This window comes from Streptomyces albiaxialis, from assembly GCF_039530985.1.
Taxonomy (GTDB): domain Bacteria; phylum Actinomycetota; class Actinomycetes; order Streptomycetales; family Streptomycetaceae; genus Streptomyces; species Streptomyces albiaxialis.
Map to the genome: position 1 here is coordinate 1 of NZ_BAAAPE010000001.1, position 113,226 is coordinate 113,226.

Here is a 113,226-nt window from a genome sequence, read left to right on the forward strand (position 1 = left end):
ACTTTTGGCACGCTGTTGAGTTCTCAAGGAACGGACGCTTCCTTCGAAACCGTTTCACCGGTTTCTCCGGGCGCTTCCCTTCGGTGTGTCTCCGACTCTATCAGATTCAATCCGGTAGAAGTTCGGGGTGCTTCTTTTCGGAATTCCAGGAATGGAATTCTTCGCTTCGAAGCGGAGAAGATACTAACCGTCGCGATCGAGTTCGTCCAACTCGGGGCAACTGTTCGAATCTACTGCCCAGCCTACTCCGTGTCAACGAAGTTCTGGGGCGGAGGAGACAGTAGCAGCTCGGCGGGGGTGTCCGCACATCACGCGGCGGTGGGGACGGTTGTCGGGCGGTCCGCCTCGGATATGTCCCCGGTTTCGCCCGCTTCGGCCGCTCGGCGGCCGACGACGTAGACGTACGCGAGGAACGCGAGCTCGGCGACGACGCCTATGAGGATGCGGGCCCAGGTGGGCAGGCCGGAGGGGGTGACGAAGCCTTCGATGACGCCGGAGACGAAGAGGACGGCCGCGAGGCCGATGGCCATGCCCAGGGCGGAGCGGCCCTCTTCCGCCAGGGCCTCTCGTCGGGTGCGGGGGCCCGGGTCGATGACGGTCCAGCCGAGGCGCAGGCCTGTTCCCGCGGCGACGAAGACGGCGGTCAGCTCCAGGAGGCCGTGCGGGAGGAGGAGACCGAGGAAGGTGTCGAGGCGTCCCGCCGAGTCCATGAGGCCGATGCCGATGCCCAGGTTGAGCACGTTCTGGAAGAGCACCCAGAGGACGGGGATGCCCAGGAGGACGCCGAAGACGAGGCAGACGGCGGCGGCCTGGGCGTTGTTCGTCCATACCTGGGCGGCGAAGGATGTCGCCGGATTGCTGGAGTAGTAGCTCTCGTACTGGCCGCCGGGGCGCGTCATCTCGCGGAGCTCGTCGGGGGCGGCTATGGAGGCGCGTACTTCCGGATGGGTGCCGACCCACCAGGCGATGAGGGCCGTCGCGGCGACCGACAGGAGGGCCGTGGGGACCCACCAGTGGCGGGCGCGGTAGACGGCGGCGGGGAATCCGGCGGTGAAGAACCGGGCGGCGTCCTTCCAGGAGGCGGTGCGTGCGCCGGTGACGGCGCTTCGGGCACGGGCGACCAGGTTGGTGAGATGGGCCGTCAAGGTCGGGTCGGGGGCGCTCGACTGGACCTGGGAGAGGTGGGTGGCGGCCCGTTGGTAGAGGGTCACCAGTTCGTCCGCCTCGGTGCCGGTGAGGCGGCGCCTACGGCGGAGCAGCTCTTCGAGGCGGTCCCATTCGGGTTGGTGGGCCGCGATGAAGACATCCAGGTCCATGGGGAGAGCTTGGCAGACAGGCGCGGGTGGAAGGCAGGCTGTGAGACGGTCCGCAGGGGCGGAACGTGGGTCCAGGGAGGGTGGGTGCGCTGGTGAACGAGCTGGTCACAGGGGATGCGGTCGTCCTCGGGCTGCGTCCTGCCCGGCTGCCGAGCCGGGCGCTGGCCGTCGCCATCGATCTGGCCCTGGCCTGGGCCGTCTATCTGATCGTGACCATGGCGCTGCTGGTGGCCACGGCTTCTCTGGACGATGCCGCGCTCGCGGCCGTTCAGGTGGGTCTGTTCCTGCTGGTGCTCGTGGGGGTGCCCATCGCGGTGGAGACGCTCAGCGGCGGCCGTTCGCTGGGGAAGCTGGTGGCGGGGCTCCGGGTCGTACGGGACGACGGGGGGCCGATCCGGTTCCGGCACGCCTTGGTGCGCGGGGCGGTGGGGGTGATCGAGATCCAGCTCTCCTTCGGTGTCATCGCGTGCATCGCCTCGCTGGTCTCCTCGCGCGGGCGACGGCTCGGGGACGTCTTCTCGGGCGCGCTGGTCGTACGGGAGCGGGTGCCGACGGCGCGGGGGTCCGTGGTGCCGCCGCCTCCGGCGGGGGTGGCGGGACTTTTCGAGGGGCTGGACCTGTCGCGTGTGCCGGACGGGCTGTGGCTGGCCGTACGGCAGTACCTGATGCGGGCCGGGCAGTTGGACGAGGCCGTGGGGCGGTCGATGGCGGAGCGGCTCGGCGACGACATGGTGGCGTGGACGGGCGTTCCGGCGCCGGAGGGGATGCCCGCCGCGGTCTATCTGGCGGGGGTCGTCGCGGAGCGGCAGGCGCGGGACGCGCGGCGCGTGCTGCCGGAGGAACCGGGGGACGCCCCGGACGTCGCCCCGGATGTCGTCCCGGACGTCTCCGGGAGCGGGCTCCCGGCGGGAGAGGGCCGGACGGGATACGTGGCGCCCGTACGGGCCGATGGCGCGCGCCAGGAGGCCCCCGCGGCGGAGGGGGCGCCGGGCGGGGAGCCGTCGCGGCGGACGGGGTTCGTGCCGCCCTCGTAGCGCGTCAGGTGAAGGTCGACGGCGGGGATTCGAGGTCTTCGAGCTCGATGCCGGGGGCGGCGAGGACCACGTCGCCGGTGAGGTGGATCTGGTGCTGGTCGCCGGTCTCCAGGTCGTTGACCTGGTAGTTCTCCACGGTCAGGGGGCCACTGTCAGTGGCGTGTGATTCGCTGTCGACCATCGCCCAGGACTGGTCGAGGGTCCGGGGCGCGAGGACGGGGGGTGTGAAGGCGACGAGGCGTACGCGGGTGGCCGGGCTTCCGGGTTCCGGGCGCAGCAGACGGGCCGTCGCGACGAGGAAAGCGGGGGACGCGCCGGTGAAGGCGTGAGCGGCGGCATTGCCCTCCTGGGCGTGCTCGCCGGTGGGGTCGGTACGGACCCAGGTGACGCCGTCCAGCGCCGCGCCACGGACCTGCCATCGGGCGGCGCGGAGCTCAAGTCTGAGGGGGCGGCCCCTGTGGTCGAGGGTCAGGTCGACGGAGCCCGCGTGATCGCCGGAGGGGGTGGTGATCTGGGAGACGTAGCGCCAGCCGGAGGGGCCGGGGGCGCACTGGAAGTGCTCTTCGCCGAGGGGGGTGTGGTCGTGGGGATCGTGGAGCGAATATCGGCCGCGGGGCATGGTCGTCTTCGGAGTCCGGGATTCGTGCGGTGGTGAGGGCTGCGGGCTGAGGACCGCGTGCCCGCACCGCGGGCGCGGGGCCCACAAGGTGCGGGGCCAGGATGCTACGGGCAGGCCCCCGCCGGAGCGGGGGCCTGGGACCTGCTGCTGACCGTCAGGTGATCAGTAGCGGTAGTGGTCCGGCTTGTAGGGACCCTCGACCGGGACGCCGATGTAGTCGGCCTGCTCCGGGCGGAGCGTGGTCAGCTTGGCGCCGAGGGCGTCGAGGTGGAGGCGCGCGACCTTCTCGTCGAGGTGCTTCGGGAGCACGTAGACGTCGGTCGGGTACGACTCCGGCTTGGTGAACAGCTCGATCTGGGCGATCGTCTGGTCCGCGAAGCTGTTGGACATCACGAAGGACGGGTGTCCGGTCGCGTTGCCCAGGTTCAGCAGGCGGCCCTCGGACAGCACGATGATCGTCTTGCCGTCCGGGAAGGTCCAGGTGTGGACCTGGGGCTTGACCTCGTCCTTGACGATGCCCGGGATGGCGGCGAGGCCGGCCATGTCGATCTCGTTGTCGAAGTGGCCGATGTTGCCGACGATCGCTTGGTGCTTCATCTTGGCCATGTCCGAGGCCATGATGATGTCCTTGTTGCCGGTCGTGGTGACGAAGATGTCGACCTGGTCGACGACGTCGTCCAGGGTCACGACCTGGTAGCCGTCCATGGCCGCCTGGAGCGCGCAGATCGGGTCGATCTCGGTGATCAGCACGCGGGCGCCCTGGCCGCGCAGGGACTCGGCGCAGCCCTTGCCGACGTCGCCGTAGCCGCAGATGAGAGCGGTCTTGCCGCCGATGAGCACGTCGGTGGCGCGGTTGATGCCGTCGACGAGGGAGTGGCGGCAGCCGTACTTGTTGTCGAACTTCGACTTGGTGACGGCGTCGTTCACGTTCATCGCCGGGAAGAGCAGCGAGCCCGCCTGCTGCATCTCGTAGAGCCGGTGGACGCCGGTGGTGGTCTCCTCGGTGACGCCGCGGATCTCGGAGGCGAGCTGCGTCCACTTCTGGGCGTTCTCGCCGAGGGTGCGGTTGAGGAGCTGGAGGATGACGCGGTGCTCGTCGTTCTCGGCGGTGTCGACCGAGGGGGCCTTGCCGGCCTTCTCGTACTCGACGCCCTTGTGGACGAGGAGGGTGGCGTCACCACCGTCGTCGAGGATCATGTTCGGGCCGCCGGTGGGGGTGTTCGGCCAGGTCAGCGCCTGCTCCGTGCACCACCAGTACTCCTCCAGGGTCTCGCCCTTCCAGGCGAAGACCGGGATTCCCTTCGGGTTCTCCGGGGTGCCGTCGGGGCCGACGGCGATGGCCGCGGCGGCGTGGTCCTGGGTGGAGAAGATGTTGCAGGAGGCCCAGCGGACCTCGGCGCCCAGGGCGACGAGGGTCTCGATGAGCACGGCCGTCTGCACCGTCATGTGCAGGGAGCCGGTCACACGGGCACCCGCCAGGGGCTGTTCCTTGGCGTACTCCTCGCGGATCGCCATCAGGCCGGGCATCTCATGCTCGGCGAGCTTGATCTCCTTGCGGCCGAAGGCCGCCAGAGAGAGGTCCGCGACCTTGAAGTCCTGGCCGGTCGTGGAGGTCGTCATACGAGCTGCTCCTCGATGTCGAGGTATATGGCTGGCTTGGTCCGTGCTGCGGCGCGAGGAGCGGGTGCGGCCGGGAGGGGGCCTTACGCGCAGCAGGCCGTACGCACAGCGCGTTCAGCGTCTCCGGACACACTCGTCCCTTGTTGCTCGCAGCTCAGTCCGTCGGAGGCCCTCTCTCCCTCGGTGGCCCGCGGAGCGGACCGCCCGACCGCCATCAGCAGCGACGTCTGGCTCTACGAATCTACACCGCCCGTCCAGTCGAGCGGATTGCTTCGTCTCGCCGCAAGGGCGAGACTGGGGCAGTTTTCGGCCGCTTGCGTGCCAGCTCGCGCGGCCGGATCCGCAGGACCGAACGACACTCGCAGAGCATGCGAACACCCCCACACGCACCACACACCCCCCAATGAAGCTGGCCGAGCAAGGAGAACCACGTGACCAGTTCCGCCGAACCCCGCGACGGGGCGGGAGGGGCGGCCGAGCCGGGCCTGAGGCTGCTCGCCGTGACGGCGTGCCCCACGGGCATCGCGCACACCTACATGGCCGCCGAGAAGCTCACCCAGGCCGCCGAGGCACGCGGCATCGCGATGAAGGTGGAGACCCAAGGTTCGATCGGGGCCGAAAACGTCTTCTCTGACAACGATGTCGAAGCCGCCGACGGAGTGATCATCGCCGCCGACAAGGACGTCGACCGCAGTCGGTTCGAGGGCAAGCGGCTCCTGGCCGTCGGCGTCTCCGAGGGCATCAGCGACCCCGACGGGCTGATCGACAGGGTGCGGGAGGCGCCCGTGCACCAGGGCGGCGCCGCGGCGCCCGCGCGGGCCGGGGCCGGCCGCCCGGGAGGCGGCGGCGGTGGCGGCGGCGAGGGCCCGGGCGGGCCCGCCGGGGCCAAGGGCAAGGGCAAGGAGCGGAGCATCGGCTACAAGGCGCTGATGAACGGCGTCTCGTACATGATCCCGTTCGTGGTCGTCGGCGGTCTGCTGATCGCCGTCTCGCTCGCGCTGGGCGGCGATCCGCAGGCCGACGGCGGCCTGGTGATCCCCGACGGCAGCTTCTGGAAGCACGTCAACGACATCGGGACCATCGGCTTCACGCTCATGGTGCCGATCCTCTCCGGCTATATCGCCTACGCGATCGGCGACCGGCCCGCGCTCGTGCCCGGCATGATCGGCGGCTGGATAGCCAACACCGGTGAGCTGTACGACTCGAAGTCGGGCGCCGGGTTCATCGGGGCGATCGTCACGGGCTTCCTCGCGGGCTATCTGGTCCAGTGGATCAAGAAGGTCAAGGTCCCCACGTTCGTCCGGCCGATCATGCCGATCATCGTGATCCCGATCGTGTCGACATCGGCGCTGGGGCTCTTCTTCATCTACGTCATCGGCCGCCCGATCTCCTGGGTGTTCGAGAACCTGACCGATTTCCTGGGCGGCATGACGGGCGCCAGCGCGGCCCTCCTCGGGATCGTCCTCGGGCTGATGGTCGCCTTCGACATGGGCGGCCCGGTCAACAAGACCGCGTTCCTCTTCGGCGCCGGTCTCGTCTCGAAGAACCCCGAGGTCATGGGCATGGTCGCGGCGGCCATCCCGGTGCCGCCGCTCGGACAGGGGCTGGCCACGCTGCTGCGCCGCCGCCTCTTCGACGCACAGGAGCGCGAGACCGGGTACGCCGCCCTGTTCATGGGCTTCTTCGGCATCACGGAGGGCGCCATCCCCTTCGCGGCGGCCCGGCCCGCCCGGGTCATCCCCGCGAACATGCTGGGCGGCGCCGTGGCCGGTGCCGTCGCGGGCATCGCGTCGGTGGGCGACAACGTGCCGCACGGCGGCCCGATCGTCGCGGTGCTGGGCGCGGTCGACGGGGTCGCGATGTTCTTCGTCGCGATCGTCATCGGTACGGCCGTGACCGGCCTGGCCACCGTCGCGCTGATGTCGCTCGGCAAGGGCGCGCCGAAGGACGCGGAGACCGCGCCCCCATCCCCGTCCCCCGCTCCGGATGCCGCTCCCGCTCCCGTCCGCGAGCCCGTGCTCGCCACGGCGGGCGGCGGCTCCGCGGACGCGGGCACGGGAGCTTCCCTCTCCAAGGCCGAGGACACTTCTCCCGCCGAGGACGCCTCCCCCACCGGTACGGCCGTCCCCGAGGTCCTCTCCGGCTATCTCACCGAGAACACCGTCAAGGAACGGCTCTCCGCCGGGGACAAGGACGCGGCCGTACGGGAAATGGCCGAACTTCTCGCCCGTACCGGCAAGGTCACCGACACCGAAGCGCTCGTACGGGCCGCGCTCGCGCGGGAGGAACAGGGCACGACCGGGCTGGGCGAGGAGATCGCCATCCCGCACGCCAAGACGGACGCGGTCAGCGCCCCCGTCGTCGGCTTCGCACGTGCGCCCGAGGGCATCGAGTGGGGCGCCCTGGACGGGACGAAGGCCAGGCTGGTGTTCATGATCTCCGTGCCGGAGGCCGCCGCCGGGGACGAGCATCTGCGGATCCTCGCCCTGCTGTCCAGGAAGCTGATGGACGCGGGTTTCCGGCAGCGCCTGCTGGACGCTCCGGACAGGAGCGCCGTGATGGAGGTCCTGGGAGAGATCCAGTAGCCGGATTCGCCGACGGGTCTGTCAACCGAAGTTGAACGGCCGTGCCTCGCTCCATTGTGAAATGGTGCGACGCACGGCCGTTCGGGTTCTGTGCTCCTCAGGAGCGGGTCTCACGCAGTATGTCCGGCTCCAGGTAGATGGCCCGGGCGATCGGTACGGCCGCGCGGATGCGCTCTTCCGCCGCGTCGATGGCCGCGGCGATCTCCGTGGCCGTGCCGTCGTGAGCCACGGCCACCTTCGCCGCGACCAGCAGCTCCTCCGGACCGAGGTGGAGGGTGCGCATGTGGATGACGCTCGTGACGGTCCGGCCGTCGACGAGGGCCGCGTGGATCTTCTCGCGTTCCGCCGGGTCGGCGGACTCGCCCAGGAGCAGCGACTTGGTCTCCGCCGCGAGGACGATCGCGATGGCCACCAGCAGCACGCCGATGCACATCGTGCCGATGCCGTCCCAGACGCCGTCGCCCGTGAGCAGCGCGAGCCCCACGCCGCCGAGGGCCAGCACGAGGCCCACGAGCGCGCCCAGGTCCTCCAGCAGGACGACGGGCAGCTCCGGGGCCTTGGCCCGGCGCACGAACTGGCCCCAGCTCAGCGAGCCGCGGACCTCGTTGGACTCCCTGATGGCCGTACGGAACGAGAAGGTCTCCGCGATGATGGCGAAGACCAGCACGCCCACGGGCCAGTACCAGTGCTCCACCTCGTGCGGGTGCTTGATCTTCTCGTAGCCCTCGTACAGCGCGAAGACGCCGCCGATGGTGAAGAGAACGATGGAGACGAGGAAGCCGTAGATGTACCGCTCACGGCCGTAGCCGAAGGGGTGCTCCTCGCTCGCCTCCTTCTTGGCCTTCTTGCCGCCGAGCAACAGCAGACCCTGATTGCCGGAGTCGGCGAGCGAGTGGACGCCCTCCGCCAGCATCGAGGCCGAGCCGCTGAACCCCGCGGCGACGAACTTGGCAACCGCGATGGCCAGGTTCGCACCCAGCGCGGCGACGATCGCCTTCGTTCCGCCTGATGCACTCACGAGTCGCGCGTCCCTTTCTCCGGTGGGGCGGCCGTTCCGTCAGACGGCCACTGTGGCGCGAAAGAGCGTACCGTCACCGGAGACGTGGACCCGCTCGCCCGCCGGAACGAAGGCCGACCCGCCCCGATCGAGCGTGAGTTCGGCGCCGTTGTCCGTATCGCGCAGTACGGCCTGTCCCGCCGTGCACAGCAGGATCTGGGGCGCGCCCGCGTCCAGGGGATGCGATCCGGCCCCCGGCGCGAGCACGTAGCGGGAGAGCCGGAACTCGTCGACGGGGGTCTCGTACAGCTCCTCCTCGTCGGAGTCCGCCTCCGGGCGCAGGATCGCCGGTTCGGTGGGCTCGAAGCGGACGATACGGAGCAGTTCGGGAACGTCGACGTGCTTGGGGGTGAGCCCGCAGCGCAGCACGTTGTCGGAGTTGGCCATGATCTCGACGCCGAGGCCGTCGAGGTAGGCGTGCGGAACGCCCGCGCCGAGGAAGAGCGCCTCTCCCGGGCGCAGGTGCACGTGGTTGAGCAGCATGGCGGCGATGACGCCCGGGTCGCCGGGGTAGTGCCGGGCGATGCCCGCGTAGACGGCGTACTCCGCGATGCGTCCGGCCGTGAGAGTCCCGGAGGGCTCCTCCTCCGCGAGCCGTTCGGCCGCCGCCGTGGCCTGGGCGACCGTTTCCGCCATCTCGTCCTTGTCGGCGGTCAGTACGGCGGACAGGACCTCGCGCAGGGCGTCGCTCTCCGGGCGCGCGTGCAGGATGTCGACGTACGGCTTGAGGCCGCCCACGTCCAGCCCGTCCAGCAGCGCCGCCGCGTCGTCGGCCGCGCGGAAGCCGCACAGGCCGTCGAACGGGGTGAGCGCGCAGATGAGTTCGGGCTTGTGGTTGGTGTCCTTGTAGTTGCGGTGCGGCGCGTCCAGGGGGACGCCGCGCTCCTCCTCGTCCGCGTACCCCTCGGCGGCCTGCGCGAGGTCGGGGTGCACCTGGAGCGAGAGCGGGGACGCGGCGGCGAGGAGCTTCAGCAGGAAGGGCAGCCGGGGCCCGAAGGCGCGTACGGTCCGCTCCCCCAGTTCGCCCTCCGGGTCGGCCGAGACGGCGTCCAGGAGGGAGACGGTGCCCGTGGCGCGTTCCACGCGGGACGGGGCGCCGGGGTGGGCGCCCATCCACAGCTCCGCCTGCGGCTCACCCGTGGGCGGGGTGCCGAGCAGTTCGGGCAGTGCGGTGGTGGAACCCCAGGCGTAGGGCCGGACGGTGTTCTCCAGGCGGTCCATGGTGGTGTGCTTTTCCTGTCGTCCTGTGGTGACGGGGCGTCCCGCGGTGGCGGGCCGGTGCGGACGTGCGGTTCATACGGTGCGGTTCGTACGGCCCGGGCGGCCGTACGGTACGCGCCGTACGGTCACGCCCAAGGGGAGTCGCTGTCGGCGAGCGTGAGGTAAACGGCCGCGAAATCGGCGGTGGCGATCAGCTCGGCCGCGGCCTCCAGGGGGCTGCTGCCCTCGGAGGGCTCCAGCTCGCTGAGCGGGGTGTCGTTCGCGTACGCCATGTCGCGCGCGGCGACCATGGCGGAGTCCCCGGCGGGGGCGGCCTCGCGGAGGAGGACCACGCGGGCGTGCAGGGCCTCGGGCTCCTCCACGCGGTCGCGGAAGAAGTCGTCCGGGTCGGAGGCGGCGGCGAAGCCGCCCGCGAGCAGCGCCCCGTGGGCCGTCATGGCCTCCGGCAGTCCGGCGGTGAGCGCGGGCTTGCCGGGCAGCGCGGCGAAGGCGGCGGCCCAGTGGCGCGCGGCGACGTCGGCGACGGGGCCCTCGCTCCACAGGAGCGGCAGGGCGCCCGCCAGCTCGGCGGCGAGGGTCTTGCCCGGGTTGCTGTACGGCGCGATGGCGGGGCCGCACCGCTCGGCGACCTCGTCGAGGCGGTCGGCGAGGGACTCCAGGGCCGGGGCGTCGGCCTGGACGAGCCCGAGCCGGTCGAGGAGCAGCAGGAGGGGCGTGAGCAGCGCCCAGAGCGTCCCAGGCGCCACGGGAGGCTGCCCGGCGGGGATCGGGGGCCCGGGGGCCTCCCCGGCCGTCTCCGACGCCGTCAGAGGCGCGACGGGCACCGCCGTGGGCGCGGGCGGCTCGGGGGCCTCCGGCGTCTCGTAGCGCTCGTACGGCCCGGGCGCGAGGGGGACGGCGAGGCCGCGCGTCTCGCCGATCGCGTCGGCGAGCGGGGCCGTGCCGGGGGTGACGGCGACGACTGTGCAGCCGCGCCGGTACGCCTGGTCGACCAGGGCGGCGAGGCCGGGCTCGGCGCCGTCGTGCGTGACCAGCAGCACGAGGTCGAGGGGGCCCGCCCAGCCCGGGAGGGTCCAGCGGAGGGCGCCGGGGGCCGAGAGGCGGCCGGTGGGGCGGAGCAGGGTGACCGGCACGGAGCCGTTGCTCAGGGCCGCGAGCGTCTCCGAGACGCAGGCCGTGGTGGGCCCGGGGCCGGCCACGAGCACGCCGCGCGGGCGGCCGTCCGGCTGGAGACGGGTGAGCCCGGCCTCCATGGCGAGCCGGAGCCCCGCACGGACGCGTGCCCCCGCCTCCGCCGCTCCGCGGAGCAGTCCGTGCACGTCGGCGCGTGCCAGCTCCTCCGGGGCGTCGAGGAGTGACTCGTCGAGCATCTTCCGTGGCCTCCGTTCGGCCGCCGGCCGCCGGGCGGTGGCGGTGGGCGGCGCCGGTGGGTCGGGCGTCGGACGTGCCGGGCGCCGGGCGGTCCGGCGTCAGGCGGGTCGGCGGGCCTCGTCCACGAGCAGGACCGGAATGCCGTCACGCACCGGATAGACGAGACCGCACGCGTCGCCGGTGCAGATCAGCTCCTCGGCCTCCTCGCGCAGCGGCGCGTGGCACGCCGGGCAGGCGAGGATCTCCAGGAGACCGGCTTCGAGCGGCATGTGTTCCCTCCAGGGGCGAGGTGCTGCTGACTGTGCGGTCAGGGTACCGCTGGGCCTGCCCGGACGTACGCGCGGACGGCGCACGCCCGGACAGGCCCGGTACGGACCGTTCCGGCAGACCCTGGGGCACGGCGGGACCGGGCCCGAGCGCGGTGGGATCAGGCCCGGACGAGGCCGAGCACCTCGTCGCGGAGCCGCGCGACGGTGCCGGCGTCGCGCGCCTCGATGTTCAGGCGCAGCAGGGGCTCGGTGTTGGACGGGCGCAGGTTGAACCACCAGTCGGCGCCGGTGACGGTGAGGCCGTCCAGCTCGTCCAGCTCGGCGTCGTCGCGGTCCGCGTAGGCGGCCCGGACGGCGGCGAGGCGGCCGGTCTGGTCGTCGACGGTGCTGTTGATCTCGCCGGAGGCGGCATAGCGGTCGTAACGGGCGACCAGCTCGGACAGCGTCCCGTCCTGTCCGCCGAGCGCGGCCAGCACGTGGAGGGCGGCGAGCATGCCCGTGTCGGCGTTCCAGAAGTCGCGGAAGTAGTAGTGCGCGGAGTGCTCGCCGCCGAAGATCGCGCCCGTCTTCGCCATCTCCTCCTTGATGAAGGAGTGGCCCACGCGCGTACGGACGGGGGTTCCGCCGTTCTCCTTGACGACCTCCGGGACGGACCAGGAGGTGATCAGGTTGTGGATGACGGAGGAGCCGGGCTCCTTGGCCAGCTCGCGGGAGGCGACCAGCGCGGTGATCGCCGACGGGGAGACGGGGTCGCCCTTCTCGTCGACGACGAAGCAGCGGTCCGCGTCACCGTCGAAGGCCAGGCCGATGTCGGCGCCCGTCTCGCGCACCCGGCTCTGGAGGTCGACGATGTTCTTCGGGTCGAGCGGGTTGGCCTCGTGGTTGGGGAACGTGCCGTCCAGTTCGAAGTAGAGCGCGTCCAGTTCGAGGGGCAGCCCCTCGAAGACGGTCGGGACGGTGTGGCCGCCCATCCCGTTGCCCGCGTCCACGACGACCTTCAGCGGCCGGATGGCGGCCAGGTCGACGAGGGAGCGCAGATACGCCGCGTAGTCGGCGAGCATGTCCCGCTGGGCGAGGGTCCCTTCGGGCTTGTCCGTACGGGGCGCGCCGCCCTCCTCGGACCACCGCTCGACCAGGGCGCGGATCTCGCTCAGGCCGGTGTCCTGGCCGACCGGGGCGGCGCCCGCGCGGCACATCTTGATGCCGTTGTAGCGCGCGGGGTTGTGGCTGGCCGTGAACATGGCACCGGGCAGGTCCAGTTCGCCGCTGGCGAAGTAGAGCTGGTCGGTCGAGCAGAGCCCGATCTCCGTCACGTCGGCGCCCTGGCCGGTGGCCCCGCGTCCGAAGGCGCGCGCGAGCCCGGGAGACGAGGGGCGCATGTCATGCCCGACGACGATGGCGTCGGCGCCGGTCACCTGGACGAAGGCGGCACCGAACAGCTCGGCGAGCGCCTCGTCCCACTGGTCCGGCACCACACCGCGCACGTCGTACGCCTTCACGAGCTCCGACAGATCAGCCACGGTCAGCCCTCTCCTGGGGGTCCTCAACGGATGAGGTGGTCAACAGGCGACCAAATCTACCCGGGCGGGTGAGAGGGGGTGAGATCGGGCGGAACGGCGGGTCCGGCGCGCGGGGCCGCCGGAGGCGGTGCCCGGGGGTGAACTCCTAGGGGGTGTCTGACACATGAGCGCGGGAGAAGGAGCGGTGTCTGGTGCGTGCGATCGCAAGGCGCCGGAGCGCCCTCGTAGCGGAGCTACTAGGGCGTTTCGGCAACGCCGCGAGCGTGCGTGCCAGACACCGCGACGCCGCGGGCATTTGTCAGACACCCCCTAGGACTCCGGCGAGCGCAGCACCCGCAGATGGCCGCGCCGGGCGACCTCCATCGGGTCGGCGTCACGCCCGTCCGGGCCGCCGAGCGCGTCGGAATGGGAGGGCGCGGAGGGCTCCTGCCGGGGCGTACGGGCCGCCTCCCGGACCGCGTTGGCGAGGGCTTCGAGATCGTCGCCGCTGGGGCGGGCCGAGGCCGCGTCGATGGCGAGCCGGACGACCTCCCAGCCGCGCGGCGCCGTCAGCCGCTCCGAGTGCTCGGCACACAGGTCGTAACAGTGCGGCTCGGCGTAGGTCGCGAGGGGGCCGAGAACGGCCGTCGAGTCCGCATAGACGTACGTCAGCGTCGCGACGGCGGGACGACCGCAAGCGGTGCGCGAACAGCGACGTACAGGGCTCACGACGTTGGACCGTACCGCACTCTTGAGCGGGCTGCGACGACTCACCCCCGCGTCACCCGGCCGTGTCGTCCCGGTTCGCCGGTTACGCCTGATCTGCTGGAAGACGCGGAGGACCGGCCGAGGGGCCCGGATTCCGCCGCGCGCGGGGCCCATGGGGGCCGCGTGAGCACCGTACGGAGCGTCCGGAGGGCTACGCTCGGACGTGATGAACAGCCCCGTACCGCCGCACCGGTCCGACCCGCGGCCGCGCAGCCGAGACCGGCACGGCCGCGGCATGCGCGGTCCCGTGGCGCCGCCCCAAGTCCCCTTGGCCGTCAGCAGGGCGGAGGCGTTCGACGATCTCGTGCGTGACTCCGTGAACCGGCTGGAGCGGCACTGGCCGCAGCTCGCGAGCGTCGAGTTCGCGGTGCAGGAGGTGCCCCGCACGGACAACGGCGAGCTCACGGAGGGCGACGACGCCGTTCCGCTCGGACGGGTCGCCGAGGGGACCGGCGACCGGCCGGACCGCGTGATCGTCTACCGCCGTCCGGTCGAGATCCGTACCCGCACCCGCGACGAGCGTGCCCTGCTGGTGCACGAGGTCGTGGTCGAGCAGGTGGCCGAACTCCTGGGACTCGCACCCGAGTCGGTCGATCCGCGGTACGGCCAGGACTGACACCACCGGCCGGGCCCCGGCCGGTGCGGATCTCGCCCGGTAAGGGCCTCACCCGGTAAGGGCCTCAGTCCTCCGTCAGTACGGAGAGGTCCTCCGCCGCGTCCGGGACCGCGACCGTGCTGCGGTCGTCGGGCAGGGTCTGCACGGTGAACGCCGGGATGCCGTCCTGCTCGCGGGTGAGCGTGCGGGAGGCGTGCACGGGGCCACCGGAGATCCGTTCGACGGTCACCGCGAAGCTGCCCTTGCCGCCCTGGGGGCGGGGCGGGGCGAGGGACTTGGTGGTGTGCGCCTTGACCGTGACGGTGGTGGACCGAGGACTGCCGCCGCCACTGCCCGCCGACGATGTCACCTTGACCTTCGCGTCCTTGTCCGTCGCGGTCAGGGCCAGTTCCGAGCCGCGCGCGGAGTTGTCGGCCGCCGTCGCCCTCTTCTCGACCGCCGGGGACGACGGGATGAACGCCGTCTCCTGGCGGGCGCCCTTGCCACGGGTGACGCGCACCGCCGCGACGAGGGGTGGGGCGTCGGCCTTGTCCTCGGCCGGGGAGAGGACGAGCGATCCGGGGTCGCCCTTGGTCAGTTCCTTCAGGTCGACCGCTGAGGTCATGCCCGCCTTCACATGGAGCGTCTCGTAGCCCGCGGGGCTGATCTCGCCGGACGGGCCCGCCAGCCGGACCTTCAGGTCGGCGTCCTTGCCGCCGGGCGCGAACGCGACGAGCCGTACGGACGTCGCGTCGCCCGGGATGCCGGGCATGACCGCGCGGGGCGTGGCGTCGGCGGCGGAGGCGATCCAGTCGCCGCCCAGTTTCTCGTCGGCCGCGTTCACCTGGGCGCCGACCCGCCCGTTACGGGCGATGACGTGCAGGGTCGCATTGGTGACGGGTTTCGCCGTCAGGGTCGAGAGCAGCACGGGAACGGTCGAACGGGGCGGCACCGTGATGCCCTCCCCCGCGCCCGAAGGGGCCTTCTCCTTGCCGCCCTTGCCGTACATCTCCAGGTCGACGACCGCGCTGGCGGAGTCCGGGTTGGTCAGATGGACGTAGTCCTGGCGCCCGTCGGCCGTACTGACCGCGGGGAACCAGAAGGTGGTGTCCGGGGTCACGCAGGACGCGCCCTGGAGCCCCCTGCCCGCTCCGGCGCTCACCACGGTCGTCTGCTGAACGGTCCAGCCGGGGGCGAAACGGCCGTCCGCCGAGCCCGTCAGCGCGGGCGCCTCCGAACTGTCCGTCGTGGACGTCACCGGGGTGCCCGGCGTGCTCAGAGGGACGACGGGTTTGCCGTCGCCCTTGGAGCCGCGTTCTTCGGTACGCCCCTTGCCGCGCTTTTCGCCCTTGCCCCCCTTGCCGTCCTTATTCCCCTTACCGCCCTTGCCGTTCTCGTCGCCCGTACCGCCCGTACCGCCGTCCGGGTCGGCCAGTTCGGCGGGACGCAGTTCGGCACTGCCCTTCTTGCCGGGTGCGCCCTTGGGGGCGAAGGCGGTGTACGTGGTCTCCGCCACGTCCGAGACGGACGGCCGGGCGCACACCAGGGTCGAGCGTTCGACCGGCTTGCGCTGGGCCGCCGGGGCGGAGGCCGCGTCCTTCGCGCCGTCGTCCCCCGGGGCGGCGACGGCGGCCACTCCTGTCACCGCGGCGAGCGCGACGACGGCACCGGCGAAGCCGTAGATGGTGCGGTTCACTGCTGGCTCCCGTCACTGCCGTAGGTCGTGCCGCCGTACCCGTACGGATCCGCGTACTGCTGCTGGTTCTGCCAGTCGTCGTACTGAGACGGCTGCTGCTGCGGAGGGACATACGGCTGCTGGCCGTACGGCTGCGCGGCGTACGGGTCCTCGTACGGCTGCGCGTATCCGGGATCGTACGGCTGCTGTTCCGGCGCCTGCGCGGGAGGCGCCGGAGGAGCCGGTGGCGCGGGAGGAGGCGGCGGGCCCTGCGGTGGCGCCGGGGGCGCCGGGGGCTCCGGCGCCTGTTCCGGCATCTGCTCCGGTGCGTACTGCTCCGGAACGGGCGCTCCCTCGGCCGCCGCGGCGGCACGCAGCCTGCGGGCCCTGCGGCCGTCGCCCGAGGCGGGCTGCTCCGGAACGGGGGGCGGGCTGTCCGGCAGGTCGTCGTCGACGTCCCGGCGGCGCCCGGGCAGGGCGAGGACGAGGACGACCAGGGCGAGGAAACCCTGCCCCCATGTCCACAGGGTGTGCGTGAGCGGCGTCTCGTGGGCGAGGTCCAGACGGCCGCCCCCGGTGGGCAGTTCGAAACCCTGCGCCCATCCGTCGACGGTCACGCTCTTGAGGGGCTCGCCGTCGAGCGTGGCCCGCCAGCCGCTGTCCGCCGAGTCGGCGACGCGGAGCACCCGTCCGGACGGGCCGGACGGCACCTCGGTGTGGGCCTCGACGGGACCGGCGGCGACGGCGACAGGCGCCGTGACGGCACCGGCGGCGCCCTTCTCCTGGCCGCCCGGCACGATCGAGACCCGGGAGACCTGCCGGTCGACGCGCCACAGGGCACTGCCGTCCTCCTGGCTGAGCCGGGTGAGGCCCGGGGTCGCGTCCAGGACCCGGCGCATCTCGCGCGGGGCACCGTCCCGTACGAGCACGTAGCGCACCGCGTAGCCGCCGAGCTGGCTGGTCTGGTCGGCGCCCGAGCCCGCGACGAGATTCGCCACGACGTTCCCGAGCCGCTCGTCGGCCCCGCCGGCCGAGGCGAGGTCGGCGTCGCCCATGCGGGCGCCCGAACCGCGTACGAGCGTGTACGAGACGCCGTCGGCACCGCCGCCGTCCCCGGCGAGGACGAGGGTGCGGGCCTGGTCCCGGGTGCCGCTCTCCTCGGCGACGAAGGCGGGTACCTGTACGGGGTCGCGGCGCGAGAGGGGCCCGTCGGCGCCGCCCACCATCCAGCCGACGGCGGCGACGAGGGGCGCGGCGACGGCCGCGGCGGCGACGAGCGCGGCGACGGGCTGCTTCCAGCCGAAGCTCTGCGCGGCAACCCGGTCCTTGGCGCCGTCGGCGCCGAGGGCCGCGGCGCTGAGCAGCGCGAGCCCGTAGACGAGGGTGGCGGGACCTGCCCAGGTGGAGCCGTTGGAGACCGCGGCGAACAGCAGCGCGACCAGCGCGGCCGTCCAGGACGCGAGGATCGCGAGCCGCCGCTCGGCGCGCAGCAGCGCGGCCAGCCCGGCGAGCACCAGTCCGGTCAGCAGCAGCCCGCCGGGGGTGCCGGGGCCGCCCGGCGAGAGGGTGACGAGGTCGAGCGCGGAGGCGGACCCGGTGCCGTAGGAGAGCCCGGCCTCCTTGAGGAAGTCCTTCGGCGAGGTCAGCAGCGTGACCGACCAGGGCGCCAGCAGCACCATGGGCGTCGCCAGCGCGATCAGGGAGCGCGCGGCGGCCCCTCCGTAGGACTGGCCGGTGAACGGGCACAGCGCGACCAGCACGACGGCGAGCACCAGCGCGACCGGCCAGACGACCGGCGTGAAGGCGGTGGCCAGGGTCAGCAGCAGCGCGTACGCCCAGGCGGCGCGCCAGCTCGTACGCCCGCGCAGTCCGCCCGCCGCGACGGCCGCGCGGGCGAGGAACGGGAGCAGGACCGCGAGGACGGCGGTGCCGATGCGCCCGCCCGCGAGGGCGCCCGTGGCAGGGGGCAGGAAGGCGTACGCGACGCTCGCCCAGGCGCGCACCAGGCGAGACTCGACGAGCGGCCTGGAGGCGAAGTAGGCGGTGAGCCCGGCGAGGGGCACGGAGCACACGAGCAGCAGGGTGAGCGCGAGTCCGGTGCTGCCGAACAGGAGGGTCGCGAAGGCGGCGACGACCGCGAGGTACGGGGGCGCCGACTGGGTGCCGCCCGTGCCGACGGTGTGCCAGCCGTCCACGTAGCGCGCCCACAGGTCGGAGACGTCGGCGGGCGCGGGCAGCAGCGCGCCGCCCGCCAGGGAGCCGCCGCCGACGAGTTCGCGGCAGGCGACGAGGGAGACGAGGAGGAGGACCGCGAAGAGGATGGGGCCCGGCTTGCGGGCGAGCCTCTTGAGCCGCGCGAACTGCTCGACCTCCAGGAAGTCCGCGTCCTCGTCGCCGGGACCGGACTCGACGGCTCCGTGCCGCCCTCCGGAGGAGAGTTCGGGCTCGGAACGGCCGCCGAAATTGCTGGCGACCTGTTCGGCGGTGGCGCGCAGGGTCGCGCCGGGCGGCGGGAAGAGGGGCCGCAGGTCGCCGTGGGTGACGACGGGCCTGCCGCGCCGCCGCCGGGCCCCGGCGATCTGTCCGGCGCGCAGCAGCGTCCCGGTCAGGCCGGTGAGTTCGTCGAGGGCCTGCCGGGGGACCTTGCCGACCAGATAGGCGAGGGCGCGCAGCAGGGTGCCGAGGACGAGCCGCAGCAGCACCCAGGGGAGCTTGGCGGCGGGCGCGTTGGCGAGCAGCGTGTAGACGGCGCCCGCCTTGTCGACGCGGTGCGGGCTGGCGCCGCCGCGGGCGCGGCCGACGCAGTCGACGGGACGGCGCTCGCGGGAGGAGGCCTCCGCGTGCCGCATCACCGCGTCGGGGACGACGAAGACCCGGTGGCCCGCCGCCTGGGCGCGCCAGCACAGGTCGACGTCGTCGCGCATGAGGGGCAGCCGCCGGTCGAATCCGCCGAGCTGTTCGAAGACGTCGCGGCGGATGAGCATGCCGGCGGAGGAGACGGAGAGGACGGGGCGCACCTGGTCGTGCTGGCCCTGGTCCTGCTCGCGCCGTTCGACGCCGGTCCAGCGGCGGCCGCTGTTGGCGATGGAGACGCCCGCTTCGAGGAGCTGCCTGCGGTCGTACCAGCTTCGGAGCTTGGGGCCCGCGACGGTGACGGAGGGGTCGGCGTCCACGACGCGCAGCAGGTGCGTGAGGGCGTCGGCCTCGGGCGCGCAGTCGTCGTGCAGCAGCCAGAGCCACTGCACGGGCTCGCCGTGCGGCAGTTCGGGCATGTCGTAGGCGTCGTCGCGCCAGGTGCGGCTGACGGGGTCCCAGCCGCTGGGCCGCTTGAGATAGGGGAGGTCGTCGGGGGTGAGGACGGGCGCCGTACGGGCCGCCTCCTCGACGGCCGTGCCGAAGCCGGTACGGCGGGCGAGGTGGAGCACGCGTTCGGGGCCGAGGGACTCGGTGACGAGCCGGGCGGAGTCGTCGGCGCTGCCGGTGTCGGCCGCGACGACGTTCTGCACGGGGCGGTCCTGGCCGAGCAGTCCGGCGAGCGCTTCGGGGAGCCAGCGGGCGCCGTCGTGGGAGACGAGCACGGCGGTGACCACGTGCCGTGGGAACTCGGGGGCGGCGGCCGACCCGTAGGTGGACGCCACAGGGCTGTGCACGGACATCGAGGTAGGGGCCCTCCCCGGCTGCGGGGGCCCAGCGGCGAGGCCGCACGAGGCTGCAAGCCCCCGGAGAGCCCTCGTAAGAAGCTGTATCGGACTGCGTCGGACTGCGGTGCGCGCACGCCCCGATCGGGGTCCCGCGCTTTTGACCGGCCCCACACTAACGGCTCGTTGCCGCCCGTCCGCCGCCTCCGTACAACTGTCCCCGCTGGTCCGGGCAAGGACCCCGTGGCCGCGATGTCACGCCGCTACGTCACACAGCGGCCTTCTTCAGGCGGCGACGTTCACGCTCGGACAGACCGCCCCAAATACCGAAACGTTCGTCGTTCGCCAGGGCGTATTCGAGGCATTCCGACCGGACTTCGCAGGCGAGGCAGACCTTTTTCGCCTCCCGGGTGGAACCACCCTTCTCAGGGAAGAACGACTCGGGATCGGTCTGCGCGCACAGGGCGCGCTCCTGCCAGCCGAGCTCTTCGTCCGCCTCTTCGACCAGCAGTTGTTGGAACAGCTCGGTCATGTGCGCGCCCCTCGTCCGTCTTTACGTCCCCGTGATGCCGTCGTTATCGAACTCACTTGAACGACACGGGTGAAATTACAAGTGCGCCGATCCGGGCCAGTCAAGCCGAGATCTGCTATTGAGCCCGTTATTCACTCGGCGGAACCAAACCTTCGCAGTAAGTGTTCAAATCACCACAAACCACGACAGCCGCGCACGGACAGCGACCGCTCCGTCTCGCTCCGGAGGGAGCCCCGGTGACCTGCGGCGTCGTCGCGCCTCTCGGGCGGAGGCGACCTGGATCACGGTCCGATCACAGAAGCACAACGACGTTTACGTGCGCCACTGCTGCGCCATTTCTCCCGTGAGCGCCAGCACAAACCTTTCGCCGCCACCGGCAACCGGATGCGGTGAAACATTACGCTCAAACCAGACATCTGGTTGACAGCGGGGCCCCCGGCCCGTTCTGCTTGTTCGTATGCCAGTGACCTCTGAGACTCGTACGGCCCGCCGCGGGCTCTCCCGCGCGCGCCTCTTCTCAGCCGTCACGGAGCACGAGCGCTGTTGCCGCTGCTGTAGCTGTCGCTGCTGTTGAGTCGTTGAGCGGTTCGTCTCCGTCTCCTCATCCAGCGCCACCACCACAGGCAGTCCGCCCGTTCCTCTCCCGGAAGCGCTCCGTACGTGAACAGCGACGTTGAAATCGCCGGCGACCCGCTCGCCGTCCCGCATCTCCTCCCGGCCCCCGCCGCGCACCCCTCCACGGTCGCGGGCTTCGCCGGGCTCATCCGTTCGATCGCCGCCGACCGCGCGAGCTGGGAACCGCTCGTGCGCTACGACCCGACGGTGCGCTGGTACCACCGGCTGCGCACCGGGCCCGGGTACGAGGTCTGGCTGCTGAGCTGGCTGCCGGGACAGGGCAGCGGCGTCCATGACCACGGCCCCTCCTCCGGCGTCTTCGCCGTGCTCGACGGCGAGCTGACCGAGCGTTCGCGGGACGCGCGGCGCACGCTCCCCACCGGCACCACACGGGTGTTCGCACCCGGATACGTGCACGAAGTGGTCAACGACGGTCTGGAACCGGCCGTGAGCGTGCACGTCTACTTCCCCGGCCTGACCGAGATGCCGATGCACTGCTCGGCGGGCCCGGCCGCCGCGCGGGACGCCGGTGTCGATCCCGTGGCCAGGTGACGGCGCGGGGTCCCCGGCTGCGAGACTGTCCGTCATGCAGCGCATTGTGGTTCTGGCCGGGGGCATCGGCGGTGCCCGCTTCATCCGCGGGCTCAAGTCCGCCGCGCCCGACGCGGAGATCACCGTCATCGGGAACACGGGCGACGACATCCACCTGTTCGGGCTGAAGGTCTGCCCCGATCTCGACACCCTCATGTACACGCTGGGGGGCGGTATCCACGAGGAGCAGGGTTGGGGCCGGGCCGACGAGACCTTCGTGGTGAAGGAGGAGTTGGCGGCGTACGGCGTGGGGCCCGAGTGGTTCGGGCTCGGGGACCGCGACTTCGCGACCCACATCGTCCGTACGCAGATGATCGCCGCGGGCTATCCGCTCAGCGCGGTCACCGAGGCGCTGTGCGCCCGCTGGCAGCCGGGCGTGCGGATCCTGCCGATGACGGACGACCGCGTCGAGACGCACGTCCTCATCGACACCGCTGATCTCGGCGACTCCGTCGCGGGCGACGCGGCCGAGGGGCGCAAGGCCGTGCACTTCCAGGAGTACTGGGTGCGGCTGCGCGCCTCCGTCGACGCGCACGCCGTCGTCCCCGTCGGCGCGGACGCCGCCAAGCCCGGGCCCGGCGTGCTGGAGGCCATCGCCGAGGCCGACGTCATCCTCTTCCCGCCGTCCAACCCGGTCGTGAGCGTCGGCACCATCCTCGCCGTGCCCGGCATACGGGAGGCCATCGCGGACGCGGGCGTGCCCGTCGTCGGCCTCTCCCCCGTCGTCGGGGACGCGCCGGTGCGCGGCATGGCCGACAAGGTGCTCGCCGCCGTCGGCGTCGAGACCACGGCCGCCGCCGTCGCCCGGCATTACGGCTCGGGGCTGCTCGACGGCTGGCTCGTGGACACGGTCGACGCGGACTCCGTGCCCTCCGTCGAGGAGGCGGGGATCCGCTGCCGCGCCGTGCCGCTGATGATGACCGGCACCGAGGCGACCGCCCGGATGGCGCGGCAGGCGCTGGAGCTGGCCGAGGAGGTACGGGCGTGAGCGCGGCCCCCGGCCCCGAGTCCCCCGCGTACCGCGTCTGGGCCCTGCCCGGCATGCCCGAGGTGCGCCCCGGCGACGACCTGGTGAAGCTCGTCGTGGACGCGGCGGGGGCGCCGGACCTGCCCGGCCTCGCCGACGGCGACGTGCTGATCGTGACCTCGAAGATCGTGAGCAAGGCCGAGGGCCGCGTCGTCCAGGCCGAGGACCGCGAGGGCGCGATCGACGCCGAGACCGTGCGCGTGGTGGCCCGGCGCGGGCCCGCGCGGATCGTGGAGTCCCGGCACGGTTTCGTGATGGCGGCGGCGGGCGTCGACGCCTCGAACACCCCCGCGGGCACGATTCTGCTGCTGCCCGAGGACCCGGACCTGTCGGCGCGGCGGATCCGCGAGGGCCTCGCGGACACGCTCGGCGTGGACGTCGGCGTCGTCGTCACGGACACGTTCGGGCGTCCCTGGCGCACGGGGCAGACCGATGTCGCCATCGGCGCGGCCGGGGTGCGCGTGCTGGAGGACCTGCGCGGCGGCGTGGACTCGTTCGGCAATCAGCTCGGCGTGACCGTCACGGCCGTCGGGGACGAACTGGCCGCCGCCGGTGAGCTGGTGAAGGGCAAGGCCGCCGGACTGCCCGTCGCGGTCGTGCGCGGGCTGGGCCGCCATCTCGACGACGGGCCCGAGGTCTCCGCCCGTGCGCTGGTGCGGGACGCGGCCAGCGACATGTTCCGCCTCGGCACCTCGGAGGCCGTACGGGAAGCGGTGGCGCTGCGCCGGACCGTACGGGAGTTCACGGACGACCCGGTCGACGGGGACGCGGTGCGGCGGGCCGTGGCCTCGGCCGTGACGGCGCCCGCGCCGCACCACACGACCCCCTGGCGCTTCGTGCTGCTGGAGACCGAGGAGTCGCGGACGCGGCTGCTCGACGCGATGCGGGAGCAGTGGATCGCGGACCTGCGGCGGGACGGCAAGAGCGAGCAGAGCATCGCCAAGCGGGTGCGCCGCGGGGACGTGCTGCGGAACGCGCCGTACCTCGTCGTCCCGTGCCTCGTCATGGACGGTTCGCACGCATATCCGGACGCGCGGCGGGCCGGTGCCGAGCGGGAGATGTTCGTCGTCGCCAACGGCGCCGGGATCCAGAACTTCCTCGTCGCCCTCGCCGGTGAGCGGCTGGGCTCGGCCTGGGTGTCCTCGACGATGTTCTGCCGGGACGTCGTACGGGACGTGCTGGAGCTGCCCGGCGACTGGGACCCGATGGGCGCCGTCGCCGTCGGGCACGCGGCGGGCGCGCCGAGGGCGAGGCCGCCGCGCGACGCCTCCGCGTTCGTCGTCACCCGCTGAAGGGCTCGCGGAGGGGCCCGGTGAGGGGCTCGCGGAGGGGCCCGCCGAGGACTCTCAGAGCGGGGCGATGTTCCCGATCGGGCGCTTGGGCTCGCGGCGCGGCGGGACGCGTCCCGCGAGGCTGATCAGCCGCGAGGCGCGGTGCCGCTGGCCCTCGTAGGGGGCGAGCAGCTCCAGCATCCGGGCGTCGTCCCCGTTCCGCTCGCCCGTGAGCGTGTAGGTGACGATGCGCGGCAGGTGGAGGTCGCCGACCGTGACGGCGTCCGGGGCGCCGTTGCTGCGCTGGAGGGTCTCGGCCGCCGTCCAGGGGCCGATGCCGGGGATCGCCTGGAGCCGGGCCAGCGCGGCGTCCGGTGTCATGTGCGCGGCCTCCTCCATGCGGCTCGCGCGCTGGACGGCGCGGAGGACCGCCGAGGAGCGCTTCTGGTCGACGCCCGCGCGGTGCCACTCCCAGGAGGGGACGCGGACCCAGTCCCGGGGCGCGGGCATCACCCACAGGTCGGGGTGCGGGCCCGGCGCGCGCTCACCGAAGCGGCGCACGAGACGGCGCCACGCGCGGTACGCCTCCTCGGTGGTGATCTTCTGCTCCAGCACCGAGGGGATCAGCGACTCCAGGACGCGGCCCGTACGGATCAGCCGCAGCCCGGGGTGGCGGCGCCGGGCCTCGCGGACCAGGCCGTGGTGCGCGGTGAACGCCTCCGGCTCGTCGTCGGCGCCGAGCAGCGCGGGCAGCCGGTCGAGCGCCCATCCGGCGCCGGGGCCCCACGCCTCGCCCCGCACCGCTCCCGCGCCGGGCTCCGCGCGCAGCCGCAGCGCCGCCGGTCCGTCCGGGGTGCGGGTGCCGCGCCAGACCTCGCCGCCCTCCCGGCGGTACGTCGGGTCGTACGGGCCGCGCTGCAGCACGCGCAGATTGCCGCCGAGGTCGTACGGGCCCGGTGGGGTCCAGGTGCGGGTGAGGGACACCCGCGCAAGACTAGGCCCCCGGACCGACAGCGGTCCGGGGGCCTCTTCCTTCGCCCTCCGTCACTGGTCGGAGGAGAAGCGGACGGCGCCGGCCGGGATGCGGGCGTCGCACCAGACGCGTATGCCGCCGCGGAGTTCGTTGCCCTCGCCGATCACCGCGCCGTCGCCGATGACCGCGCCGTCGAGCACCGTGTGGGCGCCGATGCGGGCGCCCGCGCCGATCAGCGAGTCGCGGATACGGGCGCCGGGCGCGATGACGGCGCCGTCCAGCAGCGCGCTGCCGTCGATACGGGCGCCGGAGCCGACCGCGGCGCGCGCGCCCGCGACCGAGCCGCCCGTCAGCTTGGCGTCGTCGGCGACCTCGGCCGACTCCAGGATCAGCCGCTCCCCGCATCTGCCGGGCACGGCGGGCGAGGGGGCGCGGCCCAGGACGAGGTCGGCGGAGCCGCGGACGAAGGACTGCGGGGTGCCGAGGTCGAGCCAGTACGTGGAGTCGACCATGCCGTGCAGATGGGCCCCGGCGGCGAGCAGCCCGGGGAACGTCTCGCGCTCGACGGAGACGGGGCGGCCCGCGGGGATCGTGTCGATCACGGAGCGGTTGAAGACGTACGCGCCCGCGTTGATCTGGTCGGTGACGATCTCCTCGGGCGTCTGCGGCTTCTCCAGGAACGCCGTGACCCGGCCCGCGCCGTCCGTGGGGACCAGCCCGAAGGCGCGCGGATCGGTGACCCGCGTCAGATGGAGGGAGACGTCCGCGCCCGCCGCCTCGTGCTCGGAGACGAGGGCCCGGATGTCGAGGCCCGAGAGGATGTCCCCGTTGAAGATCAGGACGGGCTCGTCGGGGCGCGAGTGGAGGCGGGAGGCGACGTTCCGGATGGCGCCGCCCGTGCCGAGGGGCTCCTCCTCCGTCACGTACTCCAGATGCAGGCCGAGCTGGGAGCCGTCGCCGAAGTAGGGCTCGAAGACCTCGGCGAGATACGAGGTCGCCATCACCACGTGGTCGACCCCGGCGGCACGGGCCCGTGCCAACTGGTGGGTGAGGAAGGGCACACCGGCCGCGGGGACCATGGGCTTGGGGGTGTTCACTGTCAGTGGACGGAGCCGGGTGCCCTTGCCCCCGACCAGAAGGATCGCTTCTGTCACCTGTCGTCTCTGCTTCCTGCCGGGGTCCACCAGCCAGCCCGTCGGGATGGCGGCGGCCAGTGTATGCAGACGTCCATCGCCGTCCACCCACGCCCCGATCGGCCTCGCCGACGGGCCCCGTACGGAGCCGGCAGGTCTCCGCGGGGCCCTTCCGCGCGGTGCGGGGCGGGCCCGCCCGGCACCGCGCGGGCGCGCTCAGCGCCCCTGCAACCGGGCCGCGGCCGAACGCACCGTACCGAGCTTGCGGTAGAGCTTGGCTCCGGGGCACGCGGTGTTGAAGCCGTCGCGGTGGCCGGAGATGGTGTGGAGCTTGACCCTCGTTCCCTTCTTGTAGGTGCCGCCGCCGGACTTCAGCGTGACCTTGCCGCGCGCGTTCACCCCGTACAGGCCGAGCTTCCAGGCGGAGAGCCGGGAGAGGGCGTTCACGACCGGGGCGGGCGGGCGGGTGCTGCCGAACGAACCGATGACGGCGATGCCCGTGCTGTTGCTGTTGAAACCGTAAGTGTGGGCTCCCATGACCGCCTTGGCCACACCTCCGGCGCGGCCTTCGTAGATCGTTCCGCACTTGTCGACGAGGAAGTTGTAGCCGATGTCCCGCCACTTGCTGCTCTTGACGTGGTAGCGGTAGATGCTCCGGATGATCGAGGGAGCCTGCGAGCAGCGGTACTTGTTGCTCATCGCCGTGTGGTGGACGAAGGCCGCCTTCACGGTGCGGGTGTAGGAGAAGCCGGACTCGCGCAGCCGCTCGTCGGCGCCCCATCCCTTGCGCGTGACGATCCGGGGACGCGCACTCGCGTGCGGACGCGCCCCGGCCACCTCGCGCTCCGAGGTCCGCGGGGGCGCCGAGGACGCGGGGGAGGCGGGGGACGCCGGGGAGGCGGCGGACGTGGGCGGGGCCGACCACGCCGGGGTCTCGGCCGGAGCGGGGGTCGCCGGGGTCGCGGGGGTCGCGGGCGGTGTGGAGGGTGCCGAGGGCAGCAGCAGCTCACCGGCCGACGCGCTGTACGGGCTCCCGGCCACGCTGGTGACGGGCGAGGCGGGGATGCCGGTGTCGGCGTCGGACCCGGCCCCCGTGCCCGGGGTGCCCGGAGTCGCCTGCGTGCCCGGACCGCCCGGACCACCGGGCGTGCCCGGAGTGCCCGGCATGCCCTGCTCGGACCCCGTGCCCGGGTCCGGGCCCGGGTCGACCAGCTCCAGGCGCATGCCCTCCGGCAGCTTCCCGTCCGTGCCCGGGACGACGCGGGCCTGTACGGCGTCGGAGTCGCCGACCCACAACGGGGCCGTCGCGCCGCGCTCCCGCTCCCCGTCCGGGCCGCCGTTCGGCTCCCCGGGTGCGTCGCCCGGGTGGGACTCCAGCTCGCGCCACCCGGTCCACTCGCCGCTCCGGGCATCGCGCGTACGCACCTGGACGCGCCCGTGCAGCTCGGCGTCCGCGCGTTCCCACACGACACCGAGCAGCGCGTACGGGCGTACCTCCCGCGCCGCCACCGCGAGGCCGCGTTCCGCCCGGCCGCCCGCGTGGCCGCGGGAGCCGGTCTCCGGCGCGAGGAAGGGCAGCGACTGGGTGCTGCCCGCGAGTTGGGTGTCACCGGCACCGGCACCGGCGGGGCGGGCCGAGGCGGCGGTGCCGCCGGGGGCCGACGACGCGCGCGCCGCGCCGCGCGCCGGCTCCGGGGGCGCGCCGTCGCCCGCCGGGCCTCCGGCGAGGCCGTCCACGTGAGGAACGAGGGGCAGCAGCAGGGCCGCCGCGCCTACGACTCCGAGCGAGGTTGCAAGGTGTGCACGCATGTCATGATCGTGCGCATATAGGACGATTCCTGTCTATTCAGGATTTTCCGGTACGGGGTCTCACGCCCCCTCAGCCCCCTCCCCCGCCCCGGCGCTGACGCCCCGCCACGCGGGGTGCGGCGTACGCTTGCGCGGATGAACGCCACCGACCGCACCCCCGCCGACCTGCTGCGTACGGCGCTGGCCGCCGACCCCGCGCGCCCGCTGGTGACCTATTACGACGACGCGACGGGAGAGCGCGTCGAACTCTCCGTCGCCACCTTCGCCAATTGGGTGGCGAAGACCGCGAATCTGCTCCAGGACGAGCTGTCCGCCGAGCCGGGCGACCGGCTCGTGCTGCTGCTCCCCGCGCACTGGCAGACGGCTGTCTGGCTGCTGGCCTGCGCGTCGACGGGGGTCGTCGCCGACGTCCAGGGCGATCCCGCGGGAGCCGACCTCGTCGTCAGCGGCCCGGACACCCTGGAGGCGGCCCGCGCCTGCCGGGGCGAGCGGATCGCGCTGAGCCTGCGGCCGATGGGGGCGCGCTTCCCGCAGCCGCCCGAGGGATTCATGGACTACGCGGTCGAGGTCCCCGGACAGGGCGACCAGTTCACGCCGTACGCGCCCGTGGACCCGGAGGCGCTCGCGCTCGCGGCGGACGGGCCGGCGGGCCCTCCCGGCGCCAACGGCCGTGAGGAGCTGACGGGATCGCAGGTCGTCGAGCGGGCGCGGGCCGAGGCCGGGGAGCTGGGGCTGACGCCGGGCTCGCGGGTGCTCTCGGCGCTGCCGTACGACACCTGGGAGGGGCTCGGCCCGGGTCTGCTGGCCCCGCTGGCGGCCGGTGCCTCGGTCGTCCTCGCGCCCCGGCTCGGGCAGCTCGACGCCGCGTCCCTCGACAAGCGCAAGGAGAGCGAGCGCATCACCCACACCGCCGACTGACGGTGGCCGGGCCCCGGGCCCGACCTCATGATCGGCAGTGCGTACAACCTTGCGCGCGATTCGGACGTCTGTCTACGTGACCGGCGCACCCGCACGCCTGTACGCCTAGCCGCCGTCGAGTTCGTGAGGGATGACGCAGCCGTGACCGACCCGGGCACCACCGACGATTCCGGTACCGACCCCTCAGCCGCCCCGCGCCGCCGCCGGCGCTGGCTGCGCTGGGCGGCGCTGGGGGTCTCGGTGCTGGTCCTGGCCGCCGCCGGGGTCGGGTGGTCGCTCTTCCAGAAGCTCGACGGCAACATCCGTACGGACGAGGACACGGCGGACGAGCTGGCCCGGTACGAGGACGAGCGCCCCGTCCCGATAGAGGGCACGGCCCAGAACATCCTGATCCTCGGCTCCGACAACCGGGGCGACGGCAACGGCAAGTACGGGCGCGACGAGGGCACCGAGCGCGCGGACACCGCGATCCTGCTGCACATCGCGGCCGACCGGCAGAGCGCGACCGGGGTCTCCCTGCCGCGCGACCTGATGGCGGACATCCCGCGCTGCACCACGAAGGACGGGAAGCGCACGCGCGAGCAGTTCGCGCAGTTCAACTGGGCGTACCAGTTCGGCGGCACCGCGTGCACGATCCGGACCGTCGAGAAGATGACCGACATCCGGATAGACCACCACCTCGTCGTGGACTTCCGCGGCTTCAAGAAGCTGGTGGACGCGGTCGACGGCGTCGAGGTGTGCCTGCCGGAGTCCGTGCGCGACCGCGACGCGAAGCTCGACCTCCCGGCAGGGCGGCAGACCCTGCACGGCGAGGACGCGCTCGGCTACGTCAGGGCACGGCACGGCATCGGCGACGGCAGCGACACCGACCGTATCGACCGGCAGCAGCAATTCATGGGTTCGCTCGTGAAGAAGGTGCGCGGGAACGGTGTACTGCTGAATCCGACCAAGGTCTATCCGGTCCTCGACGCGGCGACCTCGGCACTCACCGCCGATTCCGGGCTGGATTCCCTCAAGGAGCTTTACGAACTCGTGCGGGCCGTGCGCGATATCCCCGAAGAGAAGGTGCGCTTTCTTACGGTGCCCAGACAGTCGTACGAACTGGACAGAAACCGCGACCAGCTCGTGCAGCCGGAGGCGGACCAGTTGTTCACCCGGCTGCGGCACGACCGTCCGGTGCGCGTCGGGTCCGGTGACGACCGTGCCGCGGACGCGGAGTCGGCGCGGGACGACGCGAAGAAACCGGGGGACGGGGACGGCGGGAAGAGGGACTCGGGCCCCTCCTACCGGGGGACCACTGCGGCACGAGACATCTGCGCCGCGAACGAGGCTGAGAATGCGGCGAATTGACCGTTTCTGGCCGCGTGGAATTTGTCACCGACGTCGCTACTCGCCGAACCTGCCGGATAGTGTGAGCGCTCCGGTCGGCCCCGGGGCGGCGGCAGCGGGTTTCCGGGATTCCGCCTCGCGAGGCCGGGTCTGGCCTCCCTGGTCGGCCACGGGCCCCGGGAATGACGCAGCATGGGAGGACTTACGCAATCGTGGACGCGCAAGGCCGTGGGCACGCGGGAGATGTCGATCCCGCGGATCAGTGGGTGTTCGACCCGAACACCGGCAGCTACGAGCTGCGACTGAACCCCGTCGCCGACGACTCCCCGAAGTCGTACGGCACCCGCCGACCCGCAGCGCCGCGCCAGAGACGATCGCGTACGGAGGGCCGGGAGGACCACGGCTCCCGCGGCGAGAGCCGGGGCGAGGCCCGGCTCCCCTCGCAGCGCGGCTCCGGGGGCTCCGGAGGCCGCGGCCGCGGCCACGGGCACGGGCGGCGGAAGGCCAAGCCGCGGCTGTCCGGGAAGCAGAAGGCGCTGCGCTGGGGCGGCGGCACGGTGTGCGTGCTGCTGATCGCGGGCTGCGCGACCGGCTACTTCCTGTACCAGCACTTCAACGGGAACATCAACAAGGTCGACGTCGGCATGAACAACTCCGCCGTCACCGACGGGCCGGTGAACATCCTGGTGATCGGCACCGACGCCCGCGAGGGCAAGGGCAACACCGGCTACGGGGACAACGGCAGCGTCGGCCACGCGGACACGACGTTCCTCTTCCATGTCTCCGAGGACCGGACGAACGCGACGGCGCTCTCCATCCCGCGCGACATGATCACGGACATCCCGAACTGCCCGACCAAGCAGGAGGACGGTTCGACCAAGACGATCCGCGGCGAGACCAACGCGCGCTTCAACACCAGCCTCGGCCAGAACGAGCGCGACCCGGGGTGCACCTGGCGCACGGTCGAGAAGCTGATGGGCATCAAGATCAACCACTTCATGATGGCGGACTTCAACGCCGTCAAGGAGCTGTCCAGCGCGGTCGGCGGCGTCGAGGTCTGCACGGCCAAGGACATCAACGACCCCAAGTCGCACCTCAAGCTCAAGGCCGGGAAGCACACGATCGCGGGCGAGAAGGCCCTCGCGTTCGTCCGTACGCGGCACTCGGTGGGCTTCGGCAGCGACCTGAGCCGGATCAAGCTCCAGCAGCAGTTCCTCAGCTCCATGATCCGGAAGATGAAGTCCGGGGACACGCTCAGCAATCCGTCGAAGCTGTTCAAGCTCGGCAACGCGGCGACGAAGGCCCTCACCGTCGACACCGGCATCGGGAGCGTCAAGAAGCTCACCGACATGGCGCAGGACCTGAAGCGGGTGAACATCGAGAACATCACCTTCGCGACGGTGCCCGTGCTGGACAACCCGAACGATCCCGCGACGGTCGTCCTCGACAAGAGGAAGGCCGCTCCCCTCTTCAAGATGGTCAGGGACGACAAGTCGATGACCAAGGTGAAGCAGGAGCAGAAGAAGCGGAAGGTGGCCGCCAGCAAGGCCAAGAAGGCCCCGGCGTCCGAGGTCCGCGTCCAGGTCTGGAACGGCGGAGGCCTCGCGGGAGCGGCCCGCGAGACCGCCCTGTGGCTCCAGAACGACAAGGGCGTCGGCGAGGCGGCCATCAAGGGCAACGCCGCCCAACTCCCCAAGACCCGCCTGGAGTACGTGCCCTCGCAGGTCGGGCAGGCCGCGCGGCTGGCGGACATCATGGGGCTGCCGCCCTCGGCGCTGAAGAAGTCGGCGGACGGCTCGGGCGCGGGCACCGCCATGACGCTGACGCTGGGCAGGGACTACACCGGAGCGGGCGAGCCCGTCGGCGCACCGGACAAGGCTCCGGAAGGAGTGCAGAAAGTCAACGCGGACGACAAAAATGTGTGTGCAAAGTGACTCCGACCCCTCATGACCGTCCCGCCAGGCGATCATGGGGAAGCATCGCCTGATCAGAACGGGGAGGTCCCGTGCGGCAGAACAACACCCGTGGCCGACGGGCGCGCAGGGGCGCGCCCTCGGCCGCCGACCGCGGCTGGGACGACAGCCTGTACGAGGACCGGCCGACCCGTCAGCTCCGCCAGGCCCGTCCGGGCGCCGGCCCCGGCGGGCCCCGCGACCACGACGCGGTGGACGAGGAGGTACGCCCCCGGCGCAAGCGACGAGTCCTGCGCTGGTTCGCGATATTCCTCGCGGTGCTGATACTCGGCACCGCGGCGGCGGGCTACCTCTACTACCAGCACCTCAACGGGAACCTCGGCAAGGACGCGCTCAACCTCGGCGACAACAAGCTCGACAAGTCGGACCCCAACGCGGCCGGGCAGACGCCCCTCAACATCCTGCTGCTGGGCTCCGACTCCCGCGCGTCGAAGGAGAACGTCCGGCTCGGCGGCTCGAAGGGCGACGCGACCCGCAAGCCCCTCGCCGACGTCCAGATGCTGCTCCACGTCTCGGCCGACCGCAGCAACATGTCGGTCATCTCCGTGCCCCGGGACACCAAGACGACGATCCCCAAGTGCACGGACTCGGACGACGGCAAGGTCTACGCGAAGACCTCAGACAAGATCAACACCAGCCTCCAGCACGGCGGTCCCGGCTGCACCGTCGCGACGTGGGAGGAGATGACCGGCGTCCCGATCGACCACTTCATGATGATCGACTTCTCGGGCGTGGTCTCCATGGCCGACGCGGTCGGCGGCGTCCCGGTCTGCGTCAACCAGAACGTGAGCGACCCCAAATCGCACCTGAAGCTCAAGAAGGGCGAGTCGACCATCAAGGGCGAGATGGCCCTGAGCTGGCTGCGCACCCGGCACGGCTTCGGCGACGGTACGGACATCGGCCGCGCCAAGGCGCAGCACATGTACATGAACTCGATGGTGCGCCAGCTCAAGGCGGGCACGAAGCTGACCGACCCCGGCAAGATGAAGGACCTCGCCGAGGCCGCCACCGAGGCGCTCACGGTCGACGACGGCCTCGGCTCGGTCAAGAAGCTCTACGACCTGGGCAACGACCTCAAGCGCGTCCCCACCAAGCGCATCACCATGGCCACCATGCCCTGGGAGTACTCCGGCGACTACGTGGTGCCCAAGAAGGGCGACGCGGACAAGATCTTCTCGCTCGTACGGAACGACATCGCGCTGGACGGCAAGGACAAGAAGAAGGCCGAGGCCAGTAAGAAGGCCCAGCCGACCGAGCCCTCACAGCCCAAGGGCGAGATCCCCGTACGCGTGATGAACGGCACCGGCACCGCGCTCCAGCCGCCCGTCTCCGGCCGGGCCAGCGTCATCGCCAACGCGCTCGCGCAGAAGGGCTACGAGCAGGCGACGGCCGACCAGACGCCCAAGTCCCAGGCGGACACGACGATCAGCTACCCGAGCGAGAAGCAGCGCGGCGACGCGCTGGCCGTCGCCAAGGCGCTGGGCGTCCCCGAGCGGCTGGTCAAGCACTCCTCGGCGGCCCAGGAGGTCACCCTGGTGGTCGGCGCCGACTGGCGCGAGAGCGACGGCTACCCGAAGAACGCCGGAGGTCACGGCAAGGGCGGCAAGGACGACAACAAGGCACCGGACAGCGCGGACGCCCTCAACGGCGAGAACAAGAAGGCGTGCATGAAGGTGAACCCGAACTACACCTGGTGACCACGCCGCGCCGCCGATTCATGGTCACCCTCTGCTCAGGGCTGGGCAGAGGGTGCCCCCTCCTGCTCGTCGCAGGCTGCGGCGCACGGACAGGGGCAGCCCCTGTTCAGCCCGAGGTGAGGGCAACCGGGATGCGCCGGGAAGGGGCTAGCTCTGGTGGACGGGCTCCCGTCGGCTGGCGATGACCTTCTTCGCCAGCTTCCGGGGGCTCGTCAGGAAGCCCCAGCCCCACGTCATGTGCATGGTCGCCAGCGCGACCGGGATCTGGGCCCGCGCCTTGAGCGGCAGCCCCTTGCCCGCGGGCAGCGAGCCGGCGACGATCGCCGCCAGATAGCCGCCCGGCACGACGAAGCCCCAGGGCGTCACCGCGGCGCCGACCACCACGCCCGCGGCGATCGCGCAGACGGCGGTCGGGGGCGCGAGATAGCGCAGGTTGATCGAGCCGGAGTGGTAGCGCGCGACGACGTGCCGCCAGCGCCCGTAGTTCCGGTACTGCTTGGCGAGCGCGCGGACGCTGGGCCGCGGCCGGTACGAGACCCGCAGCTCGGGCGAGAACCAGACGAGGCCGCCCGCGCCGCGGATGCGGAAGTTCAGCTCCCAGTCCTGGGCGCGGATGAACTCCTCGTTGTACCCGCCCTGCTGCTCCAGGACGTCGCGGCGGAAGACCCCGAGGTAGACGGTCTCGGCCTCGCCGGCCTCGCCGCCGGTGTGGAAGGCCGCGTTGCCGACGCCGATCTTCGACGTCATGGCGGCGGCGACCGCGTCCTCCCAGGCGTTCTCCCCCTCGGCGAACATGAGGCCGCCCACGTTCGCCGCGCCCGTCTCCTCCAGCAGCCGGACGGCGGTCGCGATGTAGTCGGGCGAGAGCATGCCGTGGCCGTCGACGCGGACGACGACGGGGTGCCGGGACGCCTTGATCGCCGCGTTCAGCCCGGCGGGGGTGCGGCCCGTCGGGTTGGGCACGGTGTGCACCCTCGGGTCCTCCGCCACCAGCTCGGCCGCGATCTCGTCCGTACGGTCGTCGGAGGGGCCGAGGGCGATCACGACCTCCATCTCCCCGCCGTACTCCTGTTCCAGGATGTGCTGGACAGAGCTGCGCAAATGCCGCTCCTCGTTGAGGACAGGCATGATCACGGAAACGGCGGGAAGTGAGGCGTCCTGAGTCACGCGCTCACGTTACCGCGAACGGGGGAACGGCCCGCACCGGCCGAGTGCCCGCCGAACGCGCGGCGGCGTGGGGCCGCGATCCGGAGATCGTACGGACCTACCGTGCGAAGACCGTGCCCCCAGGTGGCCGGACGGAACGGTCCGCCACCCCTCTTCCGTGAAGGTGTCGTCCCTTGCCCGTCAGCGCACAGTCCCCCCGCCCCTCCGGAGCCGCGCCCCGCACCGGGCGCCGACGAGGCGGCGCGGGCAGCGGAAGACCGCCCGCGCGGCGGCCCCGCTGGGGGCTGCGGATCGCGACGGGCACCTCGGCGCTGCTGCTGACCGCGAGCGGCGTCGGGCACGCCATGGTCACCGGCCTGAACGCGGACGTGCGCCGCGTGGACCCCTTCCACGGGCTCACCGACCGGCCCGAGGGCGGGGACGGCGCGAACATCCTCGTCGTCGGCACCGACCGGCGCGACCAGCTCTCCGAGAAGATGAAGGACAAGTACAACCTGGGCGGCTCGGCCTGCGACTGCACGGACACGATGATGCTGGTGCACCTCTCGTCCGACCGGAAGCGCGCCAGCGTCGTGAGCCTGCCCCGCGACACGTACACGAAGCTGCCCGCGCACAAGGACCGGACCACCGGCAAGCGCCGCGGGCCGCGGGCCGCCAAGCTCAACTCGGCCTACACCCTGGGCGGCCCGGGACTGACCGTACGGGCCGTGGAGAAGCTGACACAGGTGCGGGTCGACCACTATCTGGAGGTCGACTTCACCAGCTTCATGAGCACCGTCGACGTGCTGGGCGGGGTCGAGGTGTGCACCCGCAAGCCGCTCAAGGACAGCTACTCGGGCCTCGACCTGCCCAAGGGCACCTCGCGGCTGAACGGCGGTGAGGCCCTCCAGTACGTGCGGGCCCGCCATCTCGACGGGGACTCGGACCTGGGCCGGATGAAGCGGCAGCAGCGCTTCCTGGCCTCCGTGATCTCCAGGGCGACGGACAGCGGGGTCCTGATGAACCCGGTGAAGTTCAACCGGGTCGCCTCGACCCTGCTGGGCTCCGTACGCGCCGACCACGGCTTCGGCAGCGATCAGATGATGGCGCTCGGCCAGGCGATGCGGGGCTTCACCCCGGCCTCCTCGGAGTTCGCCTCGGTCCCGGTCGGCGACCCGGGCCACCAGGTGCCGGGGCTGGGCTCGACGGTGAAGTGGGACCGCGAGAAGGCGGACAAGCTCTTCACGGCCCTGCGCGAGGACCGCCCCCTGGCCGTACGGAAGCCGAAGGGCAAGGGCCCGGCCCGGGTCGAGGTCGCCCCGCGCGACATCCGCGTCAAGATCGAGAACGGCACCGACGAGAAGGGGCTCGGCAGCCGCCTCGACAAGGAGCTGCACAAGACGGGCTTCGCCACGGACGGGGCCCCCGGCAACGCGGACAAGGCCCGCCCGGGCCGTACGACGATCACGTACGACCCGGAGTGGGACCGCTCGGCACGCTCCCTGGCCGCCGCGCTCCCCGGCGCGGACCTGGTGAAGGAGGAGGGCCAGGGCCCCCAGATGCACGTCACGGTCGCCGACCCGGACCAGCAGGTCCGCCCCGTGCGCGTGAACGCCCTCGCGGGCAAGGAGGGGTCCCCGGTGACGGGGGACAAGGTGGGCTGCGGCTGACAGGGCGCCGCCGGGGTCGCGCCCGAAGGAGCGCGGGCCTGTGCCTGTGATGCGGCTCCGTCGCGTGGGCACACCCGGCCACGGCACGGCTTCGGGCCGCGACGCACCGCGAGGGGCACCCGCTGCAGCGGCACGGATGCCGGGCACGGGACCGCGCCGGAAGGGCGAGGGGGCGGCGCCGGGAGGTCAGCGCTGGGCGCGGAGTTCCTTGATCGCGCGGCGGCGGGCCAGGCGGTGGGTGCGGCGGATCTGGGCCTCCTGGTAGCGGCGGCGGTCCTGCTCCGTCTCCGGGACGACCGGCGGGACGGTGCGGGGCTTGCCGTTCTCGTCGATCGCGGCGAAGACGAGATAGGCGGAGCCGACCTGGGTCGCGGGCGTCGACTCGTTCCACCGCTCGGCCATGACGCGGACGCCGACCTCCATGGAGGTGCGGCCCGTCCAGTTGACCTGCGCCTTCACATGGACGAGGTCGCCCACGCGGACCGGCTCCAGGAAGGCCATCTCGTCCATGGAGGCCGTCACGGCCGGGCCCTCGGAGTGGCGGCCCGCGACGGCGCCCGCGGCGTCGTCGGCCAGTTTCATGATCACGCCGCCGTGCACGGTGCCGAGCAGGTTGGTGTCGTTGACCGTCATGATGTGCGACAGGGTCGTGCGCGATGCGGCGGTCGGCTTGCCCGGAAGGGTGTCGTCCGCCGTAGTGGCCTGGTGCGTCATGTCCACCACCATATGCGGCGAGATCGTCCGACTCGGACCCGAGTATTTGCATCAGAACTGCTACAGCCTCTGCCCGAAGTGGTACCCGCCCTGTATGGGGGTGGCGCGGGAGAGGCAGACTTCCCCCATGAATCAGTGGCCCGACGGTTGGACCGACCACCCCCAGGGCCGGCAAGGACGCGGCAGCGGAGCGTCCAACCCGGACCCCACGCGTGTCATGCCCCATACACAAAATCCCGGAGTCCCCCAGCAGTCCAGAGGCCCCGGACAGCAGGGCTACGGCCAGGACGGCTACGGCCAGGGGTACAACGAGCAGGGCGGCTACGACTCGGGCTACAACACCGGCCAGGTCTACGGCGGCGGACGCGGCGGTGACGACGACGGGTACGACGGCTACGACGACCGCCCCCGCCCGAACTGGCGGCGCCGCATCAAGTGGGGCGTGATCACGCTCGTCGTGGTCGTGCTGGCCTGGTCGATCGGCACGTACTTCTGGGCCGACTCCAAGCTGCGCCGCGAGGTCGATCTCAGCATCGTCGAGAACCGCCCCGACGGCGGCGACGGCACGAACTACCTGATCGTCGGCTCCGACAGCCGCGAGGGCATGTCCAAGGAGGAGCGGAACAAGCTCCACACGGGCGGGCCCACCGACGAGGGCCGCACCGACTCGATCATGATCCTGCACGTGGGCGACAGCGGGAACACGATGGTCTCGCTGCCCCGGGACTCGGACGTGGTCCTGCCCTCCTTCACCGGCTCCGAGTCCGGCAAGAAGTACCCGGCGACCGGCAAGCACATCAAGATCAACGCCGCCTACTCGCAGGACGGCCCCGAGCTGCTCGTCCGTACCGTCGAGGCCAACACCGGGCTGCGCATCGACCACTACGCGGAGATCGGCTTCGGCGGCTTCGCGAAGATCGTCGACTCGGTCGGCGGCGTCGAGATGGACATCCCGCAGGACATCAAGGACGAGAAGTCCGGCGCGGACCTCAAGAAGGGCAAGCAGACCCTCGACGGCAAGGACGCGCTGGCGTTCGTACGGACGCGGTACGCGCTCAAGGGCAGCGACCTGGACCGGACGAAGAACCAGCAGAAGTTCCTCTCCGCGCTGGCCAACCAGGTGGCCACGCCCTGGACCGTCCTCAACCCCTTCCGGCTCTACCCGACGATGGGCGCGGGCCTGGACACGCTCAAGGTCGACAAGGACATGAGCCTCTGGAACGTCGCGCGGATGTTCTGGGCGATGAAGGGCGTCTCCGGCGGCGACGGCAAGTCCATGAACATGCCGATCGCGGGCCCGGCCCCGGGCGGCAACCTGGCCTGGGACAAGCCCAAGGTCAAGAAGCTCGTCGAGCAGATGAACAACGGCGAGAAGGTGACCGTCACCTCGGACCGCTGATTCCCGCCGAGGGCCACCGACCAGGGCCACCGACGAGGGCGCCCGCACACACCGTGTGCGGGCGCCCTCTCGCGTGCTCGGCTCACTTCGCGCAGAGGCAGAAGGGGTGGCCCGCCGGGTCGAGGTAGACGCGGAAGTCGCGCTTGCCCTCGTCGCTCTGGACGAGCCGCGCGCCCGCGTCCGTGACCTCGCGCTCGGCCTCGTCCCAGCGGTCCACGGGCACGTCGAAGTCGAGGTGGAGCTGCTGCGCGTGCTCCAGGCTCGGCCACTCCGGCGGGATGTAGCCGGGCGACTCCTGGAAGGCGAGGCGCCGGGCGCCCGTGGGGTCGCCGACCTCCACCCACGCGCTGTCCGAACGGTCGTCGAGGATCCGCCAGCCGAGCACGCCCGCGTAGAACTCGGCGAGCCGGCGGGGATCGGGGCAGTCCAGCACGGTGACGCCCATGGTGACGAGGGCCATGGTGCTCCTTCCGTCTGCGGCACGGGACAAGCGCGGGCCCCGGGTTGCCGGAGCCCGGCCCCTCAAACGCTACGCGGCCCCACGCCGTCGGCAGCTACGCCGTCGGGCGCCCCAGCGCGCGGAAGGTCCAGCCCGCCTTGCGCCAGACCTCGGGGTCCAGGGTGTTGCGCCCGTCCAGGACGTGGCGGCGGGTGACGGCCTCGCCGAGGGCCGCGGGGTCCAGCTCCTTGAACTCCCGCCACTCCGTCAGGTGCAGCACGATGTCGGCGCCCCGGACGGCCTCCAGCGCGCTGTCGGCGTATCCCAGGGTCGGGAAGATCGCGCGGGCGTTCGCCATGCCCTTCGGGTCGTAGACCGTGACCTGGGCGCCCTGGAGGTGGAGCTGGCCCGCGACGTTGAGCGCCGGGGAGTCGCGGACGTCGTCGGAGTCGGGCTTGAAGGTCGCGCCGAGGACCCCGACGCGCTTGCCCAGCAGGGTGCCGCCGACCGCGTCCCGGGTCAGCTCGACCATCTGGGCCCGGCGCCGCATGTTGATCGAGTCGACCTCGCGCAGGAACGTCAGCGCCTCGGAGGCGCCCAGCTCGCCCGCGCGGGCCATGAAGGCGCGGATGTCCTTGGGCAGGCAGCCGCCGCCGAAGCCGATGCCGGCGCGCAGGAACTTCTTGCCGATCCGGTCGTCGTACCCGATGGCCTCGGCGAGCTTCACGACGTCGCCGCCCGCGGCCTCGCAGACCTCGGCCATCGCGTTGATGAAGGAGATCTTGGTGGCGAGGAAGGAGTTCGCGGAGGTCTTGACCAGCTCGGACGTCGGGAAGTCGGTGACGACGAAGGGCGTGCCCTCCGCGAGCGGCCGGGCGTAGACCTCGCGCAGCAGCAGCTCGGCGCGCTCGCTGCGGACGCCCGCGACCAGCCGGTCGGGGTGCAGCGTGTCCTGGACGGCGAAGCCCTCGCGCAGGAACTCCGGGTTCCACGCCAGCTCGGCGTCCGCGCCCGCGGGCGCCAGCTCCGCGATACGGGCCGCGAGCCGCTCGGCGCTGCCGACCGGGACCGTGGACTTGCCGACGACGAGCGCGGGGCGCGTCAGGTGCGGGGCGAGGGAGTCCATGGCGGAGTCGACGTAGCTCATGTCGCAGGCGTACTCGCCGTGCTTCTGCGGGGTGTTCACGCAGACGAAGTGGACGTCGCCGAAGTCGCCGATCTCTGCCCAGGAGTCCGTGAAGCGGAGCCGTCCGCTGGAGCCCTCGACGCCCGCGACATGGGCGCCGAGCAGGTCGTCCAGGCCCGGTTCGTACATGGGCGCGCGGCCCTGCTCCAGCAGGCGGATCTTCTCCGGGACCACATCCAGGCCGAGCACCTCGAAGCCCAGCTCCGCCATCGCGGCGGCGTGCGTGGCGCCGAGGTATCCGAGGCCGATCACGGTGATCTTCGGCGAGGCCGAGCTGGCCATGCTGATGCTCCTTGCTCCAGGCAGAACGCTGCCCGCGAGCATAACGGGGCCTCCCCTGTCGTGAACCTCACGTATCCCGATGCGCTTCCGGCCCACTAAAATCGAGTTACTTAACGGTAATTAGCGAGCCCCCGCTCACAGAGGAGTGAGACACCTTGGCGTCTGATTTCGACCTCTACCGGCCGTCCGAGGAGCACGACATGCTCCGCGACTCGGTGCGTGCGCTCGCCGAGGCGAAGATCGCTCCGTACGCCGCCGAGGTGGACGAGGAGGGCCGCTTCCCGCAGGAGGCCCTCGACGCGCTCACCGCGAACGACCTGCACGCCGTGCACGTCCCCGAGGAGTACGGGGGCGCGGGCGCCGACGCGCTCGCCACCGTGATCGTCATCGAGGAGGTCGCCCGGGTCTGCGGCTCGTCCTCGCTGATCCCCGCGGTGAACAAGCTGGGCTCGCTCCCGGTGATCCTCTCGGCCTCCGACGACCTGAAGAAGAAGTACCTCACGCCGCTCGCCAAGGGCGACGGCATGTTCTCGTACTGCCTCAGCGAGCCCGACGCCGGTTCGGACGCGGGCGGCATGAAGACCAAGGCCGTACGGGAGGGCGACTCGTACGTCCTCAACGGCGTCAAGCGCTGGATCACCAACGCGGGCGTCTCGGACTACTACACGGTGATGGCCGTCACCGACCCCGAGAAGCGCACCAAGGGCATCTCCGCCTTCGTGGTCGAGAAGGGCGACGAGGGCGTCTCCTTCGGCGCCCCCGAGAAGAAGCTCGGCATCAAGGGCTCCCCCACCCGCGAGGTCTACCTCGACAACGTGCGGATCCCGGCCGAGCGCATGATCGGCGCCGAGGGCACCGGCTTCGCGACCGCGATGAAGACCCTGGACCACACCCGTATCACCATCGCCGCCCAGGCCCTCGGCATCGCCCAGGGCGCGCTGGACTACGCGAAGGGGTACGTCCAGGAGCGCAAACAGTTCGGCAAGCCCATCGGCGACTTCCAGGGCGTGCAGTTCATGCTGGCCGACATGGCGATGAAGGTCTCCGCGGCCCGCGCGCTGACCTACCAGGCCGCCGCCGCCTCCGAGCGTGTCGACGCCGACCTCACCTACCAGGGCGCCGCAGCGAAGTGCTTCGCCTCGGACATCGCGATGGAGGTCACCACGGACGCCGTCCAGCTCCTCGGCGGGTACGGCTACACGCGTGACTACCCGGTCGAGCGGATGATGCGTGACGCGAAGATCACCCAGATCTACGAGGGCACGAACCAGGTCCAGCGGATCGTCATGGCGAGGAACTTGCCGTAACGCGAGATTGCCGCTGGCCTCTGTCCGGGGCTGGGCTGCCCCTGCCCCTGCCCGTGCGTCGCCGACCGCGCGTGCGTCGTGGCCGGTCGCGCGGTTCCCCGCGCCCCTTCGGGGCGCACCCCGGCTCCGTACGAGGGGGCGGGTCACCGGAAAACCCGGTGACCCGCCCCCTTCTCGCTCCCTACACTCACCACGCGTCACACCGCGATCAGATCAAGGAGAGGAGGACGGCATGCGTGAGCACACCGCTGCCGTCCGCTCCCTGTCGCGGTTCGAGGTGATCCTCGTGTCTTCCCGCGCCCGGCTCCGGCTGCGCGCCCGGGGCTGGTCGTTCCCTGCGAGCTTCGCGATCCTCTGAGGCTCGCCAGGGCCATCGCGCTGCCCTGTTCAGCGAACACATGGATCACCGAAAGGTCCAGGCATGCGTGCCGTACGTACCAACGCCCTGTCCCTCGTCCGCAATCTCGGCATCCTCGCCCACGTCGACGCGGGCAAGACCACCGTCACCGAGCGGATCCTGCACCTGACCGGCGCCACCCACCGGCGCGGCGAGGTCCACGACGGCACGACCGTCACCGACTTCGACGCGCAGGAGCGCGAGCGCGGAATCACGATCTTCGCGGCGGCGGTGAGCTGCGCGTGGGACGGCCACTGGATCAACGTCATCGACACCCCCGGGCACGTCGACTTCGCCGACGAGGTCGAGCGTTCGCTGCGCGTCCTCGACGGGGCCGTCGCCGTGTTCGACGCCGTCGCCGGGGTGGAGCCGCAGAGCGAGTCGGTCTGGCGGCAGGCCGACCGGCACGGGGTGCCCCGGATCGCCTTCGTCAACAAGCTCGACCGGGCGGGGGCCGACCTCGACGCCGCCGTGGACTCGATCCGCGAACGGCTGGGCACCGTACCGCTGGTCGTCCAGATGCCGGTCGGGCGCGAGGACGGCTTCACCGGCGTCGTGGACCTGGTGCGGATGCGGGCGCTGCTGTGGCCCGCCGGAGACGGCGAGCTGACGGAGGGGCCCGTTCCTCAGGAGCTGCGCGACGAGGCGCTGCGGCGCCGCCGGGTGCTGGAGGAGACGGTGGCCGGGCTGCATCCGGCGGCGCTGGAGGAGTTCTGCGACGGGCCGGAGATCTCGGCGGCCACGCTGACGGCCGCGCTGCGCGACGTGACGCGCACCGGTGAGGGCGTCGTGGTGCTGTGCGGCTCCGCGTACCGCAACCGGGGCGTCGAACCGCTGCTCGACGCGGCGGTGGCGTATCTGCCCTCGCCGCTGGATGTGCCCGCCGTGCGCGGCGACGTGCCCGGCGGCGGTACGGCGGAGCGCGCGGCCGACCCCGAAGCGCCGTTCACCGCGCTGGTGTTCAAGGTGCACGCGGCGCCGACGGGCAGGCTGACGTTCCTGCGCGTGTACGCGGGCACGGTCGGCAAGGGCACGGCGGTGCTCGACGCGGGCAGCGGGCGTACGGAACGGATCGCGCGGATCCTGCGCGTCCAGGCCGACCGGCACCGGGAGGTCGAACGGGCCGTCGCCGGGGACATCGTCGCGGTCGTCGGGGTGAAGGCGGCGCGCGCCGGGGCCACGCTCTGCGCGCCCGGCGCGCCGCTCGTCCTCGAACCGGCCACGTCCGCGGCGCCGGTCGTCTCCGTCGCCGTGGAGGCCGTCCGGAGCACCGACACCGGCCGACTGGCCACAGCGCTGGCCCGGCTGGCCGAGGAGGACCCCTCGCTGACCGTCCGGACGGACGGCGAGACGGGCCAGACGGTGCTCTCCGGGATGGGCGAACTCCATCTGGAGGTCGCGGCGGAGCAGTTGCGGCGCGACCACGGGCTGGAGGTCTCGGTCGGCCGCCCGCGCGTGGCCTACCGCGAGACGGTCGTACGCGGCGTGACCGGGCATGTGCACCGGCACGTCAAACAGGACGGCGGCGCGGGGCAGTTCGCGCACGTCGTGCTCGATGTCGGGCCGCTGGGGGACGGCGCCGGGAAGGACGGCGGCGGCGAGGCCGGCGGCGGGGAGGAGGGCTTCGCGTTCACGTCCGCCGTCGTCGGCGGGCGCGTACCGGCCGAGTACGCGCGGGCCGTCGCCGCCGGGTGCCGGGACGCGCTGGCGGAGGGCCCGCTGGGCGGCCACCCCGTCACCGGCGTGCGCGTCACGCTGACCGACGGGGCGACCCACTCCAAGGACTCCTCGGAGATGGCCTTCCGCACGGCGGGCAGGAACGCGCTCCGCGAGGCGCTGCGGGCCTGCGCGATGACGGTGCTGGAGCCGGTGGCCGAGGTGACGGTCACGGTGCCGGAGGACGCCGTGGGCGCCGTCCTCGGCGACCTCGCGGCCCGGCGCGGCCGGGTCTCGGGCTCGTCCGTCCGGGGCGGCACGAGCGTGGTCACCGCGACCGTGCCGCTGGCCGAGCTGTTCGGCTACGCGTCCCGGCTGCGCGGCCGTACGCGCGGCCGGGGCACGTTCACCAGCCGCCCGGCCGGTTACGCGCCGGTCCCGGCGGGGGTCCCGGTCCGGTGACGCGCGGCCCCGCGCCCCGGGTCACCGCCCGCGCACGGCCACCCGGCCGTCGTGGGCGGTGGCGTGGACGCGGCGCGGGGCCTTCGCGTCGCGCGGCACGGTGACCTTCGCGGAGCCGTCGGCGGTCTTCGTCGTCACCCGGTACGCGCTCTTCTTCGGGACGGTCACCGTCGTACGGCCGTCCCGGACGTCCGTACGGACGGAGGAGGGGGCCTCGGCGAAGGAGAGGAGCTGGTAGCCGTCGCGGCCCGTGGCGGTGACCGAGGCCGAACGGAGGCGCTCGGCCCGTACGTTGCCGTCCCCCGTCCGCAGCGTGAGCGGGGCCGTCACATCACTGACGTTGACGTTCCCGTCGTGGGTGCGGATGGACAGCGGCGTGCGGAAGCCGCTCGCGACGACGTGGCCGTCCCCGCCCCGCACGGTGACGGCCACGTCTTCGGGGACCTCCACCTTGTGGCGGGTGCTGCAGTCGACGATGAAGCCGGTGCACTTGGTCGTGAGCCGGAGCGTGTTGCCGCCCTCCATCGACCACGAGGCCTTCGCCTCGCCCTTCACCTTCGACGCCTTGAACCAGCGCGTGACGTCGACGGACCGCCCCGTGCCGTCCGCCTTGACGGGCACGAGTTCGAGCTTGGAGTCGTCCGAGACGACGGTCAGGTTCTTGCCCTGGAGCGCGAACTCCCTGTGCTCCGCCTTCCCGTCGCTGACCTCCTCGGCGGAACACGCGGACAGGGCGACGACGCCGAACAGGGAAACGGCCAGTGCACTCGCTGCGACGGTCTTCTTCATGCCGCCCACGCTAGAAAGAGCCCCAGGTCACCCGATATCCGGCAACCTGGCGGACCGGAGGTGGGGTTAACCCGAGGGCGGGCCGTTCCCCTCACGCCAGCAGGACGCCGATCACCAAGCCCACGACGGTGGCCAGCACGAAACTCCCACCGACCACCGCGCCCGGTCCGAACGTCCGCCCGCCCACGGTGAAGCGGCGCGCCGACATCGGCGGCCCGGGGTCGCCGCCGTGCTTGAGGTACCGCTGATAGCGCCACTCCGGCACGACGAAGCCGAAGATCACGCTGTAGCTCAACAGGAGCCCCGAGAACCAGCGGCCCATCACGACCTGGGAGAGGGCCAGGAAGGCGATGACCGCGGACATCACCGGCATGCAGCCGCGCCAGTAGCGCGTCTCCCGCACATCGTCACGGGCCACCCCGGCCTGGCCGTCCCGCGACCCGCGGCCCAGCATGCGGTCCGGCACCAGCGCGCCCAGCGCGGCCCCGAGCCCGGCCCCCGCCCCGGCACCCACGAGGGTGGGCAGCAGGCCGGACTCCGCCAGGGCGCCGCCGCCCAGCCCCAGGATGCCGCCCGCGAGGAGCGCGGCCTTGACCCGCCGCAGCCAACCCGTCGCCCCGCGTCCGGCGTTCACGCCCCGCTCCCGTCGCGGGACGGACGGGGCAGGAGGAGGAACACGGCGGCGGCCACGACCATGAAGGCGCCGAGAATCCAGCGGCCGGTCTGTACGTTCCCCACCGCCAGGACCACGTACAGCACGACGAGCAGGGGCCGGAAGACGCGCCAGCGAAAGGTCTTCCGTACGTCCTCGCGCCGGGACCAGGCCCCGCCCAGCGCGAGGCGCGGGGCGAGGAGGCCGAACAGCACTCCCGCGCCCGCGCCCAGCGCGGTGCCCGAGGCGAGGGAGAGCCCAGGGTCGCTCTCGGCCATCGCCGCCCCGCCGAGCCCCATGAAGCCGCCCTGCACAAGGGCCGCCCGCACGCGCCGTGGCCCCGGCACCGTTCCTGAAGCGTTCGACACCTCATCCCTCCCCTACGTCCCGCACGTAACGACCTACGGGGCGCAGGGGAGGTTGTACGGGGAGTACGGCCGGGCTCAGGCGTCCAGTTGGGCGAGCGTCGCGATCGAGGGGCCGCGGTCCTTCTGGAGGCGGCGGGCGACGGACTCGGCGTCGCGGAGGACGCGGACCGCGTTGTGCCAGGTGAGCTTCGCGAGGTCGGACTCGGACCAATGGCGGTCGAGGAGTTCGGCGACCAGGTTGGGGTAGCCGGAGACGTCCGCCAGGTCGTCGGGGCCGAACGGCATGCCGTCGTAGTCGCCGCCGACGCCCAGGTGGTCGATGCCCGCGACCTCGCGCATGTGGTCGAGGTGGTCGGCGACGTCGGACGCGGTCACGCGGGGCGCGGGGTGCTCCTCCGTGTACGCCTCACGTACCCGCACCGCCTCCTCCGTGGAGTCGAACAGCTCGAAGCCGTGCTTCTCCATGTGCGCGGAGGCGCCCTCCCACCACTCGGCCGCCTCGATGCGGACGAACTTGGGGACGAAGGTCGCCATCGCCACGCCGCCGTTGCCCGGCAGGGCCGCCAGCACGTCGTCGGGGATGTTGCGCGGGTGGGCGCACACGGCGCGGGCCGAGGAGTGCGAGAAGAGGACGGGGGCCTCGGTGACGCGGAGCGCGTCCCGCATCGTCGTCGCGGCGACGTGCGAGAGGTCGACGAGCATGCCGAGCCGGTTCATCTCGCGGACGACCTCCTCGCCGAAGCGGGAGAGGCCGTCGGCGCGCGGGTCGTCGGTCGCGGAGTCGGCCCAGGCGAGCGAGTCGTTGTGGGTGAGCGTCATGTACCGCACGCCGAGCCGGTGCAGGGCGCGCAGCGTGGCCAGCGACTCGTCGATCGCGTGTCCGCCCTCGGCGCCCATGAGCGAGGCGATACGGCCCTGGGACCGCGCCTTCTCCATGTCGTCGGCGGTGAAGGCGAGCTGGATGTCGTCGGGGTAGCGGGCCGCCAGCGCGCGTACGGCGTCGATCTGTTCGAGGCAGGCGCTGACCGCCGAGTCCCCGGTGAGGCTGCACGGCACGTAGACGGACCAGAACTGGGCGCCCACGAGGCCCGCGCGCAGCCGGGGCAGGTCGGTGTGGAGGTGGGCCGCCTGGTCGTGCGCGATGTCCCGCCGGTCGAGGTCGTAGCGCACCTGCTCGCGCAGGGCCCAGGGGAGGTCGTTGTGCCCGTCGACGACGGGGTGCTCGGCGAGGAGCGCGCGGGCGCGGTCGAGGGAGCTGACGGGGGCGCTCATCACTTGCCCCCGAATCCGAAGGAGGCGTCGCCGGAGGTCTTCGCGCGCAGCCGCTTGCCCTTCTCGGCCGCCTGCTCGTTCAGCTCGTGCTGGAAGTCGCGCATGCGTCCGCGCAGCGCGTCGTCGTGCGCCGCGAGCATCCGGACGGCCAGCAGGCCCGCGTTGCGGGCGCCGCCGACGGAGACGGTCGCGACGGGGACGCCCGCGGGCATCTGCACGATCGACAGCAGGGAGTCCATGCCGTCCAGGTACTTGAGCGGCACGGGGACGCCGATGACGGGGAGCGTCGTGACGCTCGCGAGCATGCCGGGCAGGTGGGCTGCGCCGCCCGCGCCCGCGATGATCGCCTTGAGGCCGCGCTCCGCGGCCTCCTCGCCGTACGCGATCATCTCGCGGGGCATGCGGTGCGCGGAGACGACATCGACCTCGTAGGCCACCTCGAACTCGTCCAGGGCCTTGGCCGCGGCCTCCATGACGGGCCAGTCCGAGTCGGAGCCCATGACGATACCGACGGTGGGTGGTGCGGTGCTCATGTGTCCCCTTTGTCTCCGTGAGAGGTGTGGTGCGGTCACTCCGTGATCGTGCCGCGCAGGTACCCCGCCGCGTGTGCCGCGCGCTCCCGTACGTCCGCGAGGTCGTCCCCGTGGACGTTGACGTGGCCGACCTTGCGGCCCGGCTTCACGTCCTTGCCGTACATGTGGATCTTGAGCTGGGGGTCGCGGGCCATGCAGTGCAGATACGCCCCGTACATGTCGGGGTAGTCGCCGCCCAGCACGTTCGCCATCACCGTCCAGCGCGCGCGGGGGCGCGGGTCGCCGAGGGGGAGGTCGAGGACGGCCCGGACATGGTTGGCGAACTGGGAGGTGACCGCTCCGTCCTGCGTCCAGTGCCCGGAGTTGTGGGGGCGCATCGCCAGCTCGTTCACGAGGATCCGGCCGTCGCGGGTCTCGAACAGCTCGACCGCGAGGTGGCCGACGACGCCCAGCTCGCGGGCGATGGTGAGCGCCAGCTCCTGCGCGCGGACCGCCTCGTCCTCGGGCAGCTCGGGCGCGGGGGCGATCACGGTGTCGCAGACGCCGTCGACCTGGATGGACTCCACGACGGGGTAGGCGACGGCCTGGCCGTGCGGCGAGCGCACGACGTTCGCCGCCAGCTCGCGCGCGAAGTCGACCTTCTCCTCGGCCAGCACGGGCACGCCCGCGCGGAAGGGCTCGCTCGCGGCCTCGTCGCCCGGGCCGCGCACGACCCAGACGCCCTTGCCGTCGTACCCGCCGCGGACGGTCTTGAGGACGACGGGGAAACCGTCGCCCCCGTCGGCGCCCTCCGCCGCGAAGGCCGCCACGTCCGCCGCGTCCTTCACCAGGCGGTGGCGCGGCGAGGGGATGCCGAGGGCGTCGAGCCGGGCCCGCATCACCCCCTTGTCCTGCGCGTGCACGAGCGCGTCGGGCCCCGGGCGTACGGGAATGCCGTCCGCCTCCAGGACCTGGAGCAGCTCGGTCGGCACGTGCTCGTGATCGAAGGTGATCACGTCGCAGCCCTGCGCGAAGGCGCGCAGGGTGTGGATGTCGCGGTAGTCGCCGACCACCACGTCACCGACCACCTGCGCCGCCGAGTCCTGCGGGGTGTCCGAGAGGAGCTTGAACTTGATGCCGAGGGGGATGCCCGCCTCGTGGGTCATGCGCGCGAGCTGGCCGCCACCGACCATGCCGACTACCGGAAACGTCACGGCACCCAGGGTACGGGGCGCTGCGGAAGCGGTTCTCCCATGCCCCGGCGCGAGGTTTCCCGGCGTGGTTAGCATGGCTCAGGACCGAACACCGACCGAAACGGGGCTCAGCATCACTATGAGTGAAGGGCACTCACTGCGCGCGCGAGCCGAGCGGCTGGTGCGCGAAGTGGCGAAGTTCGGCGCCGTGGGGGCGGTCGGTTTCCTCGTCAATGTGGCGATATACAACCTCTGCACACTCTCCTTCGGACTGGCGCCGGTCAGGTCGGGCGTCATCTCGCAGACCGTTGCCATCGCCACCAACTATCTGGGCAATCGCTACTGGACCTACCGGCACATCGACAAGAGCCGCATCCAGCGCGAGACCACGCTCTTCTTCCTCTTCAGCGGCATCGCCCTGGTCCTGGAGAACGGCATCCTGGCCCTCTCCCACTACGGCTTCGGCTTCGAGTCCCACCTCGCCGACAACATCGCCAAGAACGTGGTCGGCCTCGGCATCGGCACCGTCTTCCGCTTCTGGTCGTACCGGACCTGGGTCTTCAAGGTCGCGGCCCACGAGGAGCACGAGGAGGAGCAGGACAGCTCAGGCTCAGGCGGACTGGACGTCGGCGGCCTCGCGGCTGAGGAACAGCGCGAAGACCGGCGGCAACTGCTGAAGTAGCTCAAGACGCCCGCCGTCCGCCTCGGCCCAGTCCCGGGCCACGGCGAGCCCGAGCCCCGTCGAGTTGTGGCCGCTGACCGTGCGCTCGAAGACGCGCGAGCCCAGCTCGGGATCGACGCCGGGACCCTCGTCCGTGACCTCCACGACCACCTGGTTGCCGGTGACCCTCGTACGGAGCGCGACCGTGCCGTCGCCGTGCATCAGCGCGTTCTCGATCAGCGTCGCGAGGACCTGGGCCACGGCGCCCGGGGTGCCCACCGCGCGCAGGCCCGTCTTGCCGGAGCGGACGAGGGCGCGGCCCGCGCTGCGGTAGGCGGGCTTCCACTCCTCGATCTGCTGCTTGACGACCTCGTCGAGGTCGAAGCTGACGGCGGAGCCCGAGCGCGGGTCCCGGGAGTTGGTCAGCAGCCGCTCGACGACGTCGGTGAGCCGCTCGACCTGGGCGAGCCCGATGGTCGCCTCCTCCTTGACCGTCGCGCGGTCCTGCGGGTCGTCGGTGTCGGCCGTCGCGATGATCTCCTCCAGCCGCATGGAGAGCGCGGTGAGCGGCGTGCGGAGCTGGTGGGAGGCGTCGGCGGCGAGCCGCCGTTCGGCGGTGAGCATCCGCCCGATCCGGTCGGCGCTGGCGTCCAGCACGTCCGCGACCCGGTCCAGCTCGGGCACCCCGTACCGCCGGTGCCGGGGGCGGGGGTCGCCGGAGCCGAGGCGCTCGGCGGTCTCGGCGAGGTCGGTGAGCGGGGCCGCGACGCGGTGCGCCTGGCGTACGGCCAGGATCGCGGCGGCGATGATCGCGAGCACCGCCACCGCGAGGATGATCAGCAGGTTGCGGCCGACCTCGGCGCGGACGGTCGAGCGGGCCTCCTGCACGATGACGCGCTCGCCCGTCGCCCCGGTCTGCCGGGCCTCGACGACATCGCCCTCCAGCCGGTCGCCGACCTCGATGGGCTTGCGGTCCGGCAGCTCGACACGGATGTAGCGGTGCGGCGTGGAGGCGATGCCGATGCTCTCGGGCGTCACCTTCTCCTTGGCGACCACCCGGCTCTCGACGGTGGAGACGAGGCGTGCGGCCTCGGACCGTACGTTCTCCTTGGTGCTGTTCTCGATGGTGCGGGACTCGACGATGACCAGGGAGATGCCGAAGACGGCGACCACGACGAGCACGACCGCGAGGGTGGAGAGGATGAGCCGACGGCGCACGCCCGGGGACCGGTCCTAACTCTTCTCGAAGCGGAAGCCGACCCCGCGCACCGTGGCGATGTAGCGCGGGTTCGCGGCGTCGTCGCCGAGCTTCTTGCGGAGCCAGGAGATGTGCATGTCCAGCGTCTTGGTCGAGGACCACCAGGTGGTGTCCCAGACCTCGCGCATGAGCTGGTCGCGGGTGACGACCCGGCCCGCGTCGCGCACCAGCACCCGCAGCAGGTCGAACTCCTTGGCGGTGAGCTGCAGCTCCTCGTCGCCCATCCAGGCGCGGTGCGACTCGACGTCGATACGGACGCCGTGCGTGGCCGGCGGATGGGCGGGCTCGGCGGCGGTGCCGCGCCGGAGCAGGGCCCGGACCCGGGCGAGCAGCTCGGCGAGTCTGAAGGGCTTGGTCACATAGTCGTCGGCGCCCGCGTCCAGGCCCACGACCGTGTCGACCTCGTCGGCCCGGGCGGTGAGGACGAGCACGGGGAAGGCGTGCCCCTCGTTCCGCAGCCGCCGGCAGACCTCCAGGCCGTCCATGCCGGGCAGCCCGAGGTCGAGCACGACCAGGTCGATTCCCTCCCGCAGTCCCGCGTCCAGCGCGGTGGGGCCGTCCTCGCGCACCTCGACCTCGTACCCCTCCCGGCGCAGGGCACGGGCCAGGGGTTCCGAGATCGATGCGTCATCCTCGGCGAGCAGTACTCGGGTCATGGACCGATGGTAGTCCGCGTGGCCGAGCGTAAGGGGGGTCCCCGGGGGCTCGCGATGATCTTCGGCGATTTGACGGTGAGATGGACACGTCACCATCGAATGCGCCGGAAAGTTTCCCGATCGACCTGTGATCTATGCCGCAAGCCCTTCCGTCGGACGCCGGAGAGTGACATATGGTGAGTGCACTTATGTAGTGAACGTCAAGGACTCTTGGCCCACAGCACCATGGCCCGGGGTCCTTTTTCGTGAAGGCCGTAGGGCCCGGGCCACCACTCTCCGCCCGGCCGATGGCCGCTCCCCCACACCGGGCACGCACTGCTTCCCCGTACACGGGCGTACGGGCAGGCGTGTCCCGACGCGCAAGGCAAGGAACACGCATATGGCGTCCAGCGTGACGAAGGACGCCCCCGGCACCACCGGCGGGCCCACCTTCTTCGGCCACCCCCGCGGCCTGGCCACCCTCTTCATGACCGAGATGTGGGAGCGCTTCAGCTTCTACGGTCTGCGCGCACTCCTCGTCGTCTACCTCGTCGCCGGCGGGCCGGACGCGGGCGAGGGCGGCGCGGGCCACCAGGGCGGCGGCCTGGCCATGAACCTGGCCACGGCGACCGCGATCTACTCGGTCTACAACGCCATGGTCTACCTGCTGACGATGCCGGGCGGCTGGCTGGCCGACCGCGTCTGGGGACCGCGCAAGACGGTCACCGTCGGCTCCGTGATCATCATGGTCGGGCACCTCACGCTCGCGCTGCCGGGCGAGCCGACGCTCTACGTCGGCCTGGCGTTCGTCGCCATCGGCTCCGGCCTGCTGAAGGCCAACATCTCCAAGATGGTCGGCGACCTCTACAACGGCCCGCAGGACCCGCGCCGCGACGGCGGCTTCACCATCTTCTACATCGGCATCAACACCGGCTCGTTCCTCGCGCCGCTGGTGATCGGCAGCATCGGCCAGACCGTCAACTGGCACCTGGGCTTCGGCCTCGCCGCGGTCGGCATGGCCCTCGGCCTGCTCCAGTTCCTGATCGGCTCCCGCCACCTGGACGCCGGCAGCAGCCACGTCCCCGCGCCGCTCAGCGCCGAGGAGCGCGCCTCCTGGCTGCGCAAGGGCCTGCTGTGGCTCCTGGCCGCCGTCGTCTTCTACGGCGTCGTCGTCGCCACCGGCACCTTCACCCTGAACTGGGCGATGGTCCCGCTGACCCTGCTCGGCCTGATCATCCCGATCGCCGTGCTGGTGCGCATCAAGCGCGACAGGGAGCTGACCCCGGCCGACCAGGGCCGGATGACCGGCTACATCTGGTTCTTCGTGGCCGCGGCCGTCTTCTGGATGATCTACGACCAGGGCGCGTCCACCGTGCAGGCGTTCGGCGACGCGAAGACCTCGACGTCGATCTTCGGCTGGCACTTCCCCTCGACCTGGTTCCAGTCGATCAACCCGCTCTTCATCATCCTGATCGCCCCGGTCTTCGCCTCCCTGTGGCTGGCGCTGAACCGGCGGAGCAAGGAGCCGACGACCACGGCGAAGTTCGCCTTCGGTCTGGTCATGACCGGGCTCTCGTTCTTCGTCTTCGTGATCCCGATGGGCATGGCGTCCGACGGCACCAAGGTCAGCCCGCTCTGGCTGGTGCTGATCTTCCTGATGCACACCATCGCCGAGCTGTGCATCTCGCCGGTCGGCCTCTCGGTGACGACGAAGCTGGCCCCCGCGAAGTACGCCAGCCAGCTCATGGGCGTCTGGTTCCTCGCCGTCACCGCGGGCGACAGCGTCACCGGCCTGCTCTCGATCGGCGGCGCCGACCTGAGCACCACGGGCATGGTCGCCCTGGAGGCCTCGCTCGCCGTCCTCGCGGGCTTCGCGGTCTACATGTACCGCAAGCAGATCACCTCCACGATGAGCGAGGTGCGGTGACCGCAGCCGTGCCCGCTTCCGCGTGACACACGCCTCATCGGACGTACCCCCGGCCTGAGCTGGGGGTACGTCCGTTTCGGGACTTTGGTCCCGGAACGGGCGAGTCCTCGGGCCCTGCCCGCTCCTCTCCTCGCTCCCGACCCTGGACAGGCACATTCCGCCCGCTCAGCAGCGAGGAACCCCCTTATGGCGTCCACCCTGACGTCCGCCCCGACCAAGGACGCGCCGGAACACGGCACCGGCAAGACCTTCTTCGGCCACCCCCGCGGCCTGGCCACCCTCTTCATGACGGAGATGTGGGAGCGCTTCAGCTTCTACGGCATGCGCGCGCTTCTCGTGCTCTACCTGACGGCCGCCGCCTCGCAGGGCGGCATGGGCATGGCCGCCGCCACGGCCGTCGCGCTCTACTCCGTCTACAACGCCACCGTCTACCTGATGTCGATGCCGGGCGGCTGGCTCGGCGACCGCGTCTGGGGCCCGCGCCGTACGGTCGCGATCTCGGCGTCCGTCATCATGGTCGGCCACCTCCTGCTGGCCACCGGCGTCTCCGCGCTGTTCTTCGCCGGGCTGGTCCTCATCGGCGTCGGCTCCGGCCTGCTCAAGGCCAACATCTCCACGATGGTCGGCCACCTCTACGACGGGCCCGACGACCCGCGCCGCGACGGCGGTTTCACCGTCTTCTACATGGGCATCAACATCGGCGGCTTCGCGGCGCCGCTGCTCATCGGCTGGGCGGGCCAGCAGATCAGTTGGCACCTGGGCTTCGGGCTCGCCGCCCTCGGCATGGCGCTCGGCCTGCTCCAGTTCCTGATCGGCACCCGGCATCTCGCGCCGCGCTCCGGCGTCGTCCCCAACCCCCTGACCCGCGCCGAACGCGCCCGCGCCCTGCGCGTGAGCCTCGGGGGCGCCGCCGTGCTGGGCGTCTTCTACGCCGCCGTCGTGCTCGCCGACGCCTTCACCATCGACTGGGTGCTGTGGCCGGTCAGCGTCGCGGGCCTGGTGCTGCCGACGTACTACTTCGCGCGGATGCGCCGCGACAAGGACGTCACGCCCGAGGAGAAGCGGAAGCTCGGCGGCTTCATCTGGTTCTTCGTCGCCGCCGCGATCTTCTTCATGATCTTCGACCAGGCGGGCTCCACGCTGAACCTCTTCGCCGAGAAGAGCACCTCCACCGACCTGCTCGGGACCACCTTCCCCACGAGCTGGTTCCAGTCCGTCAACCCGCTCTGGGTGATGCTGCTGGCGCCCGTCCTCGCGACGCTCTGGGTCGCGCTGGGGCGGCGGGGCCGCAACCCGTCGACGACCACCAAGTTCTCCATGGGCCTGATCGGCGTCGGCGTCTCCTTCGGCGTGATGGCCCTGGCCCTGGTCGCGGCCTCCGGCGGCGACAGGGTGAGCCCGCTGTGGCTGATCGTCATCTACCTGATCCAGACCCTCGCCGAGCTGTGCCTCTCCCCCGTCGGCCTCTCGGTGACGACGAAGCTGGCGCCCGCGAAGTACGCCAGCCAGCTCATGGGCGTCTGGTTCCTCGCCGTCACCGCGGGCGACTGCGTCTTCGCGCTGCTGCAGCTCGCCATCGGCGACGCGGCGAGCGGCACCGCGGGGTTTGCTCTGCAGGGCGGTGCCGCCGTACTGGCGGGCCTGGTCTTCCTGGGCGCCCGGCGCCGGGTGAACGCGCTGCTGGGCGCCGTGCGGTAGTTGGTGCTGAGCAGGGGGTGCCCCTTGCCGTCGCGTCGCAGGCCGCGCCCGCGTCGTGGCTTGGCGCGCAGTTCCCCGCGCCCCTGACGGGGCGCTCCGAGGAGCGCCCTCAAGGGGCGCGGGGAACTGCGCGGCCAGCCACCACGCACCCGCAGTCTGCGATGCGCAGGCGGGGCACCCCGGCCCCAGCCCCACCATTCGGCCCACCCCACAGTGCGGAGCCGTAAAGGCACGGCGACGATCAGGACGTGCGCCGAATAGTGACCGTCATGGCCGTCTGCACGGTGCTCCTGCTGTGCACGTCCTTCGACGGCGGAAGAGCCGAGGTCCGCGAGGACGAGGGCGCCGCCGCGTTCACCCCGTTCTCGTACGGCCCGCACCCGCGCCAGCGGCTCCTCGCGCTCTCGCCCGAGCGGGGCACCACCCCGCGCCCGGCGCTCGTCGTCCTGCACGGCGGCTACTGGACCGACGACCGCTCCCCGCACTGGAACACCTGGTCGGCGCGGTTCGCCGAGGCGGGGTACGAGGTCTTCGACATCGACTACCGCCGTAACGTCGACGCCCCCTGGCCGGCCCAGCGCGACGACGTGGTCGCCGCCCTGCGCTGGGTGCGGGGCCACTCCGCGCGGTTCGGCGTGGACCCCCGGCGGCTCTATCTGCTCGGCTCCTCGGCGGGCGGCCACCTCGCGCTCAACGCGGCCACGTACGAGGGCGCGCGGGCCACCGGGGTACGCGGCGTCGTCGGCCTCTCCCCCGTCACCGACCCGCTGCGCGCCTGGCGCGACGGGCGCGAGGGCAACGCCCGCGAGCGCCGCGTACGGACCAACGCCGAACTGCTCGCCGGCTGCGACCCCGAACGCGACGAGTCGGCCCGCTGCGCGCGGGTCTGGCGCGACATGAGCGTCGCCACCCATCTGACGCCCGACGACCCGGCGATGCTGCTGCTGCACTCGCGCTGGGACTTCGTCCCGGACGTCCACTCGCGGACGCTCGCGCGGATCGGCGGCAGCGCGGTCTCCGTCAACACGCTCCAGGGCAGCGCCCACGGCGGCCCGCTGATGGACCTCCCGGGCGTGATGGACATGATCCGCTCCTGGCTGAAGGCCCGCTGAGGCCCGGCCCTAGGGGCCCTCCTGTTTCGGCACCGGCGGGTGCGTGTCCGGGGTGAACCAGGGCAGGCCGTTGTCCCCGGCCGCCGGGGACGGCTCGGGCGCGGGACCGGGCGTACGGCCGGGTCTCGGCCTCACGTGTCTGCCCGCGCCGATCTGCCGGACCGAGGCGAGCGCGGCATGTGCCCGCGCCGGGGCCGGAGAAGGGGACCGGGACGAAGACGGGGGCGGGGACGGCGCCGCGCCCGTGCGCTGCCGGGGGCGTACGCGGTCGACGGCCACCATGCCCAGCCGGAAGACGGCCGCGGGCACGACGACGAACACCAGTACCCAGAAGAGCGTCACGCCCCAGGGGCGGCCGACGTCCCACGGCTGCTCGGTCAGCACCTTCGCGCCGTGCTTGGCCGCGACGGTGTACTCGCCGTGGGCGCCGGAAGACAGCTCCACCGGCAGCTCGATCCGCTCCTTCCTGCCCGGATCGACCGTGCCGCGCCACTGCTGCCGCTCCCACTTCGGCGCGAACACCCCGTGCGAGGTGCCGACCTCGAAGACCGGGTCCTTGGCCCGCTCCGAGCCGAGGTTCCCCACGGTCAGCACGAGCTTGCGCTGCTCGGGGGCGCCGAACCAGTTGAGGATCCCGCTGTCGCCGTCGAGCCGCGCGGCCAGCACGGTGAGGCGCCCGCCCGTCTCGTCGCGCGGCAGCGGCTTCACCGGATGCCCGGCGACCTTGATCGCCGCGTCCGCCGAGGCGTGCGCGCCGGTGACGGTCGTCGCCCGCACGACACAGGGGCAGGGCTTCGGCGGCTCCGTCACCGGGATCCGCTTGCGGAACGTGCCGTCCTTGCCGGTCGTCACGGCGCGCCCCTCGTCGTTGGAGCAGGTGTTCGTGCCGCCGATCGCGTTCTGCCCGCAGACGAGGAGGGTCAGCAGCGTCTTCGGCCGCCAGCCCTTCCCCCGTACGGTGACGGACGCGCCCGCGCCCGCCTCCTGCCGGGAGAGCGAGACCTCGGGCTTGCCGGGTCTCTCCCGCTCCGCGTGCGCGGGGCCCGTGGCCGCCAGGGGGCCGAGGGCGAGGAGGAGGACGAGTACGAGGCGCGCCGTCGTCCGAGTCCGCGTGCTCACTTCACCGCTCCCGTCAACTCGCGGGGTTCACCGTGCCGTTCGCCTGCGCCGCCTTCTCCGGAGCCGGAGCCGGAACCGGATCCGGCCGATCCGTCCGGGACTCCGTCGCCGCCCCGCCGGTTCCGCCGTGTCCTGTGTACGTACCAGACGGCGCCCGCGACGCCCAGCGCCGGCAGCGCCCCGATTCCGGCGACGCCGCCCCACGGGACGGCCGTGTACGTGGCCGACGCCGTGTCCTCGGCGCCGCCCGCCGCCGTGACCCGCAGCCGGACCGTCGCCCGGTCGGCGCCCGGCGGGTCCGTCCAGCGCTCGTGGCGCGTGACGCGCTCGCCCGGCGGGACCTCGACGGGCAGCGTGCGGGCCGCGCGCAGCGGCAGCGCGCCGAACAGCCCCTCGGCGCGCACCGCGAGGCGCGGGCGCAGCGTGGTGTTGCCCCGGTTCACGAGGGTGTACGCGATCTCCGCGCCGCCGTCGCCCGCGTCCCGTACGGACACGTCCTCGACGCTCAGCGCGGCCAGCGTCGGCCCGCTCACGCGCAGGTGCAGCCGCACCGCGCGCTTGCCCCGCTCCCCGGACTCCCGCACCACGAGGGCGGACGGATGGTCGCCGGGCACGGCCACGGACGGGACGGTGACGCTGAACGGCACCTCCGCGCGCGTACGCGGCGGCACCGTGATCCGCTCGCGCGCGGGCACGATCCACGCCGCCTCGCCCTCGCCGCGCACGGTGAACGTACGGGGCCCGTCGCCCTCGTTCGTGAGCGCGAGGGTGTCCTTGAGGACGGTGCCCGGGGAACCCTCCAGGTAGAAGAACGAGCGGGCGCCCTCGGCCCCGGAGCCGCCCGACGGCGGTGCGGGCGCCGCCGACCACGCGCCGCCCCCGGCGTCCTCCCGGTCGGCGGAGGCGGCCGTCGCGCCGCCTCCGCCGAGGAGGACGAGCAGCAGGGACGAGAGGGCGACGACCAGGGAACGGCCGTTCACGGCCTACTGCCGGACGGCGGCCCTGCGCCGCGTCACCCACAGCGCTCCGGCCACCCCGGCGAGGAGAACGGTTCCGCCGAGCGTGCCGAGCGCGACGGCCGAGTCGGCGGGGCCGGTCTTGGGCAGTTCGCCGCCGCCCCCTCCGCCGCCGGTCGCGGCGGCGGCCGCGTCGCCGCTGCCGGTGCCGGTGTCCCCGGCGCCGGAGCCGGTGTCGCCGGAACCGGTGTCGCCGCCTCCGCCCCCTCCGCCGCCGGAAGCCTTCACATCGAGCGTGAGGGAGGGCTTGGGATTGTTCTTCGGGGTGCAGGTGGTGGTCGTCCCCATCGCCTTGATGGTGAGGACGCTCGCGGTGAACGTGACCTTGCCGCTCTTCTTCGGGGTGTACGTGCCCGACAAGTCAGGGATCTTGATGGGGGTGTTGGGCGGGATGGCCTTGTCGTTCGGCCCGCCGGTCACCTCGACGTTCCCGCTCTCCGCGCCGCCGAGCTTGATCTGGGCGCTGGGCTTCATCGCGCCCTTGCCCAGCTCGACGGGGCTGGACGAGACGCCCTTCTCGAACGACATCGTGAGCTTGTAGCCGCTCCCGCTCTTGGTGCCCTTGATGTCGATCGGGGAGACGGCTCCCTTGTTGCCGATGGGCGTCTTGCACTGGTAGTCGACGTCGACCGTGGCGGCGCCGGCCGCGGGTGCCGACAGCAGCACCGCGGATCCGGCGGCGACCGCCGTGGCCAACGCCATCGCGGCGCTTCGACTGTGGTGCGTCTTGCTGTGGGACACCGGGTTTCCCCCTTCATCCTTGCTCGCAAGTTACTGACGACCTATCAGATTGGTCGCAGACAGTACGCCGCGCTGCGTGACGATGGAAGACAACCAGCACCCCAACCGGAACCGAGCCCTTGAGAAGGGCTTGCCCCTTCAGGGGCGCGGGGAACTGCGCGACAAGCCACGGCGCAGCCGCAGCCTGCGAAGCACAGCACGGGGCACCCCGAACCCAGCCCTCATATTCGGGGCACCCGGCGCAGAGGGCTGCGCTTGCCAACCCTGCTCCCCCAAGCTCTTCGAGCAGGGGGTACCCCCAGTGGCAGACTTCCCAAGCACAGCGGGAGGGAGAAGCAGGGGCCTGCCCCGCAGGGGCGGGCGGGTCTCCCAAGCACGGTGGGCCGCAGGGAGAAGTGGGCTTCGGCTCTCAGTTGGGGGCGGCTAGTTCGGCCCAGACTGTTTTGCCGGTGCCCTCAGGATTCCGCACGACGCCCCAGTCCAAGCAGAGCCGCTGGACGATGAACATGCCGTGCCCACCGGGCCGCCCGGCCCGATGCGGCGTGCGCGGCGACGGCGCGCCGCTGCCGAGGTCGACGATCTCCAGGCGGAGGACCTTGGAGCCGGTGCCGATGCGCAGCTCCTCCGGCCCGTTCGCGTGCAGGCACGCGTTCGTCACCAGCTCGGACACGACCAGGAGGACGTCCTCCGCGGCGGCGCGCTGGTCGGCGGAGGCGGCGGGGAGCCAGCCCCAGTCCTGGAGCGCCTGCCGGGTGAAATCGCGGGCACGCGGCACCGCACCGCTGGCGCCGACGAGGCGCAGCCTGCGGACCTGGCGCATCGTGTGCCCCTGCTGCCGCGACGCACCCGCGGCAGCGACACCCTCGGCAGTGGTACCCACAGCGCCGCCTCCCCCTTCGGATCCGGAATCGGATTCGGGAGCGGAGGACGGGGAGGCCGCTCCGGCCTCGTCCACCTCCGCACCACCGGAACCACCCGCACCACCCGAGCCCGCCGCGACCCCGGCCTGCGGCGCGGCGGCAGTCGCCGCGGTGCCCTCGGGCTCCGGGCCGCAGTCGCCCGCCGGGTGCGGCCGGGTGGTGCTCATCAGTGGTTCACCTCACCGATCACCGATTTACCGATTCGTCCACGTCCAGCCTGGACCAGGCCCACTCCGGACGCACTCTTAACGATTGCCTGACAGATTCAGAGGTCTCCTGCCCTGCCGAACCGTGAGAACACCCACTGATTCGGCCGGACTCGTGTGATGCGCGTAACGCCCCGGTTACGCCCCCGAGGGGTGCCGCAGCGCGGCGTCGAGATCCTCGTGCACCGTGAAGACCGCTCCGGCGCCGGTGATCTCGAAGACTCGCGCCACCACGGGCAGCATCCCCGCGAGGTGCACCCCGCCCCCGGCGGCCTCGGCCTTGAGACGGGCGCCGAGCAGCACGTTCAGCCCCGTCGAGTCGCAGAACTCCAGCCGCGAGCAGTCCACGACCAGGCGGCTGTAGCCGTCCTCGACGTTCTGCTCCAGCGGCTCGCGCAACAGATCCGCGGTGTGGTGATCGAGCTCACCCTCGGGAGTCACCACGGCACTGATTCCCACGTGCCGCACGTCGACCGTCAGCCGGCCCCGGCTCGTACTGCCGGGCATCCCGCGGTCCATGCACACCCCTTCTGGTCGCGTGAGAGGTCCTCACTGCTTCCCCCGTCGAGCGCTCCGAACCCTACGCCCTTGACGCGTCTACCGGTAGCCGAACAACCAACAGAACGGGAGGAAATTGGACAAAAGGAACTTGCCCTGCCTGTGGAAAAGCAGGTAGGTCTAGAAGGGATACCGAACAACGTCGGCTTTGGAGGCGCCGCACCCCGTAGTGCACGTCACGGCTTCGGCAGCCATATGCCGAGAATGATGGAGGACAACCATGTCACCCCGGCTCGACCACGGGATACCGGACATCACCGATGCCACCTCCCCGCCCGTCCCGAGGCAGTATGCCCCGGAGCGGACGCCGGACCGACCGGACCCCGCCCACGCGAGCCCGGACCAGGCCGTGGAGGAGACGGCGGAAGCCGACCTCTTCGACCAGCTCCAGCTCCCCGAGATCCCCCCGTACGACGAGGTGGGGCCGCTGGACGCGCGTGCCCTCTCCAAGACCCTCTTCGAGAGGCTGGAGCACCTCGAAGAAGGTACGCACGAATTCGCGTACGTACGGAACACGCTTGTCGAACTCAACCTCGCCCTGGTGAAGTTCGCGGCCTCCCGGTTCCGCTCGCGCAGCGAGCCCATGGAGGACATCGTCCAGGTCGGCACCATCGGCCTGATCAAGGCGATCGACCGCTTCGAGCTCAGCCGCGGCGTCGAGTTCCCCACCTTCGCCATGCCGACCATCGTCGGCGAGATCAAGCGCTTCTTCCGCGACACCTCCTGGTCCGTGCGCGTACCCCGCCGCCTCCAGGAGCTGCGCCTCGACCTGGCCAAGGCGGGCGACGAACTCGCCCAGTCCCTGGACCGCGCCCCGACCGTGGAGGAGCTGGCCCAGCGGCTGAACATCTCCTCCGAGGAGGTCGTCGAGGGCATGGCCGCGAGCAACGCGTACACCGCGAGCTCGCTGGACGCGCAGCCGGAGGAGGACGACACCGAGGGCGCGCTGGCCGACCGCATCGGCTACGAGGACCACGGGCTCGAAGGCATCGAGTACGTCGAGTCCCTGAAGCCGCTCATCGCGGAACTCCCGGCCCGCGACCGGCGGATCCTCTCCCTGCGCTTCGTCGCCAACATGACGCAGTCCGAGATCGGTGAGGAGCTGGGCATCTCGCAGATGCACGTCTCCCGCCTCCTCTCCCGCACCCTGGGCAAGCTCCGCAAGGGGCTGATGCTCGACGAGTGACGGCAGGCGCGCGGCGTACGCCCGCGCCCGTGCCGTACGTTCGAGGGCCCGGCAGGACGGCAACGTCCTACCGGGCCCTCGACGTTGCGCCGTCAGTCCCGCGCCGTCGGTCCCGCGCCGTCAGTCCTGTGCCGTCCCGCCGGTGAGGCCCGACAGGATGCGGTCCAGCGCCGCGAGGTCCTCGGGCGCGAGTGCGCGCAGGGCCTCCGGCGGCGCGTCGGACAGCCGGACCATCTCGGCGACCGCCGCCGCGCCCTCCTCGGTGACCTGGACCAGCTTCGAACGGCGGTCGGCGGGGTTGGGCGTACGGGAGACGAGGCCGCGCTGGACGAGGTGTTCGACGGTGACCGTCGTGTACGGGGCGTCCGCGTACAGCCCGGCGGCCAGCTCCCGCAGGGTGAGGGGGCCCTCGTTGCCGATCATGCGCAGGGCCTTGGCCCGGAAGTAGCTCATGCCGAGCGCCTCCGTGACCTGCCTGCGCTTGTCGGCCGTCTCCAGGACGAAGGCGCGCATCGCGCGCCAGGCCCGGACCGCCTCCTCCTCGGTCTCCGAGGGCTCCTCGCTCACCCCTGTGCCACCTCGCTCCGCCGGGCGGGCGCCGTGGGTGCGGCGCCCGCCTCGTCCTCCAGATACCGTGCGGCGCGCTCGGCCGTCGCGCGGGCCCGGCGGCCCGTGCTGAGCGCGCCGAGGACGAGGACGGCGAAGCCGCACGCCCCGATGATCCACCATCCGGTGCGGTCGGCGGACTCCAGCCCGGCCCGCGCGGCGCCGCCGTCCGCCGTGGCCGCCGCCATCACCGCGCCGACCACGGCGACGCCGAGCGAGGTGCCGATCTGGCGGCTGGTGGAGGCGAGCCCGGCGGCGACCCCGGCCTGGGCGCGGGGCATGCCGGAGACGGCGGTGTTGGTGATCGGCGCGTTGACGAAGCCGAAGCCGATACCGAAGGCCACGTACCCGGCGAACAGCACCGGCAGCGGCAGGTCGGCGGAGGCCGTGAGCGCGAAGAGCACGCCGGTCGCCGTCAGCGCGACGCCCGCCGTCACGAGCGAGGGGCGGGGCCCGCGCGCCCCGACGAGCCGCCCCGACAGCGGCCCGCAGATCAGCGTCATCAGGGCCATGGGCAGCATGTGGAGGCCGGTGCTCAGGGCGCTCAGCCCGCGCTCCTCCTGGAGGTGGAGCGTGGTGAGGAAGAGGAAGCCGCCCAGCGAGGCGAAGGCGCAGACCGCGACCACGGTGGCGCCGGCGAACGGGACGCTGCGGAAGAACCGCAGGTCGATCAGGGGTTCCGCGCGCCTCGGCTCGTAGACCAGCAGGCCCGCCAGCGCGAGGACCGCGAGCGCGCCGCAGCCCACCACGAGCGGCGAGGCGTAGCCGTGGTGCGGGCCCTCGATGATCCCGTACGTCAGCGAGCCGAGCATCAGCATCATCAGCGCCTGGCCGACGGGGTCGGGGCGGCGGGCGTGCGCGGCGCGGGACTCCGGCACGAAGCGCCCGGTGAGCAGGAGGGCCGCGAGGCCGATCGGGACGTTCAGCCAGAAGATCGCCTGCCAGCCGCTGACGTCGACGAGCAGCCCGCCGAGCATCGGGCCCGCCGCCATGCTGAGGCCGACGACGCCGCCCCACACGCCTATCGCGCGGGCGCGCTCGCGGGGATCCGTGAAGGTGTTGGTGATGATCGACATCGCGACCGGGTTGAGCATCGAGCCGCCAACGGCCTGGAGCACGCGCGCCGCGACGAGCCAGCTCAGGCTGGGCGCGAGGCTGCACACGAGCGAGCCCAGCACGAAGAGCGCGAGCCCCGTGCGGAAGACCCGGCGGCGCCCGATCCGGTCGGCGGTGGAGCCTGCGAGCATCAGCAGCGAGGCGAGGACCAGCGTGTACGCGTCGAGCACCCACTGGAGGCCGGAGACGGAGGCGTCCAGGTCCTGGCGGATGGCGGGCAGCGCGACGTTGAGCGCGGTGACGTCGATGCTGACGATCAGCAGCGACATGCAGCAGATGGCGAGGACCAGCATCGGGCGGTCGGGGCGGTTTCCGGTGGCCAAGGGGGCACCCTCCGGAGAAGTAGGTGTGCGGGGAAGTAGTTGTACAGCTATAACTGTTTCGACTGTACAACTAACCCCGGCCGACAGCTAACCCCGGCCGTCGCGCTGCCTGGCCCTCTCGTCGATCCTCTGGAGCTTGCGCAGGACGGCGTGGAGCAGCCAGCCGCCCCAGACGGCGGCGGGGACGGCGGGCACGGTCCACGCGGGCACCGGGCCCGCGAGCAGGAACGGGACGGGCGCCAGGCTCACGACCAGCGGGCGGACCAGGGGCTTCGCGAAGACGGAGCGGCCGTATCGGGGGGTGGTCGTCAGGTGCGTCCACCACGACCACAGGAGCGCGAACCCGAGCGCGTAGCCGAGGAGGGTCAGGACCGTGTACGGCCAGACGGTGGAGGTCCCGTCGCTGTCGTAGCTCGGGTGCGCGAAGTAGTGCTCGACGGCGGTCGCGACACCGAGGGAGCCGAACCATGTCACAGCCCCGGCCGCCCCGAGGATCAGCAGGTCGCGGACGACCCTGGTGAGGAACATGACCGCGCCCGCGCACAGCTCCATCGCGGTACGCCCGCCGCGCAGGCGGCGCAGCCCCTCGCGGAGGCGCCGTGCGGCGCGGCCCGCGAGCGTCGGCCCCTGCCGCGGTTCCTCCCCCTCGGGCCCCCGTGATCCCCGGGATCCCCGGGATCCCCGGGAGGCTGCACCGTGGTGGGGGCCTCGCGTCTCATCTCGCGGAATCTGCGCGCCATGTCGGCCATCTGCCGGGCCGTGGTGCCGGGCGACGTGGGCCCGGCGCCGTTCCCGTTCCGTCCCGGGCGGGGCCCGAACGGGGAGCCGTTCGCGGCGGCGCGGAGTCCGGCCGCGCACTCGGCCGCCGTGGGCCGCCGGTCGGCCTCATGGCTGGTCATGGCGTCCAGCAGCCGCCGCAGCCGCCGGGGCACCCGGGCGCGGGCCTCGGCGCCGAGCTGGCGCGCCGGGGTGCACTGCCCGGTGAGCTTCTCGACCAGCACCAGGCCGAGCGCGTACACGTCCGAGGCGGGGGTCGCGGGCCTGCGGGCGAGCTGTTCCGGCGCCATGTAGGCGGGGGTGCCGAAGACCGCCCCGGTGGTCGTGGCCCGGCGCGTATGGGAGTCGTCGCGGGCGATGCCGAAGTCCATGAGCACGACGCGGCCGTCCGGGCAGATCATGATGTTCGCGGGCTTCACGTCGCGGTGCACGATCCTCGCCCCGTGGACGTGGTCGAGCGCCTCCGCGATCAGCGCCCCGGTCAGCGCGACGGGGGCGGCCCCGTCGGCCTCCCAGGTGGTGCCGGTCAGTCGCTCCATCACGAGGTACGGCAGCGCGACGCCCTCGTGGTCGAGGCTCCCCGCGTCCTGGACGCCGACGACGGCCGGATGCTGGAGCGTCGCCAGGGTCCTGGCCTCGCGGGCGTACCGGTCGGCGGCGTCGGGGTCTTCCGTGACGATCGTGAGGAACTTGATGGCGACGTCCCGGCGGAGGTTGCGGTCGACCGCCTCCCACACCTCTCCGAAGCCGCCGCGGCCGATGAGCCCTCCGACCTCGTACCGCTCCCCGACGACCATGCCCGCGCGCATCCGCACCTCCACAACTCGCCGTACTCGACGGCATTGTGATGCCCCGTCAGACGACTGAGGCCGAGTATGGAGAGGAACGTACGCGCTCGGCGGAGTCGTCGCCAAAGCCTTGACCGGTGACATGACCATGCCTAAATTCACGTTACCGCTGGTAATGGACCGGCGCGAACACGGAGGTATGCGCAATGCCCCGTCTCACCCCCCTCAAGACCCCCCTCAAGGCCACCGGCGTGCTCGTGGGCGCGCTGACGGTGGCGGCGCTGACGGCCGGGCCCGCGAGCGCGGCTCAGGGCAAGGTCGACGGCACCATCGCCGCCGGCGACAGATCCTGTAGCTGGACCGACGGCGTCACCAGCGACACCGCGCCCAACCCCCTCACGGTCGACCGCTCTTCCATCAACGGCAAGCTGAGCTGCTCCGGCCTCAGCGCGACGCTGAACAACGACCCGGCGGTGACCTTCGACGACGCGGCGGGCACCGCCAAGGCCGACGTCCTCGACGTCTCGGTCACCGTCATCGGCGTCACCTGCCGCTACAAGGCCGAGGCGCTGACGGCGCAGCGCGACGGCGACACGCGCAACTACTCGGCGACCGCCGAGGCGTCACTCGCGGAGGGCGGCGCCCTCTGCCCGGCCAGCCAGACGGTCACGGCCACGCTGAAGTTCCACTGATCCGCCGCGCACAGGCGTACGCCCGTCCCGTCACACCCCGCGCGGTGTGCGGGGCGGGTGCCCGGTGTCGCCGTTCCGGCCGTTCCGGCCGTTCTGCCCGGTGTCGCCGGTCCGGCCGGTGTCGCCGGTCCGGTCCGGGCGGCCGGTCACCCGCGCGGCCCACTCCGTCACGTACCGGGCGAGCGCGCCGCCGTGCCGGGTCCAGCGGAAGTGGTCCAGCCGCTCGGCGCCCGCCAGTTCCGCCGTATAGCGCCAGCGCTCCACCTCGGCCTCCGGCACCTTCGCGCACAGGTGGTCCAGGGCGCGGGGCGGCGCGAGGGAGTCCCCCTCGACGCCGACGCCGAGCACCGGCAGCCGCAGCGTCCGCAGCCGCTCGTCCACGCGCTCCCCGTGCGGGCGCAGCCGGTAGCGCCCCGTACGCGCCTGGTGCGCCCAGTCCCGGATGACGCCCGGCGGCTGCACCCCGCCGAACCCGAAGCCGGGCCACCGCCCGCGTACGGTCGCGAACGCGGCCATGAACTGCCCGAACGCCAGCAGCCCGGGCCCCCGCGCCCCGTACGCCCTGTGGTGCACCGACCCGGAGGCGACCAGCGCGACCGCGTCGGGCCCCGGCTCCCCCGCCGCCGCGGCCTCGGCGGCCTGGAGCAGCGCGAGCTGCCCGCCCAGGCTGTGCCCGAGCACGACGGCGGGCGCGCCGGGGAACTCCTCCCGTACGGCGGCGAGTGCGGCCCGCAGGTCCTCGACCAGCTCGGCGTAGCCGCAGGGCGCGGGGTCGCGCGGCCGGTCGCCCTGCCACCGGAAGTCGTAGACGGCGGCCGTCGCCCCGGCCCCGTGCAGTTCGCGTACGAGCCGCCGGTAGTAGCCGCCCGGTGTGCCCATCGCCGCGGCGACGAGCACGACGGGCCGCCGCCCGGGGCCCGCGTCCCGGCGCAGCCCGTACAGCGGGAACCGCGCCCCGTCCGGCGCCACCGCCTCGGCGAGCGGCTTGAGTTCGGCTTCCCTGGGTTCGTCGGTCACCACCGGAGCATCGCACAGGCGTGCACAGGCATGATGAGGAGCCGGAGCCGGAGCCGGATTCGGAGCCGGATTCGGAGTCAGAGGCAGAGTCAGAGGCAGTGAGGAGGCCGGGCGTGGACGTCGACGCCGTGGTGTTCGATGTGTTCGGGACGATGACCGACTGGCGCTCCAGCGTCGCCGCCGAACTGGCGGCCGTCGGGGAGCGGGCCGGGCTGCACGCCGACTGGGCGGCCGTGGCCGACGGCTGGCGGCGCCGCTACCGCCCGGTCCTGGGCCGGGTGCTGGCCGGGGAGCTGCCGTGGCAGCCGCTGGACGCGCTGCACCGGACGATGCTCGACGAGGCACTGCCCGAGCACGGCCTCGGGGCCCTCGGCGAGACCGAGCGGGGCGAACTCGTCCGCGCCTGGCACCGGTTGCGCGCCTGGGACGACGCGCCGCGCGGCCTGGAGCTGCTGCACGACAGCCGCCTGGTCACCGCGACCCTCTCCAACGGCGGCGTCGGCCTCCTCACCCGGCTCGCCAAGCGGTCCGGGCTCCGCTTCGACTGCGTCCTCTCCGCCGAACTCGTCCGCTCGTACAAGCCCGACCCGCGCGTCTATCTCATGGCCGCCGAGCTGCTCGAAGTCGAGCCCGGCCGCCTCCTGATGACGGCCTGCCACCCCGACGACCTCGAAGGCGCGGCCAAGGCGGGCCTCCGCACGGCCTTCGTCCCGCGCCCCCTGGAATGGGGCCCGGACTCCCCGCCGGCGGCCCCGCCCGCGAACGTCGACCTCGTCGCGGACGACCTCGTCGCGCTGGCGCGGACGCTGACGTCGTAGGGCGGCTGCTCACCTTCCCACTCGGCGTCAATTTGATCGCTGCTGCAAATTGTCCGCGAGGATTCGCGAACTCATCCTCAGATTTCTTTGACGAAAGCTGGACTCCACCCCCCACCCCTCGTGCCAAAATCGTCGCTCCCGCAAAATCTTCGAGGAGCAGGTGTCCGTGAGTTACCCCCCGCCCGGGTCCCCCCACCCCATGCAGCAGCAGGCCTACCCCCCTCAGCAGGGCGTGCCGCCGCAGGTGCAGGCACAGGTGCCGGAGCCGCCCAGGCGGCCGGCCTTCGTCGTCGTGACGTTTGTCGTCACCATGCTGTCGGCGGTCTTCGCCCTGATCGGCGCGATCATCGTCTACTCGGGCGGAAAGGACTTCGTCGACGAGCACCTGCGCAAGGTGATGGACGAGAACCCCGAGGCCGTCGGGCTGCCCGCCGGGATCGACGCCTCGGACGTGAAGTCGATGTCGGGGCCCATCTGGAACGACGCGGTGACCGACTACCAGGACACGCTCACCATACGGGCGGGCATGGCCGTCTTCTTCGCGGTGCTCCTGCTGCTGTTCGCCGTGTTCGTCCTGCGGACGGGCGCACGCTGGGCGCGCGTGCTGATCACCATCGTGGCGGCCGTCCAGTTCATCCTGCCGCACACGCTGATCCTGGGCGACGAGCCGCCGGACAGCCTGTTCCTGACCAGCTTCCCCGCCGTGCTCCTCGGACTCCTCGCGCTCATCTTCGTATGGCTGCCACCGGTCGGCCGCTACGGCAAGGGGTACAAGCTGGCCAACTCGCCGCAGGCACGGATGCAGAGGCAGATGCAGGGGCAGCAGCCGATGACGCAGGGGCAGCCCCAGACGCACGCGCCACGTCCTCAGGGGCACCGGCGGCGCCACTGACGGCGGTCTACCGGTTCGCGGCTTCGCGGGAGGCGACCCGGTTCGTGCGCCCGACCGCGCGGCCCACGGCGTTGCGCACCGCGAGGCCCGGCCGGGTGCGGGGCACCATGAGCCTGGAGAGCAGGGGGACGCGCCGCTGGCGCGGGCCTGTCTCACGGCGGAGCCGCGACTCGTAGGCGGCGAAGGCGCGGGCGTGATCACCGGTATGGGCGGCGAGCTCTTCCGCGAGGGCGTACGCGCCCGCCATCGCCATGCTGGACCCGTCACCCAGCAGTGCTGTCGCCGCCGCCGCGTCCCCGAGCAGGACGACCCGTCCGCGGGACCACGAGGGCATCCGGACGGTGGTCAGGGGGTCGAAGAACGGAGCCGGGTGGTCGAGGTACGCCGCGACGAGTTCCGGTGCCCGCCACCGCACGTCGGCGTAGGCGTCGGCCACGGTCTGCTTGTGCAGGGCGATGTTCTTGCGGTCGTGGGGCGCCGGCGGTGCGGCCCGGAAGGTGAAGATCGCGAGCGGAGTGGTCCGCGAGGGGTGGAGGACCAGCATCCGGTTCGGCGCGGTCAGCATCGTCATCTCGCTCGGGTCCTCGACGGCGTCGGGCTCCAGCGGGACGGTCGCGCCGTACAGGCCCAGGTCGCTCACGAACTGCCGCTCGGGGCCGAATACCAGGCGCCGTACGGTGGAGTGCATCCCGTCGGCGCCGACTATCAGGTCGAAGCGCCGTGGCGCGGAACGCCGGAAGGTGACGTCCACCCCGCCTTCGTCCTGGTCGAGAGCGGTGACCGTGTCGTCGAAGATGAACTCGGCCTCGGTCCGCGCCGACCGGTGGAGCACCTCGGACAGGTCGGCCCTGGTCACCTCGACCGTCGGGGCCCTGTCCGAGGTGAGCGGGAGTTGCAGGATCCGCCTGCCGCCGGGGTCGAGCAGGGTCAGTGACCGGTTGCGGGTGGCGAGGTCGCGGAGCAGCGGAAGGATGCCCATGCGGTCGGCGACCGGGATCGCGGGCCCCTTCACGACGATCGCGCTGCCACCGGAGCGCAACTGCCGGGCGTGTTCGACGACCGTCGGCCGGTATCCGTTCCGGGAGAGCCAGTAGGCGAGTGCGGGTCCTGCGATTCCGGCACCGACTATCAGTACCTCGGGCTTCTTCATGACGATGACCTCACGGGGTGTCGTTCTAGGTACGATCAATTTCGTACCTCAGTGGAGCACGCCCTTCAGGTACGATGCAAGTCATACCTGAAGGGAGTGTCACGTGGCCGGGAGGAACCTGGTCGGCCCCGAGGCCGACGCGCTCGATCTGGGTGCGGTATTGCGCGCCCTCGCCGACGAGCACCGTCGTGCGGTGATGACGGAGCTGGCCGCCGACCGCGGCGACAGCGAGCGCGGCTGCAACTCGTTCGATCTCCCGATCTCGAAGCAGACCCAGACCCACCACTTCCGGGTCCTGCGCGAGGCGGGTCTCATCGACGAGATCGACTACGGCAACCGCAAGGGCATCCGCCTGCGGCGCGCGGACATCGAGAAGAGATTCCCCGGGCTGCTCACGCTCCTGGGCGCAGAGTCCCCGGGCGGCCCCGCTCCTCGCTGAACGGCGGGCCGGAGCAGCCCGTCACCCGGTCTGGCGCCGCACCAGCTCGTGGAAGAGGCCCGTCGTGTCCGCCAGGAGCGCCGTGGGCGGGCCCTGTTGGACCACGCGGCCCTGGTCGAGGACGATCACGCGGTCCGCTTCGAGGATCGTGGAGAGGCGGTGGGCGATCACCACGCGGGTGGCGTTGAGGGAGCGGGTGCTCTCGGCGACCACGCGCTGGGCCTCGTTGTCGAGGGCGCTGGTGGCCTCGTCGAAGAAGAGGAGGCGGGGGCGGCGCACCAGGGCCTGGGCGATCATCAGCCGCTGGCGCTGGCCGCCCGAGACGGTGCCGCCGCCGTCCGAGAGCATGGTGTGCAGGCCCATGGGCATGGCCTCGATGTCCTCGGCCACTCCCGCCATGCGCGCCGCCGCCCAGACGTCCTCCTGAGGGAAGGTCTCGGCGCCGCAGATGCACTCCAGGATGGAGCCCGCGTGCGGGCGCGCGTGCTGGAGGACCACCCCGCACTGGCGGCGCACCGCCGCCTGGTCGAGCGCCGCCAGGTCCTGGCCGTCGTAGCGCACTTCGCCCGCGTCCGGCTGTTCGAAGCCGATGAGCAGCCGCAGCAGCGTGGACTTGCCGCAGCCGCTCGGGCCTACGATCGCCACGAACTCGCCCGGGTCGATGCTGAGGGATATCCCGTCCAGGACCGGCGGCCCTTCCTCCGCGTAGCGGAAGGTGAGCTCCCGTGCCTCCAGTGCGCCCGTCAGGGTGCCGGGGCGTGTGCTGCCGCCGCGTACCTCCGGCAGCTCCCGCAGCACCGGCTTGATCTGTTCGTACATCGGCAGCGCGGCGGCGCAGGAGATCAGCGCGTTGGTGAGCTGCGTGACCGAGGTCAGCAGCATCGTCATGGCCGTGGTGAAGGTGAGGAAGCCGCTGGGCGAGAGGCTGTCGCGGGCCGGTCCGGCGAGCAGGACGAACAGCAGCAGCATGGCCAGGGGGAGGTAGACGGCGCCCACGACCGCGTTCAGGTTCCGGATGCGGCCCACCCGCCGCTGGAGTTCGCGGCTGTGCGCGAACTCCTTGGCCCACGCGGCGTACGCGAACGGCTCGGCCGCCGCGACGCGCAGCTTCGGCAGTCCGCGCAGGGTCTGGAACGCCTGGTTGTTGAGCTTGTTCTGCAGCTCCACCAGCCTTCGCTGCCAGCGCAGTTGGCACAGCCCCGTGGCCGCGAACACCACCGCGACGACGGCCAGCACGCCCAGCGCGGCGAGCGCCAGCGGCACGCTGTGCAGCAGGAGGAGGACGAGGTTGACGGCCGCCACCGTGCCGGACTGGACGACCACGGGGCCGATGCCCGAGAGCACCCGCCGGATGGCGCTCACGCCCATGGCGGCGCTGGCCAGTTCTCCGGTGGAGCGGGCGGTGAAGAAGCGGGCAGGGAGGCGCAGCAGCCTGTCCCATACCGCCGGTTGCAGCGTGGCCTCCAGCCGTCCCTCCAGCCGCAGCAGCGCGGTGTTCTGGAGCAGCATGAAGCCCGCCGACACGACCGTGGCCGCCACGATCGCCGCAGCGGCCTGCACGATGAGCCCCCGCTCGGCGGCCGGTACGTACTCGCCGAGCACCTTCCCCGTCGCCACCGGCACGAGCGCGCCCAGCCCGACCGCCACCAGTCCGCTCAGCGCCAGGGTGAGCAGGTCGGCGCGGGCCCCGTGCAGCGCGAAGCGCAGCAACTTGCCCGGCGGCAGAGGGCGTTCCGGGAGCGGGCGGTAGAACATCACCGCGCGGGAGGCGAACGCGTCGGCGTTGTCCGGGCCGATCCGCCACCGGCTTCCGCTGCCCGGCTGGACGGCCTCGTACCGCCCTCGCCGCCACAGCAGCGCCACGGGCGCCCCGCTCGCGGCGCGGTGGCCCACCAGCGGGCCGCAGTTCTCCTTCCACCAGGCCCCTGACAGCTTGACCGGTCGGGTGCGCACCCGTGAGCTGACCGCCAGGCGCTCCACCGGGTCCAGCGTGTCGTCGTCCGGCAGCCCTTCAGGCGGTACGTGCAGGGTGACGCCCGACGCCTTCGCCACGGCGCGGCACACCGCCACGAGGCTGTCGGTGTCGCCGCCGCCCGCCGACCCGGTCCCGGCCCCGGTCCCGGTCCCGGCCCCGGAAGATCTGCCGATCGAGGCGAGCAGGGCCTCGTCCGCCTCCTCCCGTACGGCCTCCCCGGCCTCGATCCCGGCCGCCGTACGGTCCTCGTGCGCGCGCTCCAGGCGCTCGACCCAGCGGTCCAGGGTGTGGAGCAGCCGCGCGAGCTGGTCGGCCATGAACCGCCAGACCTCGCCGTCGATCAGCAGGGCGCCGCCGGTGTCGGCGTAGCACACGCTCCCCGCGGGAACCGGCATCCACAGGATGTCCTCGTCGCCCGCGGACGGTGCCCGCTGCTCGTGGTGCGCGACCGGACGGCCGTCCAGCGGGGCGTCGAACAGCACCCGCAGCCCCCGCCCGATGCCGCGCGCGACCGCGTCCTCCAGCAGTGCGTACGGGTCGTACGGGGGATACGGGCCGTACGCCCCCTGCTGCGGGAAGAGCTGCCACAGCGGGATCCGGTGCACCACGCTGCCCTGCGCCGGGCGGCCGACGAGCGTGTGCCGGGGGCCCTCGACCGGGCCGAGCAGCAGCGTTCCGGCCTCCAGCCTGCCGAGGTAGTGCCACTGCCCCTGTCCTTCGGCGCCCACCGCGAAGACGTCCATCGCGCCCTGCGCCACGAGCCACAGCACATGCGGCCCCTCCAGCGCCATGCCGCTGCCCGGCGCGTGGGTCACCGCCTGGCCCAGTCCGCCGAGACGGGCGACCACCGGATCACTCGCGCCCTGCGCGTACGTCGTCATCCGCGCACCCCGTGCGACCCGTGCTCCCCGACCAGCTCCGCGTACGGGCCCCCGGCCGCGATCAACCGGTGGTGGGTGCCCCGCTCGACGACGGTGCCGCTGTCCAGCACCACGATCTCGTCGCTGTCCCGCACGGTGCTGAGCCGGTGCGCGATCACCACGCAGGCGCAGCCGCGCCGCCGCAGGTTGTCGATGATGAGGGCCTCGGTCTCGGCGTCCAGGGCGCTGGTCACCTCGTCCAGCACCAGCACGCTGGGGCGGCGCACCAGGGCGCGGGCGATCTCCAGCCGCTGCCGCTGGCCGCCGGAGAAGTTGCGGCCGTCCTGCTCGACACGGGCGTGGAGGCCGCCGGGCCGCCGGACCACCTCCTCGTACAGCGCGGCGTCCCGCAGCGCGGCCGTCACCGCGTCGTCGGTCAGCGAGGGGTCCCACAGCGTCACGTTGTCGCGCACCGTGCCCTCGAAGAGGAAGACGTCCTGGTCCACGAAGGAGACCGAGGCGGCCAGCGCCCCGCGCGGGATGTCCTCCAGCCGGCGCCCGTCGATGCGGATGGCGCCCTCCCACGGCGTGTAGAGCCCGGCGAGCAGCCGGGAGACCGTGGACTTGCCGCTGCCCGAGCCGCCGACCAGCGCGATCTGCCGGCCGGGCCCCACGGTCAGGCTGAGGTCGGTGAGCAGCGGCTTGTCCAGCGGGTTGTAGCCGAACGTGAGGCGCTCCAGGGTCAGATGGCCGGTCAGCCTGCGGGTGCTCGCGGGCGGTTCGGGGCGGGTGTAGAGCGGGTCGGCGGGGAAGGCCTCGACGTCCTTGAGGCGGGCGACATCGGCGGCGAAGTCCTGGATGCGGCCCGCCACCGAGTTGAGCCGGGTGAGCGGCGCGGTGAAGCTGGTGACCAGGGCCTGGAAGGCGACCAGCAGCCCCACCGTGATGGCGCCCTCGACGGCGCGGTGCCCGCCGATCAGCAGGATCGCCGCGCTGTTCAGCGCGGCGAGCGCCGGGGCCACGACGGCGAGCGCGGCCGTGGGCACCCCGAGCCGCTGCTGCTCGTCCAGCGTGGCGGCGTGCTGCCCGGCCCAGCGGCGGAAGAAGCCCGACTCACCGCCGGTGGCCTTCATCGTCTCGATCAGTTGAAGGCCGCTGTAGGAGGTGTTGGTCAGCCGGGCCCGGTCGGCGCGCAGCTTCTGCGTGCCGGTGGCCCGCAGCCGCAGTACGGTCCGCATCGCGGCCACGTTGAGCAGCGCGAACCCGACGCCGATGAGGGTGAGTTGCGGGTCGTAGTGCCACAGCAGCACGGCGTAGGCCAGGACGACCACCGCGTCCACGCCCGCCGCCGCCAGGTCTCTGGCCAGGGTCTCGGCCACCGTGTCGTTGGACTGGAGGCGCTGGACGAGGTCGGCCGGGTTGCGCTGGGTGAAGAAGGTGACCGGCAGCCGCAGCAGGTGCCGGACGAAGCGCGCGCTGCCCAGCGTCGAGGAGATCAGCCGGGCGCGCAGCAGATTGCCCTGCTGGAGCGCCGTGAGCGCCCCGGTGAGCAGCACGGCGCCGCCCATCGCCGCGAACAGCACCGTCAGCAGCGACTCCTGCCCGCCGAAGACGAAGGTGTCGATGTACGTACGGGTCAGCGCCGGGACCGCCGCGCCGACCACCACGAGCAGGAAGCTGGCCACCAGCGCCGCCAGCATCGCGCCCGAGGTGCCGCGCAGCCGCGCGGGCAGCGCGCCGAGCACGCCGGGCTTCCGGCCGCCGCGCCGGAACCGCGCGCCGGGCTCGAAGGTCAGCACCACACCTGTGAAGGAAGTGTCGAACTCCTCCATGGGCACGAACCGCCGCCCGCGCGCCGGGTCGTTGATGCGCACGCCGCGCCGCCCGAGGCGGCGTCCCATGCCGTCGAGGACGACGTAGTGGTTGAACTCCCAGAAGAGCACGGCCGGAGCGCGGACCCCGGCCAGCGCCTCGGCCTCCATCTGCATGCCCTTGGCCGTCAGCCCGTAGCCGCGCGCCGCCTTCAGCAGGCTGCTCGCGCGGGAGCCGTCGCGGGAGACGCCGCAGGCGATGCGCAGCTCCTCCAGGGGGACGTGGCGGCCGTAGTACCCCAGGACCATCGCGAGCGCGGCGGCACCGCACTCGACGGCCTCCATCTGGAGCACGGTCGGCGTCCGGACGCCACGGGCACGGGGCGGCTGCTGCGCGGGGTTCTGCTTCCTGGCGGGCGCCGGGCGGCGCCGACTGCCGCGGTGGTCCGTCATGGCAGCAGCCAGTCGACGGGCCGCTGCGCGGCGAGGTGGACGGCGCCGCTCACCGGCGTCGCCGAGTCCGGCGTGAAGGGCGGTCCGTCGGCGCGGGACCAGGCGTATCCGGACGGGGCCGCCGCGGACCGCTCGAGCGTGACCCGTACGGCCAGCGGCTTGCCGGCGCGGGTGAACTGCCGGGCCAGTGAACGGTCGCCGAGGAACCCGGCGAGCTGCTCGGCGCTGCGCGGCGAGCGGCCCACGTCCTCGACCGTGCCGCGCAGCATTCCGTACCGGTCCGGGGGCGCCGAGTCCACCGTCAGATCGACGGCGGCGCCCGCCGTCAGCTCCGCGCCCTTGGCGGCGGGCACGTAGAGCATCGCCACGAGCGGGTCGCCGGGACCCTCGACCCGTTCGACGGTGGCGACATCGGCGCCCGGTGTGACGACCGAGCCGATCCGGGCCGCAAGGGAGGTGACGCGGCCGTCGGCGACCGCGCGTACGGCGTGCGTCCCCCGCTCGGTCCGTACGCTCACCACCGGTGCGCCCTTCTTGAGGGTGCGGCCCTCCTTGGCGTGCACCGCGGTGACCTGTCCGGCCACCGGGCTCTGGAGCAGGAAGCTGCCGCGGGCGTGGGTGAGGACGCCGGGCACGGACAGCTTCGTGGACACGGTGCCGGTGACCGCCCACACGCAGCACGCCGCCGTCACGACGACCGTGACGAGCAGGACGAGCGTCCCCTGCGGGCGGGCGAAGCGCACGGGGACGTCGAGTTCCTCGGGCGACTGCAGCTTCGCGAGCGCCTTCTTCCGGAACTCCATCTCACGCGTCCCTCATGTCCTTCACGCTCTTCACGCTCTCCGCGCCCTCGACTCATGGGCCCCGGAACGGCGTTCCGGGGCCCATGGTCAGTACGCGTTTCTGCCGAACCGCCGAACTCAGGCGGCGTTGACGCCGACGTTCAGGTTGGCGACGTCGTTCAGGGTGCCGTCGACGGCGCCGTGGGCCAGGCCGTCCACGGTGCCCGCGGCACCGGCGGCGGTGCCGAGGGTGTTGTTGAGGATGCCGCCGGAGACGGCGTCCAGCTCGGCGTCGGCAAGCTCAGCGGTCTCGATGTGGTCGCGCATGGATGCGTTCCTTCCAATGCATAGGGGGTTCACGGGGAAAGAGAAAATGCCGGCCGGAAATCGGGCACGTTCGGGCATCCGGGAACATCCGGAACCGGACGCCCCCGTTCCGGGCCTGGCTGTTCAAGAGAAGAACATGCTTCCGAGCCCCGCCGCTACTTCTCAGGCCCCTGACCTCGGTATCTCCACACACTCGGCGTGTTCATGAGGTTCGGGCACACGCTCTCGATGCCCTCCGCACGTCCGTTGAAGGTTCGGCGCAACTTCCGCGCAAGCGCGGACCGGTCACACCTCGCGCACACCCCCGCGCCACACCCCCGCGACCAGCGGCACCCCCGGCCGGTAGGCCAGGTGCACGTGCGAGGGCGCGTCGAGCAGCGTGATGTCCGCGCGCGCCCCCGGGGCCAGCCGGCCGACGTCGTCCCGCAGCAGGGCCCTGGCCCCGCCCGCCGTGGCGGACCAGAGGGCCTCGTCGGGGGTCATGTTCATCTCCCGTACGGCCACCGCGACGCAGAACGGCATCGACGAGGTGTACGACGAGCCGGGGTTGCAGTCCGTGGAGAGGGCGACCGTGACGCCCGCCTCCAGGAAGCGGCGGGCGTCCGGGTACGGGGAGCGGGTGGAGAACTCGCAGCCGGGCAGCAGCGTCGCCACCGTGCCGCTGTCCGCCAGCGCGGCGAGGTCCGCGTCGTCCGTGTGCGTGCAGTGGTCGGCGGAGGCCGCGCCCAGCTCGGCGGCGATCTGGATGCCGGGGCCGTGCGAGAGCTGGTTGGCGTGGACGCGGGGGATCAGGCCCTTCGCCTTGCCGGCCGTCAGGATCGCGCGCGTCTGGTCGCCGTCGAAGGCGCCCTTCTCGCAGAAGGCGTCCACGTAACGGGCGTACGGCGCGCACGCGTCGAGCATCTCGCCCGCCACCAGGGCCGTGTAGGCGTCCGCGTCGTCCTCGAACTCCGGGCCGACGATGTGCGCGCCCAGGAACGTCGTCTCCGGTGTGTGCTCGCGCGCGAGGCGCAGGGCGCGGGCCTCCTGGTCCGTCGTGAGGCCGTAGCCGGACTTCGTCTCCACCGTCGTGGTGCCCTGGCGGAGCATTTCGCGCAGGTGTGCCCCCAGGTTCGCCGACAGCTCCTCGTCCGCCGCCTCCCGCGTCGCGCGGACCGTCGTACGGATGCCGCCCGCCGTGTACGGGCGGCCGGACATGCGGGCGTTGAACTCGGCGGTCCTGTCGCCCGCGTAGACCAGGTGGCTGTGCGAGTCGACGAAGCCGGGGATCGCGGCCCTGCCACCCGCGTCGTGGACCTCGTCCGCCGCCGGGGCCTCGGACGCCCGGCCGATCCAGGCGACCGCCCCGTCCTCGATGACGAGCGCCGCGTCCTGGACGAGGCCGAGGGGCGATCCGTCTCCCCTCGCGGGGTCGTTGGTGACGAGGCTGCCGATGTGGGTGATGACCGTCGTGGGCATGTCGGGTCCTGTTCGTCGGGGGTGAGCGCCGTTGCGGGTGCGGGGCGGCTGTGTCCACCCTCCCCCAAGCTGCTCCGCAGCAGGGGGTGCCCCCAGCCCCGCGGAACGGGTGTCCACAACCTTCCGTCCCCTTATGGGCGCAGGGCGGCGCTGGCGTTCTTCAGGGCGCCCGGGACGTCCTCCACACTCGCGTGGGCGCCGTCCCGCACCACGTGGCGGCCGCCGACCACCGTGTGGCGGACGTCGGCCGCGGTCGCCGCGAAGACGGCCGTCTCGGCGGCCAGCCGCGGCAGCGGGCCCGCGGTGCGGACCGTGTCGAGGGCGACCGTCGTGAAGTCGGCGAGCGCGCCGCGCTCCAGGCGGCCCGCCTCGGTCCAGCCGAGGGCCGCGTGGCCGTCCTCGGTGGCGGCGCGCAGCAACTGGGCCGCCGTCCAGTGGCCCCGGGTGCGGCTGCGCAGCCGCTCGTCGAGTTCGAGGGCGCGGGCCTCCTCGAAGAGGTCGATCACCGCGTGGCTGTCGGAGCCGAGCGAGAGCGTGGCGCCCGCGCGCTGGAGGGCGGGCGCCGGGCCGATGCCGTCGGCGAGGTCGCGTTCGGTCGTGGGGCACATGCACACGCCCGTGTCGGTGCCGCCGACGCGCGCGATGTCGCCGTCCGTCAGGTGCGTGGCGTGGACGGCGGTCGTACGGGGGCCCAGGACGCCGTGCTCGTCCAGGAGCCCGGTGGGGGTGAGGCCGTGCCGGGCCTCGCACGCCTCGTTCTCCGCCGTCTGCTCGGAGAGGTGGACGTGCAGGGGCGCCTCGCGCTCCTCGGCCCACGCCGCGACCGTACGGAGTTCGCGCGCCGGGACGGCCCGTACGGAGTGGATCGCGGCGCCCGTACGGACGTGGTCGCCGGTCGGCTTGAAGGCCGAGGCGCGCTCGGCCCACTCCTGGGCCGTGCCGTCGGAGAAGCGGAGCTGCTGGCGGGTCGGCGGCTCGGGCGGCCTGCCCTTGGCACCGAGGCCGGAGGCGAGGTACGCCGTGTCGAGCAGGGTGATCCGGATGCCCGCCTCGGCCGCGGCGGCCACCAGGGCGTGGCTCATCGCGTTGGGGTCGTCGTAGCGCTCGCCGCCGGGCGCGTGATGGAGGTAGTGGAACTCGCCGACGCAGGTGATCCCGGCGAGCGCCATCTCCGCGTACACCGCGCGGGCCAGCGCGTAGTAGCTGTCCGGGGTGAGCCGCGCGGCGGTCTGGTACATGGTCTCGCGCCAGGTCCAGAAGGTGCCGGAGCCCACCTGGACGGTGCCGCGCAGGGCGCGGTGGAAGGCGTGCGAGTGCGCGTTCGCCAGGCCGGGGACCGTCAGCCCGCGCAGCACGACGGCGCCCTCCGGCGGCGCGGCCTCCCCGGTGCGGACGGCGCCGATCCTGCCGCCGTCCGTCACCTCCAGGGCGACACCGAACTCGACGGTGCCGTTGAGCCAGGCGCTCTCGCACCAGTACACGGGTGTCATGCGATGAGCCCTTCCAGAACGTCGGCGAGCGCGGTGACGCCCGCCACGCAGTCGTCCTCGGCCGCGGTCTCGGCGGGCGAGTGCGAGACGCCCGTCGGGTTCCGCACGAACAGCATGGCGGTGGGCACCGAAGCGGACAAAATACCCGCGTCGTGGCCCGCGCCCGTGGGAAGCACGGGCGCGCCGCCGAGCCGTGCCGCGAGCCGGTCGCGCAGCGCGTGGTCGAAGGCGACGACCGGCGTCGTGGACTCCGCCTCGACCCGGACCTCCACGCCGTCGCGCGCGCCGCGCTCGGCCGCTGCCCGCTCGATCTCCGCGACCACCGACTCCAGCGTCTCCTGGTCGGCGGCTCGGGAGTCGAGCCAGCCGCGGACGAGGGACGGCACGGCGTTGACCCCGTTCGGCTCGACGGCGACCTTGCCGAACGTCGCGAGGGCCCCCGCGAGGCGAGCCTTCTTGCGGGCGGCGAGGACCGTGTTCGCGTACGTGAGCATCGGGTCGCGGCGGTCCTCCAGGCGGGTCGTGCCCGCGTGGTTCGCCTCGCCGTGGAAGTCGAACCGCCAGCGGCCGTGCGGCCAGATCGCCGACGCGACGCCGACGGGCGTGTCCCGCTCCTCGAGCGCCAGCGCCCGGCCCTGCTCGATGTGCAGCTCGACGAACGCACCGATACGGGCGAGCCGTCCGGGATCCGGGCCGAGCGCCGAGGGGTCCTGGCCCGCGGCCTCCATCGCGTCCGGGAGCGAGATCCCGTCCGCGTCGCGCAGCGCGTACGCGCCCTCCGGGGTCAGCGTGCCCGCGGCCAGCCGCGAGCCGACGCAGGAGAGGCCGAAGCGCGCGCCCTCCTCGTCGGCGAAGTTGACCAGCGCGAGCGGCTTGCCGAACGCCGCTCCCCGGGCCCGGAGTTCGTCGTACGCCGCGAACGCGGAGATGACGCCCAGCGGCCCGTCGTACGCGCCGCCGTCCGGCACCGAGTCCAGGTGCGAGCCCGTGACGACGGCGCCCGGCGCCGCCGGGTCGCCGTACCAGGCCCACTGGTTCCCGTTCCGGTCGGTCTCGTGGGCCAGGCCGCGCGCGCGGGCCTGCTCCTCGAACCAGGCCCGGCACTCGGTGTCGGCGGGGGTCCAGGCGTACCGCCGGTATCCGCCCGTTTCCTTGTTCCTGCCCAGGGGGAGCAGGTCCTTCCACATGCCGTGGAACGAACTGGAGGAGGCCCCTTGGTACGGGCTCACGCGTCGCCCTCCCGCATCGGGACCCGGACCCCGCGCGCGGCGGCGGTCTCCTCCGCGATCCCGTACCCGGCGTCGACGTGGCGGATGACGCCCATGCCGGGGTCGTTGGTGAGCACCCGGCGCAGCTTCTCGCCCGACAGGGCCGTGCCGTCGGCGACCGTGACCTGGCCCGCGTGCAGGGATCGGCCCATGCCGACGCCGCCGCCGTGGTGGAGGGAGACCCAGGACGCGCCGGAGGCGACGTTCACCATCGCGTTGAGCATCGGCCAGTCGGCGATGGCGTCGGAGCCGTCGCGCATGCCCTCCGTCTCGCGGTACGGGGAGGCCACGGAGCCGGTGTCGAGGTGGTCGCGGCCGAGCACGAGCGGGGCGGCCACCTCGCCGGAGGCCACCATGTCGTTGAAGCGCTCGCCCGCCCTGGCGCGGTCGCCCTGGCCGAGCCAGCAGATGCGCGCCGGGAGGCCCTGGTAGTGGACGCGCTCGCCCGCGAGCTTGATCCAGCGGGCCAGGGACTCGTTCTCGGGGAAGAGGTCGAGGATCGCGCGGTCGGTGGCCGCGATGTCCTTCGGGTCGCCGGAGAGCGCCGCCCAGCGGAAGGGGCCCTTGCCCTCGCAGAAGAGGGGGCGGATGTAGGCGGGCACGAAGCCGGGGAAGGCGAACGCGCGCGCGTACCCGTGGAGCTGGGCCTCGCCGCGGATCGAGTTGCCGTAGTCGAAGACCTCGGCGCCCGCGTCCTGGAAGCCGACCATCGCCTCGACGTGCCGGGCCATCGACTCCCGGGCGCGGCTGGTGAAGTCGGCGGGCTTCTCGCGCGCGTACGCCGCCATGTCGTCGAAGTCGATGCCCACCGGGAGGTACGCGAGCGGGTCGTGCGCCGAGGTCTGGTCGGTGACGATGTCGATCGGGGCGCCGTCGGCGAGGAGCCGGGGCAGCACCTCCGCGGCGTTGCCGAGCAGGCCGATGGAGAGGGGGCGGCGGGCGTCCCTGGCCTCGACGGCGCGGCGCAGCGCGTCGGCGGTGTCGGTGGCCCGTACGTCGAGGTAGCCGTGCTCGATGCGGCGCTCGATGCGGGACGGGTCGCACTCGACGACGATCGCGACGCCGTCGTTCATGGTGACGGCCAGCGGCTGCGCGCCGCCCATGCCGCCGAGACCGGCGGTGAGGGTGATCGTCCCGGCGAGGGTGCCGCCGAACTTCTTGGCCGCGACGGCCGCGAACGTCTCGTAGGTGCCCTGGAGGATGCCCTGGGTGCCGATGTAGATCCACGAGCCGGCGGTCATCTGGCCGTACATGGTCAGTCCGAGGGCCTCCAGACGGCGGAACTCCTCCCAGTTCGCCCAGTCGCCCACCAGGTGGGAGTTGGCGATCAGGACGCGCGGCGCCCACTCGTGGGTCTGCATGACGCCGACGGGACGACCCGACTGGACGAGCATCGTCTCGTCGTCCTTGAGCGTGCGCAGGGTGCGGAGCATCGCCTCGAAGGAGCCCCAGTCGCGGGCGGCCTTGCCCGTGCCGCCGTAGACGACGAGCTTGTCGGGGTGCTCGGCGACCTCGGGGTCGAGGTTGTTCTGGAGCATGCGGAACGCCGCCTCCTGCGGCCAGCCCCGCGTGCTCAGCTCGGTGCCGCGCGGTGCCCGTACGGGCCGTGGACCTGCCATGAGCCTGTCTCCCTCGACTGTCTCGGCTGTTGCCTGGGCTGTGTTGCCTGGGCTGTCGACCAGTTATTCACTCAGCTTATTCGCTGAATACTTTCAGTCAACGGGCGGCCGGGAAAGTGGTGGGATCGCGCCACACCCCGTGTTTGGCTTGCCGCATGACCCACGCACCGCACGCATCCCTTCTCCGCCGCCGTGACCTCGCCGTACGCGCCGCCGTCGAACAGGGGCTCGTGACCGAGGACCGCTCCCCCGTCGCCGCGCTGCTGGACGTCGCGGCCGTACGGGAGCAGGCGCGGGCGCTCCACGCGGCCTTCCGCGCGGTGGCGGCGCCGGACCAGCCCGTGCTGCACACGTTCGCGGTCAAGGCGTCCTCGCTGGTCCCCGTGCTGCGGCTGCTCGCCGACGAGGGCATCGGCTGCGAGGTCGCCAGCCCCGGCGAGCTGGCCCTGGCCCGCGCGGCGGGCGTGGAGAGCGCGGCGACCGTGCTCGACTCGCCCGCGAAGACCGGCGCCGAGCTGCGCGAGGCGCTCGCGCTCGGCATCGCGCTCAACGCCGACAACCCGCAGGAGCTGGCCCGCCTCGACGCCCTCGCGCCCGGCCCGGGGGCCAGGCTGGGACTGCGGGTGAACCCGCAGGTGGGCGGGGGCGCGATCGGCGCGATGTCGACAGCGACGGCCACGTCCAAGTTCGGCTTCCCGCTGCGCGACGAGGGCGCGCGCGAGGGCCTGGTGCGGGCATATCTGGACCGGCCGTGGCTCACGCGGCTGCACGCGCACGTCGGCTCGCAGGGCATCCCGCTGGAGCTGATGGCCGAGGGCGTCCGCGCGGTGCACGAGCTGGCCGAGGAGATCAACGCGGAGACCGAACGCCGCGAAGGGCGCCGCCGGATCGACACCCTCGACCTCGGCGGCGGACTGCCGGTCAACTTCGCCTCGGACGCGGTCGATCCCACGTACACGCGCTACGCCCGGCTGCTCGCGGAGACCGTCCCCGGGCTCTTCGACGGCACGTACGGCCTCGTCACCGAGTTCGGCCGGTCCCTGCTCGCCAAGGCGGGCACGGTCCTGGCCCGCGTCGAGTACGCCAAGACGTCCGGCGGGCGGCGCATCGCCCTCACCCACGCGGGCGCGCAGCTCGCCGTGCGCACGGTCTTCGCGCCGGACGCCTGGCCGCTGCGCGTCGCCGCGTACGACCCGAAGGGGCGGCCGAAGACGGGCGAGCCCGTGGTCCAGGACGTGGCGGGCCCGTGCTGCTTCGCGGGCGACCTGGTGGCCCGCGAACGGCCCCTCCCGCTCCTGGAGGAGTCCGACCACGCAGCCCTCCTCGACACGGGCGCGTACTACTTCTCGACCCCGTTCGGCTACAACTCCCTGCCCCGGCCGGGCGTGTACGGCTACACGGTGGACGAGGACGAGAACGTCTCCTTCGCGACGGTCCGCGAGCCCCAGACGGTCCGCGAGATCATCGCCGAGTCGGGCGGCGCGCAACGGGACGCGCTGCGCGGCCTTATGGCCACCGGATAGGTCGTGTCCGGCGGTTCATGGTTGCCCCCTGCCTGGCTGCTGGTCAGGGGTTGCCCCGTGCCGAGCGCCGCGGGCTGCGGGCTGCGGGCTGCGGGCTGGGATGGCTTGTCGCGCAGTTCCCCGCGCCCCTGAAGCGGCCCCTCCGGGGCCTGCTTCAGAGCGCCGCGCACGGATGAGCCCCGAAGGGGCGCGGGGAACTGCGCGCCCGGCCACGACGCAGCGGCGGCGCGCAACGCACCGCACGGGGCAACCCCTGACCAGCCCTGAGACGAGGGCAACCATGAACCGCCGGGCGCCGCCTAGCCGATGTACCAGTCCAGCTCGCCGTCCTCCGTGACGAGCGGGTCGTAGTCCCCGACCGGTTCGCCGGTCTCCAGGGACGTGGCCGTCGCGTCGAAGAGGGCGGGGAGCGAGGCCCACATGGGGAAGCGGCCGAAGTGGCAGCCCTGTTCGTGATCGGCCTCGCCTATCCGGCCCGTACGGGAGCCGGGGCGCAGGTCGATCACCAGGTCGTCCCCGCAGCCGTCCGCCGCGAACGGGATCCAGGCGCGGTGCCACCACGGGCCGAAGTCGGACTCGGGATCGTCCTCCTCGTCCTCGTCCCCGTCCCCGTCCTCGCCGTGGATCTCGACCTTCCTCTTCCAGGTACGCGCGATCTCCCCGGCGCTCAGCAGGGACCAGAAGGGCGGCAGCACGTCGCTGTGATCCGAGCCGTTGTGCCGCAGCAGGCTCTCCTTGAGCGGCTCGGGGAAGGCGAGCCCTATGGCCTCCTCCGCGGCGGCGATCGCCCCCGGCGCCGCGGGCGGGGCCAGCGCGGCGAAGGTGACGGGCGCGTGCGCGGCGAGCCACGTCTCGATACGGGCCCAGGACTCGGTGACCGTCGGCGTCATACGGAAAAGCCTGGCATCCGCCTCTGACAGTCACCCCAACTCCCGTGAGAGATAGGACCTTTCTTCGCACCCCGAAGCAACTCACCCGTCTTTGCGCACTGTATTGACACACCTCACCCCTCCCCCGAAGCTTTCATCCGATGTCTGGGAGGGAGTTGGTCGGAGTGGTTCACATGAGGCGACTGCATGGGCTCGTGGGCCTGGGGGCCGCGGTGGTGCTCACCCTGAGCACCACCGCCACGGCGGTCGAGGCGCCGCCGGAGAAGCCGCGGCTGCGCGGCGTCCCCGGCGAGATCGAGCGGTCGTCCGACCCCCGGCTCGCGGCATGGCAGCGGCTCCAGTACGGCATGTTCATCCACTGGGGCCTCTACTCCGAGCTGGGCGGGGTCTGGAAGGGCAAGCCCGTCACGAAGGGGTACAGCGAGCAGATCCAGATGTGGGCGGACATCACGCACAGCGAGTACGCGGAGGTCGCCAAGCGCTTCTCGGCGGACAAGTTCGATCCCTCCGCGATCTGTTCGCTCGCCAAGGACGCCGGAATGAAATACGTCGTGATCACCAGCAAGCACCACGACGGCTTCTCGATGTTCGACACGAAGACGACGGACTACGACGTCGTGGACCGCACCCCCTACGGCAAGGACCCGCTCAAGGCCCTCTCCGAGGAGTGCCGTTCACAGGGGCTGAAGTTCGGGGTCTACTTCTCGCTCGTCGACTGGCACCAGGGGCACGACTTCGACCCGGACAACAACAACCCGATCCCCAAGTCGATGGAACCGCTCATCAAGCGGCAGCTCTCGGAACTGATGAGCAACTACGGGCCCATTTCCGAGGTCTGGTTCGACATGTCGTCGCCGACGGCCGCGCAGAGCCGGGCGTTCGCCGGGATCGTGCACGACAAGCAGCCCGGCGCGACGGTCAGCAGCCGCGTGTGGAACAACGCGGGCGACTTCCGCGTCATGGGCGACAACGAGGTCCCCGAGGCCCCCCTCGACGGCCCCTGGCAGACCCCCGCCTCGATCTACCACGAGACCTGGGGCTACCGGAGCTGGCAGAAGCGCGAGGACAAGCCCGGCAAGATCCGCGACCTGGTGACGGGCCTGATGAGCGTACGGGCGCGGGGCGGCAACTACCTCCTCAACATCGGGCCCCGCGGCGACGGTTCGGTCGTCGGCTTCGAGGCCGACGTGCTGCGCGGCGTCGGCGCCTGGCTCGACCGCCACCCGCGCGCCGTCCTCGGCGCCTCGGCGACGCGCTTCGGGGGCAGGCCGTGGGGCGAGGTCACGGTCAACGGGCGGGACCTGTTCCTGCACGTCACCAAGTGGCCGAAGAGCGGTGAGCTGCGGCTCCCCGGGCTGGCCACGGACGTACGGCGGGTGACCGCCGAGGGCGACCGCGCCCTCGACTGGCGGCGCGAGGGCGGCGACCTGGTCGTCGAGCTGCCCGCGAAGCCGACCGACGCGGTGCTGCCCGTGCTGCGGGCCGAGCTGAAGGGGCCGCTCCGGATCGTCCCGGACCGTACGGTCACCGCCGGGGACGGCCGCTGGTCCCTCTCCCCCTCGGACCTGCACACCGGGTACGGGTACGCGGACAAGGGCAGCTACTACTCGCAGAAGCGGACGCGTGTACGGGAGACGGCGTATCTCGCGACGCCGCGCACCGCCTCTCGGGTCGAGGTCCGCGTCACCGGCTCGGCCGAGCCGGGTGCCCGGTACCGGGTGAGGCTCGGGTCCCGCTCGTACGTCGTCTCCGGCAAGGACCTCATGTCCGGCCCAGTGGGCCCGTTCCACGTACCCCGCAACCAAGTCACCCCCCTCACCCTCACCCTCGCGAACCCTTCTCACCCGGGCCAGGACCTTGCCCTGAACCCCAACGCGATCAGCATCCGCCCAACCGAAAACTAACCCCGGGCCCCGGGAGGCCCGGATGCCCTCTCCATGGGGCGGCACCCGGGGCGCCCCGGGCCCCGCATTGCCGGGTGCGCCCGCCCTCGCGTGGGCGCGGGGTGCGCCTTGCTCCTCCGTTGGCGCTTGGGAGGTCTGCCACTGGGGGTACCCCCTGCTCGAAGAGCTCGGGGGAGCAGGGCTGGCAAGCGCAGCCCTCTGCGCCGGGCGCGCGGATATGAGGGCTGGGTTCGGGGTGCCCCGGGCTGTGCTTCGCAGGCTGCGGCTGCGCCGTGGCCGCTCGCGCAGTTCCCCGCGCCCCTGAAGGGGCAAGCCCCGGTGTGTTGTGACCGGTCGCGCCCACGCGGCGGAGCCGCACATCAAACACAGCCCCGCGCCCCTGAAGGGGCAAGCCCCGGTGTGTTGTGACCGGTCGCGCCCACGCGGCGGAGCCGCACATCAAACACAGCCCCGCGCCCCTGAAGGGGCAAGCCCCGGTGTGCCGTTCGGGGCCGAAGGGTTAGGGGAGGACCAGGGAGGCGGCGCCTAGGAGGCCGGCTTCGGGGCCCGTGGCCGCCGTGCGGAGAGGCGGCGGGGCGGGGCGCCCCGTCGCCGCGAGCCCCTTGGCGTACGCGGCGTCGAGGGCCGCGCGGACACGCCCCCCTTCCGCCGAGCCCAGACCGCCGCCCAACACGATCGCGGCGGGGTCGAGGAGGCGGACCGTCCAGACCAGTGCCGTACCCAGCGCACGCCCCGCGCTGTCGAGGACCCACGCGGCCTGCTCGTCACCGGCGGCGGCCCGCTCCGTCACCTCGCGGGCGCCCGGAGTGGCGGCTCCCGTCAGCGCCGCGCACCGTTCGCCGATGCCGCGCCCCGAGGCGTACCGCTCCAGGTTGCCCGGCCATTCGGCGTCCACCGAGGAGGGGACTCCCAGCTCGCCCAGGGCTATGGCCTCTCCGCGCGCGCCCGACAGCGGCGCACCGCCCGGCAGGATCAGCGTCGAGGAGAGGCCCGTGCCGAGCGAGACGTAGAGGAAGCCCTCCTCGGCGCCCCCGCCCCAGCGGGCCTCGCCGCGCGCCCCGCACCGTACGTCGGAGTCGACCGCGACGGGGACGCCCGGCAGGGTGCGGGACAGCAGCGCGTGCGGCTGCTCGTCCCAGTCGATGACCTCGCGCGCGGTCAGCCGCCCGGCGGGATCGACGTACTCGGGGAAGCCCGCGCCCAGGCCCGCGACCTCGTACCCCCGCTCGCGCGCGGCGTCCGCCAGTTCGACGGCCGCCTCGGCGGTCCCGGCCATCGGGGCGCGCGGGCTCGGACGCCGCGTGCGGTGCAGCAGCGTGCCGTCCTCCGCGACGAGCGCCCCGGCGATCTTCGTGCCGCCCACGTCCAGGGCGAGCGCGACGCGGCGCGCGGCGGCGCTCATCGCCGGCCCCGGTAGAGGACGCTCTCGAACCGGTAGGCGTCGCCCCGGTAGACGGACTGCCCCAGCAGCACGGGGGCGTTGTTCTGATCCACGGTGATCTCCTCACAGACCAGGACGGGTTCGCCCGGTCCGATCTCCAGCAGTTGAGCCTGCCGCTCGGTGGCCGGGCACGCCTGCGCGGCGTAGTGGCTGCGCACGACGCGCGTCCCGCTCATCTCCTCCAGCGCGGTGAAGAGCGAGCGGTCCGCCATGTCGGCCTCGGCGAGTCCGGGCACGCGGGCCCGCGGCAGTATCGACGTCTCCACGCAGACGGGGAGGCCGTCGAGGGCGCGCACCCGGACCAGTTGGACCACCTCGGCCGCGGGCGCGATCCGCAGCTTGGCCGCCTCGTCGAACCCGGCGCGGCGCACGCGCTGGTCGAGGACGGTGCCGGTGGCCCGCAGTCCGCGGGCGTGCGCGATGTCGGTGAAGCTCCGCAGCACACCGGGCGGTTCGCTGACGACGCCGGACCCGGTGGCCTGGCGTACGAACCAGCCGCGCTGCGCGGAGGAGTCCAGCCTGCCCTCGCTCTTGAGCAGGGCGAGCGCGTTCCGGAGCGAGCTGCGGCTCACCCCGGTCTCCCGCGCGAGCCGCCGCTCGCCGGGGAGCTGAGCGCCGGGCGGGAACTCACCCTGGTCAAGGCGGTCCAGCAGGCGCGCGCGGGCCAGGGAGACGGCGGGTCCCGCCGGTCCCTCCGCGGGCGCGGTGGGCTCTTGTGTGGTCACGCCGGGGAGCGTACCAGTGCCATACCAGTGACGGTCCACGGCCAGACCAGAAAAACCATGTAAATACATATGGACTAACCCTGGTCTCTGTGCAATCGTCAACGAGTCCGCCCGCAGAGCCGCGGGCGCTCGCTGAGTCCTGAGTGAGGCACCATGCCGGAAACCTCCCCCGTCCGGATCGCCGTCGTCGGCGCGGGCACCATCACGCAGTCCGTCCATCTCCCGGCGCTGCAGCGGCTCGGCCGCAGCCTGCGCCTGACGGCCGTCTGCGACCTCTCCCCGACCCGCGCGGCCCGTGTCGCCGCCGCGGCCGGCGAGGGCGTCCGGGCCTTTCACGAGCTGGACGCGCTGCTGGCCGACGGAGACGTCGACGCCGTCCTGCTCGCCACCCCGGGCACCCACGCCACCGCCGCGCGCGCCGCGCTGGAGGCGGGCAAGCACGTCCTCGCGGAGAAGCCGCTCTGCCTGACCGTCGCCGAGGCCGAGGAGCTGTCCGCGCTCGCCGCGGAGCGCGGCCTCGTCCTCCAGGTCGGGTACATGAAGCTGTACGACCCGGTGCTCCCCGCCGCCGCGCGCGAGCTGGCGGAGCTGGACACCCCGCGCACCGTGCGCGTGACCGTCCTGCACCCGGCCGACGAGCCGCAGGTCGAGCACCTGCGGATGGGCCCGCCCGACACCGACGTGGACACCTCGGTCATCGCGGAGGCGAACGCGTACGAGGCGGCCCGCACCGCCGAGGCCCTCGGCGACGTCCCCGAGGAGCTGGGCGCGTACTACCGCAACGTGCTCAACGGCTCCGTGATCCACGAGCTGTCCGTGCTGCGCGGCCTGGGCCTCGGCCTGCCGCGTACGTTCGACGCCGCGGCCCTGTGGCCCTGGCCCGTCTCCGGCGAGCCGCCGTGCCTGCTGGCCGACGGCGAACTCCCGGGCGGCGCGCGGCTCGTCCTGAACTGGAACTGGCTGCCCGACCACCCCGAGTACGGCGAGGAGATCACCGTCCTCGCCCGCGACGGCCGCCTCCACCTGGACATGGCCGCGCCGTACCTGATGGACGTGCGCTCCACGCTGCGCGTCGAGAAGGCCGCGAAGGACGGCAGCGGCCTGCGCTCCGACTCCCGGATCCTGCCCGGGTACGACACCGGGTTCGTGCGCCAGCTCGAAGCCTTCGCCGCGTCCGTCACCGACGGGGCCCCGGTGCTGTCGGGCGCCGAGGGCGCCGCCGAGGACGTACGGGCGCTCCAGGCCCTGCTCACCGCCGTGGCCCGCGCCCAGGGCGTCGAGGTCGGCGGCGAGGCCGCGGACCGTCAGAAGGAGGGGAACTGATGATCCGCATCGGCAACGCGCCCGTCAGCTACGGCGTGTTCGGGGAGGCCGCGGGTGGCGAGGGCACCTCGCCCGCGCAGCTCCTCGCGACCATGGCCGAGGCCGGTTACGAGGGCAGCGAGCTGGGCCCGCCCGGCTTCTTCGGCTCGCCGGAGGAGACCGCCGACGCCTTCGCGCGCCACGGCCTCTCCGCGATCGGCGCCTACGCGCCCGTGCACTTCGCGCTGGACGACGCGACGGTCGAGCACGACCTGTCCCGTATCGCGGTCACCTGCCGCGAACTGGCCGCGGTCGCCGAGCGGTCGGGCACGCCGGGCCTGGTGATCCTCGCCGACGAGGGCAGCGAGACCCTGCTGCACAACCCGGCCCGCGCGCACGACGACCGTACGCTCGCGCTGGACGACGCGGGCTGGGCCCGTCTCGCGCACTACGCGCAGACGGCGCTGCGGATGGCCGAGGACCACGGGCTGCGCACCTCGTGGCACCCGCACATCTCGACGTACGTCGAGTCGGCGTGGGAGGTCGAGCGGCTGCTGGAGTCCACGGACGTGGGCCTCACCCTCGACATCGCGCACCTCCAGCTCGCGGGCTCGGACCCCGTGGACTGCTGGCGGGCCTGGCGCGAGCGGATCAACCACATCCACGTCAAGGACGCCTCCATGGCCGTCCTCCAGGACGCCAAGGACCAGCGCCGCACCGACTTCGACGAGTGGTGGGCGAACGTCTGCGTGCCGTTCGGCAAGGGCGACGTCGACATCGACGCGTTCCTCGACGCGGTCGTCGCCGACGGCTACGACGAGTGGCTGGTGGTGGAACAGGACCGCGAGCCGACCCCGGCGGAGCAGTACCCCGAGGTCGCCCGCGAGCAGGCCCACAACTACCAGTGGCTGTCGGAGGCTGTCCGCACCAGGAGCCAGGCGTGAAGCGCCCCGACAGGGGCGCGGGGAACTGCGCGAGAAACCACGAAGCACCCGCAGCCTGCCACGAAACAGGCAGGGGCACCCCGAACCCAGCCCGCAACAAGAGGACCACGGCAGCGGTCGCGGCACTCGGACTCGCCGTCACACTCGCAGCGTGCAGCGTGCCCGGCGCCGGAGGCGGGACCTCCGACGAGCAGCTCGCAGGGGGCCGCATCACCAAGCCCGTCAGCCCCGACAAGGTCAAGAAGCTCGGCAAGACCGACCTGCGCATCATCGCCGACAGCGGCGAACAGGGCTTCCTGAAGAAGTTCGTGCCGCTCTACGAGAAGAAGTACCCGAACGTGGACGTCAAGGTCGAGACCAAGGCGTTCGCGGACTTCTCCAAGACCATCGTCAACACGATGTCCGGCGACAACCCGCCCGACCTCGTGCAGGGCAACCAGGGGTACGGCGTGGACGGCCTCCTCGTCCAGAGCGGCCTGCTGCGCCCGATAGACGACGTGGCCCACGCGTACGGCTGGGACCTCGACCTGCCCTCGGGCGCGACCAGCCAGCTCCGCTGGAGCAGCGACGGCCGCATCTTCGGCTCCGGGAACCTCTACGGGATCAGCCAGAGCAACGAGTACGTGGGCGTCTTCTCCAACAAGAAGAAGCTCAAGAAGCTCGGCATCGAGGAGCCGAAGACCTGGGCCGACTTCACCGAGGCCCTGAAGAAGGCCGAGAAGAACGGCGAGCAGCCGATCATGCTCGGCAACTCCGACCAGTACCCGGCGGAGCAGCTCCTCGGCACCATCCAGGCCCAGAAGCAGTCCGTCTCGGCCAGCCGTGCCTGGGTCAACGGCGTGCCCGGCACGACGTTCGCCACCGAGGCCAACCGCGAGTCGGCCGAGACGCTGCGCGACTGGGCGAAGAAGGGCTACCTCGGCTCCGGTTACAACGGCGTCAGCTCCGACGACGCGGTCACCAAGTTCACCGGCGGCAAGGGCGTCTTCCTCGTCGCGGGCGCCTGGAACGCCCCGGCGATCGGCAAGCAGCTCAAGGACGACGCGCTCTTCACCATCCCCGAGAAGCCGGACGGCACGGTCGCCGCCGCGGGCTCCTTCGGCCTGCCCTGGCACATCTCCGCGAAGACGGAGAAGACGGACGCGGCCATCGCCTGGCTCGGCATGATGCAGGGCGAGGAGGGCGCGCAGGCCATGGCCGACGCGGGCCGCCTCCCGGTGCGCACCAAGGGCGTCACGATGCCCGACAAGCTCGCCGAGCGGCAGGCCGCCGCCGGCAAGCGGCTGCTGGACGACGACGGGCAGACGTACTACTTCGACTGGGCCAGCAACTCGATGATGACGACCATCGGTTCGGCCACCCAGGACCTGCTCACCGGCCGCCTCGGCACCGACGCCTACCTCGGCAAGGTGCAGAAGGACTGGAAGGGCTTCCGCGCCGACCAGGAGAAGGCCGCGGAGAAGAAGAGCGGGGCGGACAAGTGACGTCCGTGAGTCCCGCCGTCAAGGAGTGGGCCCGCCGCCAGTACTGGCCCGCGTACCTGTACCTGCTGCCGGGCGCGGCCTTCTACATCCTCTTCGTGCTGCGCCCGCTGTTCACCACCGCGTGGATCTCCCTGTTCGACTGGGACGGGCTCACGCTCGGCTCGTGGGCGGGGCTGGACAACTACACGGCGCTGCTGAGCGATCCGGTGCTGCGTTCCTCGCTGCTCCACTCGCTCGTCTTCATCGTCTTCTACGCGCTGGTCCCGGTCGCCGTCGGGCTGATCCTGACGGGGCTGATGGTGCGCATCCGCATCCGCGGCCTCGCGGTCTTCCGCTCGCTGCTGTTCATCCCGCAGGTGCTCTCGACCGTCGTCATCGCCGTCTCCTGGCGGTGGATCTACGACACGGACGGGCCGGTCAACGGGCTGTTGCGCGCCGTCGGCCTGGACGGCGTCGCCCGCTCCTGGCTCGGCGACTACGGCACGGCGCTGCCCTCGGTCGGGCTCATCGGCTCCTGGATCATGTACGGCCTGTGCATGGTGCTGTTCCTGACGGGCGCGATGCGCATACCGCGCGAGCTGTTCGAGGCCGCGCGGCTCGACGGGGCCGGTCCCGTGCGGGAGTTCTTCACCGTGATCCTCCCGGCGCTGCGCGGCGAGATCAGCATCGCGCTGGTCCTCACCGTCACCCAGGCGCTGCGCAACTTCGACATCGTCTGGAACACCACGACCGGCGGCCCCGGCAACAGCACCACCGTGCCCAGTGTCTTCATCTACCAGGGCGCCTTCGTCACCCGTCAGGTCGGCAGCGCCGCGGCCGTGGGCATCGCGCTGACCGTGCTGACGCTGGTGGTGTGCGCCGTGATCATGCGCGTGCTGCGCGAGAGGAAGGGCTGAGAGCGATGGCCCAGACACAGTCACCGGCACGGGTGCGCCCGACCCCGTCGGCGCCCGTACGCCCCGAGCGCACGCCCCCGCCGCGCCGTTCGACGATGGACGGGAGCCGCAGGGAGTCGGTCGTCAGCCACGCGCTGCTGATCTTCGCCTCGCTGGTCGCGCTCTACCCGTTCGTCCAGATCCTGCTCGTCGCGCTGCACGAGCCCGGCGCCCGGGTGAGCGGCTTCTCGGTCCCCTCCTCGCTCCACTTCGACAACTTCGTGACCGCCTGGAACAAGGGTCTCTTCTCCAGCGCGCTGGTCTCCAGCCTGCTGGTCGCGGTCGCCGTGGTGGTGCTGACGATCCTCGTCTCGGTGCTCGCGGGGTACGCCTTCGCGTTCTTCACGTTCCCGCTCAAGGGCCCCCTGATGGGCATCCTGATGATCGGGCTCGTGCTGCCGTACGAGGCGACCGTGATCCCGCTCTACTACCAGATGAAGGAGTGGGGTCTCCTCAACACCTACTGGGCGCTGATCCTCCCCCAGGTCGGGCTCTCCCTGGCCCTGGGCACCTTCTGGATGCGCAACTTCTTCGCGGGCGTACCGACGTCGCTGCGCGAGGCCGCCGAGATCGACGGGGCCTCCCGCTTCCAGACGCTCCGCAAGATCATGCTCCCGCTCGCGGTCCCCGCGATCACCACGCTGGCGACCCTGCTCTTCCTCTACGCCTGGAACGAGTTCCTGCTCGCGCTCGTGCTCGTCCCCAACAACCCCGACGCCCAGACCGCGCCCCTGGCGCTGTCCTTCTTCACCAGCGACCGGCGCAACAGCGACCCCGGAGTGACCTCCGCCGCCGCCGTGCTCGTCGCCCTGCCCGTCCTCATCGGCTACGTCCTGCTCCAGCGGAAGTTCATCAGCGGGATGCTGGCCGGTGCCGTCAAGGAGTAAGAACGCGTGACCGCCCCGCTCACCACCTTCCCCACGGACGCCGCCCTCGGCGACCGCCTCGCCGCCGAGATCGCCGACGGCGTCGAGGCCGCCGCCCGGGAGAACCGCCGCTACGTCCTGGGCTGCCCGGGCGGACGCAGCCCCCGCACCACGTACCGGGCCCTCGCCCGGCTCGTACGGGAACGGGACCTGGACCTGTCCCACGTCGTGATCGCGATGATGGACGAGTACGTGCTCCCCGACGGCTCCGGCGCCTATGTGGACGTCGATCACGAGGCGCACAACTCCTGCCACCGCTTCGCGCGCGAGGAGATCGCGGGCCCGCTCGGCATCCCGGACGCGCGCGTCTGGTTCCCGGACCCGGCGGCACCGCACCTGTACGACAAGAGGCTGGAGGAGGCCGGCGGCGTGGACCTGTTCATCCTCGCCACCGGCGCCTCGGACGGCCACATCGCCTTCAACCCGCCCGGCTCGCCCCTGGACAGCGGCACCCGGATCGTCGAACTCCCCGACACCACGCGCCGCGACAACATGGGCACCTTCCCGGACTTCGCCTCCCTGGACGAGGTCCCCTCCCACGGCGTGACCGTCGGCGTCGGCACGATCCGCCGGGTCTCGCACCGCGTACGGATGGTGGTGACGGGCGCCCACAAGCGCGCCGCCGTCCGCCGCCTCCTCGTCGACGCCTACGACCCGCAGTGGCCCGCGAGCGTCGTCACCGCCTGCGAGGACGGGCGGATCTACGCGGACGAGGCGGCTGCCGGGAAGTAGCAGTTCCGCACCCCGACGCTCCTCCGTGGACCGGGCGTCCCGCGAAATCCCTCGCCGACGAGCGATGAGTTTCCGCGGGGCGCCCGGTCCACATTCGTGTCGGCAGCGGCCGCGCCGAAGCACCGAAGGAGCAGACAGCCATGGCAGAGCAGTCAGAACAGCCGCGGAAGAAGAACCCGCACGTCGGCGGGATCGTGCTGGGCAGCACGGACCCGGCCCGGCTGTGGGAGTGGTACCGGACGGCGTTCGCGCCGGAGGCCGAGAAGGAACGGCCCATGCTCAGCCTCTCCCTCGGCAGCACGAACCTGATCTTCGAGAGCAGGAACGACGTCGGCCGCAAGTCGGTCGAACCCGGCCGGATCCTCGTCAACTTCGAGGTGGACGACATCCGCGCCCTGGAGAAGCACCTGACGTCCGCGCTCAACGCCCGCTGGATCCGCCAGGTCGAGGAGCCCGCCGACGCGGAGGGCGAGGTCCTCCTCGGCACCCTGGAGGACCCGGACGGGAACTACGTACAGATCTTCGAGCTGACCGGCGACACGCCCGGCACATAAGTCCGACGGGGAGGACGCTCCATGTACCGCGGTGACGGATCCATGCGGCAGACCGGTTCACGCCGCGAAAGAGGAGCGACGGACGAGACGCCCCCGGCCGGAGAGCTGCTGCGACAGGCCGTCGGATACGCCCTGGGCTGCGCCCAGTTCGTGACCCCTGCCCTGCTGCACCGCCCCACCCCCTGCGCCGCCTGGGACCTGGGGACGCTGCTCGCCCACGCCGACGACTCGCTGGCGGCGCTGCACGAGGGGTTCGCCGGGGGCTCGGTCGCCGTGGCGCCGGGCCCGCGGCCCCGGCCCGCCGACCCGGCCGCCGCCTTCCGCGTCCGCGCCTCCCGGCTGCTGGGCTCCTGGACGGCGACGGGCGGCCCCCCGCACCGGGTGATCGCCATCGCCGACTCGCCGCTCACCGCGGAGGCCCTGGCCCTCACCGGCGCGCTGGACCTCACCGTGCACGGCTGGGACATCGCGCGGGCCGTGCGGCACACCGACCGCCCCGTCCCGCCCGGCCTCGCCGAGGCCCTGCTCCCCGTCTCCCGCCACCTCGTCCCGTACCCCGAGGTGCGCCCGCCGCTCTTCGCGCCGGAGATCCCGGCGCCGCCGGAGGCCGGGCCGGGCGACCGGCTGGTCGCCTTCCTGGGACGCGACCCGGACTGGTAGTGGACCGGTAGCACACGCGGACGGGGGCCGCGTCGGCGGACGCGGCCCCCGTGGCGCTCTCCGGACCTCGGCCCTCGGCCGTCAGCCGGGGATCTCGCCCGGAGGGTTCATCGGCCAGCCGATGTAGTTCCAGTGGATCCAGCCCTTCTTGCCCTTGTTGGCGCCCTTCAGGACCTTCCCGTAGACCCAGTTGCCGCGCTCGCAGGCCGCGTAGAACTTGTTGTCACCCTTGCCCACCAGGCCCCTGGAGGTGTAGCTCTTCCCGGGACCGGTGCGGAGGTTGACCGTCTCCGTGACGGCGACCTTGGTGTTCGGGAGGTTCTTGCTGCAGGCAGAGGAGCCGACGGCCGAGGCGCTCGGCGCGCCCGTCGTCAGAACCAGTCCCGTGCCCACCATGGCGCCGACGGCGACCGTGCCGACGATCCTGCCGAAAAACCTTGGCTTCTTCATGCGTCCCCGTTTCGGTTGACCTTGTTGAACGCCATCGGCCGTGGACGCTACAGCTCCGGAAGCCGGGATTCTGTCGGGGATTCGGGGCACTCGCCCGTGACGTCCCCGTCCGCTCCTCCTTCCTGTTCCTGCACTGCGTGAACAGGAAGGGGCACGCGCTCGACTATTCGGCGAAGAGGCCGCGCTCCCCCGCCCGTACGTCGAAGTCCTCCAGCCGGGCCTGCGCGTCCGGCAGCCCGTCGCACATCGCCTCCAGCAGCACCCGGCCCAGCAGCATCGGCGCGCACGCCGTGTCGAAGGCGAGCCCCGTGCCGACGGCGGCGGGCAGCAGCAGGTCGTCCGGGTGCGCGACGGGCGCGAAGGCGCTGTCCGCGACGGTCACGACCCGGAGCCCGGCCCCCCGCGCGTACTCCAGCCCCTCCAGCGTCTCCCGGGGGTGCCGCGGCAGCGCGAAGCACAGGAGCGCGCTCGCGCCCGCGCGCACGGCCGCGTCGATACGGTCGACGAGCATCGAGCCACCCTCGTCCAGCAGCCGCACGTCGGGGTGGACCTTGGCCGCGAAGTACGCGAACCCTCCCGCCTGGGCCGCCGCCGCGCGCAGCCCCAGCACGGGCAGCGGGCGGGAGGCCGCGAGCAGCGCCCCGGCGCGCTCGACGGGCGCGGGGTCGGCGAGCAGCGCGGCGAGATGGCGCAGGTTGTCGATCTCGGCGTGCACCGCCTGCTGGTACTCGTTGTACGCCTCGCCGTCCGCCCCTCCGGCGCCCTGGGCGCTCTGCGCGCCCTGCTCGCCCTCGCGCAACTGGCGCCGCAGCGCCGGGTACCCGTCGAAGCCGAGGGCCACGGCGAAGCGGGTGACGGACGGCTGGCTGACACCGGCCAGCTCGGCCAGCTCCACGCTCGACAGGAACGGCGCGTCCTCGGCCCGCCGCACCATGCAGTGCGCGATACGCCGCTGGGTCGGAGTCAGCCGGTGCCCCTCGAACAGCTTCAGCAACCGGGCGCTGGCACTTCCCACGGAGCTCTCCCCTATTCACACGGCGCTAGGTCTGCATGACGCCATACAGTACCCGGATCCCCTAGGGATGGGCCCCGGGTAATGCGGGGGCTAGCCCCACTGTCCCGCCCGGCGCCCCGTCGTAATCTGACCGCTATGAGCGCCTCCGACCCTGAGCTGAAGAAGGAACTCGACGCCACCCTGGCGACCCGCCGGGAGCTGGGCCCCGAGTACGAGGACGAGCTGATCGACTCCTTCCTGGACAAGGTCGAACAGCGTCTCGACGGCGTGGTCGACAAGCGCGTCCGCCGTCAGCTCGCCGAGCAGCAGATGGTGGTGGCGCGCGGCACCGCCCGGCCGCAACAGGGCAGCCACACCCAGTCGTACCCGGACGGGCTCGGCGCCCGGCTGGGCCTCGCGGTGGCCTCGCTGGTGCTGGCGATCCCGCTGTCCGCCATCGCCGCGGTGAACGCGGGGCTGTCCGGCCTGATCTCCTGCTGGGTCGGCATCGTCGCGGTCAACGCGCTCCAGGCGAGCCGCTCCTGGTTCCCCTGGGGCCGCGGTTCGGAGCGGCGCTCGTCGCAGACCAGCGAGTGGGAGTAGGGGCGGGGACCGCCGCACCCCGGCGCGCGAGCGCTCAGGGGCGGGACGACGGCGGTCCCCGCGGGGCGTCATCACCGGTCCGGGAGCCGCTCCGGGAAACCGTGACGCCGACAGCCTCCACTGTGCGGGACGGGTGTTAACCGCGCTTTGCGGCCGGGTGACACTTGACGCACCCCTGACGCGCGGACCGCGAAGGCGCCGTTCCCCCTACTTCACCACTTCACCCGCTTCCCCTACTTCACCCCGCTCGCGAGGAACGCCAGCAGGTCCTGCCTGCTGAGCACCCCGGACGGCTTGCCCTCGGCGAGGACGATCACCGCGGCGGAGCCCTCCAGCACGGCCATCAGATCGGCCACCGTCTCGCCCGAACCCACGTGCGGCAGGGGCGCGCTCATGTGCTTCTCCAGCCGGTCGCTCAGCGAGGCCCGCTGCGCGAACAGCGCGTCCAGCAGCTCGCTCTCCACCACCGAGCCGATGACCTCGGCCGCCATCACGTCCGGGTGCCCGGCTCCCCGCTTGACGACGGGCATCTGCGAGACGCCGTACTCGCGCAGCACCTCGACCGCCTCGCCGACCGTCTCCTCCGGATGCATGTGGACGAGGCTGGGGATCGGGCCGTCCTTGTGCCGCAGCACGTCCCCGACGCGGGCGACGGTGGGGCCGCCCTCCTCCAGGAAGCCGTAGTCGTTCATCCACTCGTCGTTGAAGATCTTGCTGAGGTAGCCGCGCCCGCTGTCCGGGAGCAGCACGACGACCACGTCGTCCGGGCCGAGCCGCCGCGCGACCTCCAGCGCGCCGACGACCGCCATCCCGCAGGAGCCGCCCACCAGCAGCCCCTCCTCCTTGGCGAGCCGCCGCGTCATCTGGAACGAGTCCTTGTCGGAGACGGCGACGATCTCGTCCGTGACCCCGCGGTCGTACGCCTCGGGCCAGAAGTCCTCGCCGACGCCCTCCACGAGGTACGGGCGCCCCGAGCCGCCCGAGTAGACCGAGCCCTCCGGGTCGGCGCCGACGATCTGCACGCAGCCGTCGCTGACCTCCTTCAGATAGCGCCCGGTACCGCTGATCGTGCCGCCCGTGCCGATGCCCGCCACGAAGTGCGTGATACGCCCGCCGGTCTGCTCCCACAGCTCGGGCCCGGTCGTCTCGTAGTGGGAGCGGGGGTTGTTCGCGTTGCTGTACTGGTCGGGCTTCCAGGCGTTCGGGGTCTCGCGCACGAGGCGGTCGGAGACGTTGTAGTAGGAGTCCGGGTGCTCCGGGTCGACGGCGGTCGGGCAGACCACGACCTCGGCACCGTACGCGCGCAGCACGTTGATCTTGTCCGTGGACACCTTGTCGGGGCAGACGAAGATGCAGCGGTAGCCCTTCTGCTGGGCCACGATCGCGAGCCCCACGCCCGTGTTGCCCGAGGTCGGCTCCACGATGACGCCCCCGGGGCGCAGCTCGCCCGACTCCTCGGCCGCCTCGATCATCCGCAGCGCGATCCGGTCCTTCACGGATCCGCCGGGATTGAAGTACTCGACCTTCGCCAGAACGGTGGCCTGGATTCCGGCCGTCACATTGTTCAGCTTGAGCAGCGGGGTGTTGCCGACAAGCTCGATCATCGACTCGTGATACTGCACCGTGGTCTCCGCGCGTCGTGAGAGGGCTGCGCTGTTGCGCACCCGTGGGCCCCCTGGCTCATACGAGCTGAAGGGGACCCCCACCATATTGGGCAACACGCGCACACCGGGGGCGCGTTGCGCGCCGGGCCGCGCGGGGCAACACAGTCTTAAGGGAGCAAGTCAGGCGCACCCCCCAGGAACATCATCGCGTCACACACGGACGCACCCGGACGCACAGGAGGCGGAATCACCACAATGCCGATGTCGAAGGCGTCGACCGCGCGGGTCGCGCGGCGTATCGCGACAGCCGCAGCTTACGGCGGCGGCGGAATCGGGCTGCTCGGCGGGGCGACGGTCGGCCTGCTCTTCGCCGAGGTCCAGCTCGCGAAGCGTAAGGTCGGCGGCTCGGCGGACCAGCCGCCCCTGGCCGACGGCCTCTACGGCTCCACCTTCGCCCGGCTGCACTCGGGGCGCCCGCTCCGGCTCGCACTGCTGGGCGATTCGACGGCCGCCGGACAGGGCGTGCACCGCCCCCGTCAGACGCCGGGCGCGCTGCTGGCCTCCGCGCTGGCCGCCGTCGCCGAGCGCCCGGTCGCCCTGCGGAACGTGGCCGTGCCGGGCGCCCAGTCCGACGACCTGGAACGCCAGGTGACGGTGCTGCTGAGCGAGGGCCCCGCGCCCGACGCGTGCACGATCATGATCGGTGCGAACGATGTCACCCACCGGATGCCGCCCGCGCGCTCCGTCCGCCACCTGTCGGACGCGGTGGCCCGGCTGCGGACGGCGGGCTGCGAGGTGGTCGTGTGCACCTGCCCCGACCTCGGCACAATCGAGCCCGTGGGGCAGCCGCTGCGCTGGATCGCGCGCCGGCTGAGCCGCCAGCTCGCGGCGGCGCAGACGATCGCGGTCGTCGAGGAGGGCGGCCGTACGGTCTCGCTGGGCGATCTGCTCGGCCCGGAGTTCGCGGCGAACCCTCGCGAGCTGTTCGGCCCCGACAACTACCACCCGTCGGCGGAGGGCTACGCGACGGCGGCGATGGCCGTCCTGCCCACGCTGTGCGCGGTGATGGGCATGTGGCCGACGGAGGACGAGCGCCCGGACACGGCGCGCCGCGAGGGCATCCTCCCGGTCGCCCGCGCGGCGGCGGAGGCGGCGGCCGAGGGCGGCACGGAGGTCACCGCGATCCGCGGCCCCTGGGCCCTCCTCAAGCACCGTCGGCGGCGCCGGCTGCCTCCCGCGGAGGAGGCCACCCCCTCCGAAAGACCCCCCCGACAAGAAGCCGACGCGGACACGCTGTAGAGCCCGCCACCACAAGAGGGTGCCCCCTCAGGGGCGCGCCCGGTCGCGTCACATCGGTGATTGCCCCTTCAGGGGCGCGGGGAACTGCGCGACAAGCCACGACGCGGGCGCGCCCCGCGAAGCACAGCCCGGGGCACCCCGAACCCGGCTCTTTCGCCGGGGCACCCGGCGAAGTGGGCTGCGCTTGCCAACCCTGCTCCCCCAAGCTCTTCGAGCAGGGGGCATCCCCAGTGGCAGACTTCCCAAGCACAGTGGGGTCGAGGGAGAAGCAGGGGTGCCCGGCACTCCGCTGGGAGGCAAGCGGGCGCTTAGAAAGAGGTCCGCGTCACAGGGGCGGAACCGTGACCTCCGCGCTACGTACGGGTAGCTTCCCGCACAGGAACCGCAACCCACGAGGAGCCGTGATGCCCGAAGCAGTGATCGTGTCCGCCGCCCGATCCCCCATCGGCCGGGCCTTCAAGGGCTCCCTCAAGGACGTGCGCCCTGACGACCTGACCGCCGGGATCATCAAGGCCGCCCTGGACAAGGTCCCCGCGCTGGACCCCACCGACATCGACGACCTGATGCTCGGCTGCGGCCTCCCCGGCGGCGAGCAGGGCCACAACCTGGGCCGCGTCGTCGCCGTGCAGATGGGCATGGACCATCTGCCGGGCTGCACGATCACCCGGTACTGCTCCTCGTCCCTCCAGACGACCCGTATGGCGATGCACGCGATCAAGGCGGGCGAGGGCGACGTCTTCATCTCGGCCGGTGTCGAGGCGGTCTCCCGTTCGGTGAAGGGCTCCTCGGACGGGATGCCCGAGACCCACAACCCGCTCTTCGCGGACGCCGAGGCCCGCACCGCGCACCGCGCCGAGCACGGCGGCGAGGGCTGGACCGACCCGCGCGAGGACGGCAAGGTGCCGGACGTCTACATCGCGATGGGCCAGACCGCGGAGAACCTCGCCCGCCACAAGGGCGTCACGCGCCGCGACATGGACGAGTTCGGCGTACGTTCGCAGAACCTCGCGGAGAAGGCCATCGCGGACGGCTTCTGGGAGCGCGAGATCACGCCCGTGACGACCCCCGACGGGACGGTCGTCGGCAAGGACGACGGCCCGCGCGCGGGCGTCACGCTGGAGGGCGTCGAGGGCCTGAAGCCCGTCTTCCGCCCCGACGGCCTGGTGACGGCGGGCAACTGCTGCCCGCTCAACGACGGCGCGGCGGCGCTCGTGATCATGTCCGACACCAAGGCGCGCGAGCTGGGCCTGACCCCGCTGGCCCGCATCGTCTCCACCGGCGTCTCCGCGCTCTCCCCCGAGATCATGGGCTACGGCCCGGTCGAGGCGAGCAACCAGGCGCTGGCCCGCGCCGGGATGACGATCGGCGACATCGACCTGGTGGAGATCAACGAGGCGTTCGCGGCGCAGGTCATCCCCTCCTACCGGGACCTGGGCATCGACCTGGACAAGCTCAACGTCAACGGCGGCGCCATCGCCGTAGGCCACCCCTTCGGCATGACGGGCGCCCGTATCACCACCACCCTGCTCAACTCGCTCCAGTGGCACGACAAGCAGTTCGCGCTGGAGACGATGTGCGTGGGCGGGGGCCAGGGCATGGCGATGGTCCTGGAACGCCTGAGCTGAGCCGAGCCGACCGGCTCCCGGCGGGCCGGAATCTGTGTCGCGGGTCACTTCGCGGTGCTCCCGCGACGGCGAGACGTCAATGAGACAAAAGCGCCCCCAGGATGTGATATACGCCCTGGGGGCGCGGCATTCTCGCAGGTCATAGAGGTCTACACCAGTGAGCACGTACTTTTCAACCGCCCCTTTGGGGACGTTTTGCACTACGGTCGAGAGGCGTTCGACGTAACGCTGTTGTAGGAATTCAGGGGGATCGAACCGGAATCGGGAGTACGTCAGTGAGCGCCATATCCCTCATCCTGCTGTGCGCCGCGGCCTTGGCCACGGCCCTCGGCGCCGCGGCGCTGTGCACCGCGCTCGGTCTGCGGCGCCAGTTGACCGAGCTGCGCGCGGAGGCCGCGCGGGTCGCCGGTGCGGTGCCCCAGGCGCGCAACGGCGCTTCCGCCGACGAGATCCGTTCCGCCGTCGCGGACGCCCTCGCCGAGGAGCGCGAGCGCGAACTCGCCGAGGCGCGGGCCTTCTGGGCCGCGCAGGAGGCGCGCGACGCGGCCCCGGAGAACGGCACGCTGCTGGCGGGCCACGGCACCGAGTACGAGATCGCGGACGGCGACCTCGCCGACCAGCTCGACGAGCTGCTGGAGGCGTACGAGGGCGAGCTGTTCATCCCCCGCCAGCCCCAGGAGGGCCCGGACGACGCGGACGTCGAGGCCTGGGGCGAGGTCTGGGACGAGGCCCGGGAGGGCGCGTGGGAGGCGCTCGCCGCGCCGGAGGCCGGGACCGCCGCCCCCGAGCCGGAGGCCCCCGAGCCCGGGACCGAGTCCCCGGGCCTGGCCGCCGCCCGCCGCCGCCACCCCTCGCACCCGGACTTCAACCTCAACGGCGAGCCCGTCGTCCCCGCACCCGCGCCGTCCTCGGCACCGACCGTCGCCGACCATGAGCGGACGGTGGAGCGCCTCGCCGCGCTCGCGGGCGCGCGTACGCCGCTGGCGGACGTCCGCCCCGGACCGCTGGGCACGCTGGACGTCTACGTCTTCGAGGACGGCACGACGGTCTGCCTCTCGCCCGGCCACCGCGCCACGAGCGAGGCGCTCTCCGACGCGCTCCGGCTCGGCGAACCGCCGGTCCTCATGGGCGGCTCGGGCATCGCGGGCTCCTACGCGCTCACCTTCGGCCTGCCGAACGGCGAGACGGCCTATCTGCTGGCCGACCGCGTCATCGCCTCGCTCTGACCCCGAGGCACCGGAACGGCACGCGGGGCGGCGCGCGTCAGCCGATGCGCTGAGCCGCCGCCCTCACCAGAGCGAGGGCCTCTTTCAGGTGATCCTCGCGCTCGGCGGGCGGGGCCAGGGCGAGCGCCTCCACGAAATCGTTCGCGGCGACAGCAAGTTGGTCACCGGTCGCGAAGAGGCCCGCGTCGGGCAGCACGCGGGGGACCTCGCCCGGGGCCTCCAGACGCTGGGCACGCAGCACCAACTCCCTGGCCAGAGCGAGCCCCTCGGCCGCCGCGCCCCGTCGCAGGGCGCTCTGCGGAAGCGCCCGCAGACGGTCGGCGAGCCGGTCGGCGGCGGTGATCAGCGGAGTCGTATCGGGCACCGGTCAAGCCTATGCGCCGCTCTCCGACTGTTGCCAACGCCCCAACGCTCAGGCAACGTGGCGTCAAGGACTCACTAAGAACGCGTCCGGAGGCGCCGATGTCCCAAATCTTCTCCGAAGAGACCCACCGGAACCTGCTCTCGCGGATCCCCCACTGCACCGGTCGTGAAGTCTCCGACTGGCTCCGCACAGTCGACGAAGGCCCCGCTCTCTTCCGCTTCGAGGAGAAGGTGAGCTGGCTCCGCGGCGAGCACAACCTCGCCTACGGCCACGCGAAAGCGATCATCCACGAGCACGACCTGAGGCGCGCCGCGCGCAATCTTTGAGCCACACCCCGACAGCAGACGCGAGAGGGCCCGGAGGCAACGCCTCCGGGCCCTTCGTCTCTTCTACGTCCGCTAGCGCTAGTTGTCGCCCTGGAGGATGGCGATCAGACGCAGGAACTCCAGATAGATCCACACGAGCGTCAGCGTCAGGCCGAAGGCGGCCATCCAGGCCTCCTCGCGCGGCGCCCCGTACGCGATGCCGTCCTCGACCTGCTTGAAGTCGAGCGCCAGGAACAGCGCGCCGAGCACGATGCCGACGACGCCGAAGAGGATGCCGAGACCACCGCTGCGGAAGCCCAGGCCGTCACCGCCACCGAAGGCGGCGAACAGCAGGTTCACCCCCATCAGCAGGATGAAGCCGATCGCGGCGGCCATCACGAAGCGGTAGAACCGCTGGGTGACGCGGATGATCCGCGTCTTGTACATCACCAGGACCGCGGCGAAGACGGCCATGGTGCCGAGCACCGCCTGCATCGCGGCGCCGTTCACATACCCGTTGACGTAGTTGCTGATCGCGCCGAGGAAGAGGCCCTCGAAGACCGCGTACGCCAGGATCAGCGCGGGGACCGGCTTGCGCTTGAAGGCCTGCACGAGCGACAGCACCATCGCGATGAGCGCGGCGCCGATGGCGGGCCCGAGCGACAGGTCCGTGATCCAGGCCGCCGCGGCGGCGACGATCACCAGGCCGACCGTCATCCCCGTGCGGGAGACGACGTCGTCCATCGTCATGCGCCCGGCCTGCGGCGGGGCGGGGGGCTGCGTCGGCTGGGTCTGGGTCTGCTGGGCGTACGGGTTCGTCGCGTACGGGTTCCCGGCCTGCGGCGGCTGCTGCTGGGTCTGGAAACCGGCATAGCCACCGTCGCGGCTGAACCCCCGACGCGAGAAGACCGGGTTGCTGCTCCTCATCTCACTCCTCCATGGCCACACTGCGCGGCCTCGCGTCCAGCGTAATGCGTAAGTAAAAACAGCACGCTAGTGCAGAGTCACAACGAGCGAAAGTGATGTCTTTGTTCCCCCGCGGTGTCTAGCCGAGCTGCACGGAGCGCTTGGCCAGGCCGTTCCAGAAACCGTCGATCACCGTGCGCTGCGCGGACAGGTCGTCCTCCCCGGCACCGAGCGTGACGAAGAGCGGGGCGAAGTGCTCCGTACGGGGATGGGCGATCCGTCCCGCGGGCGCCTTACGGGTGAAGTCGAGCAGCGCGTCGAGGTCCTGCCCGTCCAGCGCCTCCCGCCCCCACGCGTCGAACTCCCGCGACCAGGCGGGCGCCTCGTCGGCCCCGGCGCCCCAGGTGAGGCCCCGGAGGTTGTGGGTGAAGAAGCCGCTGCCGACGATCAGGTACCCCTCGTCGCGCAGCGGCGCCAGCGCCCGGCCGAGCGCCATCAGCCGCGCGGGGTCGAGCGTGGGCATCGAGAGCTGGAGGACGGGGACGTCGGCCTCCGGGTACATCTCGACGAGCGGGACGTACGCCCCGTGGTCCAGGCCGCGCTCCGGGGCGTCGTGGACGGGGAGCCCGGCGCCGCCGAGCAGCCCCCGGACGCGCGCGGCGAGCGCGGGGGCGCCCGGCGCGGCGTACGTCACCCGGTAGTAGCGCTCGGGGAAGCCCCCGAAGTCGTACACAAGAGGGACGGTGCGGGTCGCGGAGAGGGTGACCGGCGCGGACTCCCAGTGCGCGGAGACCATGAGGACCGCGCGGGGGCGCGGCAGGCCCGCGGACCACTCCGCGAGCTGCCGCGTCCACAGCGCGTCGTCGGCCAGCGGCGGCGCCCCGTGGCTGAGGTACAGCACGGGCATCCGCGCCGGCGCGGGGGCGCCGCCCTGGCCGGCCGTCACGAGCGGACGAGCAGGACGGCGCCCGCGACGGCCGCGCCGAGCACGACGGCGGCGGCGCCGTACGCGAGGCGGTGGTCGCGCAGGACGGGGAGCGCGCGGTCGGCGGCCCAGCGGCCAGGACCGGCGAGGGCGAGCGCGGCGGCACCGGCGGCCAGCACGAGCGGGTACTCGATGCCGCCGAAGAAGCCCTTCTCCCAGTCCACGGCGACCACGTTGAGCATCGTGCCGACGACCGCGGCACCGGCGAGCGGCGTCAGCAGCCCGAGCGCGAGCCCGAGGCCGCCCAGGGTCTCGGAGAGCCCGGCGACGACGGCCATGAGCTTGCCGGAGGGGTAGCCGACGGACTCGAAGAACTGCGCGGTCCCGTCCAGCCCTCCCCCGTCGAACCAGCCGAAGAGCTTCTGCGAGCCGTGCGCGGCGAGGGTCACCCCGAGCACGAGCCGCAGCACGAGCAGCCCGGTGTCGTACGGGAGCCGGGGGGCGGCGGCGGTGGCGGTGGCCGTGGGCGCCGATTCGGGGGTGGAGGTGAGGGTGGCGTGGGGGGACGACATGAGCGGAGCCTCCTACGTCGAGGTGTGGGACTGTTGCATGGGACACATAGTTCAAATTCGAACTACAGTGGACCGTACCCGCAGGTTCGAATTTGAACAACTTCGTAGGATGGATCCATGGCGCAGACCCCGGATTCCCCGGCCCCCCGGTGGCTCGACGAGCAGGAGATGGCGGCGTGGCACGGCTTCCTGGAGGCCACCAGCCGCGTCGCCCGGCATGTGGAGCAGCAGCTCAAGGACGAGGCGGGGCTCTCCCACGCCCAGTACGAGATCCTCGTCAGGCTCTCCGGGGCGCCGGACGGCGAGATCCGGATGACGGAGCTGGCGGAGGGCCTCTTCACCACCAAGAGCGGACTGACGTACCAGGTCGGCCAGTTGGAGAAGCGGGGCCTCGTCACCCGCCGTTCCTGTCCGACGGACGTACGCGGCGTCCTAGCCGTCCTCACCGCCGAGGGCCGCGCCGCGCTCCGTGACGCGGCGCCGGGCCACGTCACGGCGGTACGGGAAGCGTTGATCGACGTCCTGGACGCCGAGGAACTGGCCGTTCTGGCGAAGGGCCTCGGCCGCGTAGGAGCGAGGCTCCGCCCCTCGGGCTGACCGAGCCTCGGGACCACAGCCCCTCGCTGGCAAGCGCAGCCCCCCCCACGCCGGGTGCCCCGGCGAACGGGCCGGGTTCGGGGTGCCCCGGGCCGTGCTTCGCGGGCTGCCGCCGCGCCGTGGCTGGGCGCGCAGTTCCCCGCGCCCCTGACGGGGCAGGCCCCGACGTGTCGTGACCCGGCGCGCCCACGCGGCGGAGCCGCACATCGAACACAGCCCCGCGCCCCTTATGGGGCAAGCCCCGACGTCATGGCCGGGCGCACAGCCCCGCGCCCCGTCGGGTACGGCTCTTTCACACCGTGAAGCGGAGCATGTCGGCGAGGATCAGGCAGGCGGCGCCGCGCAGGGTGTCCGACTCGTCCCACGGGGCCAGCACGACCGAGGGCCGTATGCCCGGGTGCGGCAGGACGAGGGGGGTGAGGGCCTCCTCGACGGCCTCGCGGAGGGGACGGCCCGCCCCGACGGGGTCACCGTGCAGCAGCACCGCCTCCGGCGCGAGGAGCTGCCAGACGACGGCGAGCCCGAGGGCGAGGTTCTCCGCGTACTCGCGCAGCAGCCCCGCCGCGCGCCGGTCCCCCGCGTCCGCGCGCTCGGCGAGCGCCGCGCTCGTCAGCGTGGCGGCGTCCGGCAGGCCGAGCCCCTCCGCGCGGGCGCGCAGCCAGCGCACCGTCGCCAGGGTGTCCCAGCAGCCGCGCCGGCCGCAGCGGCACAGCGCGCCCCCGGCGTCGAGCACCGTGTGCCCGATCTCGCCCCCGGCGCCCCGCGAGCCCCGGTGCAGGGTGCCGTGGGTGACGAAGCCGACGCCGATCGCCTCGCGGACGTAGACCGAGGCGAACGAGGAGAGGCCGCGCCCCTCCCCGAACCACAGGTCGCCCAGCGCCTGCGCGCGCGGGTGGAGGTCGATCAGGACGGGCAGGCCCAGCCGCTCCTGGAGGCGGGGGCCGAGGGCCAGCCCGTCCCACTGCGGGGCGAGTTCGACATGGACGATGCCGCCCGTCTCCGTGTCCACCATCCCGCCGACGGCCACGCCCACGCCGCGCGGCGGAACCGCGCCGCCGCGCCCGCCGGGCAGCCGCGCCCGCGCGTCCCGCAGCGCGCCCTCGACCTCGTCCAGCACCACGCCGGGGCCCGTCCCCGGCGCCAGCACGCGGGACGCCGAGGCCCGTACGGCGCCTCCGGCGCCGATGACCGCCGCGCGCACCGAGCCCGGCATCAGGTGCACGGCCCCTATCGGCGCGCTGTCCTCCGCGAACCAGAGGGGGCGCCCGCCCCGGCCGCCGCCCGGCCCGCTGGGGCGCGGGGCACCCTCCGCGAGCAGCCCCTCCTCGATCAGGGGCTGCGCGACCGCGCCGACGACCGCGCGCTGCGCGCCCAGCAGCCGGGCCAGCTCGGAACGGGAGAGCGGCCCGTGCGCGTAGAGCAGGCGCAGCAGCCGCGCGCGGTTGATCCGGCCCGTCTCGGCGGGCGAGACGAACGAGAGCGACGGCCGCGAGGACGTGTCCGGCCCGGGCCCCATGGGCTACCCGACCCGTTCCCCCGTGGCCCAGGAGCGCGCCCCGAGCAGCTTCTCCCCGAACTCGCTGAGAACCGGCGGCGGATACTCCCGCTCCCTGCCGCGCGGGTCGCCGGGGAAGACCGGCTTGGGCGGCGTGCGGTCCCGCCAGACCGTGAGCCGGTGCTTGACCTGCTCCGCGTCCTGCTCCTCGGCGGGGAACATCGTCACGTACTGCGCCATCCGCACCCGGTCCTCGGTGGTGTTGGGGCGGACGCCGTGCGGCAGCAGACTGTTGAAGACCAGCAGGTCGCCCGCGTTCGTCGGCAGCAGCTCGGGCTCGCCCAGCCCCGTGGTGTCCGGCTTCCACGGGTCGCGGTCGGCGGGCTGGCGCGCGGCCCACGCGGAGAAGTCGCGGTAGAGCCTGGGGTACGCCTGGGTGCCGCCGATCTCCGGGCCCGTGTCGACGAGGGAGACGACGCCCTGCACCTCGAACGGCAGCGGGTCGAGGGAGGTGTCGATGTCCCAGTGGATGAAGCCGTCGAAGGCGCGGTCGCCCTTGTTGGGCGGATTCACGTTCGCCCGGTCCAGCGCGACCCACAGGTCCTCGCGGTCCCAGATGTCGACGAACGTGTCGTAGATCCGGGGCTCCTCGCGGATGTCCCACAGGTGCTGGTGCTGGTAGATCTCCACCATGCCGCTGTGGTTGACCTCCGGCAGCGGGTGGTCGTCGGGGCGGGTCCCGGACCAGGTCTCCCGGTCGTCGGGGTCCATCCCCGTGAACTCCCACAGCGTGCGCTTGAGCCGCTCGATCTTCTCCAGCGGCACGGCGTGCGGCACGCGCACATATCCCCATGTCTTCCAGTGCCGCCAGTCGTCGGCCGACAGCACCCGTAAGGGCAGTTGCTTCTCCATCGCGTACATCGGATCCCTGGGCATGCAAGGAACCGTTGCAAACACCCGGGGGGCCGTCAACGGCGCCTCCTCGGGTAGGGTGACCGTTTCCCGACGCCGATCGTGCACGCGCCAAGGAGGTGAGACCCATTACCGCCAGGTCAGGCAGGGTGCTCTCGCCTCATGGCCCCGGGGCCGACGCCGCCGCGTAGCGGCGCCTCCGGGGAGGGAGCGCCCCACGGCACTCCGAAAGGCTCCCCATGACGGTCACTTCCTCCCCCTCCGACCCGCCCGGCTCTCCCGAGGACCCCTCGGCCGTCGTCGGACGACTCCGCGCCGCGGGCTGCGTCTTCGCCGAGGACGAGGCCCGGCTGCTGTACGGGACGGCCCGTACGCCCGAGGAACTGGACGCGATGGTCGCGCGCCGCGCCTCGGGGCTCCCCCTCGAACACGTCCTCGGCTGGGCCGAGTTCTGCGGGCTGCGGATCGCCGTGGACCCGGGCGTCTTCGTGCCGCGCCGCCGCACGGAGTTCCTCGTCCGCCGGGCCCTGGAGCTGGCGCCGCCCGTTCCTCCGCTCGCCGTCGTCGACCTGTGCTGCGGCACGGGAGCGGTGGGCGCGGCGCTCGCCGCGGCGCTGGGCCCACGCGCCGAACTGCACGCCGCGGACGTCGATCCCGCGGCCGTGCGCTGCGCCCGCCGCAACCTCGCCGCCGCGGGCGGCCACGTCCACGAGGGCGATCTGTTCGACCCGCTCCCCCGCGCGCTGCGCGGCCGGGTGGGCGTCCTCGCCGCCAACGTGCCGTACGTGCCGAGCGGCGACGTGCCCCTGCTGCCGCCCGAGGCCCGCGAGTACGAGGCGCTCCTCGCCCTCGACGGCGGCACCGACGGCCTCGACGTGCTGCGCCGGGTGGCCGCCCGGGCTCCGGAGTGGCTGGCCCGGGGCGGCTGTCTGCTGGTCGAGACGAGCGGGCGCCAGGCGGACGCGGCGTCGGCCGTCCTCGCCTCCGCGGGCCTGACTCCCCGGGTCGCCACGGACGACGACTGGGGCGCCACGGTCCTCACGGGGGTGCGGCCTTAGGAGAAGGCCTTGGGGGGGTGCGGCCTCAAGGGGCTTGCCCTCGCCGTCAGCCCGGGGCCGCCTCGATGGTGGGGAACATGAGGGGCGGGGGGAGTTCGGCGTACGCGGGAGGGGCGAAGCCCGCCGTACGGACGCTCCCCCCGAGATGGTCCCAGGCGCGCAGCATCGTGGGGTCGCCGGACATCCGGACCAGCACGGCCACCGAGTCCGGGTGCTTTTCGCCGAGCAGCGCCCCGGTGTCCGTCGCCGCGAAGACGCCCGCGCGCCGCTCGCTCAGCGGGCCGAGCGCGGCCAGGGCGCGCACTGGACCAGCCGGGTCAAGGGCGGGCGGCCCGCGTTCCGGCCGAACCGGCCTGGCGGGCACGGTAGTTGGCGACATTGAGCCGGTTGCCGCACACCTCCGGCACGCAGTAGCGACGGCGCCCGGCCTTGCTCGTGTCGACGAACAGCCCCGCGCACTCCGGCGAGGCGCAGGCCCGGAAGCGGGCGTGGCCGAGCGTGCGCAGGGCGCCGAGCAGCCCGGTGCCGATCAGGACCCCCAGCTCCCCGGCGAGCGGGGCGCCGGGCTCCGTCGCCACGTACCACTGCCACTCCCCCGCCGCGTCGCGGTCCAGCACGGGGCCGCGGCCCGCGCGGGCGACGAGCGCCGAGGCGCCCTCGGCCACCCGCTCCTCGGACTCCGCGCGCAGCAGTTCGCCGACCTCCTCGCGCAGGGCGCGCACCGAGGCGAGGTCCCGCGCCGAGGGCGCCGCCCCGCCGGCGAGCGCGTCCGGGGCGAGGCGGTGCCGGGTGAGGAAGTCCGACAGCGCCGGCTCGTCCGCCAGCAGCTCGCTCGCACTGACGGGCGGGCCGGTGACGACGAGGTCCGTCCCCAGCGCGGCCCCTGCCTTGTAATCGGAAAAGAGAGTTTTCAAGCCTTACTCCTGCTACGGTCGTCGCGGAGGTAACCGGAGAAAGGAGAGTTTACCCATGAAGGTGCGCACGGAGAGCACGCGCGTACGCGTGTCCGGCGGCGAGGTCGCCGTCCAGGTGGCGGGCGAGGGCCCGACGGTGGTCCTGACGCACGGCACCCCGGCGTCCTCGTACCTGTGGCGCGAGGTCGTGCCCGTACTGGCCCGCGAACACACCGTCCACGTCTGGGACATGCTCGGCTACGGCGCCTCGCGCGCGGCACCCGGCACCGCCCCCTCGATCGCCCGCCAGGCCCGCACCCTGGCCGAACTCGTCGCGCACTGGGGACTGGAGGAGCCCGCGCTCGTCGGGCACGACATCGGCGGCGGCGTCGTGCTGCGCGCGCACCTCGTCGAAGGCGTACGGGCGCGGCGCCTCGCGCTCGTCGACGCGGCGGTGCTCGGGCCGTGGAACACCCCGTTCACCGAGCACCAGCAGCGCCACGCGGACGTCTACCGCACGATGCCGCCCGACGTCTTCGCCGACCTGATCGCGGCCCGCTTCCGTACGGCCACGCACCGGCCCCTGTCCGGGGAGGCGGCCGCCGCCTACCTCGCGCCGTGGCGCGGGGCGGAGGGGCAGGGGCGCTGGCTCGACCAGGTCGCGGCCGTCGGCTTCGAGGACACCCGCGAGGTGGTGGCGCGGCTCGGGGAGATCACCGCGCCCTCACTGGTCCTGTGGGGCGGCGAGGACACCTGGCTGCCGCCCGCCACCGGCGACCGGCTGGCCGCCGCGATCACCGGCGCCCGCCTGCGCGTGATCGCGGACGCGGGGCACTTCCTGCCGGAGGACGCGCCGGGGGCGGTGGCCGGGGCGCTGCGGGAGCACCTGTCCTGAGCCCGCCCGCCCCCGCGGAGGGGTCACGGGGTCACGCGGCCTCGGCCGCGGCCCCGGTCGCCGTGGCGGTCGCGTCCGCCGTGTCCGCCGCCTCCGTCACCCCCGTCACGTCCGTCGCCTCCGCGAGCCAGAGGTCGGGACCGAACACCTCGTACCGGACCTGCCGCGCGGGCACCCCCGCGCGCAGCACCTGCGCCCGTACGGCG

103 protein-coding genes (1 of these 103 only partly in view) are annotated in these 113,226 nt (G+C 72.6%); 42 read left to right on the top strand and 61 right to left on the bottom strand.

The annotated features are described in order from the left end of the window. Positions 1–308 precede the first annotated feature (308 nt). On the bottom strand, positions 309–1,316 hold the full coding sequence (locus tag ABD343_RS00005; RefSeq protein ID WP_344522562.1) for a stage II sporulation protein M: 1,008 nt from the start codon (positions 1,314–1,316) through the stop codon (positions 309–311). A 92-nt stretch (positions 1,317–1,408) separates the two neighbouring features. Between ABD343_RS00005 and ABD343_RS00010 the strand changes: the two genes are divergently transcribed. Then, positions 1,409–2,350, top strand: coding sequence for an RDD family protein (locus tag ABD343_RS00010; protein WP_344522563.1), 942 nt, complete (start codon positions 1,409–1,411; stop codon positions 2,348–2,350). Positions 2,351–2,354: 4 nt separating this feature from the next. Here ABD343_RS00010 and ABD343_RS00015 read toward each other — a convergent pair whose 3' ends face one another. Together ABD343_RS00015 and ahcY are read right to left on the bottom strand one after the other, a co-directional pair. Beyond that, positions 2,355–2,969 carry a hypothetical protein gene (locus ABD343_RS00015; protein WP_344522564.1) on the bottom strand — a complete coding sequence of 205 codons (615 nt, stop codon included), beginning with the start codon at positions 2,967–2,969 and terminating at the stop codon, positions 2,355–2,357. A gap of 162 nt (positions 2,970–3,131) precedes the next feature. Beyond that, on the bottom strand, positions 3,132–4,589 hold the full coding sequence (gene ahcY / locus ABD343_RS00020) for an adenosylhomocysteinase (RefSeq protein WP_344522566.1): 1,458 nt from the start codon (positions 4,587–4,589) through the stop codon (positions 3,132–3,134). A 431-nt stretch (positions 4,590–5,020) separates the two neighbouring features. Between ahcY and ABD343_RS00025 the strand changes: the two genes are divergently transcribed. Then, the gene (locus ABD343_RS00025) at positions 5,021–7,174 is read left to right on the top strand and encodes a fructose-specific PTS transporter subunit EIIC (RefSeq protein ID WP_344522568.1); all 2,154 of its coding nucleotides are present in this window, start codon (positions 5,021–5,023) and stop codon (positions 7,172–7,174) included. A gap of 97 nt (positions 7,175–7,271) precedes the next feature. Here the strand turns inward: ABD343_RS00025 and ABD343_RS00030 are convergent, their stop codons facing one another. The 6 genes from ABD343_RS00030 to ABD343_RS00055 form a co-directional block, all read right to left on the bottom strand. Continuing rightward, the gene (locus ABD343_RS00030) at positions 7,272–8,192 is read right to left on the bottom strand and encodes a cation diffusion facilitator family transporter (protein WP_344522570.1); all 921 of its coding nucleotides are present in this window, start codon (positions 8,190–8,192) and stop codon (positions 7,272–7,274) included. 39 nt (positions 8,193–8,231) lie between these two features. Continuing rightward, complete coding sequence (gene manA, locus ABD343_RS00035) at positions 8,232–9,452, bottom strand: mannose-6-phosphate isomerase, class I (RefSeq protein ID WP_344522572.1); 1,221 nt, start codon at positions 9,450–9,452, stop codon at positions 8,232–8,234. Positions 9,453–9,577: 125 nt separating this feature from the next. Beyond that, on the bottom strand, positions 9,578–10,822 hold the full coding sequence (locus tag ABD343_RS00040; protein WP_344522574.1) for an SIS domain-containing protein: 1,245 nt from the start codon (positions 10,820–10,822) through the stop codon (positions 9,578–9,580). Between the two features lie 99 nt (positions 10,823–10,921). After that, positions 10,922–11,092 carry a Trm112 family protein gene (locus tag ABD343_RS00045; RefSeq protein WP_344522576.1) on the bottom strand — a complete coding sequence of 57 codons (171 nt, stop codon included), beginning with the start codon at positions 11,090–11,092 and terminating at the stop codon, positions 10,922–10,924. Positions 11,093–11,250: 158 nt separating this feature from the next. Continuing rightward, positions 11,251–12,612: a phosphomannomutase/phosphoglucomutase gene (locus tag ABD343_RS00050; RefSeq protein ID WP_344522578.1), complete on the bottom strand. Its 1,362-nt coding sequence runs from the start codon at positions 12,610–12,612 to the stop codon at positions 11,251–11,253. Between the two features lie 309 nt (positions 12,613–12,921). Beyond that, positions 12,922–13,320, bottom strand: coding sequence for a DUF3499 domain-containing protein (locus tag ABD343_RS00055; protein WP_344522580.1), 399 nt, complete (start codon positions 13,318–13,320; stop codon positions 12,922–12,924). A 205-nt stretch (positions 13,321–13,525) separates the two neighbouring features. Between ABD343_RS00055 and ABD343_RS00060 the strand changes: the two genes are divergently transcribed. Next, positions 13,526–13,975 carry a metallopeptidase family protein gene (locus ABD343_RS00060; RefSeq protein WP_344522582.1) on the top strand — a complete coding sequence of 150 codons (450 nt, stop codon included), beginning with the start codon at positions 13,526–13,528 and terminating at the stop codon, positions 13,973–13,975. A 64-nt stretch (positions 13,976–14,039) separates the two neighbouring features. On the opposite strand, the gene ABD343_RS00065 is transcribed toward ABD343_RS00060, so the two are convergent. The 3 genes from ABD343_RS00065 to ABD343_RS00075 form a co-directional block, all read right to left on the bottom strand. After that, positions 14,040–15,650 carry a DUF5719 family protein gene (locus ABD343_RS00065; protein ID WP_344522584.1) on the bottom strand — a complete coding sequence of 537 codons (1,611 nt, stop codon included), beginning with the start codon at positions 15,648–15,650 and terminating at the stop codon, positions 14,040–14,042. After that, on the bottom strand, positions 15,647–19,285 hold the full coding sequence (locus ABD343_RS00070) for a glycosyltransferase (protein WP_344522586.1): 3,639 nt from the start codon (positions 19,283–19,285) through the stop codon (positions 15,647–15,649). The genes ABD343_RS00065 and ABD343_RS00070 overlap by 4 nt, the downstream gene beginning before the upstream one ends. A 250-nt stretch (positions 19,286–19,535) precedes the next feature. Further along, positions 19,536–19,799, bottom strand: a complete 264-nt coding sequence (locus ABD343_RS00075; protein WP_004952403.1) for a WhiB family transcriptional regulator — start codon at positions 19,797–19,799, stop codon at positions 19,536–19,538. Between the two features lie 660 nt (positions 19,800–20,459). On the opposite strand from ABD343_RS00075, the gene ABD343_RS00080 reads away from it, so the two are divergent. From ABD343_RS00080 to ABD343_RS00090, 3 genes are read left to right on the top strand one after another with little or no spacing between them, the layout of a single operon-like run. Beyond that, positions 20,460–20,966, top strand: a complete 507-nt coding sequence (locus ABD343_RS00080) for a cysteine dioxygenase (protein ID WP_344522588.1) — start codon at positions 20,460–20,462, stop codon at positions 20,964–20,966. 34 nt (positions 20,967–21,000) lie between these two features. Continuing rightward, entirely contained in the window at positions 21,001–21,993 is a 993-nt protein-coding gene (gene cofD / locus ABD343_RS00085) for a 2-phospho-L-lactate transferase (protein WP_344522590.1), read from the top strand. 53 nt (positions 21,994–22,046) lie between these two features. Further along, positions 22,047–23,324, top strand: coding sequence for a coenzyme F420-0:L-glutamate ligase (locus tag ABD343_RS00090; RefSeq protein ID WP_425578092.1), 1,278 nt, complete (start codon positions 22,047–22,049; stop codon positions 23,322–23,324). Positions 23,325–23,378: 54 nt separating this feature from the next. Here ABD343_RS00090 and ABD343_RS00095 read toward each other — a convergent pair whose 3' ends face one another. The 3 genes from ABD343_RS00095 to ABD343_RS00105 all read right to left on the bottom strand — a co-directional run bounded on the left by ABD343_RS00095 (position 23,379) and on the right by ABD343_RS00105 (position 27,218). Next, complete coding sequence (locus tag ABD343_RS00095) at positions 23,379–24,287, bottom strand: DNA-3-methyladenine glycosylase family protein (protein WP_344522594.1); 909 nt, start codon at positions 24,285–24,287, stop codon at positions 23,379–23,381. A gap of 60 nt (positions 24,288–24,347) precedes the next feature. Further along, complete coding sequence (gene manB, locus ABD343_RS00100; protein WP_344522596.1) at positions 24,348–25,430, bottom strand: mannose-1-phosphate guanylyltransferase; 1,083 nt, start codon at positions 25,428–25,430, stop codon at positions 24,348–24,350. A 195-nt stretch (positions 25,431–25,625) separates the two neighbouring features. Next, positions 25,626–27,218: a peptidoglycan recognition protein family protein gene (locus ABD343_RS00105; protein WP_344522598.1), complete on the bottom strand. Its 1,593-nt coding sequence runs from the start codon at positions 27,216–27,218 to the stop codon at positions 25,626–25,628. 135 nt (positions 27,219–27,353) lie between these two features. Here ABD343_RS00105 and ABD343_RS00110 point away from each other — a divergent pair, with 135 nt between their 5' ends. The 4 genes from ABD343_RS00110 (at position 27,354) to ABD343_RS00125 (ending at position 33,135) form a co-directional block, all read left to right on the top strand. Further along, positions 27,354–28,136 (top strand): TIGR03089 family protein, encoded by a 783-nt coding sequence (locus ABD343_RS00110; protein WP_344522600.1) that lies wholly within the window; start codon positions 27,354–27,356, stop codon positions 28,134–28,136. A 141-nt stretch (positions 28,137–28,277) separates the two neighbouring features. Further along, positions 28,278–29,486, top strand: coding sequence for an LCP family protein (locus tag ABD343_RS00115; RefSeq protein WP_344522602.1), 1,209 nt, complete (start codon positions 28,278–28,280; stop codon positions 29,484–29,486). Positions 29,487–29,677: 191 nt separating this feature from the next. Then, on the top strand, positions 29,678–31,399 hold the full coding sequence (locus tag ABD343_RS00120; RefSeq protein ID WP_344522604.1) for an LCP family protein: 1,722 nt from the start codon (positions 29,678–29,680) through the stop codon (positions 31,397–31,399). 71 nt (positions 31,400–31,470) lie between these two features. After that, on the top strand, positions 31,471–33,135 hold the full coding sequence (locus tag ABD343_RS00125) for an LCP family protein (RefSeq protein WP_344522606.1): 1,665 nt from the start codon (positions 31,471–31,473) through the stop codon (positions 33,133–33,135). A gap of 147 nt (positions 33,136–33,282) precedes the next feature. Here ABD343_RS00125 and ABD343_RS00130 read toward each other — a convergent pair whose 3' ends face one another. Beyond that, positions 33,283–34,302, bottom strand: coding sequence for a glycosyltransferase family 2 protein (locus ABD343_RS00130; RefSeq protein WP_344522608.1), 1,020 nt, complete (start codon positions 34,300–34,302; stop codon positions 33,283–33,285). A gap of 173 nt (positions 34,303–34,475) precedes the next feature. Here ABD343_RS00130 and ABD343_RS00135 point away from each other — a divergent pair, with 173 nt between their 5' ends. Next, positions 34,476–35,951 carry an LCP family protein gene (locus ABD343_RS00135; RefSeq protein WP_425578070.1) on the top strand — a complete coding sequence of 492 codons (1,476 nt, stop codon included), beginning with the start codon at positions 34,476–34,478 and terminating at the stop codon, positions 35,949–35,951. A 186-nt stretch (positions 35,952–36,137) separates the two neighbouring features. Here ABD343_RS00135 and ABD343_RS00140 read toward each other — a convergent pair whose 3' ends face one another. Continuing rightward, positions 36,138–36,665 (bottom strand): acyl-CoA thioesterase, encoded by a 528-nt coding sequence (locus ABD343_RS00140; RefSeq protein WP_344522610.1) that lies wholly within the window; start codon positions 36,663–36,665, stop codon positions 36,138–36,140. Between the two features lie 127 nt (positions 36,666–36,792). Between ABD343_RS00140 and ABD343_RS00145 the strand changes: the two genes are divergently transcribed. Beyond that, positions 36,793–38,064 (top strand): LCP family protein, encoded by a 1,272-nt coding sequence (locus tag ABD343_RS00145; protein ID WP_344522612.1) that lies wholly within the window; start codon positions 36,793–36,795, stop codon positions 38,062–38,064. An 82-nt stretch (positions 38,065–38,146) separates the two neighbouring features. Here ABD343_RS00145 and ABD343_RS00150 read toward each other — a convergent pair whose 3' ends face one another. Together ABD343_RS00150 and ABD343_RS00155 are read right to left on the bottom strand one after the other, a co-directional pair. Further along, the gene (locus ABD343_RS00150; protein WP_344522614.1) at positions 38,147–38,524 is read right to left on the bottom strand and encodes a VOC family protein; all 378 of its coding nucleotides are present in this window, start codon (positions 38,522–38,524) and stop codon (positions 38,147–38,149) included. 94 nt (positions 38,525–38,618) lie between these two features. Continuing rightward, positions 38,619–39,971 (bottom strand): UDP-glucose dehydrogenase family protein, encoded by a 1,353-nt coding sequence (locus ABD343_RS00155; RefSeq protein ID WP_344522616.1) that lies wholly within the window; start codon positions 39,969–39,971, stop codon positions 38,619–38,621. A 155-nt stretch (positions 39,972–40,126) separates the two neighbouring features. Between ABD343_RS00155 and ABD343_RS00160 the strand changes: the two genes are divergently transcribed. The 3 genes from ABD343_RS00160 (at position 40,127) to fusA (ending at position 43,793) form a co-directional block, all read left to right on the top strand. Further along, the gene (locus tag ABD343_RS00160; protein ID WP_344522618.1) at positions 40,127–41,278 is read left to right on the top strand and encodes an acyl-CoA dehydrogenase; all 1,152 of its coding nucleotides are present in this window, start codon (positions 40,127–40,129) and stop codon (positions 41,276–41,278) included. A gap of 232 nt (positions 41,279–41,510) precedes the next feature. Then, positions 41,511–41,636, top strand: a complete 126-nt coding sequence (locus tag ABD343_RS00165) for a hypothetical protein (RefSeq protein WP_344522620.1) — start codon at positions 41,511–41,513, stop codon at positions 41,634–41,636. Between the two features lie 63 nt (positions 41,637–41,699). Next, a complete protein-coding gene (gene fusA, locus ABD343_RS00170) occupies positions 41,700–43,793 on the top strand; it encodes an elongation factor G (RefSeq protein WP_344522622.1) in 2,094 nt (697 codons plus the stop codon). A 21-nt stretch (positions 43,794–43,814) separates the two neighbouring features. Here fusA and ABD343_RS00175 read toward each other — a convergent pair whose 3' ends face one another. From ABD343_RS00175 to ABD343_RS00200, 6 genes are all read right to left on the bottom strand, one after another. Beyond that, positions 43,815–44,582, bottom strand: a complete 768-nt coding sequence (locus tag ABD343_RS00175; protein WP_344522624.1) for a DUF4097 family beta strand repeat-containing protein — start codon at positions 44,580–44,582, stop codon at positions 43,815–43,817. A 91-nt stretch (positions 44,583–44,673) separates the two neighbouring features. Continuing rightward, positions 44,674–45,216, bottom strand: a complete 543-nt coding sequence (locus ABD343_RS00180; protein ID WP_344522626.1) for a hypothetical protein — start codon at positions 45,214–45,216, stop codon at positions 44,674–44,676. Beyond that, positions 45,213–45,602, bottom strand: coding sequence for a hypothetical protein (locus tag ABD343_RS00185; protein ID WP_344522628.1), 390 nt, complete (start codon positions 45,600–45,602; stop codon positions 45,213–45,215). Before ABD343_RS00185 ends, ABD343_RS00180 begins: the two co-directional genes overlap by 4 nt. A gap of 75 nt (positions 45,603–45,677) precedes the next feature. Beyond that, positions 45,678–46,874, bottom strand: a complete 1,197-nt coding sequence (locus tag ABD343_RS00190; RefSeq protein ID WP_344522630.1) for a dipeptidase — start codon at positions 46,872–46,874, stop codon at positions 45,678–45,680. After that, complete coding sequence (gene purE, locus ABD343_RS00195; protein ID WP_344522632.1) at positions 46,874–47,407, bottom strand: 5-(carboxyamino)imidazole ribonucleotide mutase; 534 nt, start codon at positions 47,405–47,407, stop codon at positions 46,874–46,876. The genes ABD343_RS00190 and purE overlap by 1 nt, the downstream gene beginning before the upstream one ends. A 35-nt stretch (positions 47,408–47,442) precedes the next feature. After that, the gene (locus tag ABD343_RS00200) at positions 47,443–48,600 is read right to left on the bottom strand and encodes a 5-(carboxyamino)imidazole ribonucleotide synthase (RefSeq protein ID WP_344522634.1); all 1,158 of its coding nucleotides are present in this window, start codon (positions 48,598–48,600) and stop codon (positions 47,443–47,445) included. A gap of 118 nt (positions 48,601–48,718) precedes the next feature. Here ABD343_RS00200 and ABD343_RS00205 point away from each other — a divergent pair, with 118 nt between their 5' ends. Then, positions 48,719–49,261 carry a GtrA family protein gene (locus ABD343_RS00205; protein WP_344522636.1) on the top strand — a complete coding sequence of 181 codons (543 nt, stop codon included), beginning with the start codon at positions 48,719–48,721 and terminating at the stop codon, positions 49,259–49,261. Here the strand turns inward: ABD343_RS00205 and ABD343_RS00210 are convergent. Further along, on the bottom strand, positions 49,190–50,458 hold the full coding sequence (locus ABD343_RS00210) for an ATP-binding protein (RefSeq protein ID WP_344522638.1): 1,269 nt from the start codon (positions 50,456–50,458) through the stop codon (positions 49,190–49,192). The two genes, ABD343_RS00205 and ABD343_RS00210, sit on opposite strands and share 72 nt — an antisense overlap. A 15-nt stretch (positions 50,459–50,473) precedes the next feature. After that, entirely contained in the window at positions 50,474–51,154 is a 681-nt protein-coding gene (locus ABD343_RS00215) for a response regulator transcription factor (RefSeq protein ID WP_344522640.1), read from the bottom strand. A 379-nt stretch (positions 51,155–51,533) separates the two neighbouring features. Between ABD343_RS00215 and ABD343_RS00220 the strand changes: the two genes are divergently transcribed. From ABD343_RS00220 to ABD343_RS00230, 3 genes are all read left to right on the top strand, one after another. Beyond that, entirely contained in the window at positions 51,534–53,060 is a 1,527-nt protein-coding gene (locus ABD343_RS00220; RefSeq protein WP_344522642.1) for a peptide MFS transporter, read from the top strand. Between the two features lie 186 nt (positions 53,061–53,246). After that, positions 53,247–54,758 carry a peptide MFS transporter gene (locus ABD343_RS00225; protein ID WP_344522644.1) on the top strand — a complete coding sequence of 504 codons (1,512 nt, stop codon included), beginning with the start codon at positions 53,247–53,249 and terminating at the stop codon, positions 54,756–54,758. A 248-nt stretch (positions 54,759–55,006) separates the two neighbouring features. Next, a complete protein-coding gene (locus ABD343_RS00230) occupies positions 55,007–55,870 on the top strand; it encodes an alpha/beta hydrolase (RefSeq protein WP_344522646.1) in 864 nt (287 codons plus the stop codon). Between the two features lie 9 nt (positions 55,871–55,879). Here the strand turns inward: ABD343_RS00230 and ABD343_RS00235 are convergent, their stop codons facing one another. The 5 genes from ABD343_RS00235 to ABD343_RS00255 form a co-directional block, all read right to left on the bottom strand. Next, on the bottom strand, positions 55,880–56,989 hold the full coding sequence (locus tag ABD343_RS00235) for a hypothetical protein (RefSeq protein ID WP_425578071.1): 1,110 nt from the start codon (positions 56,987–56,989) through the stop codon (positions 55,880–55,882). After that, on the bottom strand, positions 56,986–57,969 hold the full coding sequence (locus ABD343_RS00240; RefSeq protein ID WP_344522648.1) for a COG1470 family protein: 984 nt from the start codon (positions 57,967–57,969) through the stop codon (positions 56,986–56,988). Before ABD343_RS00240 ends, ABD343_RS00235 begins: the two co-directional genes overlap by 4 nt. Positions 57,970–57,972: 3 nt before the next feature. Beyond that, positions 57,973–58,707, bottom strand: a complete 735-nt coding sequence (locus ABD343_RS00245; protein ID WP_344524294.1) for an LPXTG cell wall anchor domain-containing protein — start codon at positions 58,705–58,707, stop codon at positions 57,973–57,975. A gap of 448 nt (positions 58,708–59,155) precedes the next feature. After that, a complete protein-coding gene (locus ABD343_RS40935; RefSeq protein WP_425578072.1) occupies positions 59,156–59,833 on the bottom strand; it encodes an ATP-binding protein in 678 nt (225 codons plus the stop codon). Between the two features lie 177 nt (positions 59,834–60,010). After that, entirely contained in the window at positions 60,011–60,391 is a 381-nt protein-coding gene (locus ABD343_RS00255; RefSeq protein WP_344522650.1) for an STAS domain-containing protein, read from the bottom strand. 259 nt (positions 60,392–60,650) lie between these two features. Here ABD343_RS00255 and ABD343_RS00260 point away from each other — a divergent pair, with 259 nt between their 5' ends. After that, complete coding sequence (locus ABD343_RS00260) at positions 60,651–61,616, top strand: RNA polymerase sigma factor SigF (protein ID WP_344522652.1); 966 nt, start codon at positions 60,651–60,653, stop codon at positions 61,614–61,616. A gap of 120 nt (positions 61,617–61,736) precedes the next feature. Here ABD343_RS00260 and ABD343_RS00265 read toward each other — a convergent pair whose 3' ends face one another. The 4 genes from ABD343_RS00265 to ABD343_RS00280 all read right to left on the bottom strand — a co-directional run bounded on the left by ABD343_RS00265 (position 61,737) and on the right by ABD343_RS00280 (position 65,247). Continuing rightward, on the bottom strand, positions 61,737–62,183 hold the full coding sequence (locus ABD343_RS00265; protein WP_344522654.1) for a MarR family winged helix-turn-helix transcriptional regulator: 447 nt from the start codon (positions 62,181–62,183) through the stop codon (positions 61,737–61,739). Then, the gene (locus ABD343_RS00270) at positions 62,180–63,631 is read right to left on the bottom strand and encodes an MFS transporter (protein ID WP_344524298.1); all 1,452 of its coding nucleotides are present in this window, start codon (positions 63,629–63,631) and stop codon (positions 62,180–62,182) included. Before ABD343_RS00270 ends, ABD343_RS00265 begins: the two co-directional genes overlap by 4 nt. Positions 63,632–63,748: 117 nt before the next feature. Continuing rightward, positions 63,749–64,189 carry a hypothetical protein gene (locus ABD343_RS00275; protein WP_344522656.1) on the bottom strand — a complete coding sequence of 147 codons (441 nt, stop codon included), beginning with the start codon at positions 64,187–64,189 and terminating at the stop codon, positions 63,749–63,751. After that, complete coding sequence (locus ABD343_RS00280) at positions 64,156–65,247, bottom strand: serine/threonine-protein kinase (RefSeq protein WP_344522658.1); 1,092 nt, start codon at positions 65,245–65,247, stop codon at positions 64,156–64,158. The genes ABD343_RS00275 and ABD343_RS00280 overlap by 34 nt, the downstream gene beginning before the upstream one ends. A 185-nt stretch (positions 65,248–65,432) precedes the next feature. On the opposite strand from ABD343_RS00280, the gene ABD343_RS00285 reads away from it, so the two are divergent. Continuing rightward, the gene (locus tag ABD343_RS00285; RefSeq protein ID WP_344522660.1) at positions 65,433–65,918 is read left to right on the top strand and encodes a hypothetical protein; all 486 of its coding nucleotides are present in this window, start codon (positions 65,433–65,435) and stop codon (positions 65,916–65,918) included. A gap of 30 nt (positions 65,919–65,948) precedes the next feature. Here the strand turns inward: ABD343_RS00285 and ABD343_RS00290 are convergent, their stop codons facing one another. Then, entirely contained in the window at positions 65,949–66,935 is a 987-nt protein-coding gene (locus ABD343_RS00290) for an alpha/beta fold hydrolase (RefSeq protein WP_344522662.1), read from the bottom strand. A gap of 113 nt (positions 66,936–67,048) precedes the next feature. On the opposite strand from ABD343_RS00290, the gene ABD343_RS00295 reads away from it, so the two are divergent. After that, positions 67,049–67,753, top strand: coding sequence for a haloacid dehalogenase type II (locus ABD343_RS00295; RefSeq protein WP_344522664.1), 705 nt, complete (start codon positions 67,049–67,051; stop codon positions 67,751–67,753). A gap of 166 nt (positions 67,754–67,919) precedes the next feature. Continuing rightward, positions 67,920–68,645: a hypothetical protein gene (locus ABD343_RS00300; protein ID WP_344522666.1), complete on the top strand. Its 726-nt coding sequence runs from the start codon at positions 67,920–67,922 to the stop codon at positions 68,643–68,645. A 7-nt stretch (positions 68,646–68,652) separates the two neighbouring features. Here ABD343_RS00300 and ABD343_RS00305 read toward each other — a convergent pair whose 3' ends face one another. Further along, positions 68,653–69,795 (bottom strand): FAD-dependent monooxygenase, encoded by a 1,143-nt coding sequence (locus ABD343_RS00305; RefSeq protein WP_344522668.1) that lies wholly within the window; start codon positions 69,793–69,795, stop codon positions 68,653–68,655. 103 nt (positions 69,796–69,898) lie between these two features. On the opposite strand from ABD343_RS00305, the gene ABD343_RS00310 reads away from it, so the two are divergent. Next, a complete protein-coding gene (locus tag ABD343_RS00310) occupies positions 69,899–70,234 on the top strand; it encodes an ArsR/SmtB family transcription factor (RefSeq protein ID WP_344522670.1) in 336 nt (111 codons plus the stop codon). 21 nt (positions 70,235–70,255) lie between these two features. Here ABD343_RS00310 and ABD343_RS00315 read toward each other — a convergent pair whose 3' ends face one another. From ABD343_RS00315 to hutU, 8 genes are all read right to left on the bottom strand, one after another. Next, positions 70,256–73,090, bottom strand: coding sequence for an NHLP bacteriocin export ABC transporter permease/ATPase subunit (locus ABD343_RS00315; protein WP_344522672.1), 2,835 nt, complete (start codon positions 73,088–73,090; stop codon positions 70,256–70,258). Beyond that, the gene (locus tag ABD343_RS00320; RefSeq protein WP_344522674.1) at positions 73,087–75,333 is read right to left on the bottom strand and encodes an NHLP family bacteriocin export ABC transporter peptidase/permease/ATPase subunit; all 2,247 of its coding nucleotides are present in this window, start codon (positions 75,331–75,333) and stop codon (positions 73,087–73,089) included. The genes ABD343_RS00315 and ABD343_RS00320 overlap by 4 nt, the downstream gene beginning before the upstream one ends. Further along, a complete protein-coding gene (locus tag ABD343_RS00325; protein WP_344522676.1) occupies positions 75,330–76,136 on the bottom strand; it encodes an HlyD family efflux transporter periplasmic adaptor subunit in 807 nt (268 codons plus the stop codon). The genes ABD343_RS00320 and ABD343_RS00325 overlap by 4 nt, the downstream gene beginning before the upstream one ends. Positions 76,137–76,253: 117 nt before the next feature. Next, on the bottom strand, positions 76,254–76,442 hold the full coding sequence (locus ABD343_RS00330) for a type A2 lantipeptide (RefSeq protein ID WP_344522678.1): 189 nt from the start codon (positions 76,440–76,442) through the stop codon (positions 76,254–76,256). A gap of 285 nt (positions 76,443–76,727) precedes the next feature. Beyond that, positions 76,728–77,900, bottom strand: a complete 1,173-nt coding sequence (hutI, locus tag ABD343_RS00335) for an imidazolonepropionase (protein WP_344522680.1) — start codon at positions 77,898–77,900, stop codon at positions 76,728–76,730. Positions 77,901–78,031: 131 nt separating this feature from the next. Then, positions 78,032–79,390 carry a formimidoylglutamate deiminase gene (locus tag ABD343_RS00340; RefSeq protein ID WP_344522682.1) on the bottom strand — a complete coding sequence of 453 codons (1,359 nt, stop codon included), beginning with the start codon at positions 79,388–79,390 and terminating at the stop codon, positions 78,032–78,034. Beyond that, positions 79,387–80,577, bottom strand: coding sequence for an allantoate amidohydrolase (locus tag ABD343_RS00345; RefSeq protein ID WP_344524300.1), 1,191 nt, complete (start codon positions 80,575–80,577; stop codon positions 79,387–79,389). The genes ABD343_RS00340 and ABD343_RS00345 overlap by 4 nt, the downstream gene beginning before the upstream one ends. A 38-nt stretch (positions 80,578–80,615) precedes the next feature. Next, the gene (gene hutU / locus ABD343_RS00350; RefSeq protein WP_344522684.1) at positions 80,616–82,277 is read right to left on the bottom strand and encodes a urocanate hydratase; all 1,662 of its coding nucleotides are present in this window, start codon (positions 82,275–82,277) and stop codon (positions 80,616–80,618) included. A 155-nt stretch (positions 82,278–82,432) separates the two neighbouring features. On the opposite strand from hutU, the gene ABD343_RS00355 reads away from it, so the two are divergent. Then, entirely contained in the window at positions 82,433–83,800 is a 1,368-nt protein-coding gene (locus ABD343_RS00355; RefSeq protein WP_344522686.1) for a type III PLP-dependent enzyme domain-containing protein, read from the top strand. A gap of 299 nt (positions 83,801–84,099) precedes the next feature. Here the strand turns inward: ABD343_RS00355 and ABD343_RS00360 are convergent, their stop codons facing one another. Continuing rightward, a complete protein-coding gene (locus ABD343_RS00360; protein WP_344522688.1) occupies positions 84,100–84,690 on the bottom strand; it encodes an SMI1/KNR4 family protein in 591 nt (196 codons plus the stop codon). Positions 84,691–84,863: 173 nt separating this feature from the next. Here ABD343_RS00360 and ABD343_RS00365 point away from each other — a divergent pair, with 173 nt between their 5' ends. Beyond that, entirely contained in the window at positions 84,864–86,594 is a 1,731-nt protein-coding gene (locus ABD343_RS00365; protein WP_344522690.1) for an alpha-L-fucosidase, read from the top strand. Between the two features lie 499 nt (positions 86,595–87,093). Here ABD343_RS00365 and ABD343_RS00370 read toward each other — a convergent pair whose 3' ends face one another. Next, the gene (locus tag ABD343_RS00370; RefSeq protein WP_344522692.1) at positions 87,094–87,996 is read right to left on the bottom strand and encodes an ROK family protein; all 903 of its coding nucleotides are present in this window, start codon (positions 87,994–87,996) and stop codon (positions 87,094–87,096) included. Further along, positions 87,993–88,760, bottom strand: coding sequence for a GntR family transcriptional regulator (locus ABD343_RS00375; protein ID WP_344522694.1), 768 nt, complete (start codon positions 88,758–88,760; stop codon positions 87,993–87,995). The genes ABD343_RS00370 and ABD343_RS00375 overlap by 4 nt, the downstream gene beginning before the upstream one ends. A 153-nt stretch (positions 88,761–88,913) precedes the next feature. Here ABD343_RS00375 and ABD343_RS00380 point away from each other — a divergent pair, with 153 nt between their 5' ends. From ABD343_RS00380 to ABD343_RS00415, 8 genes are all read left to right on the top strand, one after another. Next, on the top strand, positions 88,914–90,083 hold the full coding sequence (locus ABD343_RS00380) for a Gfo/Idh/MocA family protein (protein WP_344522696.1): 1,170 nt from the start codon (positions 88,914–88,916) through the stop codon (positions 90,081–90,083). Continuing rightward, complete coding sequence (locus ABD343_RS00385) at positions 90,083–91,006, top strand: sugar phosphate isomerase/epimerase family protein (protein ID WP_344522698.1); 924 nt, start codon at positions 90,083–90,085, stop codon at positions 91,004–91,006. The genes ABD343_RS00380 and ABD343_RS00385 overlap by 1 nt, the downstream gene beginning before the upstream one ends. Before the next feature lie 158 nt (positions 91,007–91,164). Beyond that, entirely contained in the window at positions 91,165–92,490 is a 1,326-nt protein-coding gene (locus ABD343_RS00390; RefSeq protein ID WP_344522700.1) for an ABC transporter substrate-binding protein, read from the top strand. Beyond that, positions 92,487–93,386: a carbohydrate ABC transporter permease gene (locus ABD343_RS00395; RefSeq protein ID WP_344522702.1), complete on the top strand. Its 900-nt coding sequence runs from the start codon at positions 92,487–92,489 to the stop codon at positions 93,384–93,386. Before ABD343_RS00390 ends, ABD343_RS00395 begins: the two co-directional genes overlap by 4 nt. A gap of 5 nt (positions 93,387–93,391) precedes the next feature. Next, positions 93,392–94,312 (top strand): carbohydrate ABC transporter permease, encoded by a 921-nt coding sequence (locus tag ABD343_RS00400; RefSeq protein ID WP_344522704.1) that lies wholly within the window; start codon positions 93,392–93,394, stop codon positions 94,310–94,312. 6 nt (positions 94,313–94,318) lie between these two features. Further along, positions 94,319–95,083 (top strand): 6-phosphogluconolactonase, encoded by a 765-nt coding sequence (locus tag ABD343_RS00405; protein WP_344522706.1) that lies wholly within the window; start codon positions 94,319–94,321, stop codon positions 95,081–95,083. Between the two features lie 140 nt (positions 95,084–95,223). Then, complete coding sequence (locus ABD343_RS00410; protein ID WP_344522708.1) at positions 95,224–95,637, top strand: VOC family protein; 414 nt, start codon at positions 95,224–95,226, stop codon at positions 95,635–95,637. A 21-nt stretch (positions 95,638–95,658) separates the two neighbouring features. Beyond that, positions 95,659–96,297: a TIGR03086 family metal-binding protein gene (locus tag ABD343_RS00415; protein WP_344522710.1), complete on the top strand. Its 639-nt coding sequence runs from the start codon at positions 95,659–95,661 to the stop codon at positions 96,295–96,297. 81 nt (positions 96,298–96,378) lie between these two features. On the opposite strand, the gene ABD343_RS00420 is transcribed toward ABD343_RS00415, so the two are convergent. Together ABD343_RS00420 and ABD343_RS00425 are read right to left on the bottom strand one after the other, a co-directional pair. Continuing rightward, entirely contained in the window at positions 96,379–96,747 is a 369-nt protein-coding gene (locus tag ABD343_RS00420; RefSeq protein WP_344522712.1) for an SH3 domain-containing protein, read from the bottom strand. Between the two features lie 163 nt (positions 96,748–96,910). Continuing rightward, positions 96,911–97,762, bottom strand: coding sequence for a MurR/RpiR family transcriptional regulator (locus ABD343_RS00425; RefSeq protein ID WP_344522714.1), 852 nt, complete (start codon positions 97,760–97,762; stop codon positions 96,911–96,913). Between the two features lie 135 nt (positions 97,763–97,897). On the opposite strand from ABD343_RS00425, the gene ABD343_RS00430 reads away from it, so the two are divergent. Next, positions 97,898–98,344, top strand: a complete 447-nt coding sequence (locus tag ABD343_RS00430; RefSeq protein WP_344522716.1) for a hypothetical protein — start codon at positions 97,898–97,900, stop codon at positions 98,342–98,344. A 233-nt stretch (positions 98,345–98,577) separates the two neighbouring features. Here ABD343_RS00430 and ABD343_RS00435 read toward each other — a convergent pair whose 3' ends face one another. Continuing rightward, on the bottom strand, positions 98,578–99,966 hold the full coding sequence (locus tag ABD343_RS00435) for a cystathionine beta-synthase (RefSeq protein WP_344522718.1): 1,389 nt from the start codon (positions 99,964–99,966) through the stop codon (positions 98,578–98,580). A 237-nt stretch (positions 99,967–100,203) separates the two neighbouring features. Here ABD343_RS00435 and ABD343_RS00440 point away from each other — a divergent pair, with 237 nt between their 5' ends. The 3 genes from ABD343_RS00440 (at position 100,204) to ABD343_RS00450 (ending at position 104,098) form a co-directional block, all read left to right on the top strand. Beyond that, positions 100,204–101,247: an SGNH/GDSL hydrolase family protein gene (locus ABD343_RS00440; protein WP_344522720.1), complete on the top strand. Its 1,044-nt coding sequence runs from the start codon at positions 100,204–100,206 to the stop codon at positions 101,245–101,247. Positions 101,248–101,651: 404 nt separating this feature from the next. Continuing rightward, positions 101,652–102,872 (top strand): acetyl-CoA C-acetyltransferase, encoded by a 1,221-nt coding sequence (locus tag ABD343_RS00445; RefSeq protein ID WP_344522722.1) that lies wholly within the window; start codon positions 101,652–101,654, stop codon positions 102,870–102,872. Positions 102,873–103,147: 275 nt separating this feature from the next. Next, complete coding sequence (locus ABD343_RS00450) at positions 103,148–104,098, top strand: hypothetical protein (protein ID WP_344522724.1); 951 nt, start codon at positions 103,148–103,150, stop codon at positions 104,096–104,098. 37 nt (positions 104,099–104,135) lie between these two features. Here ABD343_RS00450 and ABD343_RS00455 read toward each other — a convergent pair whose 3' ends face one another. Further along, a complete protein-coding gene (locus ABD343_RS00455; RefSeq protein ID WP_344522726.1) occupies positions 104,136–104,462 on the bottom strand; it encodes a hypothetical protein in 327 nt (108 codons plus the stop codon). A gap of 98 nt (positions 104,463–104,560) precedes the next feature. On the opposite strand from ABD343_RS00455, the gene ABD343_RS00460 reads away from it, so the two are divergent. After that, positions 104,561–104,788 (top strand): DUF4287 domain-containing protein, encoded by a 228-nt coding sequence (locus tag ABD343_RS00460; RefSeq protein WP_344522728.1) that lies wholly within the window; start codon positions 104,561–104,563, stop codon positions 104,786–104,788. Between the two features lie 78 nt (positions 104,789–104,866). Here the strand turns inward: ABD343_RS00460 and ABD343_RS00465 are convergent, their stop codons facing one another. The 3 genes from ABD343_RS00465 to ABD343_RS00475 form a co-directional block, all read right to left on the bottom strand. Further along, entirely contained in the window at positions 104,867–105,694 is an 828-nt protein-coding gene (locus tag ABD343_RS00465) for a Bax inhibitor-1/YccA family protein (RefSeq protein ID WP_344522730.1), read from the bottom strand. A gap of 118 nt (positions 105,695–105,812) precedes the next feature. Next, positions 105,813–106,580: a dioxygenase family protein gene (locus ABD343_RS00470; protein WP_344524302.1), complete on the bottom strand. Its 768-nt coding sequence runs from the start codon at positions 106,578–106,580 to the stop codon at positions 105,813–105,815. A gap of 35 nt (positions 106,581–106,615) precedes the next feature. After that, positions 106,616–107,170 carry a DoxX family protein gene (locus ABD343_RS00475; RefSeq protein ID WP_344522732.1) on the bottom strand — a complete coding sequence of 185 codons (555 nt, stop codon included), beginning with the start codon at positions 107,168–107,170 and terminating at the stop codon, positions 106,616–106,618. Between the two features lie 117 nt (positions 107,171–107,287). Between ABD343_RS00475 and ABD343_RS00480 the strand changes: the two genes are divergently transcribed. Next, positions 107,288–107,767, top strand: coding sequence for a MarR family winged helix-turn-helix transcriptional regulator (locus ABD343_RS00480; RefSeq protein WP_344522735.1), 480 nt, complete (start codon positions 107,288–107,290; stop codon positions 107,765–107,767). Positions 107,768–108,059: 292 nt separating this feature from the next. Here the strand turns inward: ABD343_RS00480 and ABD343_RS00485 are convergent, their stop codons facing one another. Both ABD343_RS00485 and ABD343_RS00490 read right to left on the bottom strand, forming a co-directional pair. Continuing rightward, a complete protein-coding gene (locus ABD343_RS00485) occupies positions 108,060–109,283 on the bottom strand; it encodes an ROK family protein (protein WP_344522737.1) in 1,224 nt (407 codons plus the stop codon). Between the two features lie 3 nt (positions 109,284–109,286). Next, positions 109,287–110,198, bottom strand: coding sequence for a phytanoyl-CoA dioxygenase family protein (locus ABD343_RS00490; RefSeq protein WP_344522739.1), 912 nt, complete (start codon positions 110,196–110,198; stop codon positions 109,287–109,289). A gap of 215 nt (positions 110,199–110,413) precedes the next feature. On the opposite strand from ABD343_RS00490, the gene ABD343_RS00495 reads away from it, so the two are divergent. Continuing rightward, positions 110,414–111,232, top strand: a complete 819-nt coding sequence (locus ABD343_RS00495) for a putative protein N(5)-glutamine methyltransferase (protein ID WP_344522741.1) — start codon at positions 110,414–110,416, stop codon at positions 111,230–111,232. 46 nt (positions 111,233–111,278) lie between these two features. Here the strand turns inward: ABD343_RS00495 and ABD343_RS00500 are convergent, their stop codons facing one another. Together ABD343_RS00500 and ABD343_RS00505 are read right to left on the bottom strand one after the other, a co-directional pair. Further along, positions 111,279–111,536 (bottom strand): hypothetical protein, encoded by a 258-nt coding sequence (locus ABD343_RS00500; protein WP_344522743.1) that lies wholly within the window; start codon positions 111,534–111,536, stop codon positions 111,279–111,281. Positions 111,537–111,549: 13 nt separating this feature from the next. After that, complete coding sequence (locus ABD343_RS00505) at positions 111,550–112,146, bottom strand: CGNR zinc finger domain-containing protein (RefSeq protein WP_344522745.1); 597 nt, start codon at positions 112,144–112,146, stop codon at positions 111,550–111,552. A 55-nt stretch (positions 112,147–112,201) separates the two neighbouring features. Between ABD343_RS00505 and ABD343_RS00510 the strand changes: the two genes are divergently transcribed. Next, positions 112,202–113,020 (top strand): alpha/beta fold hydrolase, encoded by an 819-nt coding sequence (locus tag ABD343_RS00510; RefSeq protein WP_344522747.1) that lies wholly within the window; start codon positions 112,202–112,204, stop codon positions 113,018–113,020. A gap of 31 nt (positions 113,021–113,051) precedes the next feature. Here the strand turns inward: ABD343_RS00510 and ABD343_RS00515 are convergent, their stop codons facing one another. After that, positions 113,052–113,226, bottom strand: the 3' portion of a protein-coding gene (locus ABD343_RS00515) for a globin domain-containing protein (protein ID WP_344522749.1). Its footprint extends 1,103 nt past the window's final position; the window shows 175 of its 1,278 coding nt (coding positions 1,104–1,278); its start codon lies beyond the right edge, outside the window — the gene reads right to left on this strand; the stop codon is at positions 113,052–113,054.

Coding starts and splice junctions, on each gene's coding strand:
- ABD343_RS00005 (WP_344522562.1), bottom strand. CDS start 1,316: ATGGACCTGGATGTCTTCATCGCGGCCCACCAACCCGAATGGGACCGC.
- ABD343_RS00015 (WP_344522564.1), bottom strand. CDS start 2,969: ATGCCCCGCGGCCGATATTCGCTCCACGATCCCCACGACCACACCCCC.
- ahcY (WP_344522566.1), bottom strand. CDS start 4,589: ATGACGACCTCCACGACCGGCCAGGACTTCAAGGTCGCGGACCTCTCT.
- manA (WP_344522572.1), bottom strand. CDS start 9,452: ATGGACCGCCTGGAGAACACCGTCCGGCCCTACGCCTGGGGTTCCACC.
- ABD343_RS00040 (WP_344522574.1), bottom strand. CDS start 10,822: ATGCTCGACGAGTCACTCCTCGACGCCCCGGAGGAGCTGGCACGCGCC.
- ABD343_RS00045 (WP_344522576.1), bottom strand. CDS start 11,092: ATGCCGCTCGAAGCCGGTCTCCTGGAGATCCTCGCCTGCCCGGCGTGC.
- ABD343_RS00060 (WP_344522582.1), top strand. CDS start 13,526: ATGAACAGCCCCGTACCGCCGCACCGGTCCGACCCGCGGCCGCGCAGC.
- ABD343_RS00070 (WP_344522586.1), bottom strand. CDS start 19,285: ATGTCCGTGCACAGCCCTGTGGCGTCCACCTACGGGTCGGCCGCCGCC.
- ABD343_RS00075 (WP_004952403.1), bottom strand. CDS start 19,799: ATGACCGAGCTGTTCCAACAACTGCTGGTCGAAGAGGCGGACGAAGAG.
- cofD (WP_344522590.1), top strand. CDS start 21,001: ATGCAGCGCATTGTGGTTCTGGCCGGGGGCATCGGCGGTGCCCGCTTC.
- ABD343_RS00090 (WP_425578092.1), top strand. CDS start 22,047: ATGCCCGAGGTGCGCCCCGGCGACGACCTGGTGAAGCTCGTCGTGGAC.
- ABD343_RS00105 (WP_344522598.1), bottom strand. CDS start 27,218: ATGCGTGCACACCTTGCAACCTCGCTCGGAGTCGTAGGCGCGGCGGCC.
- ABD343_RS00110 (WP_344522600.1), top strand. CDS start 27,354: ATGAACGCCACCGACCGCACCCCCGCCGACCTGCTGCGTACGGCGCTG.
- ABD343_RS00140 (WP_344522610.1), bottom strand. CDS start 36,665: ATGACGCACCAGGCCACTACGGCGGACGACACCCTTCCGGGCAAGCCG.
- ABD343_RS00145 (WP_344522612.1), top strand. CDS start 36,793: ATGAATCAGTGGCCCGACGGTTGGACCGACCACCCCCAGGGCCGGCAA.
- ABD343_RS00150 (WP_344522614.1), bottom strand. CDS start 38,524: ATGGCCCTCGTCACCATGGGCGTCACCGTGCTGGACTGCCCCGATCCC.
- ABD343_RS00155 (WP_344522616.1), bottom strand. CDS start 39,971: ATGGCCAGCTCGGCCTCGCCGAAGATCACCGTGATCGGCCTCGGATAC.
- ABD343_RS00165 (WP_344522620.1), top strand. CDS start 41,511: ATGCGTGAGCACACCGCTGCCGTCCGCTCCCTGTCGCGGTTCGAGGTG.
- fusA (WP_344522622.1), top strand. CDS start 41,700: ATGCGTGCCGTACGTACCAACGCCCTGTCCCTCGTCCGCAATCTCGGC.
- ABD343_RS00175 (WP_344522624.1), bottom strand. CDS start 44,582: ATGAAGAAGACCGTCGCAGCGAGTGCACTGGCCGTTTCCCTGTTCGGC.
- ABD343_RS00190 (WP_344522630.1), bottom strand. CDS start 46,874: ATGAGCGCCCCCGTCAGCTCCCTCGACCGCGCCCGCGCGCTCCTCGCC.
- purE (WP_344522632.1), bottom strand. CDS start 47,407: ATGAGCACCGCACCACCCACCGTCGGTATCGTCATGGGCTCCGACTCG.
- ABD343_RS00205 (WP_344522636.1), top strand. CDS start 48,719: ATGAGTGAAGGGCACTCACTGCGCGCGCGAGCCGAGCGGCTGGTGCGC.
- ABD343_RS00215 (WP_344522640.1), bottom strand. CDS start 51,154: ATGACCCGAGTACTGCTCGCCGAGGATGACGCATCGATCTCGGAACCC.
- ABD343_RS00220 (WP_344522642.1), top strand. CDS start 51,534: ATGGCGTCCAGCGTGACGAAGGACGCCCCCGGCACCACCGGCGGGCCC.
- ABD343_RS00225 (WP_344522644.1), top strand. CDS start 53,247: ATGGCGTCCACCCTGACGTCCGCCCCGACCAAGGACGCGCCGGAACAC.
- ABD343_RS00245 (WP_344524294.1), bottom strand. CDS start 58,707: ATGGCGTTGGCCACGGCGGTCGCCGCCGGATCCGCGGTGCTGCTGTCG.
- ABD343_RS40935 (WP_425578072.1), bottom strand. CDS start 59,833: ATGAGCACCACCCGGCCGCACCCGGCGGGCGACTGCGGCCCGGAGCCC.
- ABD343_RS00255 (WP_344522650.1), bottom strand. CDS start 60,391: ATGGACCGCGGGATGCCCGGCAGTACGAGCCGGGGCCGGCTGACGGTC.
- ABD343_RS00260 (WP_344522652.1), top strand. CDS start 60,651: ATGTCACCCCGGCTCGACCACGGGATACCGGACATCACCGATGCCACC.
- ABD343_RS00270 (WP_344524298.1), bottom strand. CDS start 63,631: ATGCTGGTCCTCGCCATCTGCTGCATGTCGCTGCTGATCGTCAGCATC.
- ABD343_RS00275 (WP_344522656.1), bottom strand. CDS start 64,189: ATGTTCCTCACCAGGGTCGTCCGCGACCTGCTGATCCTCGGGGCGGCC.
- ABD343_RS00280 (WP_344522658.1), bottom strand. CDS start 65,247: ATGCGCGCGGGCATGGTCGTCGGGGAGCGGTACGAGGTCGGAGGGCTC.
- ABD343_RS00285 (WP_344522660.1), top strand. CDS start 65,433: ATGCCCCGTCTCACCCCCCTCAAGACCCCCCTCAAGGCCACCGGCGTG.
- ABD343_RS00305 (WP_344522668.1), bottom strand. CDS start 69,795: ATGAAGAAGCCCGAGGTACTGATAGTCGGTGCCGGAATCGCAGGACCC.
- ABD343_RS00315 (WP_344522672.1), bottom strand. CDS start 73,090: ATGACGACGTACGCGCAGGGCGCGAGTGATCCGGTGGTCGCCCGTCTC.
- ABD343_RS00320 (WP_344522674.1), bottom strand. CDS start 75,333: ATGACGGACCACCGCGGCAGTCGGCGCCGCCCGGCGCCCGCCAGGAAG.
- ABD343_RS00325 (WP_344522676.1), bottom strand. CDS start 76,136: ATGGAGTTCCGGAAGAAGGCGCTCGCGAAGCTGCAGTCGCCCGAGGAA.
- ABD343_RS00330 (WP_344522678.1), bottom strand. CDS start 76,442: ATGCGCGACCACATCGAGACCGCTGAGCTTGCCGACGCCGAGCTGGAC.
- hutI (WP_344522680.1), bottom strand. CDS start 77,900: ATGCCCACGACGGTCATCACCCACATCGGCAGCCTCGTCACCAACGAC.
- ABD343_RS00340 (WP_344522682.1), bottom strand. CDS start 79,390: ATGACACCCGTGTACTGGTGCGAGAGCGCCTGGCTCAACGGCACCGTC.
- ABD343_RS00345 (WP_344524300.1), bottom strand. CDS start 80,577: ATGTGGAAGGACCTGCTCCCCCTGGGCAGGAACAAGGAAACGGGCGGA.
- hutU (WP_344522684.1), bottom strand. CDS start 82,277: ATGGCAGGTCCACGGCCCGTACGGGCACCGCGCGGCACCGAGCTGAGC.
- ABD343_RS00355 (WP_344522686.1), top strand. CDS start 82,433: ATGACCCACGCACCGCACGCATCCCTTCTCCGCCGCCGTGACCTCGCC.
- ABD343_RS00360 (WP_344522688.1), bottom strand. CDS start 84,690: ATGACGCCGACGGTCACCGAGTCCTGGGCCCGTATCGAGACGTGGCTC.
- ABD343_RS00365 (WP_344522690.1), top strand. CDS start 84,864: ATGAGGCGACTGCATGGGCTCGTGGGCCTGGGGGCCGCGGTGGTGCTC.
- ABD343_RS00370 (WP_344522692.1), bottom strand. CDS start 87,996: ATGAGCGCCGCCGCGCGCCGCGTCGCGCTCGCCCTGGACGTGGGCGGC.
- ABD343_RS00380 (WP_344522696.1), top strand. CDS start 88,914: ATGCCGGAAACCTCCCCCGTCCGGATCGCCGTCGTCGGCGCGGGCACC.
- ABD343_RS00385 (WP_344522698.1), top strand. CDS start 90,083: ATGATCCGCATCGGCAACGCGCCCGTCAGCTACGGCGTGTTCGGGGAG.
- ABD343_RS00400 (WP_344522704.1), top strand. CDS start 93,392: ATGGCCCAGACACAGTCACCGGCACGGGTGCGCCCGACCCCGTCGGCG.
- ABD343_RS00410 (WP_344522708.1), top strand. CDS start 95,224: ATGGCAGAGCAGTCAGAACAGCCGCGGAAGAAGAACCCGCACGTCGGC.
- ABD343_RS00415 (WP_344522710.1), top strand. CDS start 95,659: ATGTACCGCGGTGACGGATCCATGCGGCAGACCGGTTCACGCCGCGAA.
- ABD343_RS00420 (WP_344522712.1), bottom strand. CDS start 96,747: ATGAAGAAGCCAAGGTTTTTCGGCAGGATCGTCGGCACGGTCGCCGTC.
- ABD343_RS00430 (WP_344522716.1), top strand. CDS start 97,898: ATGAGCGCCTCCGACCCTGAGCTGAAGAAGGAACTCGACGCCACCCTG.
- ABD343_RS00440 (WP_344522720.1), top strand. CDS start 100,204: ATGCCGATGTCGAAGGCGTCGACCGCGCGGGTCGCGCGGCGTATCGCG.
- ABD343_RS00445 (WP_344522722.1), top strand. CDS start 101,652: ATGCCCGAAGCAGTGATCGTGTCCGCCGCCCGATCCCCCATCGGCCGG.
- ABD343_RS00460 (WP_344522728.1), top strand. CDS start 104,561: ATGTCCCAAATCTTCTCCGAAGAGACCCACCGGAACCTGCTCTCGCGG.
- ABD343_RS00465 (WP_344522730.1), bottom strand. CDS start 105,694: ATGAGGAGCAGCAACCCGGTCTTCTCGCGTCGGGGGTTCAGCCGCGAC.
- ABD343_RS00470 (WP_344524302.1), bottom strand. CDS start 106,580: ATGCCCGTGCTGTACCTCAGCCACGGGGCGCCGCCGCTGGCCGACGAC.
- ABD343_RS00475 (WP_344522732.1), bottom strand. CDS start 107,170: ATGTCGTCCCCCCACGCCACCCTCACCTCCACCCCCGAATCGGCGCCC.
- ABD343_RS00480 (WP_344522735.1), top strand. CDS start 107,288: ATGGCGCAGACCCCGGATTCCCCGGCCCCCCGGTGGCTCGACGAGCAG.
- ABD343_RS00485 (WP_344522737.1), bottom strand. CDS start 109,283: ATGGGGCCCGGGCCGGACACGTCCTCGCGGCCGTCGCTCTCGTTCGTC.
- ABD343_RS00490 (WP_344522739.1), bottom strand. CDS start 110,198: ATGCCCAGGGATCCGATGTACGCGATGGAGAAGCAACTGCCCTTACGG.
- ABD343_RS00495 (WP_344522741.1), top strand. CDS start 110,414: ATGACGGTCACTTCCTCCCCCTCCGACCCGCCCGGCTCTCCCGAGGAC.
- ABD343_RS00510 (WP_344522747.1), top strand. CDS start 112,202: ATGAAGGTGCGCACGGAGAGCACGCGCGTACGCGTGTCCGGCGGCGAG.